Raw genomic sequence first — 112,836 nt, forward strand, 5'->3', positions numbered from 1 at the left:
CTTCAGCAGCGTGAACGTGCCGTGCAGGGTCGCGAGCACATGCGGAGCGTGATCGCCGGGGACGATGAAGTCGGCGGGGAGCGCGAGAGCCGAGTTCGGCCCGCGTCGCACCGCGATCAGGCGCCCTTCGCGCAGCAGGTCTCGCACGCGCGAGGCCTCCACGCCGATCCGTTCAGCGAACTCGGGCACTGACAGCCACTCAATCTCATCCATCACGGGGACAGCGTACAAACCCGGGTCCAGGTCTTGCCGACCGCCGACGCATGACTTACAGTCACATTTGTCACATGCGTCACATTAGACGCATCCGTTACGGCATGGAGACAGACGTGAACAAGCCCACGCGCGCCCCCGAAACACCACGACGAGGCACCTGCCGTGCCGCGGCATCCGTGCTCGCCGCGCTCGCCGTCACGGCCCTGAGCACGGTGTCCGCCGAAGCCGACGAACGCCACCGCGTCGGCTCGGGCGACACCGTCAGCGCCCTGGCTTCGCAGTACGGCACCACGGTGAGCGCGATCGTCCGCGCGAACGACCTTGACGACCGCGCGACCATCTACGTGGGGCAGACGCTCACGATCCCCACAGACGCCGACGCGCCGACCAGCAGCGCGCGAACCCACCAGGTCGCGCCAGGCGACACCGTCTGGGACCTCGCGCGCGGGTACGGCACCACCGTCGCCAAGATCGTGGACGCCAACTCGCTAGGGTCCAACGCGGTCATCCGCATCGGCCAGACGCTCACCATCCCCGGCGCCACAGCGTCGGGCAGCGCACCCACCGCAGCCCCCGCCGCGACCACCCTGACGCACACCGTGGCCCCCGGAGACACCGTCTGGGACCTCGCGCGTGCCTACGGCACCTCCGTCAAGGCCATCGCCGAGGCGAACCGGCTCGGCTCCCGCACCGTGATCCGCATCGGCCAGACGCTCACCATCCCCGGCGCCACCGCGCCGGGCGGCACCGCCGCATCGGTCGCTCCCACGCTCGCCACGCCCGAGAACATCTCGTCCTTCGGGACTAGCACGGCGATCCATCGCGTCGGCGCCGGTGAGACCCTGTCAGCGATCGCCGCTCGCTACGGCTCCTCGGTGGCCGCGATCGTCGAGGCCAACGGCATCAAGAACCCCTCCCTGATCCGCGTGGGGCAGAGCCTCACCGTGCCCGGCGCCGTCGCCTCGGGCCTCGTGGGAGACAGCTTCGCGGGACGGACCTACTCAGCGCCGGTCGTCGCGTCCGCGAATCAGAACAAGGCCACACTGCTCGCGATGGACGTGCCCACGCGCGCGCAGATGCAGTCCATGGTCGTCGCGACCGCCCAGAGCATGGGCGTCAGCACGGCGCTCGCGCAGGCGATCGCCTACCAGGAATCCGGCTTCAGCATGCGGGCCGTCTCCCCTGCCAACGCGATCGGCACCATGCAGGTGATCCCCACGTCTGGCGCATGGGCATCGGACCTCGTGGGGCGCGACCTCAATCTCCTGGTGCCCCAGGACAACGTCACCGCGGGCGTCGCGATCCTGCGCCAGCTCACGCGCACCAGCTCCTCGCTCGAGACCGCGATCGCCGGCTACTACCAGGGCGCAGCCTCCGTACGGAAGTACGGCATGTTCGCCGACACCGAGCGCTACGTCGCAAGCGTCCTCGCCCTCATGGAGCGTTTCGACTGAGCGACGCGTTGTGAGGGAGACCCCCCGCCAGCGGCGGCGCCTCCCGAGAGCCCATCCGTCCCCTGCCTAGAATGTGCCTGTGTCCGAGACCCTCACCGACCCCCTCCTCGGCCGTCTGATCGACGGCCGCTACGAGGTGCGCGACCGCGTCGCCATCGGCGGCATGGCGACCGTCTACGTCGCCTTCGATCGCCGCCTCGAGCGCGAGGTCGCACTCAAGGTCATGCACTCCAAGGTCGCAGAGGACGCCGACGCTGCAGCCTTCGCCTCGCGCGTGCGCCGCGAGGCGCGTGCCGCCGCCAGGCTCACCCATCCGGGCATGGTGCGCGTCTACGACCAGGGCGTCGACGGCGACATCTCCTACCTCACGATGGAGTACGTCGACGGCGAGAACCTGCGCCACCGCATGGCCCAGGAGCTCACGCTGTCGCTGGGCGAGTCCCTCTCGATCACCGAGCAGGTGCTCGACGCGCTCGCCGCCGCGCACCGGCAGGGGCTCGTGCACCGCGACGTGAAGCCCGAGAACGTCCTGATCGACGAGGACGGCCGCGCCAAGGTCGCCGACTTCGGGCTCGCACGCGCCGTCACAGACGTCAGCGCCACCGCACCCACCGGCGTCATCATGGGCACCGTCGCCTACCTGGGACCCGAGCTCGTGTCCCGCGGCGAGGCAGACGCCCGCACCGACGTGTACGCCGTCGGCGTGCTGCTGTTCGAGATGCTCACCGGACGCCAGCCGTTCACCGGCGACACGCCCGTGGACGTCGCGACTCGCCACGTCCACGAGGACGTCCCCGCGCCGTCCAGCTTCGTCCCTTGGCTCCCGCCCGAGCTCGACGACCTGGTGCAGCACCTCGCCTCCCGCTCCCCCGACGCGCGCCCGGCCGACGCGGCGGCAGCTCTCGCGCTCGTCCGCCAGACCCGCGCCATCATGGACGACCCCACGCTCGACCGCCGCGCCGACCCTCCTTCCGGCGCCGTGCCGGTCGACCTGGGCAACGGCGACGCCACGACCGTGCTCGATCCGGCGCCCTCAGGAGCCACGGTGGCACTGCCCGTCGGCCTCGCCGCGCTCGCAGACGACGACGTAGTCGACGCGATCATCGTCGAGGACGACCCCGAGGCGATCTCCCCTGCCCCCACCCGCAACAAGGCAGGGCTGTGGATCGGCGCGATCATCGCGGCCATCCTCACGCTCCTCGCGCTGGGACTGTGGTGGTACACCGCGATCGGGCCCGGCGCCTACACCACCGTTCCCAACGTGGACGGACAGAGCGCCGAGCAGGCCGAGAACATCCTCACCGCCGCAGGATTCGTCGTCTCCACCGACTCGCGCAACGACGATGCCGTGCCGGAAGGCTTCGCGATCGAGACTGAGCCCGGCCAGCAGAGCCGCGTGCTCAACGGCTCGGACATCACGCTCGTCGTGTCGCTCGGCCCGCGCATGGTCGAGGTGCCCACGCTCGTGGGAATCCAGGAAGCCGACGCGCTCGCCGCACTCCAAGATGCCGACCTCACCGCAGGCGAGATCGCACGCCCCTACAGCGACACCGTGCCGCAGGGCCAGGTCATGGAGGCCTCGTTGGAGGCAGGGGCGTCAGTGCGCCACTCCACGCCCGTGAACCTCACGGTGTCCAACGGACCCGAGCCGATCAGCATCCCCGACGTCTACGGACTGAGCGAGGAGGAGGCGCGCGACGTGCTCGCCGGCTACGCGCTCAACGTCACCGTCGAGTACGGCCGCACCGAGGACGTCGACAAGGGCGAGGTCTACCTCCAGGACCCGGCCGCAACGTCGGATGGGTTCCGCACCCAGGCGGTCACGATCACCGTGTCCGAGGGCCTGCCGCTTGTCACGGTCGACGACTACGTGGGCATGGACGCGCAGGGCGCGCAGAAGGCGGCGAAGGATGCTGGCCTCAAAGTCACCATGTACGGCAAGTGGCCGTGGAGCTCCAAGGAGTCCATCGTGGACCAGTCCCTCACCCCCGGCCAGGAGGTGGAGAAGGGCACGGCCATCGTCCTCATCTACAACTGAGCCGCCGCGAGGCGGCAGACGCACGAAGGGGCGGGCATCCAGTGGATGCCCGCCCCTTCGACGTACGGTGCGTCAGTCGCGCTGGCTCAGCAGCTCCGCGACCAGGAACGCCATCTCCAGCGACTGCTGGTGGTTCAGGCGCGGGTCCACCTTGGTCTCGTAGCGGAAGGCGAGGCCCTGGTCGTCGATCTCCTCGGCGCCGCCGATGACCTCGGTCACGTCGTCGCCCGTGAGCTCGACGTGAAGGCCGCCGGGGACCGTGCCCAGCTCGCGGTGCACCTCGAAGAAGCCGGTGACCTCGTCGAGGATCGTGTCGAAGCGTCGGGTCTTGAAACCCGAGTCCGAGGTGAACGTGTTGCCGTGCATCGGGTCCGTGAGCCACGTGACGAAGACGCCCGAGTCGCGCACGCCCTCGACGATCGAGGGCAGCACGTCGCGCACCTTGTCAGCGCCCATGCGCGCCACGAAGGTCAGGCGACCCTGCACGTTCTCGGGGTTCAGGCGCTCCGCCAGCGCGATCGCGTCGGCCGCCGTGCTGGTCGGCCCGAGCTTCACCGCGATGGGGTTGTGGATCTTCGACATGAACTCCACGTGCGCGCCGTCCAACTGGCGCGTGCGCTCGCCGATCCACAACAGGTGGGCCGAGCAGTCGTACGGCAGGCCAGAGCGCGAGTCGATGCGAGTGAGCGAACGCTCGTAGTCGAGCAGCAGCGCCTCATGGCTCGAGAACATCTCAACCGTGCGCAGGGCGTCGAATTCTCCCCCGGCGGCCTCCATGAAGCGCACAGCGCGGTCGATCTCTGAGGCCATCTGGTCGTACCGGGCGTACGCAGGGTTCGCCGCGAAGCCCTTGTTCCACTGGTGCACGCGGCGCAGGTCCGCGAAGCCTCCGGTGGTGAACGCACGGATCAGATTCAGCGTGGACGCGGACACGTGGTAAGCGTCCAGCAGTCGCTCGGGGTTCGGCACCCGAGACTCCTCCGTGAACGCGAAGGAGTTGACGATGTCACCACGGTAGGCGGGCAGCGTCACGCCGTCGCGCGTCTCGGAGTCCGACGAGCGCGGCTTCGCATACTGGCCTGCCATGCGACCGATCTTCACGACGGGCGTGGATGCGCCGTACGTCAGCACGACCGCCATCTGCAGGATCGTCTTGATCTTGTTGCGGATGCGGTCTGCCGTCGCCTCCGCGAAGATCTCGGCGCAGTCGCCGCCCTGCAGGACGAACGCCTCGCCGCGGCCTGCCGCCGCGAGGTGCTCACGGAGCACGTCAGCCTCTCCCGCGAACACCAACGGAGGCACCTGCCTGAGGCGCTCCGTGGCGCGCGCGAGCGCATCCGGGTCTGGCCAGGACGGCTGCTGCTTCGCCTCGTACTCAAGGTACGAGTCGATGCCCGCCGCCTGGAGGGCTTCCTCGCTCATGCGGGCGCTACGCCTGCCCGATCTCGGCGAGCATCTCCGTGTACCACGGGGTGCTCACGTCGAACGCCTTGTGGCCGGCGATGCGCGGGAACGGGATGGCCTTGAGGCGGCCGCCGTCTTCCTCGTCGTGGCCCACGACGCCGGGCTCGCCGCGCAGGGCGCACTCTACGGCGTAGTCGGTCATCGACTTGATCAGGCGCAGGTCCTCTGCGTTGGCGCGCGCGGAACGCGAGAAGTAGCCCGACTTCTGCACCATGACCTTCTCCGCACCGATGCGCTCTGCGAACTGCTTCGCGAACCAGTTGCCAGGGTTGATCGTGTCCAGCTTCACGTGACCGAACGGGTCCTTCTCGACGGTGCCGCCGGCCTCTTCGATCTCCTTGATGATCTCGGGCACGCCGGCACCCTCCGAGAGGAAGATGTTGACGTTGCCGGTCGAGTCCATGATCGCCTTGAGGCGCTCCGCCTCGGCATCGAGGTCGATCGAGGCCTCAGGCACGTACAGCGCGTGGATGTCCCAGCGGTCCTGCGACAGACCGATCTCCGGCACCCACTCCTGGTCCTTGACCCACTCGCGGTACTTCATGCCGGCCGCGGCGGTCAGCCAGCCGCACGCACGGCCCATGACCTCGTGCACGATCAGCATGCGCGGGGCCGAGCGGTGCTCACCGATGACGTTCTGCGCGAAGACCGACGCCTGCTCGGCGGCCGACCAGGCTCCCAGCGACTGGCGGATCGGCACGATGTCGTTGTCGATCGTCTTGGGCAGGCCCACCACGGTGAGCTCGTAGTCGTTCTCGTGCAGGTACGCGGCGAGGTCGGCGGCGGTCGTGTTGGTGTCGTCGCCGCCGATCGTGTGAAGCACGTCCACGCCGTCAGCCTTGAGCTGCTCGGCCGCGACAGCCAGCGGGTCCTGACCCTCCTGGACCAGTCCGCGCTTGACGCAGTCGGCCACGTTGGTGAGCTTCACGCGCGAGTTGCCGATGGGCGAGCCGCCGAACTCGTGGAGGATGCCCGCCTTGGCACGCACGGCGTCGCCGATCTGCACGTACTCGCCGCGCAGCAGGCCCCAGTAGCCGTGCTGGTAGGCGATGATCTCGATGTCCGGGTCGATCTCGGTGTAGCGACCGATGAGGCCGCCCACGGCGGACGAGAGGCAGGGGGCGAAGCCTCCCGCGGTGAGCAGTGCGACGCGGCGAACCGACATGGCAGTACCTTTCTTCGGCTGTCTGGAATCCTCAGTCATTCTAGGGGTGCGCGCTCGACGGGGCCGACGGCCATCGGTCCCGTGCGTGCGAGCCTGCGTCAGGCCTGCGCGGGCCCGTCCGACGCGTCGGTCGCCTCACGCGCCGCACGATCGAGCTCGCGCTTGTACTGCGCGGCGTCGCGGTCGGCGATCTCCTGGCCTGACAGCGCGGCGATCGCTGCCATCACCTCGTCGGTCAGCGCGCGGAGCGCGTCGCGGTCGTCCTGCTTGCCGCGGTAGTCGCCGATGGAGATCGGAGGGCCGATGCGCACTCCGATGTCCGCGCGCGAGGGCACCTTCTGCCCGATCGGCTGCGCTACGTCGGTGCCGATCATCGCGACCGGCACGATCGGAACGCCAGCCTCGATGGCGAGGCGCGCAACGCCCGTCTTTCCGCGATACAGGCGGCCGTCGGGGCTGCGGGTGCCCTCGGGATAGATGCCGAGCAGTTCGCCGCCCTGCAGCACCTGCATCCCGGTGCGCAGCGCCGCCTCCGACGCGCGTCCACCTCCACGGTGCACCGGAATCGTGCCGACACCCTCCATGAACGCCTTGGTCGCCCAGCCCTTCACACCCCTGCCGGTGAAGTACTCCTCCTTACCGAGGAACACGACCTTGCGCTTGAGGACGAGCGGAAGGAACACCGAATCGGAGAAGGACAGATGGTTCGAGGCGAGGATCGCTCCGCCGGACTCGGGGACGTTCTCCGTGCCCTCGGCCCACGGGCGGTAGTAGCCCTTCAGAGGCGGCCCGAGCAGCACGTGCTTGAACAGTCCGTAGTACATCCGTCCCCTAGCCTCCTGGATCGATGTCAGCCGACGACGGCCTCGCGTGCGAGCGCCGCGGCACCGACGATACCCGCATCGTTGCCCATCTCGGCCGCGACGATGGGCGTCGTGGGACGCAGGCCCTGGGCCGGCACGTGCTCGGCATACGCCTGACGCGCGGGCTCCAGCAGTAGGTCACCCGCAGCGACCACGCCACCTCCGACCACGAAGACCTCTGGATCGAGGATCGCTGCGACGGATGCCAGGCCCTCGCCGATCCACGTGCCGAGGTCGTGCAGAAGCTCGATCGCGAGCTCGTCTCCCTCCGCCGCCGCAGCAGTCACGTCGGGACCGCCGATGCGTGCGGCGTCGCCGCCCGCACGCGCCAGCAGGGCTGCGGCGCGCACCTCGCGTTCGATGCCCGCGCGTCGGGCCTCGCGCGTCAGCGCCGAACCCGAGCCGTATTGCTCCCAGCAGCCGCGGCGACCGCAGCCGCACGGGAGCCCGTCGGGAACGACGCGCATGTGGCCGAGCTCTGCGGCGAACCCGTACGCGCCGCGCACCAGCTCGCCGTTCACGATCAGCGCGGCGCCGATGCCGGTACCGATCGTGATCATCGTCATGTTCTGGGCGTGCTGGCCAGCGCCGTGCACGTACTCCGCCCAGCCAGCGGCGTTGCCGTCGTTCTCGACGACCACGGCGACGTCGTCACGGCCGACGAGCTCGCGCACCTTGTCGCCGAGCGCGTACTCGCGCCACGCGATGTTGGGAGCGAACGTCATGTGGTTCCGGTCAGAGCTCGCGAAGCCTGCAGCGGCGAGCCCGATCGCGTGGAACTCGTACGTCTGCGCAAGCTCGGCCACGGCATCGGCGATCGCGGCGTCGATGCTCGCGGGATCCTGAGGCTGCGTCTCACGGCGAAGCTTCGCCACGATGCGCCCGTCGGCGTCGACGACGCCCACCGCGATCTTGGTGCCTCCGATGTCCACTCCGATGGCGTGCATGACCCTCGCTCTCCTGGCTCGTCTCCCCGGTGCACAAGGGTATCGTGAGGGCGACCAGCCCACGTGCCACTGGAGGCCCACGATGGACACCGCCGAGCGACCTCTCGAGCGCAACATTCCGACGATGATCCATGACGCGTGGGTGCGGCATGCGGATCGGACCGTGCTGCGATACACCGACGAGAGCGACGCCTGGCACGATCTCACCGGTGCCGAGGCGCAGGCGCTCGTGAAGGCGGTCGCCAAGGGCTTCATCGCGCGCGGCGTCGAGCCCGGGCAGACGGTCGCGATCATGGCGCGCACGCGCTACGAGTGGTCGATCATCGACATCGCGCTGTGGAGCGCGGGAGCGCTGCCGGTGCCGATCTACGACACGTCGTCCGCGTCGCAGATCGACTGGATCACGTCGGACTCCGAGGTCTCGATGATCGTCGTCGAGACCGCCGAGCATGCGGCGCTCGCGCGCAAGGTCGCCGCGGACTCCGAGAGTCCTCTCCAGACGATCCTCGTGATCGACGACGGCGCACTGGACCAGCTCGCCGAGGAGGGCCGAGCCGTGGACGACGCTGAGCTCGCGCGACGCATCGCCCTCGCAGGCCACGACGACATCGCGACCATCATCTACACGTCCGGCACGACCGGCCGGCCCAAGGGCGTCGCCCTCACCCACTTCTCATACGTGCGCCACACCCGCGGGATCCAGCAGGAGCTCGAGCCCGTGCTGCTGTCCGAGGGCGCCTCGACGGTCCTCTTCATGACCCTCGCGCACTCGCTCGCGCGCCTCGTCGAGGTCGTGCTGCTCGCGTCGGGCACGGTGATCGGCTACTGCCCCGACTCGCGCAAGCTCGTCCCGCTGCTGGGCACCTTCAAGCCCACGCTGCTGCTCGCGGTGCCGCGCGTGTTCGAGAAGGTCTACAACTCCGCCGAGCAGAAGGCTGCCGCAGGAGGCAAGGTCAAGATCTTCCGCTGGGCTGCCAAGCAGGCCATCGACTACTCGAGGTCGAAGGGCACCTCGCGGGGCTCCTCGGCGCTCCTCAAGCTCCGACACAGGATCGCCTACGCGCTGGTGCTCTCCAAGATCGCCGACGTGCTGGGGGGCAACGCACGCTGGGCCATCTCCGGTTCGGCGCCGCTCGGAGAGCGCCTCGGCCACTTCTACGGCGGCCTCGGCCTGCACGTCATGGAGGGCTACGGCCTCACTGAGGTGAACGCCGCCTCGCACGTGAACAGGCCCGATGTCACCAAGATCGGCACGGTCGGCAAGGTGCTGCCCGGCATGGAGGCCAAGGTCGCCGACGACGGCGAGATCCTGATGCGCGGCGACATGCTGTTCACCGGGTACCACCACAACCCGCAGGCCACCGCCGCCACCATGGTGGACGGCTGGTTCGCGACTGGCGACATCGGCACGATCGATGACGAGGGCTTCCTCACGATCACCGGCCGCAAGAAGGAGATCATCGTTACCGCGGGAGGCAAGAACGTCGCGCCTGCCGTGCTCGAGGACCGGCTGCGCGCGTACCCGCTCGTGTCGCAGTGCGTGGTCGTGGGCGACGGCAAGCCCTTCATCGCGGCGCTCGTGACGCTGGACGCCGAGGCCCTCCCGGGATGGCTCAAGGGCAAGGACCTGCCCGAGATGACCATCGCCGAGGCCGCCGAGCACCCCGTGGTTCGTGAGCACCTGGACCGCGCCGTCGAGCGCGCGAACAAGGCGGTCTCGCGCGCCGAGTCGATCCGCAAGTACGACCTGCTGCTCGACGACTTCACGGTCGACAACGGCTACCTCACGCCGTCGCTCAAGGTGAAGCGCGCGTCCGTGCTGGCGGACTACGCGGAGCGCATCGAGTCGCTCTACGCAGGCTGAGCCACGCGGACGCGCGACTGCAGCACCCGACTACCCCGCGCGTCGGCCCTGCACGAGCCGGAGCGGCGGGATCAGCCCGCCGCCTGCGAGGTTGGCGACCGCTGTCGCCTGATCCTCGTCCATCTCGAGCGGAGCGCCACGCGCCGGCTCGGCCGCGTGTCCAGGCGCCACCGGCGCGGGCGCGGCGCCCGGGCGAACGGGAATCGTCAGGAAGCTGACCACGCAGTCCGAGCATGCTCGGCCGCGGACCTCGCAGGAATCGCAATCGATGATCATGCTCGTCACGCTACGAGAGGGGTCTGACATCGGCCCATGGGCGTGGTGCATGTCAGTGGCCGGACGTACCGTCATCGCATGACCACGCCGGACCTCGTCCCCCTTCTCGCAGGCACGCAGCGCAGCCTCGAGCAGATCGGCGAGCCGTTGTCGGCCACCACCTTCGTGGTGGTGGACCTCGAGACGACCGGCGGCTCTCCACAGAGCTCGGCGATCACGGAGATCGGAGCCGTCAAGACCTGCGGCGGCGAGGTGCTCGGCGAGTTCCAGACCCTCGTCGATCCGGGAATGCCGATCCCGCCCATGATCGTGGCCCTGACCGGGATCACCGACATGATGGTGACCGCCGCTCCGCGCATCGAGCAGGTGCTGCCGGCCTTCCTCGAGTTCCTCGGCGACGCGGTGCTCGTGGCGCACAACGCGCGCTTCGACGTCGGCTTCCTCAAGGCCGCGTGCCGCGAGCACGGTTACCCGTGGCCACGCGTGGAGGTCGTCGACACGGTCACGCTCGCGCGGCGCTCCACCACCAAGGAGGAGGCGCCGAACAAGAAGCTCGCGACGCTCGCGCGGGTTTTCGGCACCCAGGTCACCCCGAACCACCGCGCGCTCGAGGATGCGCGCGCCACGTCCGAGGTGCTGCACGGCATGCTCGAACGCCTCGCACGCTTCGGGATCACGCACCGTGAGGACCTCGACGCGCTCCGCAACCCGATGCCTGAGGCCATCCGACGCAAGGCCCCGATGGCCGAGACGGTGCCTGCGAAGCCCGGCGTCTACATCTTCCGAGGCCCGCGTGGCGAGCGCCTGTACGTCGGTACCTCCAAGAACCTGCGCGCGCGCGTGAAGAGCTACTTCACGCGCGGCGAGCAGCGGCGCGGCGTGCGCGACATGCTCGCCCTCGCCACCTCGGTGGACACCCACGTGTGCGCTACCGAGGTCGAGGCGAACGTCGTCGAGGTGCGGCTCATCGCTGAGCACCGGCCCAGGTACAACCGGCGCTCGGCACGGCCTGAGCGCACCCCGTGGGTGAAGCTCACGGCCGAGCCCTACCCGCGGCTCGCGGTCGGTCGCGCGCTCCAAGGCGACGAGGCCGCACTCGGACCCATGCGCAGCGCGAGCGATGCTCGACGTGCGGTGGAGGCGATGCAGCACGCGCTGGGCCTGCGTACGTGCACCACGAGGCTGCCGATCACGCCTCGGTCCGATGCGCGCGCATGCCTGCTCAAGGACATCGGCGCGTGCAGCGCCCCGTGCGTCCGCGGCGCCTCCGCCGAGTACGCACCGACGGTCGAGGCGGCCCGCGCCGCCATGGCGCTCGACCCCTCCCCCGTCGTCGATGCCCTCGCGACTCAGATCGCCGAGCATGCCGAGAGGCTCGACTACGAGCGCGCCGCGGAGCTCCGTGATGGCATCTCCTCGCTGGTCGAGGGCGGCATGCGAGCACAGCGGCTCGCGGCACTGCGCCGAGTCTCCATCGTCGCGGCGCGAGCGGAGGCCGGTGCGTGGGACCTCGTCTCCGTGAGCGGTGGCCTACTGGCAGGTTCGGCCCGCATTACCGCGGGCGTATGGGAGGCGGCTGACCGGCTGCGTGACGCCTGGTCGAGCCTCGACGTCGCGGTGCCGCTGATCGAGGAGCAGGAGATGCTCGCGCGGTGGCTCGAGCGCCCCGGCACGCGCCTGCTTCACATCGAAGGAGACTGGGCGCTGCCCCTCATGGGAGCGGGCAGGCACGCCGCCTGGGTCGATGCACGTCGCGACGACCGAGCGCGACTCTCGGACTCCCGTGGGGGCCGGGGCCACTGAGATGCGCGGCACCCTTACGGCCGACCCCGTCGCGAGCCGTGATCAGGACTGCGTCGCTGCGGCCCAGCGCTCGAGCGAGTCCTGCGCCCTGCCCTCGTCGATCGCCGCCGCAGCGTGCTCGAGGCCCGCGGCGAAACGCTCGACGAGCGAGCCGCTCGAGGTGCCCGCCAGGGTCGCGTCCGCGACCATTCCGGCGGCAGCATTGAGCAGCACTGTGTCGCGCACAGCGCCCTTCTCGCCGCCGAGCAGGCGACGCGCGATCTCGGCATTCTCTGCTGGCTCGCCGCCGCGGAGATCGTCGAGCGTGATCGGGGCGAGGCCGAGGTCTCGCACAGGGTCCAGACGCAGCTCGACGACCTCTCCCCCGCGCACCTCCCACACGGTGGCCGCACCGGTGGGCGCCAACTCATCGAGTCCGTCGTCTCCGTGGAACACGAGCGCTTCGCGTCCCTGAGCGGCGACCACGCCGGCGAGGACGGGCGACACGCGCATGCTCGAGGAGCCGATCGCTGTCGCCTCGGGCTGAGCCGGATTCGTGAGCGGTCCGAGGATGTTGAACGTCGTCGGCACTCCGATCTCCTTGCGGATCGGCATCGCGAAGCGCATCGAGGGGTGGAACACCTGCGCGAAGCAGAAGGTGATGCCCACCTCCGTCGCCAGCTCCGCGACGCGCTCCACCGGAAGGTCGAGCCGCACACCGAGCTCCGCGAGCACGTCGGCCGAGCCCGACTTCGACGTCGCCGCGCGGTTGCCGTGCTTGACGACCGTGAGCCCAGCCCCCGCCATGACGAGCGACGCCATCGTCGAGATGTTCACCGTGTGCGCGCCATCACCGCCCGTGCCGACGATGTCGACCGAACGAGTGGGCACGGTGAACCTGACAGCGTGCTCGAGCATGGCCGTAGCCAGGCCCGCGACCTCGTCGGCGGTCTCGCGCTTGACTCGCAGCGCCGCGAGGAAGGCGGCCATCGCCACGGGCGACGCGGAGTCGGTAAGGATCTGGTCCATCACGCTCGCGGTGTCCTCTGCGGTGAGGTCCTCGTGCTCGACGAGCCGCGAGAGCAGCTGCTGCAGGGTCGCCATGGCGCTCAGGCGGTGAAGAACTCGGCCACGGCCTCGCGCACGGCGAAGGGGTCGAGCGGGTGGGCGACCGCGGCGTCGGCCTCGGACCACGTTGCGAGCCACGCATCACCGGGGCGTCCGACGAGCAGCAGGATCGGCGGGCAGTCATACAGCTCGTGCTTCATCTGGCGCGCGATCCCCATGCCGCCGACCTTGGCCGCCTCGCCGTCGAGAATCACCAGGTCGAAGGACTGCTCGTCCAGCAGAGAGATTGTCGCGTCGTGCGTGGCGGTCTCGGTCCATTCGATGGCGCGATCCGCCACCGTGGAGCCGACCGCGAAGCGCACCTTGTCGCGCACGTTGCGGTCGTCGCTGTACAGGAGGATGCGGGCAGTGGCCGTGCCGACCGCGCCCTCGTGGCGTGTCTGGAGGTCGCTCATGCCGCCCATTCTGGCACGCCCCCAGGGGCACCGGCGTGTACGGCCCGCAGGTGGCTCCGCGATGGCCGCCCGTAGGCTTTAATAGGACCTATGTCCCACAGCACGACTGCGCCGTCGCCCATACATGCCACCCGGCCGAATCAGGTGGCTGTCGGAACCATCGTGTGGCTGAGCTCCGAGCTGATGTTCTTCGCCGGACTCTTCGCGATGTACTTCACTCTGAGGGCTCAGGTGCCCGACGAATGGGCCGCACACACTCCGCTCCTGAACATCCCCTTCGCGGCTGCGAACACGACGATTCTGGTGCTCAGCTCGTTCACGGCGCAGGCAGGCGTCTGGGCGGCGGAGCGTTACCAGCGGCGCCGCACCGGCTCGCTCCTCAATGTGCGCAGCTGGGGAATGCACGAGTGGTTCGTGCTCACGTACATCATGGGCTCGATCTTCATCGCCGGTCAGGTGTACGAGTACGCGATGCTCGTCAGCGAGGGCCTCACGATCTCGTCGAGTCCGTACGGATCAGTGTTCTACCTGGCCACCGGATTCCACGGCCTGCACGTCCTCGGTGGACTGATCGCGATGCTGTTCGTGCTGGGCCGCTCGTTCGCCGCCAAGAAGTTCGGCACCCACGAGGCCACCACCACCATCGTCGTGTCGTACTACTGGCACTTCGTCGACGTCGTGTGGATCGCGCTGTTCGCCGTGGTCTACCTCGTCCAGTAGGGAACTGAAGACAATGCACGCACTCGCACGCAAGCGCTACCACAAGGCCGCGCCGCTCTTCCTGGTGCTCGCGCTCCTCGCGCTCATCACCGGACTCGGCGCCGTCATCACCTCGCAGACCGCTGAGGCCGCCACCACCACGTCCGCCTCGGACGTCGAGGAGGGCCAGAAGCTGTTCGCCGCCAACTGCGCCACCTGCCACGGCATCGATGCGCAGGGTCAGGACGGTGTCGCGCCCTCGCTCATCGGCGTCGGCGCCGCCGCCGTCGACTTCCAGGTCGGCACCGGTCGCATGCCGATGCAGGCCTCGGGACCGCAGGCGCCCGCCAAGGACGTGCAGTTCACTGAGGACGAGATCGCGCAGCTGGCCGCCTACGTCGCGTCGCTCGGCGCCGGACCGGCGATTCCCACGGCCGAGCAGGTGGATCCGGAGCTCGGCGACGCCGCGAACGGCATGCAGCTCTTCCGCACGAACTGCGCCATGTGCCACGGCTCGGTCGGTGGTGGCGGCGCGCTGACGCAGGGCAAGTTCGCCCCGTCGCTGTTCGCGACGACCCCCACGCACATCTACGAGGCGATGCTGACCGGTCCGCAGTCGATGCCGGTGTTCAACAACGCCAACATCACTCCCGAGGACAAGCGCGACATCATCGCCTACCTGGTTGCGCAGCGTGATGGCTCCCCTGGCGGTATCGCGTTGGGCGCGATCGGCCCCGTCGCCGAGGGCTGGGCGGCGTGGTTCATCGGCATCGGACTGATCATCGCCAGCACGATCTGGATCGGAGCGCGTTCCTCATGAGCATCGACAACCACACGGAGCACGTCGAGTTCGAGGACCCGGGCGTTCCGGACCACCGTCCCCGCAAGGCCGACGTCGATGACAAGGCGGACAAGCGCGCGGAGCGACAGACCGCGTTCCTCTTCGGTTTGTCGATCGTTGGCACGCTGATCGCCGTCGTAGGCTACTTCGCGATTGACCTGGGCGAGGACGTCGAGTCGATCCAGCGCTTCACGATGGTGCTGGGACTCGGCATCTTCCTCGCCATGATCGGCATCGGTCTCGGCGCGATCCACTGGGCGAAGACGCTCATGCGCGACCACGAGATGGTCGAGGAGCGGCACGAGATGCGCTCGAGCGACGAGGCACGCGAGGGCGCGATCCAGGATCTCAAGGACGGCGTAGTCGACTCGGGCCTGGGCGGCCCGAAGCGGCGCACGCTGCTCAAGGGCTCGTTGATCACCGCGCTGGCGATCGCCCCGCTGTCCGTGCTGGTGCCGCAGATCGGCTCCATGGGCGGCGACTGGAACGTCTCCAAGTTCCGGCACACCATGTGGACCGCAGGAACGCGCCTCGCGCGCGACCCCGATGGCACCCCCATCAAGGCGTCCGACGTGACGATCGGCTCGGTCTTCCACGTGATCCCCGAAGGCCTCAACGACCTCGAGCACCACCTCATCGAGGAGAAGGCCAAGGCCGTCGTGCTCCTGATCCGCCTCGACCCCAAGGACCTCAACGTCCAGCCGGGCCGCGAGGACTGGTCGTTCGACGGCATCGTCGCGTACTCCAAGATCTGCACGCACGTCGGTTGCCCCGTGGCGCTGTACGAGCAGCAGACCCACCACCTGCTGTGCCCGTGCCACCAGTCGACTTTTGACGTCGCCAACGGCGCCAAGGTCGTCTTCGGTCCGGCGAAGCGGCCCCTGCCGCAGCTGCCGATCGCAGTCGACGACGACGGCTACATCGTCGCGCAGCGCGACTTCGAGGAGCCCGTGGGCCCCAGCTTCTGGGAGCGTCTGCAGGGCGATGACTCCACCGCCGAGGAGGTCGACCACTGATGGGCACCAAGCTGAACAAGGCTGCCTCCGGCACCGCCAACTACGTCGACGAGCGCACCGGCATCGGAGCTCTCGTCAAGTTCCTCTCGCGCAAGCTCTTCCCCGACCACTGGTCGTTCATGCTGGGAGAGGTCGCGCTCTACTCCTTCATCGTGCTGCTTCTCACGGGTGTGTTCCTCACCGCGTACTTCGTACCGTCGATGGACATCGTCACCTACGAAGGTCCGCTCGCCACGATGCAGGGCGTCGAGATGTCCAAGGCGTTCGAGTCGACGCTGTGGACGTCGTTCGAGGTGCCTGGCGGACTCCTGATCCGTCAGATCCACCACTGGGCCGCGCTCATGTTCACCGCCGCGATCATGATCCACATGGCGCGCGTGTTCTTCACCGGAGCCTTCCGCAAGCCGCGCGAGATCAACTGGCTCGTCGGCTTCACGCTGATGATCATGTCGCTCGCGGCTGGCTTCACCGGCTACTCGCTTCCCGACGACGTGCTCTCGGGCAACGGCCTGAGAATCATCGACGGCGTCATCAAGTCGATCCCGATCATCGGCTCGTACATCTCGTACTGGCTGTTCGGCGGGGAGTTCCCGGGTGAGGTGCTGATCCCCCGCCTCTTCACTGCCCACGTGCTGCTCGTGCCCGGTCTCATCCTCGGGCTCGTGGCTGTCCACCTGTTCCTGGTCTTCCTGCACAAGCACACCCAGTACCCGGGAGGAGGGCGCACACACAAGAACGTGGTCGGCCTGCCCCTGTTCCCCGTGTACACGGCCAAGGCCGGTGGCTTCTTCTTCGTGGTGTTCGGCATCATCGCGCTGCTCGGCGCGCTGTTCACGATCAACCCGGTGTGGAACTACGGGCCCTACGACCCCTCGCCTGTCTCGGCGGGCACCCAGCCCGACTGGTACATCCTGTTCGTGGACGGGGCGCTGCGCCTCATGCCCGGCTGGCTCGGAGGCTTCCCGTTCGAGTGGGAGATCTGGGGCTGGACGCTCTCGCTCAACATCCTCATCCCCGCCGTGATCATGCCCGGCCTGCTGTTCGGGTTCATGGCGCTGTACCCCTGGATCGAGGCCTGGGCCACCGGCGACCGCGGCGAGAAGCACGTGCTCGACCGTCCCCGCAACGCACCGGTGCGCACCGGCATCGGCGTCGCGGTGATCTCGTTCTACCTGATCCTGGTCCTCGAGGGCTCGAACGACATCATCGCCAACCTCTTCCACCTGTCTCTGAACGACCTGACGTATACGTTCCGCATCGCGATCTTCGTGGTGCCGCCGCTCGCGTTCTGGATCACCAAGCGCATCGCCATGGGCCTGCAGCGCAAGGACCGCGAGCTCGTGCTCCACGGGCATGAGTCGGGACGCATCGTGCGCCACGAGAGCGGCGAGTACGTCGAGGTCCACACGCCCCTGGATGACCAGGAGCGCTGGCTGCGCGTCAACTACGACAACATCGCGCCGATGGAGCTCGAGCCTCAGTACAACGAGGAGGGCGTCGCACGGCCCGGCTACAAGTGGGAGAGCTTCAAGGCCCGCCTGTCGCGCTTCTACTTCGAGGACCGCGTCGAGCCCGTCACTCCCGCCGAGCTGGCCGCCGCGCAGCACCACGGCCACGGTGCCGAGGAGCACGACTCCGACGGCCACGCTGAGGCGACCGAGGCCGACGCGGCGCTCGACGCCGAGCTCGCGGAACTCAAGAAGGACTGACCGCCTTCACGCGTACGAGGGCCCGGAGGAGCATGGTGCACGACGCCGCTCCCCCGGGCCCTCGTACATTTCCACTCCCACCCAGCCCGCGCGTCGGGCCTGGAATACGCTCGTGTCAGCCGGAACATCTGCGAGGCCGCGCCGGTTGACGTACAACGGAAGCCGGGAGGCGCTCCGCCGCCCGGCCGACGACCACCACCGCTCTCCTCGATGGGGAGCACGAGAAGGAGGAAGAATGGCCGACTACAGCCTGCCGGATCTCAGCTACGACTACGGCGCCCTCGACCCGCACATCGCCGGCGAGATCATGGAGCTTCACCACTCGAAGCACCACGCCGCCTACGTCGCGGGTGCGAACACCGCCCTCGAGAAGATGGCGGAGGCCCGCGACACCGACAACTTCGGCGCGATCGCCGGCCTCGAGAAGGCGCTCGCCTTCAACCTCGGTGGCCACACGAACCACTCGATCTTCTGGACCAACATGTCGCCCGAGGGCGGGGACAAGCCGACCGGGGAGCTCTCCGCCGCGCTCGACGAGCACTTCGGCTCGTTCGAGAAGTTCCAGGCGCACTTCACCCACAACGCGATGACGATCATGGGCTCCGGCTGGTCGATCCTGGCGTGGGACACCATCGGCAAGAAGCTCGTCATCGTGCAGCTCTACGACCAGCAGGGCAACGTCCCCGTGGGCCTCATTCCGCTGCTCATGCTGGACATGTGGGAGCACGCCTTCTACCTCCAGTACCGCAACGTCAAGGCCGACTACGTCAAGGCGTGGTGGAACGTCGTGGACTGGGCCAACGTCCAGCAGCGCTTCATCACCGCGACCGCGACGCAGGGACTCCTGGTTCCGTAACGCGACTCGACACCCCCGACGGGCGTGTCAGAGCCCGTCGCTGCAAGCGCCTCACAGAGCGCGCTGAGGCGGCGACCAGGGCTCGGGGCGGGTCTCCTTCGGGAGACCCGCCCTTTTCGCGTCTGAGGCAGTCACAGGGTTCGCGGCAACGGCAGTGGCGCAGTGGGTCACGGGGCGGCTGTCCGCCCTCTGCCCCAGTGGACCGTCAGTGACGTTGACGGGCCGCACCCGCGCGCTGGTGGACGATTCTGTACCACTGAGCACTCGCGCGCGGCGGACGCTCCGGATCGCAACGCGCGTCTCGGTACGTCGATGTCCACTGCGATGCGCGCGGGAGCGGAAACCGTCACTGAGCGTCCACTGGGGCGCGCAGAACGGCATGTGTGCGCGCAGGGCGCCCGATCCCGCTCTCCTCTCCACTGACGGCGTCGGAGAGCGCGAGAAGGGCCCCGGCACTCGCGGTGCCGGGGCCCTTGCTGCAGTCCGCCGAAGGCGGCCGAGACAACCGTGCGCTCAGTGCGAGTAGCGTCCCGTCGAGTACTCCATGACCCAGCCGACCAGGCCCACGACACCCACGATGGTGGCAGGCACCATGATCCACCAGCCGACGGCGAGCGCAACGAAGGCCAGCGCTCCACCGGCGGCCAGCACGAGCGGCCACCAGCTCCACGGCGCGTACAGGCCCTGGTCACCCGCGTGGTCGGCGATCTCGCCGTCAGCGAGGTCCTCAGGGCGGCGTCCGTGGCGCTTCTCGAGCATCTTGAAGTAGATGCCGACCATCAGCGACAGGCCTGCCGTGAGAAGGATCGCGGGGAAGCCCACCATCTCTTGGAAGTCCGTGAGGAACCCGTAGATGAACGCGATCAGCAGGAAGAACAGTCCTGGCAGGAAGAAGGTATTCGCTTCGATCTTCATGTGAGAGCCTCCCCTACTTCACGGGCGCGTGGTCGGTGTTGTCACGCTCTGCCTGGTGGTGGTCGCGTGCGGCCGCCTCCGGGTGGTGGAGGTCGAACGCGGGGCGCTCGGAGCGGATGCGCGGGATGGAAGTGAAGTTGTGGCGCGGCGGCGGGCAGGACGTGGCCCACTCGAGCGAGTTGCCGAAGCCCCACGGGTCGTCGACGGTCACCTTGGGCGCGCGACGCGACGTGATGTACACGTTCCACAGGAACGGGAGCGTCGACAGCGCAGTGAGGAACGCACCGAAGGTGGACACCTGGTTCATCCAGGTGAAGCCGTCCTCTGGGAGGTAGTCCACGTAGCGTCGGGCCATGCCGTCCGCGCCCAGCCAGTGCTGGATGAGGAACGTCGTGTGGAAGCCGAAGAACAGCAGCCAGAAGTGGATCTTGCCCCAGCGCTCGTTGAGCATCCTTCCGGTGAACTTGGGCCACCAGAAGTAGAAGCCGGCGAACATCGCGAACACCACGGTGCCGAAGACGACGTAGTGGAAGTGGGCGACCACGAAGTACGTGTCGGACACCGGGAAGTCCAGGACCGGCGAGCTGAGAATGATGCCCGTGAGGCCTCCGAAGAGGAACGTCACGAGGAAGCCCACGGACCAGAGCATCGGCGTCTCGAACGAGAGCTTGCCTCGCCACATGGTGCCGATCCAGTTGAAGAACTTCACGCCCGTCGGGACCGCGATGAGCATCGTCATGAACGCGAAGAACGGCAGCAGCACGGCACCGGTGACGTACATGTGGTGCGCCCACACGGACACGGACAGCGCCGCGATCGCGATGGTCGCGTACACGAGGCCGTGATAGCCGAACAGGGGCTTACGCGAGAATACCGGGAAGATCTCGGAGACGATGCCGAAGAACGGCAGCGCGATGATGTAGACCTCCGGATGTCCGAAGAACCAGAACAGGTGCTGCCACAGGATGGCGCCGCCGTTGTCAGGGTTGAACACCTGCGAGCCGAGCGTGCGGTCCGAGCCGAGCGCGAACAGCGCGGCCGCCAGCGGCGGGAACGCGATGATCACCAGCATCGAGGTCACGAGCGTGTTCCACACGAAGATGGGCATGCGGAACATGGTCATGCCGGGTGCGCGCATCGTGACGATGGTGGTGATGAAGTTGACCGAACCGAGGATCGTTCCGAAGCCACCGAGCGCGAGGCCGAAGACCCACAGGTCCCCGCCCACGCCAGGCGAGTAGACCGCGTTCGACAGCGGCGCGTACGCGAACCATCCGAAGGAGGCCGCTCCGGCGGGCGTGAAGAAGCCTGCCATCGCGATCATGCCGCCGAACAGGTACAGCCAGTAAGCGAACATGTTCAGACGCGGGAAGGCGACGTCGGGTGCGCCGATCTGCAGCGGCATGATGACGTTGGCGAAGCCCGCGAACAGCGGCGTCGCGAACAGCAGCAGCATGATCGTGCCGTGCATGGTGAACAGCTGGTTGTACTGCTCTGCCGACTGGACGATCTGGATGCCCGGCGCGAACAGCTCGGCACGGATCAGCAGCGCGAGGATGCCTCCGACGACGAAGAAGAAGAACGACGTCGCGAGGTACATGTAGCCGATGGTCTTGTGGTCCGTGGAGGTGATCCACTTGATGACCTGCGAGCCGGAGCGGCTGGGCGCGGCGGGGATCGTCTCCACGACGGCGACGTCAGTGGTGGCCTCGTATGCGGTGGTGGCCATGGTCACTCACTCTCCTCGATGCCGATGCGGATGGCCTGGTCGCGCGAGTACTCGAGGCCGATCGCGCCGGTCTGGCCGGCGGCGCGCAGCGACTCGATGTACGCGTCGTACTCCTCGCGAGAGACGACCTTCACGTTGAACAGCATCGATGCGTGGTACTCGCCGCACAGCTCTGCGCACTTGCCCTGGTACGTGCCCTCCTGCGTGGGCATCACCTGGAACACGTTCGTCTTGCCGGGGATCGTGTCCTCCTTGTAGAGGAACGCGGGGATCCAGAACGAGTGGATGACGTCGCGCGAGTCGAGGATGAACTCGACGTTCTCGTCGACGGGGAGGTACAGCGTGGGGAGCGTCTCCTCGACGCCCTCCTCGCCGGTCAGCTGCGCCTGCACGCCGATCGAGTGCACGTCGTCGCTCAGGTAGTTGAAGTCCCAGCTCCACTGCTTGCCGATGACCTGGATCTGCAGGTCGGGCTCTGCGGAGACATCCTTGATCTCCGCGATGCCGCGGGCGGTCCACGTGAAGAGGACGCCGATCATCAGCAGCGGCACGACCGTGTACATCAGCTCGAGCGGGACGTTCGCACGCGTCTGCATGGGCAGCTGCGTGTCGTCCTTGCGCTTGCGATACACGGCAACCGCCCACAGGATCAGGCCCCATGTGACCACGCCGACGGCGAGCGCGGCGATCCACGAGCCGTTCCACAGCGAGATGATGGTGCCAGTGTGGTTGGTGATCTCCGGCGTTGACGGGAGGGCGCCGTTCTCGATGCCGGTGGAGCAGCCGGCGAGCGTCGTTGCCGCCGTGGCTGCCGCCACCGTCGTCAGGGTGCGCCTGAGCATACGGGGACTGGTATTGAGGGACACGTCCTCAGCATAGCGCGCGGTACCGTGAGCGCATGCCTCTGACCCGCCTGTTTCTGGACGCTTCAGGGTCGGCCCCGATGACCTCTCGCACGCTGGACGCCGTGCGTGCGGGCTTCGCAGACGGATGGGCCGATCCTCGACGGCTTCACGCGGAGTCTCGCCGTGCCCAGAGTCTCGTGGAGGGCGCTCGGGAGGCCATCGCCGATGCGCTGGGATGCCCCGCGCACGAGGTCGCCTTCACGCCCTCCCCCGTGCTCGCGATCGAGCGCACGATCGCCGCAGTGCACCTCGCACGTCGGGGCCGCGACCGCATCCTCGCCACAGCGATCGAGCGCGATGCGACGTTGTACGCGGCTTCGTGGATCGCACCGGGCAGGGTCGAGACGGTTGCCGTGGATTCGCTCGGTCACCTCGAGCTGGAGTCCCTGCGGGCGGCGCTCGACTATCCCGACGTCACGCTCGCCGCGGTGCAGCACGTGAACCACGAGCTGGGCACGGCTCAGCGTCTCGCGAGCATCGCGGAGCTGACGCGCGCCGCGGAGGTGCCTCTCGTCGTGGACGCCACGGCCTCCGTGGGGCACCTCGACGTGCCCGACGTGTGGGACGCCCTGGTAGCGAACCCGGCGGACTGGGGCGGGCCGGCAGACATCGGCGTGGTGGCGATCCGCTCGCGCACGCGCTGGCTGCAGGCATGGCCGGAGCGCTCCGGCTGGGAGGCGGGCTCGATCTCGGTTCCTCTCGCGTTGGCCGCCGCCGTCGCGCTCCAGGAGCGGATGGAGCACCGCGAGGCCACGGCGACGCGGCTTGGCGCGCTCGTGGACCGGATCCGCGCCGCAGCGGTGCAGATTCCGGGCGTCGCTGTCGTCGGAGACCCCGAGGAGCGCGCTCCGCACCTGATCACCCTCGTGTGCGAGGGGGTGTCCGGCGAGGCGCTGCTGACGCGTCTCGACAAGGAGGGCATCGCCGTCGGCTCCGGCTCGGCCTGCGAGACGGACAGCCTGCAGCCCAGCCGCGTGCTGGGGGCCGTGGGGGCTCCGAGCGACGGCAACGTCCGCCTGGGTCTGCATCCCGGGGTCACCGACACGGATGTGGACCGCTTCCTCGACGCGCTGCCGCGTGCGATGGAGGACGTGCGGGGCAAGCCGGGCCCTCTCCTGTACTGAGGCTCGCCGGGCGGCTGCCCCCTGACGCACGAAGGACGGCAGGGCCGCAGCCCATGCCGTCCTTCGCGTCAGAACGAGTCGCGGATCAGGAGAACGAGTCTCCGCACGCGCACGAGCTGGCGGCGTTCGGGTTGTCGATCGTGAAGCCCTGCTTCTCGATCGTGTCCGCGAAGTCGATCGTCGCGCCGTCGAGGTACGGCACCGACATCTTGTCGACGATGACCTCGACGCCGGAGAAGTCCTTCACGGCGTCCCCGTCGAGCGACCGCTCGTCGAAGTAGAGCTGGTAGATCAGGCCGGAGCAGCCGCCGGGCTGCACCGCGAGACGCAGACGCAGGTCGTCGCGGCCCTCCTGCTCGAGAAGGCTGCGCACCTTGGCGGCGGCGGCGTCGGTGATGACGACGCCGTGGGTGGGCGTCGCGGTGGCGGTGTCGGTCATGGCGACTCCTTTCGTTGATACCTCTACAAGAGTACGTCTGTCGCGGACATTCCTGAAGCGCCCGCCCGGGAGCGTCGCGGCAGGCACATGCCCGACGCTATGGCTTGGCTCGGCGCAGACGTCCCGCGAGGAGGCGGACCCGACGGCGGCTGAGGGGGTGACGCCGCCGGGCCCTGCTCCGTCAACGTGCGGGCGAGTGCATCTGCACCCGTGATGTCGCCGCTGGCGCGCGGACTCTCAGGAGCTCCAGGTCTGCGCGACCCGCGTGATCGCGTCTGCCAGGCCGGATTCGCCGGGCATGCCCTCGTGCGCGCCGTGGATGCCGGCAGCCATGAGGTCCCGGCGACCCACGTGGATCTCTGCGGAGATGGCCACCGCCGGGATGCCCCGCGCGGCGGCGAGCAGCGCGACCGGAGAAGGAGTGCCGTGATCCAGTGCAGCGTGCGACAGCGTCGGCGCGACGACGACGGCGAGATCGGCCTCGTCGACGGCGGCGGGAAGGCCTGCCATGCGCGCGAGCGTGACCGCGCCTGGCTCGAGCCGTGCGCCCAGCGCCGCGAGGGCATAGGCCAATCCGCCGGCGGCTCCCGTGCGCGGCTGATCCGAGAGGCGACGAGTACCTCCGAGCAGGTCCGCGGCAGCGGCCACGTTGTCCGCCACGGCCGCGCGCTGGCGCCACCGTTCCTCCTGATCCTGCGCGGCGACGGCAAGTGCGGCGTCGGACTCGCGACCCTCCCGCACGGCGGCGCTCATGCCGTGGAACCCCAGCAGCGGCCGGTCGGAGGAGGCGAGCGCGACCATATCCAGCGGTGCGAGCGCAGTACGCGCGCCCTCGAGGCTCTGCCCCCATACGTCGCCGGCGTCGCCCGCAGGGCTCGCGTCCCCCAGCGGCACGATCACCCGACGGGCGGGGCCTCCGTCGGCCGAGGCTTCCGAGGCGAGACCGAGCAGGGCGGTCGCCAGGTCGGCCGGGTTCCACCGCGTCGACCCGCCCGCCGGAGCGAGCAGCATCGCGCCCTCGACCACGGTCGCCTCGGCCCCCCCGACGGTGATCCGAGGCCCCTGCAGAGCGTCGGCGCTGCGAGGGCCCCCGTCGCCCACCGGAACAGCCGTGACCGTGACGTCGGGACGAGCGCTGAGCCAGGCCGTGCGCACAGTCTGAGCCACCGCCTCGGCCGTCAACGACCGGGATTCGCCCGGCCATCCCTCCACCAGCACCGCCACTCGCATGGCACCAGTGTGCCGGTTTCGCGCACCACGAGGAGCCACGCCGTGGCCCCGTCCACACGCCTCGGTGAAGCGACCACGACGAGCAGAGCGGGTGCGCGCACGTGAGACAATGCACGAATGAGCGCGACCTTCACGGAACCTGCCGCGTCGCCTGCGCTGCTGCTGCTCGGCCAGCGCCGCGACCCCCTTTCGGAACGCGGGGTGGACTGTCCCGGCGACCTTCCCGCTCCGTCGGATCCAGGCCTGGTGGAGCGCGCTCTGGCAGCGAAGGAGGCGCTCGGCGACCGGGTGTTCATCCTGGGCCATCACTATCAGCGCGACGAGGTCATCCAGTTCGCCGACGTCACGGGCGACTCGTTCAAGCTCGCGCGCGACGCCGCGAACCGTCCTGAGGCGGAGTTCATCGTCTTCTGCGGCGTGCACTTCATGGCGGAGAGTGCCGACATCCTCACCACCGACGCCCAGCAGGTGGTGCTGCCGGACATGGCGGCAGGCTGCTCGATGGCCGACATGGCGAACATCAACCAGGTCGAGGACGCGTGGGAGCAGCTCGCGGAGGCCGGGATCACCGACCGCACCGTGCCGATCACGTACATGAACTCGACAGCTGCGCTCAAGGCTTTCTGCGGCCGCCACGAAGGCGCCGTGTGCACCTCCTCCAACGCGGAGACCGCGCTGCGGTGGGCGTTCGACCAGGTGGGCGGAGTCGAGGGCGACGGCAAGGTGCTGTTCTTCCCCGACCAGCACCTGGGGCGCAACACCGCCGTGCTGAAGCTCGGTCTCAGCCTGGACGACTGCGTCGTGTACGACCCGCGCAAGCCGCTCGGCGGCAATACTGCCGAGGAGCTGGCTGCGGCGCGCATGATCCTGTGGAAGGGCCACTGCTCCGTGCATGGCCGCTTCCGCAAGGAGAATGTCGATGCGCTGCGAGAGCGCGTGCCGGGCATCAACATCCTCGTGCACCCCGAGTGCGCGCATGAGGTCGTGAACGCTGCGGACTACGTCGGTTCGACCGAGTACATCATCAAGGCGATCGAGAACGCCGAACCCGGCAGCGCGTGGGCCATCGGCACCGAGCTGAACCTGGTGCGCCGCCTCGCGGACGCGCACCCCGACAAGCAGATCCACTTCCTCGAGGACACCGTCTGCTTCTGCTCGACCATGAACCGCATCGACCTGCCGCACCTCGTGTGGGCTCTCGAGTCGCTCGTGGCTGGCGAGGTGCCGAACGTGATCGCCGTGGACGAGCAGACGCAGGCAGAGGCGAAGGTCGCCCTTGACCGCATGCTCGCGTTGCCCGCACCCGAACCCGCCAAGGACTGACACCATCCGGTCGCGACGCCGCGGCCCCGACAGGAAAGCACCATGAGCAATCACGACAGCACCGTCGACCTTCCGGACGACGACAGCACGGTCCCTGCAGGCAAGGGTCACCCGACGCCCAAGCGCAAGGCGCAGGAGGCCGCGAACCGTCGGCCGCTGGTGATGGACCCCAAGGCCGATGCCAAGGCGCGCCGCGAGAAGGCGCGCCAGTCGCGCGCCAAGGAGAACACGGCCCTCAGCTCCGGCGACGAGCGCAACTACCCCGCCGAGCACCGCGGACCTGAGAAGGCGTACATCCGCGACTTCATCGATGCGCGCCGCTCGCTCGCCGAGTGGGCCGTCCCCGTGATGCTGTTCTTCGTGGTGGTCACCCTCTTCGTGGGTGACACGGCGATCGCTACGCTCGCGATCCTGTTCTTCTACCTCATCATCCTGGGCATGGCGCTCGAGGTGTGGCTGTCCACCCGCCGCCTCAAGAAGCTGCTCGAGGCGAAGTTCGGTGCGGGCAAGCTGCCGCGCATGTGGCGCTTCTACGCGATCACGCGCGCCATGAACCTGCGCGCGATGCGCCTTCCCAAGCCGCGCGTGAAGCGCGGCGAGTTCCCGTCCTAGCGTTTTCGTAACGTTTCGACGCGGGCGGGGGAACGCGATTATGGTGGACCCATGATCAATTACCGATTCCTGGGAAAGTCCGGCCTCAAGATCACCGAGCTCACGTACGGCAACTGGCTGACGCACGGCTCGCAGGTCGAGAACGAGCAGGCGGCCGCGTGCGTGCGTGCCGCGCTCGACGTGGGCATCACGTCGTTCGACACGGCCGACGTCTACGCGAACACCGCCGCCGAGACCGTGCTGGGCGAGGCTCTCAAGGGCGAGCGTCGCGAGAGCCTCGAGATCTTCACGAAGGTGTACTGGCCCACCGGCCCCAAGGGCCCGAACGACACGGGACTGTCGCGCAAGCACATCATGGAGTCGATCGATGGCTCGCTGACACGCCTCCAGACCGACTACGTGGACCTCTACCAGGCGCACCGCTTCGACTACGAGACGCCGCTCGAGGAGACGATGGTGGCGTTCGCCGACATCGTGCGCCAGGGCAAGGCCCACTACATCGGCGTGAGCGAGTGGACTGCCGACCAGATCCGTGCGGGCGCCGAGCTCGCCAAGGAGCTGCGCATCCCGTTCGTCTCGAACCAGCCTCAGTACTCGATGCTGTGGCGCGTCATCGAGGACCAGGTCGTGCCCACCTCCGAGGAGCTGGGGATGTCCCAGATCGTGTGGTCTCCGGTGGCCCAGGGCATCCTCACGGGCAAGTACCTGCCGGGCCAGCCCGCGCCTGAGGGCTCGCGCGGTACGGACGAGAAGGGCGGCAAGTCGATGATCGGCCGCTTCCTCGACAACCAGGAACTGCTCGAGCGGGTGCAGGCGCTGCGTCCGATCGCCGAGGAGCTCGACCTCACCATGGCTCAGCTGGCCATCGCCTGGGTGCTGCAGAACAAGAACGTCTCCGCTGCGATCATCGGCGCCTCGCGCCCCGAGCAGGTCGTGGACAACGCGAAGGCGTCGGGCGTGGAGATCCCCGCCGAGCTGATGGCGCGCATCGATGCTGCGCTCGGCGACGCCATCGAGTCCGACCCCGCCAAGACCGCGGAGTCGAGCCCTGCATCTCGCCTGATCTGATCCCCGCCCGCGCCTGGGGTGCGGACATGCGAAGGCCCCCGGAGTGTCCCGCTCCGGGGGCCTTCGCATGTTCAAAGGAGAAAACAATGCACGTACGCCTGGCAGGTGCGTACACAGTCTCCAACGCCCGACGCGCGGGTAGCGTTCCCGCTGTGACGGACTTTTTTCCAGGATCGCCGCGGGCACGCACATGCTGAGCTGGGCCGAGGTCCGCGCGCGCATCGACGCGCTGGGCCTGCCGTCCGAGCGGGTGGTGCTCATGGGCTCGGGACCCATGGTCGCCCACGGCTTGGTGGAAAGTGTGGGGGACGTCGACCTTGTCGCGTCCGACGAGGCCTGGGAGCGGGCGACGCGACTCGCGCCACCGACCGAAGGACTTCACGGCGACCTTGTGGTGAGGCTCGGAGACGTCGAGGTCTTCTCCGGATGGCATGGCACCCCCGCGGCAGCACTGCTGGAGACGGCCACGCTGATCGACGGCATCCTCGTCGGCACGCTCGCGGACGTCCTCGAGTTCAAGCTCGCCCTGAAGCGCCCCAAGGATGCCACCCACATCGCCCTGCTGCGCGCCGCGCTCGGTGCGCCAGGCGCCGCTGACGAGTCACCTGGGACCTGACGAGGCGATCTCGAGCAGTCGCGTGGCTGCCGGCGAGAGGCGCCGGCGTGGATCCCATACGGCTGCAAGCGGGCGCACCATCGGTCCGCCCTGCATGTGCACCCTACGCAGTCGCCCTGCGGCGAGGTCGTCGCCGACGGCTCTCGCGCTGAGCGCCCCCACTCCCCCTCCGGCGACGATCGTGGCGCGCACGGCCGCGGTGGTCGACAGCTCGGCGGCCGGCGCGGCGATCGGCTCGTCGCCGAGCGTGGCACGCAGCGCACGCTCGAGGGTCTCGCGCGTCCCTGAGCCCGACTCGCGGCTCACGAGCGGCGTCCGTGCGATCTCGGCCGGCGTCACCGCCGTACGCCGAGCCCAGGGATGACTCGGGGCGACGACCAGCACCACCTCGTCGTGTGCCACGACCAGGTTCGCCAGGCCGGCGGGCGGTTCGGGCGACTCGACGAAGCCGAGGTCGTCGGCGCCGGACCGCACGCGCTCGACGACCTCCACGGAGTTGACCGCGGTGAGCTCGACGTGTGCCGCGTCGGCATCGGTGGAGTACGCGACGAGCCAGCCGGGCACGAGGTGCTCGGCGACTGTGAGGCTGGCAGCAAGGCGCAGGTGTGCCGCCGAATCGGCGCGCAGCGCCGCGACTGCCTGGTCGAACGCCTCCGCCTGGCCGACGAGAGCGCCCGCCCACTGCGCCACGAGCACGCCGTGGTCGGTGAGCGACGTGCCGCGTGCGGTGCGCGAGAAGAGCGACAGCCCCCAGCGGCGCTCGAGTGCCTTCATGCGCTGGGACACCGCCTGCTGGGAGACGCCAAGCGCGGCAGCCGCACCCGTCAGGCTGCCCACCCGCTCCACCGCCGAGATCATCCGGAGCTCGTCGAGACTTGTCTGCGGCATCGCGGCTCACAATCCTTGCTTGTGGATACCCTCGGTATTCACTCTACTGGGCACCGCTCCCACTTGGGACGCTGATGACATGACCGCACGCCCTGCCTTTGCCGCCATCACTCCCAACTGGTTCGCGATCGTGATGGGCACCTCGATTCTCGCGACGGGCGCGGCGACTCTCCCGGTCTCCCACCCGATCCTCGAGGTGGTCGCCTGGACGGCCTGGGCACTCGCGGGCGTAGCCCTCGTCGCGATCGTCGCCGCGACCGCTGGACACTACGCCACGGATCGCGGAGCGGTCCGCCGCTACCTTGACGATCCCTCGATGGCGCACTTCTATGGGGCGCCCGCGATGGCGCTGCTGGCATTCGGTGCGGCGACGCTCACGGTGGCGCCGCCGCTGCTGGGAGAGCGCCTGGCAGTGGGATTGCACGCCGCGCTATGGATGCTCGGCACGGCCCTAGGGCTCGCCACGGCGGTCGGCATACCCGTGATAGCCTTCACGTCCCACCGGGTCGAGGCCGACGCCGCGTCGGGCGCGTGGCTCATGCCCGTGGTCCCACCGATGGTCTCTGCCGCGACGGGCGCGATGCTGCTTCCCTACGTCGACGGGGAGATCGCCAGAACGCTCGCACTCGCGTGCTATGGCATGTTCGGGCTGAGCGCACTCGGCGCGCTGATGGCCATCGCCTCGCTGTGGAATCGCCTCGCGCATCACGGGATCGGCGCCGCGTCAGCGGTGCCCACGCTCTGGATCGTGCTCGGACCGCTCGGACAATCCGTGACCGCCGTGGGCCTGCTCGCGGACCACGCCGCACCCGCGCTCGGCATCGACGCGCACGCACTGCTGGTGTTCTCGCTGCTGTACGGCGTCCTCGTCATGGGATTCGCGATGATGTGGCTCGCGATCAGCCTCACCGTCACCGCGCGCACGGTGCGCACTCGTCTGCCGTTCACCCTCGCGTGGTGGGCGTTCACGTTCCCGGTCGGCACGTGCGTCACGGGCGCGAGCGCGCTCGCACGGCACACCGGCGCGAGCGCTCTGACGTGGCTGGCGGTCGTGCTCTACGGACTGCTCGCCGTCGGATGGGCCGTCGCCGCGACCGGCACCCTGGGCGCCTATCTCCCCCGTGGACGACGCGCCGCAACGGCGGGAACCGACGTTCCGGTCGTGGCGGAGGTCACAGCGCGGCGTTGATCCTCGCAGGCCACGCGGGGCCCTCGTAGACGAACGCGGTGTAGCCCTGCAGCAGGGTCGCGCCTGCATCGAGCATCGCTCGCGCATCCTCGACGGTGGTGATGCCACCGACGCCGATCAGGCACATGCCTGGCCCCACACGCTCGCGCAGGCGCGTGATGACCTCGAGCGCTCTTGCGCGCACCGGTGGGCCGGAGAGCCCTCCAGGCCCGCGTTCGTGGGCGATCGTCGTGTTCGTGGCGATGATGCCGTCGAGCCGCAGCTCGAGCGCGAGGTCCGCGACCGCGTCGACGTCCTCGTCGGCCAGGTCGGGCGCGATCTTGACGAGCAGCGGGACGTGCCGGTCAGGCTGCGCATCGTCGGCGGCGGCGCGCACATGCTCGAGGATCGGTCGCAGTGACTCGGTCGACTGGAGGTCCCGCAGGCCCGGGGTGTTGGGCGAGGACACATTGACGACCAGGTAGTCCGCGTACGGCGCGAGCTCACGAGCCGAGTAGGCGTAGTCGGTGGCCGCATCCTCCGCGGCCGTCACCTTGGTCTTCCCGATGTTGACGCCGAGGATGATGTCCCGGCCCGCGCGTCGGGCGCGTAGCCGCGCGAGGCGACGCGCCACGGCGTCGGCGCCCTCGTTGTTGAATCCCATGCGATTGCGCAGGCCGCGCACGTCCTTCTCGCGCCACGAACGGGGCCGTTCGTTGCCGGGCTGAGCGCGTGCCGTGACGGTGCCGATCTCGATGTGCGAGAAGCCAGCGGCGGCGAGGCCGGGGACCGCCTGAGCGTTCTTGTCCATGCCCGCGGCGAGCCCCAACGGAGCCGGGAACGGCAGGCCGAGAGCCTCGACCGCCGCTCCCGCGCGCGGGGCCGGGAACAACCGTCGCCCTCCCAGGATCCGTAGCATCCGGCCGCCGAATCGGAAGCCCTGCACCGCCGCCCGATGCGCGAGCTCGGGATCCATCCGGTAGATGACGTGTCGCAGGACGAGGTCGTACATGGCACCAACCTAGTGCGGGATAGTCTCGGGGCATGACCTCACTCAACGCCACCAGCGACATCGTCACGTCCGTCGCGGCCGACGCCCTCATCCTCGGCGTCGCGTCCGACGGCACCATCGCCCCCCACCCCCAGCTGCCCGCCGACGCGGTCGCGCCTCTGCAGGACGCCGCCGGGCTGCTCGATGCCTCCGGCAAGGCCGGCGCGGTCACCGTGCTGCCTGGCACGGGCACGTCCGCGCGCCGCGTCGTGCTCGTCGGCCTCGGCGACGCGACCGAGCGCGACCTGCGCGAGGCCGCAGGCACTGCCTCGCGCTCGTGCGGCAAGAACCCCGACGCGGTGGTCGTTGCGATCCCCGCGGCTGACGACGCGGGCTACACCGCGATCGCCGAGGGTGCGCTGCTCGGCGCGTACTCGTTCCGTGATTACAAGTCCGACGCGGAACCCGCCGAAGGCGAGGAGCCCTGGGCCGGCACGTCGTGGCAGATCGCGGGCGCCTCGACGGGCGCGATCGAGAAGGCGTCGATCCTCGCTGGCGCGATCGCCGGCGTGCGCGACCTGGTGAACACTCCCCCGCTCGACATGTACCCCGGCGCCGTCGCGTCGGTGGCGCAGCACCTGGGCTCGCAGCTCGGCGCCGACGTCACCGTCTGGGAGCCCGAGCAGCTCGCTCAGGAGGGCTTCGGCGGCATCCTCGGCGTCGGCATGGGCTCGTCGCGCCTGCCGCGCCTGGTGCGCGTGGAGTGGGCGCCCTCGGAGGCGAGCACCCACGTCGCACTGGTCGGCAAGGGCATCACGTTCGACACGGGAGGCATCTCGCTCAAGCCGCCGAAGGGCATGGAGACCATGAAGTCGGACATGTCCGGCTCCGCCGTCGTCCTCCACACCGTGCTCGCGGCCGCCCGTGCGAACCTCCCGATCAAGGTCACCGGCTGGCTGTGCCTCGCGGAGAACATGCCCTCGGGCACCGCGCAGCGCCCGTCGGACGTGATCCGCATCTATGGCGGCAAGACCGTCGAGGTGATGAACACCGACGCCGAGGGCCGCCTGGTGATGGCCGACGGCCTCGCTCGCGCGATCGAGGACCAGCCCGACGTCGTGATGGACGTCGCGACGCTCACGGGCGCTCAGGGCGTGGCGCTCGGCTCCCGCACCTCCGCCGTCATGGGCGACGAGGAGGTCCGCTCGGCGGTGTTCTCCGCGTCGGAAGCCGCCGGTGAGGATTTCTGGCCGATGCCGCTCCCCGCACACCTCCGCGAGGGACTGGAGTCCACGGTCGCCGACCTCAAGAACATCGGCGACCCGATGGGCGGCATGCTGTCGGCCGGCCTGTTCCTCAAGGAGTTCGTGGGCGACACCCCGTGGGCGCACCTCGACATCGCGCGTCCCGCGTTCAACGAGGGATCGCCGTGGGGCTGCACGCCCAAGGGCGCCACGGGTCACTCGGTGAGGACGCTGTTCGAGTACCTGGTGACGCGCTCGCAGGCGTAGCGCTCAGAAACGAAGAAGGCCCGCCGCCCTGTGAGGGGTGGCGGGCCTTCGTGCTTCCGTGTCCGCGGCGACTGCCGCCGCCACGCGGAGGCGCGATGACCTCACAGCGGTTTGCGGTGCGTCTCGTTCCACTCGCGCATGCGCGAGGGATAGCCGGAGAGGTTGACGTCGAAGACCGGCACCGCGAGCTGCTTGGCGAGCTTGCGCGCCGCGATCTCGTCCGGCACCTTGCGTCGGGTCCACTCCCCTGTGCCGGCGACGACCACCATGGTCGTCTGCGTGACACGGGTCGCAGGCTCGATGAACGCCTCGCAGCCGGGGCGTGAGGCGACGAAGTCCTTGAAATGCGTGACGGTCGCGGCCTGGGCGCCTCGCGAGGCGGTGCCAGGAGCCGACGAGGAGTCCCGCGAGCCGAAGATCCGCTTGAGGAACGACATAGCCCCAGCGTATGCCACAGGGCCTGCGGTTCGCGTGAGCGCGCGCAGGTGGCAAGATGTGAAGGACCGACTTCCTTACAAGGAGAACGCATAGTGTCCGAGTCCACCCCACGCTCGTTTGATGTCCTGATCCTTGGAGGCGGCTCCGGCGGCTACGCCGCTGCGCTGCGCGCCTCCCAGCTCGGCCTCACAGTCGGCCTCGTCGAGGAGTCGAAGGTCGGAGGCACGTGCCTCCACAACGGCTGCATCCCGACGAAGGCCCTGCTGCACGCCGCCGAGGTCGCGGATCACGCCGCTCACGGCCCCTCCATCGGAGTCGCGACGACTTTCACGGGCGTGGACATGAACGCTGTGAACTCCTACAAGCAGGGCGTCATCGACCGTCTCTACAAGGGCCTGCAGGGCCTCATCAAGTCGCGCAAGGTGACGATGATCGACGGCCACGGCACCCTCGTCGGTCCCGACGCGATCGAGGTGCGCGGCGAGCGCTACACCGGCAAGAACATCGTTCTCGCCACGGGCTCGTACGCGCGTTCGCTCCCCGGCCTGGAGATCGGCGGACGCGTCATCACGTCGGACCAGGCGCTCGAGATGGACGTGGTCCCCAAGTCCGCCATCGTGCTCGGTGGTGGCGTGATCGGCGTCGAGTTCGCCTCCGTGTGGAAGTCCTTCGGCGCCGAGGTCGAGATCATCGAGGCGCTGCCCCACCTCGCCCCCAACGAGGACGAGGCACTGAGCAAGGGCCTTGAGCGCGCCTTCCGCAAGCGCGGCATCGGCTTCACGCTCGGCAAGCGCTTCCAGTCGGTGACCCAGTCCGACGCGGGCGTCACCGTCACGCTCGAGGACGGCACCACGAAGGAGGCCGAGGTGCTCCTGGTAGCCGTCGGCCGCGGCCCCCGCACGGCGTCGCTCGGCTACGAGGCGCAGGGGCTCAACATGGACCGCGGCTTCGTCCTCACCGACGAGCGCCTCCACACCGGAGTCGGCAACATCTGGGCGGTGGGCGACATCGTCCCCGGCCTGCAGCTCGCGCACCGCGGCTTCCAGCAGGGCATCTTCGTCGCCGAGCAGATCGCGGGCCTCAGCCCCCAGCCGATCGTCGAGTCGAACATCCCGCACGTCACCTACTGCGAGCCCGAGCTCGCCTCGGTTGGGCTCACGGAGGCCAAGGCCAAGGAGCAGTACGGCGCCGAGAACGTCAAGGCGCTCGAGTACAACCTGGGCGGCAATGGCAAGAGCCAGATCCTGGGCACTCAGGGCTTCATCAAGCTGGTCCGCGTCGTCGACGGCCCCGTCGTCGGCGTCCACATGATCGGTTCGCGCGTAGGCGAGCAGATCGGCGAGGCGCAGCTGATCGTGAGCTGGGACGCCCACCCCGAGGACGTGGCGCCCCTGATCCACGCCCACCCCACCCAGAACGAAGCGATGGGCGAGGCCCACCTCGCGCTCGCCGGCAAGCCGCTGCACGCACACGACTGATTTCGAACGAGGGAGTTCCCGCATCATGAGCAACGACGTCACCCTTCCGGCCCTCGGCGAATCCGTCACCGAGGGCACCGTCACCCGGTGGCTCAAGAACGTCGGCGACACGGTCGCCGCGGATGAGCCGCTGCTCGAGGTCTCGACCGACAAGGTCGACACCGAGATCCCCTCGCCCGTCGCCGGCACGCTGCTGGAGATCCTCGTGAACGAGGACGACACCGTCGAGGTCGGAGCCGTCCTGGCGCGCATCGGCGATGCGTCCGAGGGTGGCTCGGCGCCCGCGCCGGCCGCCGAGACCCCCGCAGCACCTGCGCCCGCCGCTGAGGCTCCGGCTCCTGCAGCCGAGGAGGCCCCCGCCGCACCCGCACCGGCTCCCGCTGCCGAGGCCCCTGCCGCGCCCGCGGCAGAGCCTGCCGGCGGTGGCCGCGACGTGACGCTGCCCGCGCTGGGCGAGTCCGTCACCGAGGGCACCGTCACGCGCTGGCTCAAGAACGTCGGCGACGCCGTGGAGGCGGATGAGCCGCTGCTCGAAGTGTCGACCGACAAGGTGGACACCGAGATCCCGGCCCCGTTCGCGGGCACGCTCCTGGAGATCCTCGTGAACGAGGACGACACTGCCGAGGTGGGCGCCGTGCTCGCGCGCATCGGCGACGGCTCCGCTGCGCCCGCGGCGGCACCCGCGCCCGCCGAGCAGCCTGCACCCGAGCCCGAGCCTGCGTCGGCCTCTGAGGCCGCGGCACCGGCTGCCGCTCCTGCCCCCGCTCCCGAGCCCGCGCCGGCACCTGTCGCGCCTCAGCAGACGCCCGCGCCGGTCGCCTCGGCTCCTGCGCAGGCTTCCGAGCCCGCGCCTGCTGCCTCGGGCGGTTCCGGTTACGTGACGCCGATCGTCCGCAAGCTCGCCGCCGAGCGGGGCGTGGACCTCGCCGCCGTGTCCGGCACCGGCGTAGGAGGACGCATCCGCAAGGAGGACGTCCTGGCCGCCGCTGAGGCGCCCGCGTCGGCTCCCGCGGCAACCTCTGAGCCTGTTGCCCGCGCAGCGGCCCCGTCGGCCCCGGCGGCTCCGGAGGTCTCGGAGCTGCGCGGTCAGACGGTCAAGATGACCCGCATCCGCAAGATCACTGCGGACAAGATGATGGAGTCGCTGCACGGCATGGCGCAGCTCACCTCCGTCGTCGAGGTCGACTGCACCAAGATCTGGGCCCTCAGGTCCAAGTCGAAGGCGGCCTTCGCCGAGAAGCACGGCGTGAACCTCACGTTCCTGCCGTTCTTCACGCGCGCTGTCTCGGAGGCGCTGATGGAGCACGCGTTCCTCAACGCGTCGGTGGACGGCGACTCGATCGTCTACCACCCGTCGGTGAACCTCTCCCTGGCCGTCGACACACCCAAGGGGCTCATGCTGCCCACGCTCAAGGACGCGGACTCGAAGACGATCGTCGACCACGCCAAGGGCATCGTCGACCTCGCCACGAGGGCGCGCGACGGCGGGCTCAAGTCGGACGAGATCTCGGGCGGCACGTTCTCGGTGACGAACACCGGCTCGGGCGGCACCCTCTTCGACACGCCGATCGTGCCGGCGCCTCAGGTCGGCATCCTCGCGACCTGCGCGATCGTCAAGAAGCCGGTCGTCGTCAAGGGTCCCGACGGTGAGGACGTCATCTCGATCCGTCCGATGGCCTACCTGCCGCTGAGCTACGACCACCGCATCGTGGACGGCGCCGACGCCGCTCGCTTCCTGCAGACCGTCAAGGCCCGCATCGAGGCCGGCGCGTTCGAGGACGAGCTGGGCCTGTAGCGCGCATGCGCGTCGTCATCTCCGGGGCCTCCGGCCTCATCGGGACCGCCCTGTCGCAGTCGCTGCGTCAGGGCGGCCACGACGTGGTGCACCTGGTGCGCCGCGAGGCCAAGGGCCCCGGAGAGTCGGCGTGGGACCCCGCGAAGGGGTCGATCGACCGTGACGTGATCGCCCGCGCGGACGCCGTCGTGAACCTCGCGGGCGCCTCGATCGGCGGTCAGCGCCTCACGGAGTCCTACCGCGAGGTCGTGCTCCAGTCGCGCGTCGACTCGACGCGCACCATCGCCCAGGCCATCGCGGCGGAGAACCCGCGGGCAACGCTGCTGCAGGGCTCCGCGATGGGCTTCTATGGTGATCGCGGCGAGGAGGAGCTGAGCGAACGGTCCCCGCGCGGCAAGGGCTTCCTCGCCGACATCTGCGAGGCCTGGGAGGGCGCCGCTGCCCCGGCGGTCGACTCGGGGGCACGCGTCGCCTACCTGCGCACCGGTCTGGTGCTCGCCCCTCACGGCGGCTTCGCCGAACGGCTCCTTCCCCTCGTGCGAAGGGGCGTGCTGCGCTCGCTCGGTTCGGGCGAGGCCTGGCACTCGTGGATCTCGTTGCGCGACGAGGTCGCGGCGCTGACCTTCCTCCTCGACGGAGATCACGCCGGCCCCGTGAACCTCGTGGCGCCCGCGCCCGTGCGCGACCGTGACCTGATCTCGTCCCTCGCCGCCGCACTCGACACGGGCACCCTGCTCCCCGTGCCCGCGTGGGCGATGCGAGTGGCCGTGGGGCCCGCCGCCGAGGATCTGCTGTCCTCGCAGCGCGCGATGCCCGGCGTGCTCGCGCGACGCGGGTTCGCCTGGGCCGACCCTGACATCGACACCGCAGCGCGGTGGATCGTCAGCCAGCTGTAGCAGCGCTCACCTTCCACCGACCGCGCTCGAGCACGAGCTCCAGCACCGCCACCTCTGTCTGTGGCGTGCGCTCCGACGTGATCCCCTCGGCTATGACCGTGTGCGCGCTCGTGCGATACGTCACGCGCACGGCGGCGCCCGCATCGGCCGCAGCGACGAGTTCCGCCGCCTCGACCTCCCCCACCAGGCCTTCGAATGCGAGCAAACCGGACTCGAGCGCACCTGCCTGCTCCTCCGCACGCACCGCGGCATCGCTGCCGACCGCCACCGTGGCAAGCAGTGCCTCCCCGTCACCCGAGGCGAGCGACTCGATCCTGCGAAGCGTGAGTCTCTCGGCGGCGGCCACCGCGTCCGGCTCCACGGCGGCACCGCCTGCGGCACCGTACCGCGCGGGTTCCTCGCCAGCGCCGAGAGTGATCCCTGCGACCACGACGACCCCGAGGATGACGACTGCGCATGCCGCGATCGCTCCCAGCACGAGCGTCCTCGCTGGAGGTCGCCGGTGCGGCGCCCCGGTTGGCCCCTCCTGTCCCGCCGCGGACCTCTCATGCCCCTCCACAGCCCCGAGTCGTTCGGTGGTGGCGCGCCACCACTGGCCGAGGCGCGCAGCCGCATCACTGACGCCCGCACGCCGCGTCGCCGCCGCGGACCCGGCCCCCGCGCGCATCACGCCCGCGACATCGGCCGGAGGCATGGCGACCTGAACCTCGTGCGCACACGCGACGAGGGCGTGCGCGACCATCGCTGCCGTGGGGCGCGCCGCCGGATCGCCCGCCGTCATAGGGTCCAGCCACGCGCCAAGCACCGCACGGTCTGCGGTGCGCACGGCCTCCGCGAGCATGACGCCCAGCGCCGCCACATCGTCAGCAGGCGACTGCGCGGTTGGGGCGCCCGAGCGAAGGGTCGAGTCGAGCACAGCGAGTCGCGAGCCGTCGATCATCACCGCCTCAGCGTCGACGGCTCCGTGCACCAGTCCCGCGCGGTGCATCTGGGCGAGCACGGTCGCGACGCGCACACCCAGCCATACGCACTCGCCGACCGGCAGGGCGCCCCGCGCGGCGAGAACAGAGGCGAGCGTGACGCCGCGCGGCGCGGACGCGCGCGCCAGCACGGTCTCGCCTTGAAGGATGACGCGCTCGGGTCCGAGCACACTGTCGCTTCCGAGCGCACGCAGCGTCTCCGCGCGGGCGAGGGCCGCGGCATACGCTTCCTCGCCTGTGCCCACCGTGCAGGCGATCGGCTCGTGGTCCATGCCCCCTACGGTCGCAGGTGGCGCGGGACGTGGAGCCGTTCTCCACAGGACCAATCAGGGCGGCGACCGGAATCCGATCGCCGCCCTGTGGGTCAGTCCGCGATGCGTCGCGTGAACGGCCACCACGAGACTCGGCCGATGTCTGCCACCAGTCCCGGCACGAGGAGCGACCTCACGACGAACGTGTCGATGAGTACGCCGACGCCCACGATGAACGCGATCTGCGCCAGGAAGATGAGCGGGATCACGCCGAGCGCGGCGAACGTTGCGGCGAGCACGATGCCCGCCGAGGTGATGACACCCCCGGTCACGGCGAGCGCGCGCCGCATGCCCTCGCGGTTGCCGTGCTCGAGCGCTTCCTCGCGCGCTCGGGACATGAGGAAGATCGAGTAGTCCACGCCGAGTGCGACGAGGAACACGAACGCGAGCAGCGGAACCGCCGGGTCCGTGCCCGGGAAGTCGAACACGTGGTTGAACACGATCGCCGCCAGCCCCATGGTCGCGGCGAAGCTCAGCACATTCGCGAGCATGATGAGCACCGGCGCGACGAAGGCCCTGAGGAGGAACGCGAGGACCACCAGGATCACCGCGAGGATGGTCGGCAGGATCACGCGCAGGTCACGCTCCGACGTCAGGCGGGTGTCGAGCTGCTCGGCCGCCTGGCCGCCCACGAGGGCCCCGGGATCGATCGCGTGGACCTCATCGCGTACGTCCTGCACGATCTCGGTGGCCTCGACCGAGGACGCCGCGACCTGGGTGATGCCGACGACCTCGACCCGACCGTCGATCACGAGGGGAGGATCGTTCGGGACTGCGCCGACGGGGGCGCCCGCGGCGACGGCCTCGGTGAGGACATAGGCGTCGTCAACGCCGTCGATGCCGGAGACGGCGGCGAGCACCGCGTCGGCCTCCTCCTCCGAAGCGATGACGCGGATCGGCGAGGTGGCGCCAGCGTCGAAGTGCTGCTCGAGCACCTCGAATCCGGTGATCGACTCCACCTCACCGAGGAAGACGTCGCGCGAACCGAGCCCGCCGGACTGGAAGGTGGGCAGGAACGCGGCGAGCGCCGCGAGACCTCCGGCGGCGGCGAGCCACACCACGCGCGGCCTGCCGTCCACCATGCGCGACACGCGACCCCACACGCCGGCCTTGGTCTCAAGCTGGGCTGTGACCGCCTCGCGTTCATCGGCGCTGAGGTCGGCGTGCTTCGCCTCGGCCGGCGCGTCGTCGCCGCGGTAGCGCGGCATCGCGGGCCAGAACACGCCACGGGCGTGCTTGCCTCCGATGAGCAGCAGCGCCGGCAGCAGCGTCAGAGCCGCGAAGAACGAGGCGACGATGCCGATCGCTCCGGCGGGGCCGAGCGACGAGTTCGACTTGAGGTCGCTGAGCAGCAGCACCAGCAGTCCGAGCACCACGGTGCCGGCCGACGCGGCGATGGGCTCGAGCGATCGCCGCCACGCAGTCCACAGCGCGGTATAGGGAGACTGAACCCTGATCAGTTCCTCGCGGTAGCGCGCGACGAGAAGCAGCGAGTAGTCGGTCGTCGCGCCGACGACGAGGATGAACATGATGCCCTGGGACTGCCCGTTGAGCGTGATCACGTCGGCTACGGCCAGCGCGTAGACCAGGATGATCGCTCCGGTGAGGGCGATCATCGAGGTGGACAGCACCAGGAACGGCAGCACGGGGCTGCGGTAGACGATGAGAAGGATCACGAGCACCACGGCGAGCGCGACGAGCAGGAGGATGCCGTCGATGCCGGCGAATGCGGCCGAGAGGTCGGCGACCAGACCGGCGGGACCGGTCACGTAGCCGTCGAGGCCCGTCTCGGCCTCCGTCCACGCATCGCGAAGCGTGGTGACGAACACCTCGGCGAACGACTCCTCCCCGACGGACTGCGCGAACACGTCGGCGTCGATCGACATGGTGACCAGGATCGCCTCACCGTCCTCCGACGGGATGGCCTGCGGGGTCTCGCCGCCCGGGCCCGTGAGGATGACGTCGCCGACGGTGCGGGACTCGGGGTCGCCCTCGAGCGGGGCGTCGAGCGCCTCGTCCACGAACGACTGCACCGTCGGGACGTCGGAGGCGCCGCCCTCGACGACGAGCAGGACGGGCACGGCGTCGGTGGGCGCGAACTCCGCGTGCGCCTGTGCGGCCTCGGTTGATTCGGCTGACGACGGCAGGAATGCGGCGGAGTCGTTCTCCTGGACGTCGGAGAGTTTGCCGAAGGTCTGGCCGCCGGCGCCGCCGATGGCGAGCCACGCCGCGATGACGACGACGATGAGCAGGGGTCGTACCCAGGTACGGGCGTTCACGGTCGATCTCTTCCTCGAAAGGGACGGGGACACTCGTTCCCGGGCTGTGGGCGCCCTCACGGCGGCTCGGATGGCCCGGTTGACGGCATGAACGCCGACATCTGTCGGATGATTCCCGCAATCGAGAGCGTAGCCACGGGTTAGCCTGGACCGATGATCGTCGAAGACCTGCTCCCCACGGGTCCGCGCGAGTACCGCGAGATCTGGGACCTCCAGCGACGTCTGCACGACGAGGTCGTGGCGGGCGAGAGGACGGACGCTCTCGTGCTCGTCGAGCACGAGAGCGTGTACACGGCAGGCAAGCGCACGGCGTCGTGGGACCGGCCCGTCGACGGCACGCCCGTGGTGGACGTGGACCGAGGGGGAAAGATCACGTGGCATGGCCCCGGTCAGCTCGTGGGCTACCCGATCCTCCGGCTCGCCGAGCCTGTGGACGTGGTGCGCTACGTCCGATGCCTGGAGCAGGCGATCATCGACACGTGCGCGGCCCTCGGGGTGGAGACGCAGCGTGTCGACGGACGCTCGGGCGTCTGGCTGCCGGCCTCGGACGGTCGCCGTGAGCGCAAGATCTGCGCGATCGGCGTGCGCGTCGCCAAGGGCGTCACCATGCATGGCTTCGCTCTCAACTGCGATCCGGACCTTGCCGAGTTCAACCGCATCGTGCCGTGCGGCATCTCCGACGCTGACGTCACGTCGCTCAGCGACGAGCTCGGTCGGGACGTGACGATAGGCGAGGTGCTCCCCCTGGTGCTGCCCGCACTCGAGTCCGCGCTCGCCGACATACGATGGACGCCAACCGACGCGTCGGACGCGACGAGCGCCGCCGCCGACCAGGCCTCACGACCCAAGGAGACCGTGTGACACTCGCCCCGGAGGGCCGCCGCATGCTGCGCGTCGAGGCCCGCAACGCCGAGACCCCGATCGAGCGCAAGCCCGAGTGGATCCGCACCAAGGCCACCATGGGACCGGAGTACAACGAGCTCAAGTCCCTCGTGAAGGGCGGCGGGCTGCACACGGTGTGCGAAGAGGCGGGCTGCCCGAATATCTTCGAGTGCTGGGAGGACCGCGAGGCGACCTTCCTCATCGGCGGGGCCCAGTGCACGCGCCGATGCGACTTCTGCCAGATCGACACCGGCAAGCCCTCTCCCCTGGACCGCATGGAGCCGACCAAGGTCGCGAACTCGGTCAAGGAGATGGGGCTCAAGTACTCGACGGTCACGGGCGTCGCCCGCGACGATCTCGAGGACGGTGGCGCGTGGCTGTACGCCGAGACCGTGCGTCAGATCCATGCGCTGAACCCTGGCACGGGCGTCGAGGTGCTCATCCCCGATTTCAACGCCGAGCCGGACCAGCTGGCCGAGGTCTTCTCCTCGCGCCCCGAGGTCCTCGCGCACAACGTCGAGACCGTGCCGCGCATCTTCAAGCGCATCCGCCCCGCGTTCAAGTACGAGCGCTCGCTCCAGGTGATCACCGAGGCGCAGAAGGACGGCCTGGTCACCAAGTCGAACCTCATCCTCGGCATGGGCGAGACGATGGACGAGGTGCTTCAGGCGCTGCAGGACCTGCACGACGCGGGCTGCGACCTCTTGACGATCACGCAGTATCTGCGGCCGAGCCCGCGCCACCACCCCGTCGAGCGGTGGGTCAAGCCAGAGGAGTTCGTCGAGCTCTCGGACGCGGCCGAGGAGATCGGCTTCCTGGGCGTCATGTCCGGCCCGCTCGTGCGCTCGTCCTACCGTGCCGGTCGACTGTGGGGGCAGGCGATGACCCGCAAGGGCCGTCCGATCCCCGAGGCGCTCGCACACCTCGGCGCGCCCATGGAAGCGCGCCAGGAGGCGTCGGCTCTGCTCTCGCGCACCCGCTGACTCCAGTGCGAACGCCCGACCCCGACGTCGGGCGTTCGCGTGCTCGCCACCCACTAGACTGATCGGCATCATGGCGAAGAACGAACCCGAGAAGAAGCAGCGCTGGTACCAGTTGATCGCGCAGGCGTACAAGTTCGCCGCGCCGCACGACAAGTGGCTCCTGCCGCTCATGATCGGCATCCCCGTGGTCGTCATCGGCGTCGCGGTCGGCATCGGCATCGCCGCAGGCGGCACCGCGGCGATCATCTACGCGAGCATCCTCGGTGTGCTCCTGGGCGTGCTCGGCGCGCTCTTCGTGCTCACCCGCCGCTTCGAGAAGGTGGCGTTCCAGCAGGTCGAAGGCCAGATGGGCGGTTCGCTGTACGTCGCGCAGTCGATCCGACGCGGCTGGCAGTTCGACGAGAACCCCATCGCGATCGACCAGAAGGGCACGGCGATCGTCTACTACGGCGTCGGCACCGGAGGCGTAGCGCTCCTCGCGGAGGGTCCTGGATCCCGCCGCCACGTCGACAAGGTCACCAGCCGCCTCGGCAAGGTCATCGCGGGCGTTCCCGTCACTGCCATCTACGTCGGCACCGGCGAGGGCCAGGTGCGTATCAAGGACCTCGTCAAGACCATCAACGGCATCAAGCGCAAGGTCTACGGGCGCGGCCTGGGCAAGGGACTCGGCAAGAACGAGCAGGCCGCGGTCGCCTCGCGACTCAAGGCCATCGGCGGCCCGTCGCTTCCCGTGCCGAAGGGCGTGGACCCGCTGCGCGCACGTCCAGACCGCAAGGGCATGCGCGGGCGCTGACGCGGCCGCACTCCCCCGTACCCGCACATGCCCGACGCCCCATCCGGTTCGCCTGACGGCTTGCCCGACGCCGCGGTCGGCTTCGGTCGGCGCCTCGCCGGCGTCGCCATCGACTGGCTCCTGTGCCTGATCATCGCCTCGGCGTTCTTGCGCGCCCCTGGCTTCGACCCCTCCACCGCCGGACTGCTCGAGCGGTCGCTGTGGGCGGGCAACGACCTGGGGACTGTCGCGGTCTGGGCCGTACAGCACCTGGTGCTCGTCGCGACACTCGGGACAACCATCGGGCACAGGATCGTCGGCCTGCGCGTGGTGCGCGCCGATGGCTCGACCGTCGTGGGACTCGTGCCCGCAGCGATCCGCACGGTGCTCGCCGCCCTCATCCTCCCGGCGATCCTCACTGACCGTGAGGGAGCCGGATATCACGACGCGCTCGCGCGCACCCGCCTGATCAGGGTGCGCCGCGGCGCGCTCTGAGCCTCACGTAACAGTCCCGTAACACGGGGTGAATGCGAGGGCAACCTGGTGCCCCTAGGGTGGTGCTTGCTAGTCCTAGCAACCTGTCTCTCCTAAGGAGCAATCGGATGTTCAAGACCGCCGAAGAGGCGATTGCGTTCGTCAAGGAAGAGGGCGTCGAGTTCGTCGACATCCGCTTCTGCGACCTGCCCGGCCAGATGCAGCACTTCAACATTCCTGCATCGCAGTTCACCGAGGACGTCTTCACCGATGGCGCCATGTTCGACGGCTCGTCGATCCGTGGCTTCCAGGCCATCAACGAGTCGGACATGAAGCTGCTGCCGGACGTCGCGACGGCGTTCGTCGACCCGTTCCGCGCTGCCAAGACCCTCGTCATCAACTTCTCGATCGTGGACCCGTTCACGAACGAGCCCTACTCGCGTGACCCCCGCAACGTGGCGACCAAGGCGATCGAGTACCTGAAGTCGACCGGCATCGGCGACACCGCGTACTTCGCCCCCGAGGCCGAGTTCTTCATCTTCGACTCGGTGCGCTTCGACACGAACCAGCACGAGGGCTACTACCACATCGAGTCCTCCGAGGCCTGGTGGAACACCGGCGCGGAGATCGAGGAGGACGGCGGTCCGAACCTCGGTTACAAGACCCGCTACAAGGGCGGCTACTTCCCCGTCTCGCCCGGCGACCAGATGGCGGACCTCCGCGACGAGATGGTCCAGGTCCTCGAGCAGGTCGGCCTCTCGGTCGAGCGCGCGCACCACGAGGTGGGCACCGCCGGTCAGCAGGAGATCAACTACCGCTTCAACACCATGCTGCACGCCGGTGACGACCTGATGAAGTTCAAGTACGTCATCAAGAACGTCGCGTGGGCGCACGGCAAGACCGTGACCTTCATGCCGAAGCCGCTCTTCGGCGACAACGGCTCGGGCATGCACGTGCACCAGTCGATCTGGAAGGACGGCGAGCCGCTGTTCTACGACGAGAACGGCTACGGCGGCCTGTCCGACATCGCACGCTGGTACATCGGTGGAATCCTCAAGCACGCCCCGGCGCTGCTGGCCTTCACCAACCCCACCGTGAACTCGTACCACCGCCTCGTGCCGGGCTACGAGGCCCCGGTGAACCTGGTGTACTCGGCTCGCAACCGCTCCGCCGCGGTCCGCATCCCGATCACCGGCTCGAACCCGAAGGCCAAGCGCATCGAGTTCCGCGCCCCCGACTCGTCGGGCAACCCGTACCTCGCGTTCGCGGCCCTGCTCATGGCGGGCATCGACGGCATCAAGAACAAGATCGAGCCGCCGGCCCCCGTGGACAAGGACCTGTACGAGCTGCCCCCCGAGGAGCACGCTCTCATCCCGCAGGTGCCGGACTCGCTCCCCGCGGTGCTGGACACCCTCGAGGCCGACCACGCGTTCCTCACCGAGGGCGGCGTGTTCACCGAGGACCTCATCGAGGAGTGGATCGACTACAAGCGCTCGGCCGAGATCGACCAGCTGCGCTTCCGTCCGCACCCGCACGAGTTCGAGCTCTACTACGACGTCTGATCCTCGGATCGGCGTGTAGCGCTCATCACGAAGGCCCGTCCCGATTCCGGGGCGGGCCTTCGTCGTACTCGCCCCTCCCCCGCCTCTGATCGAAGGAGTCCCCGATGTCCGAGACCGAGCCGGCCCCGGCGTCGGGCGCCGCCGAACCCGCTGCAGGCCTCGGCTTCTGGCGCCGCAACCGCGACGAACTGATCCTCGAGGCGATCGGTGGCCTGGTGCTCGCGCTGCTGGTCTCGTTCGCGATCTCCTGGATCGACCAGAGCCGCGAAGAGGAACGCTCAGCGCGTGACGAGGCGCTGAGCAACTCGCTGTTCGTGCGCCAGGCAGTCATGAGCGAGCGCGAGCTGCTGCCGTTCTCCTCGCTCTACCTTGCGGACGCCCAACTGAGCGGCCTCACGCTCGCGGGCGCGGAGTTCTCTGACGCCGACCTCACGGGAGCCGAGCTCAAGGAGTCCGATCTCACGGGCGCAGACCTGAGCGAGGCGGTGCTGGTCGGTGCCGACCTCAGCGAGGCCGTGCTCGTCGGCACAAATCTTGCCGAGGCGGACCTCACAGGCGCCGATCTCACCGCCGCCGACCTCACCGGAGCCTCGCTTGCGGATGTGGTGTGGGAGGGATCGTTCTACCTTGAGGGCGCACCTCCGGTGGGAGTCGACCTCGACGGGCTTCCCGCGGAGGCCCTGGCGGAGTCCGACGCCGACGCGGACGACGACTGAGGCTGCCTCGCCAGCGGCCCTCTGCGTCCGCGTCAGCCCAGCGCCAGGGTGTGGCCTGTGCGCTCGACCTTCGCCGCCAGGTAGCGGGCGTTGGCGTCCGTGAGGTGGACCTGGGTCGGCACTCGCTCCGCCACGCCGATGCCGAACGCCTCGAGCTGCTCGGCCTTGTCAGGGTTATTGCTCAGCAGGCGGATGCGATCGGCTCCGACTGCCGCGAGCATCTGCGCGACCACGGCGTAGTTGCGCTCGTCCTCACCCCTGCCCAGCGCGAGATTCGCCTCGTATGTGTCGAGTCCCGTGTCCTGCAGCGCGTAGGCGTCGAGCTTTGCGTACAGCCCGATGCCGCGGCCCTCCTGGCGCAGGTACAGCAGGAAGCCGCCCTCGTCGGCGATGCGCTCTACGGCCTCCCGGAGCTGGGGACCGCAGTCGCAGCGCTCCGAGCCGAACACGTCACCCGTGAGGCACTCCGAGTGGGGCCTCACGAGCGGCGCCTCGCCGCCGGCGGCGGCTCGCTCGAGCGCGCCCTCCCAGTCGCCCAGGGCGAGCAGCAGGTGCTCTCGACCGTCCGCGAGCCCGTCGAAGGTGATGACCTGCGCGTCAGTGCCATATCCGTCTGAGAATCGCAGCGGCACCGTCACGCGGGCCCGGGGGCGCGCGGGAGCGACGTCGAGAGTTCCGGCGCGGCGGCGGAGCGGATTGGCGACGGTGGCGGTCATGATGCCTCCCTGGTTCAAGGTGCCCCGCGTGTCGCGAGACCGGGATGCGCTGGTCAACTTCCTTGAACTCGCAAGTATTCCCGCTCCTGGCGCGCTGTGCTGCGCAGGGCCCCAGGCGCCACGTCGGGTGTGTCGAGGCGCACCGGACGGCTGCGTTTGCACGCTACGCTGTAAGCGCTTACAAATGAAGCCGGAGGCAACGACGCCTTTGGCCCCTTGGAGGCCTCGTGCGCCTCCGCGCCCTCGGCCCCGGCTCAGAGAGGACATCGTGGCCCGTCCCGACATCTCCGACAGCCCCGACGACTGGTGGCGGTCCGCCGTCATCTATCAGATCTACCCACGATCGTTCGCGGACGCCGATGGCGACGGCGTAGGCGACCTCGCGGGCATCACGTCGAGGCTTGAGGCTCTCGCGGACCTGGGCGTCGATGCCATCTGGGTGTCGCCCTTCTACCGCTCCCCACAGAAGGATGCCGGCTACGACGTCGCCGACTTCTGCGACGTGGATCCCGTCTTCGGCACACTTGACGACGCGGACGCACTCATCGCGCGCACGCACGAGCTCGGCATGCGAATCGTGGTGGACATCGTGCCCAACCACAGTTCGGATCAGCACGCGTGGTTCCAGGCGGCGCTGGCCGCGCCTCCGCATTCCGCCGCACGTGCGCGCTACATCTTCCGCGACGGGCGCGGCGACTCGGGCGAACTGCCGCCCAACACGTGGCAGTCCGTGTTCGGCGGCCCCGCCTGGACCCGTGTGATCGAGGCCGACGGCACGCCTGGCCAGTGGTATCTCCACCTCTTCGACTCGACGCAACCCGACCTCGACTGGACGCAGGAGCAGGTGCGGGAGGACTTCGACGCAATCCTGCGGTTCTGGCTCGATCGAGGGGTCGACGGCTTCCGCGTGGACGTGGCGCACGGACTGGTCAAGGAGGAGGGCCTGCCCGACTACACCGACGAGCAGTTGATCGCCGCGAGCATCGGTGACACGACGGCACCTAGCCCCCACTTCGGCCAAGAGGGTGTGCACGAGATCTGGCGCAGGTGGCGTGCTGTGCTTGAGCGCTACGGCGCGGATCGGATCCTCGTCGCCGAGGCATGGGTCGAGCCGTTGACGAGGATGGCACTGTGGGCCCGCAGGGATGAGATGCACCAGGCCTTCAACTTCGGCTACCTCATGACGCCATGGGATTCCGGCGCGCTGCGAGCCGTGATCGACGCGTCGCTCGATGCCTTCTCCCGTGTGGGAGCGCCATCCACGTGGGTACTCTCCAACCACGACGTGGTACGCCACGCGACCCGACTCGGACTCGCGGACGTTCCCCCACTCGGCCACGGTGTGGGCCGCGACACGCCTGGACTCCCCGAGACGGAGCACGGAGTGCGCCGTGGGCGTGCGGCGACTCTGCTCATGCTCGGCCTGCCCGGGGGTGCCTACCTGTATCAGGGTGAAGAGCTCGGGTTGCCGGAGGCGCTCGACATCCCTGCGCAGGCGCGACAGGACCCCGCGTGGTTCCGTACCGGAGGCGAGCGCTACGGTCGCGACGGATGCCGCGTGCCGATCCCGTGGGAGGCACAGGCCCCAGGATTCGGCTTCTCCCCCACCGGCGCCTCCTGGCTGCCCCAGCCCGACGCGTGGGGACGCTTCGCCCGCGACGCACAGCGGGGTGTCCCAGGCTCGACGCTCGAGATGTACCGGTCGGCGCTCGCGCTGCGCGCCGACCTCGCGCTCGGCACCGGCGACTTCGCGTGGGTGGACGCGCCCCCAGGCGTGATCGCCTTCGACAACGGCGCCACACGGATCGTCACGAACATGACCGGCGAGCCCGTCACCCTGCAGGACCCGCTGCTCGCCGGCGAGGTGCTCCTCGCCTCGACGCCGCTCGAAGGCTCCTTCGAGCCCGACTCCACGGTGTGGATCCGACGCGCATGAGCCTCCCATGACCCGCATCCAGAAGGTCGCCGAGCTCGCCGGCGTGTCCACCGCCACCGTGTCCCGCGCACTCGCAGGCAAGCCCAGCGTGTCCCCCGCCACGCGCGAACGCGTGGAAAGAGCGGCCCGGGACCTCGGCTACGTCGTCTCCGCGACGGCGTCGAGCCTCGCAAGCGGACGCAACCGCAACGTCGGCATCGTCATGCCGTTCCTGAACCGCTGGTTCTTCACGACCGCGATGGCAGGCGCGCACCGGGTCCTCACCGACGCCGGCTACGACGTGACGCTCTACCACTGCGAGCCCAACCGCCTCGACGATCCGGACGGCGCCGACAACCCGCGCCGGAGCCGGCTCTTCGCCGACTCGCTGCTGCGCAAGCGCACCGACGGGCTCATCATGGTCACGCTCTCCCTCACCGCGGCGGAGCGCACGAGCCTGCACGGCATCGGCAAGCCCGTGATCGCGCTCGACCGGCCGCAGGAGGGCATCACGGCGCTCGCCGTTGACAACCTCGCGATCGCGCACACCGCGATGAGCCACCTGCTCGAACTCGGTCACACGCGCATCGGCTTCGTCGGCGGCATCGTCCCCTACGACCTCGACTTCCACGTGCCGCTGCTGCGCCGCCAGGGCTACGAGGCGTCGTTGGTGGACGCGGGACTCGAGATCGACCCGCTCCTGATGTGCGACGCCGAGTTCACGGTGGACGGCGGCTATGACGCCGCATCGCAAATCCTCGGCGCGGGCGAACCGCCGACGGCGCTGTTCGCCGCATCGGACGAGCTGGCGATCGGTGCGCACGCCGCGATTCGCGATCGTGGCCTGCGCATCCCCGAGGACGTGTCCCTGATCGGCATCGACGGGAACCCGCTCGCCGAGGTGTTCGGCATCACGACCATCGATCAGCATCCCGACGCGCAGGGAGCGGCCGCTGCCCGCGAACTCCTGAAGGAGCTCGAGCCAACGAGCCCTCACGCGGCCGCCGCAGTGCGCCTGCCGTTCGAGCTGGTCGAGCGTCGGTCGACCGCGCGCGCCCGCGACTAGCGACGGACGATCGCGCGGGCGAGCAGACCCAGCACTGCGGCTCCCGCCAGCGAGCCGAGCCCCACCCACAGGAGACGCTCCATGATCACGGGCGTCGTCTCATCGGTCAGCACGTCGAGCATCATCGTGCCCATCGCGCCGTCGGCACCGCCCGGCAGGATGGCCGCGACGCCCTCGGGACCCACGAGGTACAGCAGGGCCCATCCGACCAGCGACACGCCCGCGACCACCGCGAGCAGCTTGGGCAGGAACCACGCGCGGCGCGGCGAGACCGCGAACCCGATGACGATCAGCGCGAGCCCCACGTAGAGCCCGTACTGGTTGATCTGCTCCATGAGCGCGTACACGTCGCGGACGCTCTCGAATGTCTGGGCGTCGAGCGCCTCGAACGTGATCGAGTCGATCTCGAGGTCGTCCGTCACCGAGTCGAGCATCTCGACCTCGCTCAGGCGCTCGGCGAGCGGAGTGCCGAGGTCCATGGTGAACATCAGCGGCGCCGGGTCGCGCAGCGCGTCCGTCAGCTGCGCAGAGAACTGCGCCTGCAGCGTCTCCGCCTGAGATGCCACCGCATTCGCGAACGAGTCGGAGCCGACGATCGTCGCGACGAGCGCACTCACGCGCTCCTCAAGGCCCAGCGCGTCCAGGTCGACGCCCGCCTCCTCGATCTGCTGCACCGCCTCCGACTGCAGCGTCGCGGTGACCGTCTGCTGGACGATCTCGTGGCCGAGCGCGTTGCGAGCGATGCCGACGACGGCAGTGCCGTCCTCGACCGAACGCACCGAGACGGCGCTCACAGCCCACGCGACAAGCGTGAGTGCGCCGACAATGATGCAGATCGCCGAGACGACCGTGCGCAGACCTCGCATTACCCCTCCTGGTTCCAGCCGAAGAAGATCTTCTCGCATACCGTACGGGCACGGCGCGACACTCGGAAGTAGCGGTCGTCGAGTTCCGGCCCCGTGTCGTCGGATTCCATGATCTCGGCGAGCACGCGGAGCTCGCGGGGCTCCGACGGGAGCACGTCCGGCGCACCCCGCCGACCACGCAGCGCGATCGCGCCGCGCAGGTTGGTCGCCAGCACCCACGCCTCTCGCAGCGTGTCCGCATCCTCCGCGTCGATCAGCCCGTGCTCCTGCGCGACCCCCAGCGCCTCGAGGGTCCGGGTGGTGCGCAGCCCCTCGAGCTCGTGCGCATGCTGAAGCTGCAGCAACTGCACCGTCCACTCCACATCGGACAGGCCGCCAGGACCGAGCTTGAGGTGCCGCCGGGGCTCTACGCCGCGAGGAAGCCGCTCAGCCTCCATGCGAGCCTTGAGCCGCCGCATCTGCGCGAGCGCAGACTCCTCGAGGCGCTCCGGATAGCGCACGGGCGCGACGTCCTCGATGAAGCGCTCCCGCAGATCCGGGTCGCCCGCGCACGGACGTGCGCGCAGCAGCGCCTGCGCCTCCCACGGGTCCGACCAGCGCGAGTAGTAGCCGACCGTCGATTCGAACGAGCGCGCGAGCGGCCCGTTCCGGCCCTCCGGCCGCAGGTCGGCATCGATCTCGAGCGCGGGCTGGGGCCCCACCTTCTGCAGCAGCTGACGCACCTCGGCGGCGAGCTTCTGCGCGAGCGCGTGCGCCTGCGATCCGTCGCCCTCGTACACGAACTGCACATCCGCGTCGGACGTGTAGCCCATCTCGCGGCCGCCATAGCGGCCCATGGCCACCACCAGCAGCCGCGGCGGCTCCTCGCCCGCGGCAGCGCGCACCTGATGCACGGCGATGCGCAGAGCCCCCTCGATGACCATGTCGGCCGCGTGCGTCACCGCGCCCGTGGCATCCGACGCGTTGATCAGGCCCAGCACGTCCGCCGCCGCCACGCGCGCGATCTCGCGCCGCCGGATGCCGCGCAGCGCGGTGATCGCCTGATCCGCGTCGTCGCTGCGCCGCAGCACCGCATCGGCCTCGTTCCACAGCCGCTCATACGTGCGTGGCTCGAGATCCGCGTCGGAATCCAGCCACCGGATCTCGTCCGCGCTCGCGAGCAGGGCCTTCGTGACGAAGCCCGAGGTGGACAGCAGCCGCGCGAGTCTCTCGGCGGCCGTCGCCGAGTCCCGCAGCAGCTTGAGATACCACTGCTGCCCCGCGAGCTGTTCGGACAGCTGCCGGAACGCGAGCAGGCCCGCATCCGGCTCAGGCCCCTGCGCGAACCAGCCGATCATCGCGGGCAGCAGTTGCCGCAGGATCGCCGCAGACCGCGAGACGCCGTCGGTGAGCGACCGGATGTGCCTGAGCGCCGCGTCGGCATCCACGAAGCCCACGGCGGCGAGACGATCCCGCGCGGCTGCGTCGTCGAGCGCCGCCTCGTCGGCACTCAGGCGCGCGACGACGGGCAGGATCGGCCGGTAGAACATGTCCAGGTGCATCGCCCGCACGCGCCGGCGGGTGTCGTGCCACACCTCGTCCATGTACTCGACCGTCGCGAAGCCCGAGGCGCGCGCGAGCACGCGGCGGTCGTCCTCGTCGGCCGGCATCAGGTGCGTGCGCGTGAGCTTGCGCAGCTGAAGCCGGTGCTCCCAGACGCGCAGCTGACGGTACGCGGATTCCATCGCCGCCGCCTCGGGGCGGCCCACGTAGCCTCCCGCGCGCAGCGCCGCGAGCGCCTCGAGGGTGGTGCGCGACCGCAGTGACTCGTCCGAGCGGCCGTGCACGAGCTGCAGCAGCTGCACGGTGAACTCCACGTCGCGGAGCCCGCCGGGGCCTAGCTTGATCTGCCGGTCGGCCTCGGCGGGCGGCACATGGCGCTCAACGCGCCGCCGCATGGCCTGCGCGCCCTCGACGAACCCCTCGCGCTCCACCGCTGACCACACGAGGGGCTGGAGCATCTCGACGTACCGCTCGCCGATCTCGCGGTCGCCCGCGATAGGGCGCGCCTTGAGCAGTGCCTGGAACTCCCAGCTCTCCGCCCACCGCTCGTAGTACGCCAGGTGCGACGCGAGGCCCCGCACGAGCGCGCCATCCTTGCCTTCCGGCCTGAGGTTCGCGTCCACCTGCCACAGCGGCGGTTCGATGCCGTGCTTGTCGCACGCACGCCCCGCCGCAGCGGCGAGGCGCGTCGCGATGCGCAGCGACACCGCATCGTCGGCGCCCTCGGCTGGCTCGGCGACAAAGATCACGTCCACGTCGGAGACGTAGTTGAGCTCGCGTCCGCCGCACTTGCCCATGCCGATGATCGACAGGCGGGTCTGTGCATGGTCGGGCTCGTCGGCGCGCGCGAGTGCGAGTCCGGCCTCGAGCGCGGCCCCCGCGAGGTCCGCGAGCGCGGCGGCCACAGCCGGGAGGATCGTGCGGGGATCGTCCTGCCGGAGATCCTCGGCTGCGACGCGCATCAGGAGCCGCCGATACGCCACGCGCATCGCAGCGACGCCTGCGTCCCCGGTGACGGTCGCGACCGGAGCGTCGGACGTCGGATCCGCGCCTACGGACTCCAGCAGCGACGTCCGCGGGTTCATCGACGTGAACGACTCGCCTGCGGGCCATGCGGCGAAGTCGGCGACATACTCCGGATGACGCACCAGGAAGTCGCCGAGCGCCACCGACCCGCCCAGCACCATCCCCAGGCGTGCTCCGGCCTCGGTGCCCGCGAGCGCGGTCAGACGGTCGAGCACCCCTGCCTCATGGGCGGCCTCGGCGATGCGTTCCAACTGGAGCAGGCCCGCGTCCGGGTCGGCGAGATACGACAGCGCCCGCGGGGCGTCGTCGATCGTCACGCCAGTGAGCGCCGTCAACCGCTCGAGCGTCGCCTCGGCACGCGTCGCATCCGCGACGCCAGCGCGGCGCAGCCGTGCGGCGAACGAGACCGGCCGCGTGCTCATGCGAGCCCCGCCCCGGTCAGAGGACCGGCAGGTTCGTCGCGATCTCGTACGGCGTGACCTGCGCGCGGTACGCCTGCCACTCGGCACGCTTGTTGCGCAGCACGAAGTCGAAGACGCGCTCACCGAGGGTCTCGGCCACCAGCTCGGAGCGCTCCATCGCGACGATGGCCGCGCTGAGCGACTGCGGCAGCGGCTCGTAGCCCATGGCCTTGCGCTCGGTCTCCGACAGCTCCCACACGTCGTCCTCAGCGCCGGGGGGAAGCTCGTAGCCCTCCTCGATGCCCTTGAGGCCAGCGGCGAGCATCACGGAGAACGCGAGGTACGGGTTGGTGGCGGCGTCCAGGGAGCGGTACTCGACGCGGGTCGACTGGCCCTTGCCAGGCTTGTGGACCGGCACACGGACGAGCGCCGAGCGGTTGTTGGAGCCCCAGCACACATAGCTGGGCGCCTCGGCTCCGCCCCACAGACGCTTGTACGAGTTGACGTACTGGTTCGTGATCAGAGTGATCTCGGGCGCGTGCTTGAGCAGGCCGGCCATGAACTGCTTGGCGACGAGCGAGAGGTCGTTCTCCGCGCCGGCCTCGTAGAAGGCATTGCGGTCGCCCTCGAACAGGCTCACGTGCGTGTGCATGCCGGAGCCCGGCGCGTCGAACAGCGGCTTAGGCATGAAGCTCGCGTACACGCCCTGCTGGAGCGCGACCTCCTTGATCACCGAGCGGAACGTCATGATGTTGTCCGCCATGGTGAGGGCGTCCGCGTAGCGCAGGTCGATCTCGTTCTGGCCGGGCCCCGCCTCGTGGTGCGAGAACTCGACCGAGATGCCCATGGACTCGAGCATGGTGATCGCATCGCGGCGGAAGCTGTGGGCGGCGCCGCGGGGAACGTTGTCGAAGTAGCCGGCCTGGTCGACGGGCACGGGCGTCTTGCCCTGCTCGAGCGCCTCGAACAGGTAGAACTCGATCTCGGGGTGCGTGTAGAAGGTGAAGCCCTTCTCGCTCGCCTTGTCGAGGGTGCGCTTGAGCACCTGACGAGGGTCGGACAGCGCGGGCGCTCCATCCGGGGTGAACACGTCGCAGAACATGCGGGCTGCGCCCTGGCGCTCGCCGCGCCACGGCAGGATCTGGAACGTCGTGGGGTCTGGCTTGGCGATCATGTCGGACTCGACGACGCGGGTCAGGCCCTCGACCGCGGAGCCGTCGAAGCCGATGCCCTCGCTGAAGGCGTTCTCGAGCTCGGCCGGCGCGATCGCGACGGACTTGAGCACGCCTAGGACATCGGTGAACCACAGGCGCACGAATCGGATGTCGCGCTCCTCGACGCTGCGGAGCACATATTCCTGCTGCTTATCCATGGGGCCATCCTGCCTCATCCTCATTACGAATGTGTGACCTTGGGAGGGTGCCGCCGCCACGTAGTCTGGCCCCATGTCCACGCTCCGCATCGCGCTCGCGCAGATCAACACCTGCGTCGGCGACATCCCTGGTAACGCGTCGCTCGTGATCGCGAGCGCTCGGGCGGCCGCCGACGCGGGCGCGTCCGTGGCCGTCTTCCCCGAGATGACCACCACCGGCTACCCGATCGAGGACCTCGCCCTGCGCGCGAGCTTCCAGCGCGCGGCCGCCGCGTCGGTGGATGCGATCGCGGCGGATCTCGTGGACGCGGGCCTGGGCGACCTCACGGTCGTGCTCGGCACGCTCGGGACCAACACGGAGGGCCTTCCCACGAACGACGCGGTGGTGCTGCGAGGCGGGTCCGTCGTGGCCCGCTACTCGAAGCACCACCTCCCCAACTACGGCGTCTTCGACGAGCGCCGCATCTTCGCCTCCGGCGATGAGACGTGCGTGATCGACGTCGCGGGGCGCCGGCTCGGCATCGCGATCTGCGAGGACATCTGGCAGGACGGAGGAACGGTTGCCTCGCTCGCCGAGGAGGGCGTCGAGGCACTGCTCGTGCTCAACGGCTCGCCGTTCGAGGAAGGCAAGGGCCGCGTGCGCACGGAGCTCGCGCGCCGTCGCGCTGCCGAGGTCGACGCTCCCCTGGCATACGTGAACCTGTGGGGAGGCCAGGACGACCTGGTCTTCGACGGACACTCGTTCGTCGTCGGCGCGGACGGGGCGTGGCTCGCCAATGCGACCGGCTTCGAGGATGCACTGCTCGTGTGGGATCTGCCCGACGCGGGGGTCGCCCCGGCGCAGGGCCCCGTCGTGGACTTCGCCTCCGACGACGAGCAGGCCTACCGCGCGGTGGTCACGGGACTGCGCGACTACCTCGTCAAGAACGGCTTCGGCTCGGTCGTGCTGGGAGTCTCGGGCGGTATCGACTCCGCGCTGACGGCCGCGATCGCGGCCGACGCCATCGGTGGCGAGAACGTCGTTGGCGTCTCCATGCCGTCGGAGTACTCGTCCGAGCATTCGAAGGACGACGCCGCCGACCTGTGCAAGCGGCTGGGTGCCGACTACCGGGTGCAGCCCATCGCGCCGCTCGTGGACGCGTTCCAGGCTCAGCTCGCCCTCACCGGGGTGGCCGAGGAGAACCTCCAGGCGCGCGTGCGCGGCGTGATCCTCATGGCGATCTCCAACCGCGAGAACCACATGGTCATCGCGCCAGGCAACAAGTCCGAACTCGCGACCGGCTACGCGACCATCTACGACGCTGGGTCCATCGGCGGCTTCGCGCCGCTGAAGGACCTCGACAAGACGCGCGTGTGGGATCTCGCGCGATGGCGCAACGCGCGAGCTCGCGAGCGCGGCGAGGTCGAGCCCATCCCCGCGAACTCGATCGAGAAGCCGCCCAGCGCGGAACTGCGCCCCGGCCAGACCGACCAGGACTCGCTGCCCGCCTACGACCTGCTCGACGAGGTGCTCGACGCGTACGTCGAGCACGCGGAGGGGCGCGAGGAGTTGCTCGCACGTGGCTTCGACGAGGCGGTCGTGGACAAGGTGCTCCAGCTCGTCGACCGCGCCGAATGGAAGCGCCGTCAGTACCCCCCGGGGCCCAAGGTGACCGCACTCGCGTTCGGTCGCGACCGCAGGCTCCCCATCACCTCTCGGTGGCGCGAGCGCTGACGCCGAGCCGACCATCGCGTCGGCGTCATGGCCGCCCGCATGAGAAGGTGAAGCCATGAGCAAGAAGGTGCGCATCCACCACTTCAAGGAGATGAAGCAGCGCGGTGAGAAGATCACCATGCTGACCGCCTACGACTACCCCACCGCGAAGGCATTCGACGCCGCTGGCGTGGACATGCTGCTCGTGGGCGACTCGCTCGCCGACAACATCCTCGGCTACGAGTCCACGGGCCCTGTCACTCTGGACGAGATGATCCCGTTCGCGCGCGCCGTCGCGCGTGGCGCCGAGCGCGCCTTCGTCGTCGCGGACCTGCCGTTCGGGTCGTACGAGGTCTCGCCCGAGCAGGCCGTGGAGTCGTCAGTGCGCATGATGAAGCTCTCAGGCGCGCAGGCCGTCAAGTTCGAGGGTGGCCGTCGCGTTGCTCGACAGGCCAAGGCCGTGACCGATGCAGGCATCCCCTTCTGCGGCCACCTGGGCTTCACGCCGCAGAGCGAGAACGCGCTCGGCGGCCACCGCGTCCAGGGACGCGGTGAGCAGGGCGTCAAGGACCTCATCGATGACGCGCTCGCGCTCCAGGAGGCCGGCGCGTTCGCGGTGGTGCTCGAGATGGTCGCCGCGCCCGCGGCTCGCGCCGTCACCGAGGCACTGGATATCCCGACGATCGGCATCGGCGCCGGCTCCAGCACGGACGGCCAGGTGCTCGTGTGGCTGGACATGGCGGGCGTGGGCGACTGGCACCCGCGCTTCTCGCGTCAGTTCGGCGCCGTAGGTGCCGCGATGACCGACGCCGCGGCCGGCTACGTGAAGGCCGTCAAGGACGTCGAGTTCCCTGCCGCCGAGCACACGTTCGAGAACTAGCGCCGCGCGACGCGCACGCCGTCCCACCGGCGCGGTGGCACATAGTAGAACGCCACCCATGCGGTGGCGGCACTCGTCAGCGACAGCACAGCGAACACCACCCGCACCCGCATAGGAATCGCTGGCTCCGAGGGCACCGCCGCGATGAGCGCGAACACGACGCTCGCGTGGACGTGGATCCAGGCGGCGACGAGGGCAACGGCCCGCTGTACACCGCGACCACTGGAGACCTCAGCGCCCGAGTCGCCGTGACGGGCCCGGCTCCAACCGTGCGCGGCCTTCACCGCCCACAGGACGAGGACGGGAACTGTGAGCGCGACTGCCAGCCCCACCAGAACGCCCCAGAAGAAGCCCGCTGGTCCGAGCCCAGTGACGACCGCAAGTCCTATCATTCCCACGCTCAGCTGACGGTAGGCGGCATCCGCGACGCCGATGATGAGGACGGTCAAGCCGAGCCACCGCCACCAGAACCCGCGGACGCGCAGAGGCGGATCGGGCCGCATCGTGAGAGAGCGGATCGTCAGTCCTCGTCTCCGCGCCACTGTGCGTCCTCGTCGGCCCACGCGTCGTTGCGCTTCTGCGCCGTCTCGAGCGCGCGTTCGGCCTCCTCGCGCGTCGCGTAAGGGCCCATCAGGTCCTCCCATGAGCTGAGTCGACCCTTCTCGACCATGTGCGTCCGCACGTTGTAGAAGTACTCGACCTGCTCGGGACCGTCGGTGGACATCGGCATCGCCTCCGTGAATAGACTGCCAGGCATGGGCCCCGTACGCGAGAGCATCGTCAAGGGTGTCGTCGCGCCGATGCGTGACGTGCCGAAGTCCATCCAGCGACCTCCGTACGTGGGCGCCAAGCGCGCCGCGCGGTGGACCGGTGGAGACATCCACGACGCAGAGACCGTCGAACGCATCCGCGTGAGCGCGCGCATCGCCGCGCAGGCGCTCGCCGAGGTGGGCCGCCACGTGCGCCCCGGCATCACGACTGACGAGCTCGATCGCATCGGGCATGAGTTCGTGCTCGACCACGGCGCGTACCCCTCGACGCTCGGCTACCCGGGGGCAGCGGGACGGCCCCCGTTCCCCAAGGCGCTGTGCACGTCGGTGAACGAGGTCATCTGCCACGGCATCCCCGACTCCACGGTGGTCCAGGAGGGCGACATCGTGAAGGTCGACATCACGGCCTACAAGGACGGCATGCACGGCGACAACTGCGGCTCGTTCATCGCCGGCGAAGGCTCGGAAGCCGCGACGCGCCTCGTCGAGGTGGCGCACGAAGCGATGATGCGCGGCGTGCGCGCGGCGATGCCAGGACGCGAGGTCAACGTGATCGGGCGCGTGATCGAGAAGTACGCGGCACGGTTCGGCTACGAGTCTGTGCGCAGTTACACCGGCCACGGCGTGGGGCCCGCCTTCCACACGGGACTCGTGATCCCGCACTATGACGCGGCTCCCCACCATGACGACGTGATCGAACCGGGAATGGTGTTCACCGTGGAGCCCATGCTCGTGGACGGCTCCGAGGCGAACCATGAGTGGGACGACGGCTGGACGGTCGTCACCAACGACGGTGGCTGGGTGGCTCAGTTCGAGCACACGATCCTCATCGGCGAGGACGGACCGGAGGTGTTGACACTCCCATGAGCAAGCACATCGCGATCGGCGTCGACATCGGCGGCACCGGCATCAAGGCCGCTCCGGTCAACCTGAAGACCGGGAAGTTCACCGAGGACCGCTACCGGATCCCCACGCCGCAGCCCGCGACGCCCGAGTCCGTCGGCAAGACGGTCGCGAAGTGCATCGCGCGGTTCGAGCCGTCGCGCAAGACTCCCATCGGCGTCGCTTTCCCCGGCGTGATCCAGCACGGCGTCGTGAAGACGGCCGCGAACGTGGACGACTCGTGGATCGGCACGGACCTACGGCAGGTCATCCGGGACTACGCGGGCCACGACGTGCACGTCCTCAACGATGCCGACGCCGCCGGCTACGGCGAGTTCCTCTACGGAGCGGCGCACAAGCGGGACGGCTCGGTCTTCCTCGCGACGCTGGGCACCGGCGTGGGCACTGCGATGATCGTGGACGGCACGCTGGTGCCCAACCTCGAGCTCGGCCACCTCGAGATCGATGGCCACGACGCGGAGGACTATGCCGCAGAGTCTGCGCGCGATCGCCACGATCTGGACTGGGACGGCTGGATCCCCCACCTGCAGCGCTACTTCACCGAGATCGAGCGCCTCCTGTGGCCCGACCTGATCATCGTCGGCGGCGGGATCTCCAAGTCCAGCCACATGTTCCTGCCCCGGCTCACGTTGCGTGCGCCGATCATCCCTGCCGAACTCCTCAACGGCGCGGGGATCGTGGGCGCGGCCGCTGCGGCGCACGCGGCGGACAAGCGCGAGAAGGAGCGCGCCAAGGAACAGGCGAAGCGCGACGAGAAGGCCGCGAAGAAGTCAGGCAAGAAGTCGTAAGAGGACGACTGACTGCACGCGAACGCGGGGCCGCCTCTCGGCGGGCCCGCGGTCGCACGGTCTGGGGCTGTCTCTCGACGGTCCCGTCAGTCGACGTCGGCGAGCAGCCGGTACAGACGCTTGCGTGCGTCGGCGAGGATCTCGACCGCCTGCGCGGTCCGATCCTCGGGGCCCGGTGCGCGGGCCACGTGGATCGCCGCGTCCTTGAGCGCCATGAGCTCGGCGCGGAGCTCCCCGGCGGAGCGCTCGGCGGCGCCCTGATCGAAGAGGGCCTCGTGCTCCGCGGCGTGCTCGTCGCACCATGCCTCGCCTTCCGTGGTCAGCGACGCGGTCTTGCGCCCCTCGACCGTCTCCATGACCACGAGGCCCTCATCCTCGAGCGCCTGGAGCGTCGGATAGATCGATCCAGGGCTGGGCGTCCACGCGCCGTCGCTGCGGTCCTCGATCGCACGGATCAGGTCGTAGCCATGCCTGGGCTGCTCGGCGAGCAGCATCAGGATCGCCGCGCGCACGTCGCCGCGGGGGCGTCCTCCGTGCGGCCCGCGCCCGCGTCCCCGCCCAGGTCCGCCGTGCCGCCCCCCACCTCCGGGGCCACCGTGCCGCCCCATCGGGCCGCGATCCTTGCCGCCGTGACCGGCCCCCAAGCCCTCAGCCCCAGCGTCGGGCACGGGACCCATGGGCCCGCCATGCCGGCGGCGACCGCGCGGGCCTCCGTGGTCAGCAGTGTCGTTCCAGTCGTGATCTCTCATCATGGACTCCTTTCGTGTCGCTCCTATCGCGACTGCTTCACGATATATCGCGATAGTAATACTGTCAATGTCGTCTCTCCAGTGCCGGACCCGACCGAGCGCCGCGATCGCGTGCGACGCGGGCGACGGTCCTAGGCTCGAGGCATGAGCTTCGCCGACAACCCGGACCTCACGCACCCGCTGGTGCGACTCGAGCCGCTCTCCCCGTCGCACCGTGACGACCTCAGCGACGCCGTGCGCGACGGCGACCTGTGGCGCACCTGGTACACCTCGATCCCCTCCCCGTCCGGCATGGAGGCAGAGATCGAACGACGCCTCTCGCTGCAGTTCGAGGGGCTCATGGCGCCCTGGGCGATCGTGCCGACCAGCACCGGGCGCGCCGTGGGCATGACGACCTTCATGAACCTCGACGAGCCGAACCGACGGCTCGAGATCGGCAGCACGTGGCTCGGTCGGGCGGCCCAGGGCACGGGCGTCAACCCGGCCGCCAAGCTGCTGCTCCTCACCCGTGCGTTCGAAGAGCTCGAGTGCATCGCGGTAGAGTTCCGCACGCACTGGCACAACCGTCAGTCCCGCGAGGCCATCGCCCGTCTGGGTGCGAAGCAAGACGGCGTGCTCCGCAGCCACCAGATCCTGTCTGACGGCTCGCGCCGCGACACCGTGGTCTTCTCGATCCTCGAGGACGAGTGGCCGTCTGTCCGCAACGGGCTGCTCGCGCGCCTCGCGACTCGGAAGTGACAACGCCGGATCCACGTTGACGACTGCATCATGAGCCGCACCATGTCCCCCGTCGCACGCCTCCGCCGCCGCGCGGGCCACGCGGTCTTCCTCAAGATCGCGGGCCCCGACGGCGACGCCGCCCGTTCGCGAGTACACGACACCCCTGGCGAGCGCTGGTTCCCGCCCGGCACGCCGATCCGGCGCGTGCACGCCGACGTCACCACGTTCGTGGGCGGCCTGCGCGCGCTCCTGCTGCAGTCGCTGCACCCCCTGGCGATGGCCGGAGTCGCCGGACACTCCGGGTACCGCGGCGACCCGTGGGGCCGGCTCGCGCGCACGTCGACCTTCCTCGCCTTCACCACGTTCGGTGCCGAGCGCGACGCCGAGCGCATGGTGAGCGTCGTCAGAGACGCCCACGAGAAGGTGCGGGGCACCGCTCCCGACGGACGCCCCTACTTCGCCGGCGACCCTCACCTGCTCACCTGGGTCCACATCGCGGAGGCGGAGTCGTTCCTTGCCGCGCACCAACGCTACGGCGAGCGTCCCCTCACACCGACAGAGGCCGACCTCTATGTCGCGCAAACGGGACGCGTCGCGCGAGAGCTCGGCGCCGTCGACGTGCCGACGACCGTCGCCGAGCTCGCCGATGCCTTCGACCGGTATCGCCCCGAACTGCGTGCGACGCCCGAGGCCCTCGACACCGCGCACTTCCTGCTCAAGGAACCTCCGCTGCCCTGGCCCGTGCGACCTCCCTACGCACTCCTCGCGTCAGGTGCCGCCGCGCTGCTGCCTGACTGGGCACGAGCTGAACTGCGGCTCGATGGATGGGCGACGCGCACGTTCGGACCCGCGTCTGGCGCGCTCGCGACACACGGCATCCGCTGGATCATGGGCTCTGCCGACAAGCGCGCGAGCACCGTCGACGACGGGCAGACCGCCGCTCGCTGACGCGGCCTCGCGGGCGCTACACGCGAGGAAGGTCGAGCGCCATGCGGATGTCCCACACGCCATCCGAGTCGATGCGCGCTCCTGTGTCTCGGAACCCGCAGCGCTCGTACGCGCGCGCCGCGCGTTCGTGGTCCGGATGCACGTCCAGGTGGAGCACCGCCAGTCCCTGCGCTGCCGTCCACTCCGCGGCCGCGGCGATGAGCGACTCGAGAATGCCCTCACGACGGTGTGCCGGGTCGATGTACACACCGACCAGGACCGCATCGTCTCTCGTGCGCGTCAGCCCGTAGTAGTCCTTGTCTCCTGTGCGGAAGATGAGCACCGCGACGGAGCCCACCCACCCGTCGGGCGCCTCCGCGACGAACTGCGCCGCTGCACCGCCCGACGCAGCGGCGCGGGCGCGCTCTTCCCACCGGGAGTCGGGCCACGCGGAGGCTTCCTCGTAGGTCTCGAGGAACGCGAGATGGGCGAGCGGGTCGCGCAGCGCTGCGAGCCGGAGCTCCTTGACACGGCGCCACTCGTCGGCGCGGATGCGCCGGATCGTGATGGTCACAGACCGTCGGTCCCGCCGACCTCGGTGCCGGGCGCATACGCACCGTCGGCGATGTCCTCCCAGAACTGATCGATCTCGTCGGGATCGAGAAGGACTGTCGACGAGCCGTTCACGCGGTGGTCGAGGCTCGCAAGAGGCGGAGTGCCGTGCACCGCCTCGCCTCCGCGCGCCGCGTTGAAGGCGAGGGCGAATCGTGCGAGGTCGAGCGCGTCGGCCTCCTGATCGACGGCGACCGCTCCCAGCCCCGCTTCCATGAGAGGAATGGCCTTGAACGGGTTGAACACGACGCCAGGCTCGAGGACCTTGTCCGCCACTGCCGACACGACCTGCTGCTGACGAGCGGTGCGCCCGATGTCGCCATCGGGGTCGGCGTACCGCATGCGCGCGAAGGCGAGGGCCGTCGCCCCGTCCGAGTCGTGGCATCCTGCGGTCCAGTACAGCTCGCTGCGTGCGTCCGCGACATCGTAGTCGAGGCACAGCTCGACGCCTCCGACCGCGTCCACGATCTCGACGACGCCTCCGAAACCGATCTCCACGTAGTGATCCACCGTGAGACCCGTGAGGCCCTCGACCGTCTCCACGAGCAGCGGCGCACCGCCCCACGCGAACGCGGCGTTGATCTTGCTCGCGTCATGCCCGGGGATGTCGACATACGAGTCGCGCGGGATGCTGATGAGCGCGACCGGGCCCTCCACGGGCTGGTGCAGCAGCATGATCGTGTCGGTGCGTGCGCCCTCGGTGCCGTCGTCGGACCAGCCGTCGCGCGAGTCGGAACCGACGATGAGGTACGTCATGCCCTCGGTGTTGCCGGCTCCGCTGAGCGCATCCACGTGCGTGATGCGGGCGTTGACCCAGTTGAGGAGCACCAGCGCGCCGATCACGAGTCCCACGACGAGAGTCAGCGCGAGGACGCCCAACGTGCGCAGCACTGGCCGGCGCCGGCGCCGCGAACGAGCGGGCCTCGGCGACGCGACGGGCTCGACGGTCGCGGGCCGAGGGGCGGTGCGACCGCGGGAACGCTCGGGAGCCCGCCGTGGCTCATTGCTGCCAGACCTCGGCGGTGCGGCGGCGGGCCGCGTCGTGCGGCGCTGCGGCGCCGACGGCTGAGGAGCGGGCGCGGGCCGCACCGACGCCGGGCGCCCACTCTGACCTGCAGGATCGCGCCGCGGCGCGCCGGGCTGGGCCGGACGCGCACCGCGCGGCGCCACCGAGGGAGGCATCGGCCTCTTCGCGCCGGTTGGACGGCCCCTGTCGTCGCGACCGGAATCGCCGCCTCGAGTGCTCACTCGCCCGAGAGTACCTGCGCGCGCGTCGCGCCCCTCGCAGGCGGGGCCGACCGTCTGCGGGCACGCGTGCGGGAACACCTGACCTTGACCGAGAGTTGACCTGACGTGGCTGTGACGCGTGAGCACGAGACCGACCGATGACGACGACCGACGGACCTCGGGGCGTGCCCTCGACGCTCCCTGAGCAGCCGCATCGGCTCGCCTCGCGGGACGACATCGCGCGGCTGATCCTCCCGTACAAGTTCGGGATGCAGGAGATCACCACCAAGGTCGAGATTCTGCGCGAAGAGTTCGAGCTGCTGCACGACTACAACCCGATCGACCACGTGTCGAGCAGACTCAAGTCCCTCGAGAGCGTCGTGGACAAGGTCTCCCGCAAGGGCGGCGTCGCGACCGCCGAGTGGATCCGTGCGAGCGTGACGGACATCGCCGGCGTGAGGGTCGTGTGCTCGTTCGCCTCGGACGTGCGACTCGTCCACGAGGCGCTCACGAGCCAGGAGGACGTGCGGGTGCTCCAGACCAAGGACTACATCGCGAGCCCCAAGTTCAACGGCTACCGATCGCTGCACACGATCGTGGGAATCCCCGTCTTCATGTCCTCCGAGACGGTCGAGGTGCCTGTCGAGGTGCAGTTCCGCACCGTCGCCATGGACTTCTGGGCGAGCCTCGAGCACAAGATCTTCTACAAGTACCGCGGGGATGTGCCGGACGGCCTCCAGGCTCAGCTGCGCGACGCCGCCGCCACCGCGGCGCACATGGACGACGAGATGGAGCGGCTGCACGACTCGGTGCACGGCGACCGTCATGCGCCCGACGCCGGAGCCGGCATCCTCGGAGACGTTCCCCGAGGTCTCGTCTAGATCAAGCGCACCGCCAGGGGCTCCTGGTCCTGGGCGGCGCCGCCCGCGCCTCGGTAGCGTGGGCACCATGAGCGACCCGAGCCACCTCTTCCCCGGCAAGCACTTCATCTCGACAGTGCTCGACGCGCTCGAGACGAAGACTGAGATGAGCGGCGGCCTCTCCCGCATCTATCTCATGCGCGCCGCGATGGCGGGCGGCCTCATCGGCATCATGTACCTCACGAACTACGCGATCCTCGCCGCGTTCACCACCATCGGTGGCGGCGCCGTCATGGACATCGGCCGCATCGTGGGTGCCATGGCGTTCGGCTTCGCACTCGTGTTCATCTACTACTCCAAGTCCGAGCTGCTGACGTCCAACATGATGATCGTCGCGATCGGGCGGTACTACCGGCGCATCTCCCGCCGCCGCGCGGGCAGGATCCTGCTGCTGTGCTACGCGGGCAACATCCTGGGCGGACTGGTCGTGGCGCTCATGGTGCTCGGCTCGAGCCTCGCGGACGGCGCGGTCGGCGAGCAGATGCAGCACAGTGTCGACGTGAAGCTCGACTACGTCGCGGGGGGCCTCACGGGCTGGTCCGACCTGTTCCTGCGCGCGGTGCTGTGCAACTTCATGATCAACCTCGCGATGCTGCTGGTCTACAACGGCCTCATCAAGGACGACTTCATGAAGTCCCTCGCGATGATCATGAGCGTATTCATCTTCGCGTTCGTCGGCTTCGAGCACTCCGTGGCGAACACGGTGCTGTTCATGATCGTGGGCTTCCAGCACGGCATCGACATCGGGCTCGCGCTCGGCAACCTGGCGATCGTGCTGCTCGGCAACCTCGTGGGCGGCGGGGTGCTCATCGGCTACTACTACGCGTACGCGAACGACGACCGGAAGTTCTTGCGCCGCCAGGGCACGCCCGACGCCGGTGCGGGTACCGGCGACGACGCACCGTCCGCATAGCCTGCGACGCGCCGGCGGCGCTCATTCGACGGGCGTCGCACGCCCCACGAAGGTCGACATGGATCGGTTGATGCCCAGCAGATCCGCCATCGCGTCGAACGCGCGCACCGGCAGCACACGCATCACAGGGGTGAGCCGCGCGAAAGGCGGCATCACCAGTTGCTCTCGGCCTCTCTCGATCGCGGTGAGGACGGACCGGGCCACCTTGTCCGGCTGAAGGATCGGAAGGAGCAGCGGCACGCGCGTGCGCACACCCTCGAACATGCCGGTGTCGATGTAGTAGGGGCACACGACGAGGGTGCGGACCGACGAGCCGTCGGCGCGCAGCTCCGCACGCAGCGACTCGGTGAAGCCGACGGCCGCCCACTTGGATGCCGAGTAGTCAGTCTGTCGCGCGACGCCGATCAGCCCCGCCGCCGACGCGATGGTGACCACCGATCCCCTGTCCTGCGCCAGCATGCCCGGCAGGAAGGCCCGCGTGACCCAGAAGGGGGCGTGCGCGTTCACGTGGAGCGTGCGCTCGATCGCCTCCTCCGACGCCTCGAGCAGGCGCGCGCCCGTGACGACGCCCGCGTTGTTGATCACCACGTCCACGTCCGGCGTCTCGGCAGCCGCCTCGCTCACCGCCGCGCGGTCGGTGACATCCACGCCTCGCGCGGCGGCACTCCCTCCGCGGTCCCGGATCTCATCGGCGACGGCGGTGGCGCTCGCAGCATCGAGGTCCCACAGCACGAGCGACGCTCCCCGGTACGCCGCCTCGAGTGCCATGAGCCGCCCGATGCCAGAACCTGCGCCCGTGATGAGCACCCTCGCGCCCGCCATGCTCACGCCACGCATCGTCATCGCCTCCTCGGCATCCGTGCGACGAGGCCGACGGCCGCGTTCATCACCTCGGCGTATCGCGCGGCCGTCATGCTCCCCACGGGGGCGATGCCGATGCCGCGTTGCACCGCGATCGTCTGCGCCTCGGTGTACTTGAGGATCCCTTCGACCCCGTGTCTGCGCCCGAGCCCGGAGTCCCTCCACCCGCCCATCGGCGCTCCCGTGGATCCCCACGCTGCGGCGTAGCCCTCGTTGACGTTCACCGTGCCTGCCTGCACCCGCGCCGCCGCCTCCGATCCACGCCGCGCCGACCACACCGATGCGTTGAGGCCGTACGAGGAGTCGTTCGCACGTGCGATCGCCTCCTCGTCCGAGCCGACCCGGTACACCGACACGACCGGCCCGAACGTCTCCTCGCGCGCGAGCCGCATGTCCTCCGTGACGTCCGCGAGCACGGTCGGCTCGTACATGCACGGGCCCAGATCGGGCCGAGCACGCCCGCCCACGAGGACCGTCGCGCCCTTGGCCACCGCGTCGGTCACGTGCGCGCCCACGGCATCGAGCTGCTGCCGCGACGCAAGCGAGCCCATGTCGATGTCCCAGTCGAGTCCGGCGCCGAGGCTCATCGCCTGGACACGCCGCACAAACGCAGCGACGAACGCGTCGTAGACCTCGTCAGCGACGTAGATCCGTTCGATCGAGACGCACAACTGACCCGAGTTGCTGAAGCAGGCGCGCACCGCCCCTGCGGCCGCGCGCTCCACGTCAGCGTCCGCGAGCACGAGCATGGGGTTCTTGCCGCCCAGCTCCATGGAGCACCCGATGAGGCGCTCGCCGCACGCGCCCGCGAGGACGCGCCCCGTCGCGGTGGAGCCCGTGAACATCAGGTAATCCACAGCGTCCACCAGCGGCGGACCGATCTCACTGCCCGCGCCGACGACCACGCGCATCAGGCCCGCCGGCAGCCCCGCGTCGCGCACCAGCTCGAGGCCCGCGAGCGCCGTCAGCGGCGTGCGCGAGTCGGGCTTGAGCACGACGGCGTTGCCCGCCATGAGCGCGGGCAGGGCGTCGGACACCGCGAGCGTCAGCGGGTAGTTCCACGGCGTGATGATCCCGACGACGCCCTTGGGGCGATGGTGCTCGACGGTGGAAGTGAGCACGGGCGTCGCTCCCGAGTGGCGGCGGGGCCTGAGCGCAGCCCTGCCTGCCCGCGCGTAGTACGCGGCGTTGAGCGCGACGTCCATGACCTCCTCGAATGCGCTGAGGCGGTTCTTGCCGGACTCGAGCTGCACGACGTCCATGAGCGCCTCGCGCCGCTCGCGCGCGAGTGCACCCACACGCCGCAGGATGGCAGCGCGCGCCCTCACGGGCACCTCCGCCCACTCGCGCTGCGCCTCGCGCGCGGACTCGACGATCGCGCCGATGCGCGCGGCGGGCGTGGTCGCCACCTCGCCGAGCACTGCGTCGTCGCCACTGGCCCAGGGACTGCTCACGGTCAGCGAAGGGCCGCCGCCCTCGGCGAGCCGCGCCCACGCGTCCGCGCGCTCCAGGCGCGGCAGGCGTTGCTCAGCGGTGGTGGTCGTCATCGACATGCCTCTCCGTCGCCGCACGGCCACACCGGCGGTCGACACCGCCAGGCTAGCGCTCTCGACGCTTCGCCAGACGCTGGGGCACGGCCCACGCGCGCGCTCAGCCCTCCGGCGCTGGCGGGCGCGCGGTGGACGAGCGCACGATCAGGTCGTAGTCGACGGGAGCGGCTTCCACGACCTCGCCTGCGAGCATGCGCATGACCATCTGCGCCGCGGCACGGCCCTGGCGCGCCGGGTACTGCGCGACGGTGGTGAGCCCGTGGAACTCGCTGAGCCGATAGTCGTCGATCCCTACGATCGACAGGTCGTGAGGCACGCGCAGGCCGAGGTCGCGAGCGGCGAGCATCGCGCCGATCGCCATCTCGTCGGAGGCCGCCATGATCGCCGTCGGGACGTGGCGCGGGTCGGAGAACATGCGCTTCGTAGACCGATATCCGGACTCGATGCCGAACTCGGTCGGGAAGAAGAGTGCCGGGTCGACCTCGATCCCCGCCTCGCGCAGCGCCGCCTCGTACCCCTGCCTGCGGTTCGAAGGCACGTGGAAGTCCCGCTCCCACTCCGGGTCGCCGCCCAGGTGCGCGATGCGGCGATGCCCCAGCGCGATCAGGTGGGATGTCGCGAGCGTGGCGACGGCGACGTCGTCGATCGAGATCGTCGGCACGCCCTCCAGCGGTCCGCCTACGCCCACTACGGGCTTGCCCATGGCGTTGAGACTGCCCAGCTCGGCGTCGGTGAGCTCGAGGCTCACGGCGATCACGGCGTCGACGCGCTTGCGTGCCAGGGATTTTTCGAACACGGCGGCGCGCTGGTCGCCGGAGCCCATGAGGTTGTAGAGCGTGACGTCGTAGCCCCGCGTCACGAGCTCCGCCTGCGCACCCTCGATCACGGCGGTGTAGAACCAGCTCGTGAGAAACGGAACGACGACTCCCACGGTCGCGGTGCGGCCGCTCGCGAGTCCGGACGCGTTCGGCGAGACGGCGTAGCCGAGCTGTCGTGCGGCCTCACGGACCTTGATCTGCGTGGTCGGAGAGACGGGGCCACGGCCGCTCAACGCGCGCGAGACAGTGGCGTTGGAGACGCCAGCCAAACGTGCGACGTCGCTGATATCGGCCATTCTCGACTCCCTTGGATCCTGCGCGCCCAGCCTAGCCGGGGCACGCGCACGCCCGACGCCGCACTCACCGAGGCGTCAGGCCTGCGGCGACCACGGCGTCGGGCTGGCGGCGCCTACTTCACCGCGCCCGCGGTGAGTCCGCCCACGATGTAGCGCTGCAGGAACAGGAACAGCGCGACGACCGGGATCGCCGCAAGCACGGCCCCTGCGGCGAAGGCCGACCAGTCGGCATAGTTCGGGTTCGACACCATGCGATAGAGGCCCACTGCGAGGGTCTGCTGGTCCGCGTCGATCAGCACCACGGACGCGATCACGAAGTCGTTGAACGTGGCGATGAAGCTCAGCAGGGCCACCACCGCGAGGATCGGGGTCACGAGGCGCAGGATGATCGTGAAGAAGACGCGCGCGTGCCCTGCACCGTCGATCATCGCGGCCTCGTCCAGCTCCTTGGGCACCGTGTTGAAGAAGCCGTACATGAGATAGGTGTTCACGCCCAGCGCCGCACCCAGATAGACGCTGATGAGACCCGCATGGGTGTTCAGGCCGATCGCCGGGAAGATCTCACCGATCTCGGTCAGGAGGATGAAAATCGCGACGACCGCCAGGAGCTGCGGGAACATCTGCACGAGCACGAGCCCGAGCAGCCCCGGCCTGCGCCCGACGAACCTCATGCGCGAGAAGGCGTACGCCGCGAGAGCTCCGAGGAAGACCGACAGCGCCGCGGTGGTGAGACCGATGATGAGCGAGTTCTTGAACCATGTGAGGAACGGGTACTGGTCGGAGGTGACCAGACGGGTGAAGCTGTCCAGGCCGACAGACTTGAACAGCTCGTTGGATCCTGTGAGCGTGCCGGTGGGGTTCAGCGCGGCCGAGAGCACGTAGAGCAGGGGGAACAGCGCGAAAGCGCTGGCGACGATGGCGGCGGCGTGTTTGGCGAGCGTCCGCATCGGCCGACGCCGACGGGAGCGGGGCAGGTGCGCGCGGGTGGCGGGAGCAGACATGTCAGTTCATCTCCTCGAGGGTCTTGGTCTTACGGAAGCTCACGATGGAGATCGCCGCGACCACCACGAAGATGATGATCGAGAACGCGCTCGCGAGTCCGTAGTCGCGCATCTGCCCGGTGAACGCCACCTTGTAGACCAGCGAGATCAGGATGTCCGTGAAGCCCACGGGGATCGAAGCCGCGGTGTCGCGCGGCCCTCCCCCGGTCACCAGGTAGATCACGTTGAAGTTGTTGAAGTTGAACGCGAACGATGAGATGAGGATCGGCGCCATCGAGACCATCAGCAGCGGCAGCTTGACGTGCCGGAAGATGCCCCACGGCGTGGCTCCGTCGGTGCGTGCGGCCTCGAGGATGTCGTCAGGGATCGCCTGGAGCGCGCCGGTGGCAACGAGGAACATGTAGGGGAAGCCGAGCCACAGGTTCACCAGCAGCACCGCGATCTTCGCCATCGTGGGATCCGTGAGCCACGGCACTGCGGCGCCCCCCAGGAGCACCTGGTTGATAAAGCCGAAGCTCGTGGAGAACATGCCCGACCACACGAGGGCGCCGAGGAACGCGGGGAACGCGTAGGGAAGCACCATCACGAGGCGATAGACCTTGCGACCCCGCATGCGCGGGTCATTCAGCAACAGCGCGAGGGCGACGCCGAGTGCGAAGGTCAGCAGGACGGAGAGGAAGGCGAAGGCGAAGGTCCACACCAGGACGTACATGAGCGGCCCGCGGATGGTCGGCTCGGTGATGGCGCGCTCGAAGTTGTCAAGGCCCACGTTGATCTGCCAGCCCGGCAGGATCCTGGTGCCGTCCGGAGCGACGAAGGCCCCGTCTCCGCCGTCGGTGTAGACGACTCCGGTCGTGGTGTCGGTCATCGTGTCCGCCACGGCGTCGTATTCGCGGCTCGACTCGTACTCGTAGGCGCTGCGGCCGTCGAGCGTGCGCAGCCAACCGTCCTCGGCACTGTCGCCCGCAGGCACGGCAAGGTCGAAGATCGCCTCCTGGTTCGCGAGGATGTCGGCGTACTGCAGTGACTGGACGCCCTCCGCGGCGACGGCGGTGCCGTCCTCGAAGGTCGCGTCCACAGGTGCGAGGGGCTGGTCGGCGAACCCCAGGTAGGCAGTGCCGTCTTCGGCGGTGACGAGGAAACCGAACGCGTCTCCGTCGCGCACGACGGTCACCGGGTACTGGTGCGAGTCGGCAACACGGCTCTGCGACTGACTGAGCAGCGACTCGATGGCCTGGTCCTTGTTGAGGATGTGACCGGTCGAGTAGTTGGTGAACGCGATGTAGACCGTGTAGCCGATCACGAATACCTGGAAGATGGCCAGGAACACGAGGCCGGGCGTGATGTACTTCGCCGGCAGCGCTCGCTTGGAGAGATAGACCCAGTTGATCGCGAGGCCCGCGGCGGTGACGATCACGAGGATGCCCCAGTCGCCGCGTCCGATGAGGATCAGCGCGAGGAAGACGAGCACGGAGTCGAGCACGCCGAGCATCAGCAGCTTGACGATCAGGGGGCCGATGCGGCCGCTTCGCCCGAGCGCAGTGAGAGAGCGGGTGTGTTCCATGGTCCTGGTTCTGTGAGAGGTCGGTCCGGCGGGTGCGCCGCGGCGGTGCCGGGTGGGCGCGGGTATGCGCCCGCCCGGCACTGCTGCAGTGGTGCGCTACTGGGCGTCGATGGCGGCCTGGACGTCCGCGGTGAGCTTGTCCCAGGTCGCGGTCGCGTCGGCGCCGTTGAGGATCTCGGCCTCGGCGATGCCCCAGTACTGCCAGACCTGGCCCATGGCCGGGATCGCTGGCATCGGGACGGCCTGCTCGCCCGCGGCGAGGAAGCCAGCGACGATCGCGTCGTCAGACACGGCCTGCGCGGCCTCGGTGAGGGCGGGCAGGACCGAGCTGGACTCGAACAGGGCGACCTGCACGTCGGTCGTGCCGATGTAGTTGACCAGGAAGTCGTTCGCGGCGACCTTGTTCTCCGAGTACTGGTTCACGAAGAAGCCCTTGACGCCAGCGAAAGGCTGGGCGTCCTCGCTGCCGGGCGACGGGATCGCGTCGACGGCGAGGTTGATGCCACCCTCGACCGCGGCGGTCACGTTCCACGGACCGGTGAGCCAGAACGCGGCGTCGCCTGCGAGGAACTTCTCCTTGGCGATGTCGCCGGTGATCTCGGTCGAGATGGTGCCGGCCGCGCCCTGCGCGGACAGCCAGGCAGCGAAGTCGCCGCCGTCGCCGAGCGTGAGCTGCGTCGCGTCGTACGCGCCGTTGGCGTCACGACCGAAGACGGGGGCGCCGAAAGCCGTCTGGAACGGGTACAGGTGGTACGGGTTGCCGTCCACGCCCTGCTCCACCACGAACGGGAACTCCGCACCGGCGGCAGTGCCCTTGGCGATCATGTCGTCGAACGATGTCGCGGGCTCCGCGACGAGGTCCGCGTTGCGCAGCATCGCGAGGTTCTCGACGGCGTAGGGAAGCATGTACACGGTGCCGTCGTACGCGGCCGCGTCGAGCGCGACGGACAGGTAGCCGTCGGCGCTGTCTCCCAGCTCCAGCGGGGCGACCACGCCGTTGGTGGTGAGCTCGCCCAGCCAGTCGTGCGCGCCCATGACGATGTCAGGGCCCGAGCCGGTGCTCGCCTGCTGCATGTAGTCGTCCTTGATGGTCGCGTTGTCACGCGACACGATCTCTACGGCGACGCCCGTCTCGTCCTCGTAGGCGGTGGCGGCGTCCGCGAGGGAGTCGGCACGCTCGGCGTCAACCCACACGGTGAGCGTCGCGGTGGTCTCGGAGCCCGTGTCCGTGGCGGTGGCGCTCGACGTGGGCTCGGTGGATCCGCCGGAGCAGGCGCTCAGGAGCATTCCTGCGGTCACCAGCATCGCGCCGGCGGCGATCGACTTCTTTGTCTTGGTCATGAGAGTCCTTCACTTGCGGGGCGAGTGCCTGCCCGTCGTGACTCGAACTGGCTGGCGGTCTCGGCTCAACTTCGTTGTAAGCGTTTCCAGCGTAAACGTTTCCACTCGGCACTTTGAACCAGACTAGATCACGATTCGGTCACGCTGATCGAGTGAACCGGCGGCACCGGGGCATGTGAGCGCTCACGCGTCGCACGAGGGCTCAACCGCCCGGTTCCCGGTTGCCAGAACTCAGCGAGAGGACCCGTCATCTGGCGCCAAGTCACGCGTTTCCAGCGCTTTCACTGCGCGCGCCGCGCCGGCGAGCATCGCCGCACGCAGCGACTCACCGCGGAGAGCACCGGGCGCAAGGTCCTCGCGCAGCACCTCCGCGATCATCCCCGCAGCGAACGCGTCTCCCGCGCCATTGGTGTCGACCACCGACGCTGGAAACGCCTCCACCGAGATCGTGTCGCCGTCAGTCGTCATCGCGACCGCCCCCTGGGCTCCGCGGGTGCACACGACTACCGACACCCCTCGCGCGAGCAGCGCGGTCATCACGCCACGCACGTCACGCGTGCCGTCGTCGTTCATGATCACCACGTCCGCAGCGTCGACGAAGTCGTCATGGTAGGCATCGGTGCCGTCGTAGTCGTGGAGGTCGGTCCAGATCCACGCCCCTTGGGCGGAGAGATCCCCGAGCAGACTGCGCGCGATCGGCATCAGATCGGCCACCACCACCCGCGCACTCCGCGCCGCCGCGAGGGCCTCGGACCTCCACCGCCCGGGAACCGGCTGAGGAGCGTGATGGAGGAAGACGGAGACTCGCTCGCCGCGCGGCGTCACCAGGTTGAGGTGATGCTCGCTCGGCCCTGTGCACTCGACGAACGAGGTGTACAGCCCAGGGCCGCGAAGCCGCTCCCGGATCGCGCCTGCATCGGCGTCATCCCCGATCGCGGCGACACAGAGCGTCTCCACTCCCTGCTGCGCGAGATGCAGCGCCTTCCCCGCGGACGTGCCGCCAAGCGCGTGCCACGCCTCGCGCGCGGTGACCGTATGCGGGCGTGCCTCCGGCAGTTCGTCGACGGAGACGATCTGGTTCCAGGACGCGGATCCGATCACGACCACGTCCTGCAGTGAGCTCACCGCAGCAGCCACACCGTGCAGTCAGGCTCGAGCGCGTCGACCACAGGAGCGGACGCGATGAGTAACTGATCCGTGTGGACGCCCAGGTCACTCAGCGGCACTGCCGCCTCGGAGAGGTTCACCACGACGCGCACCCCGGCGACGTCGAACGCGAGCACCTGCTCAGGGACGGAAGCGCCACCGAGCTCGTCGACCCACGCGAGCTCCGCCACCGCGAGCCCGTGCGTGCGTCGTGCGGCGAGGGCGCTCCGGTACATCTCGAGCGTGGAGCCCGGCACCCCGCGCTGGGCGTCGCGCGCCAGCGTGGCCCACTCCTCGGGCTGCGGCAGCCACGATCGGCCGGCCTCACTGAAGCCGTAGGCCGGCGCATCGGACGTCCACGGGAGAGGCACACGGCAGCCGTCGCGCCCGTAGCGCTCCCCCGCCGTGCGGAACCATGTGGGGTCCTGCCGGTGCTCGTCCTCGATGAAGACATGCTCGGGCAGTCCGAGCTCTTCCCCCTGGTAGAGATAGGCCGAGCCGGGCAGTGCGAGCATCATCAGACTCGCGGCGCGGGCGCGGCGCAGGCCCAGCTCGGGGATCGGCAGTCCGGGCGAGTCAGGCCCGATGCCGTGACCCTGCGGATTCTCTGCCGTGAGGGCGAGACGGCTCGCGTGTCTGACCACGTCGTGGTTGGACAGCACCCACGTGCTCGGGGCGCCGACGGCGCCGAACGCGTCGAGCGACTCGGCGATCACCGCCCGCTGGCTCGCCGCGTCCCAGTCGGCGCTCAGGAATGCGAAGTTGAACGCCTGATGCATCTCGTCTGGCCGCACCCACTGCGCCATGCGACCCAGGGGTTGGATCCAAGCCTCCGCTGCGAGGATGCGGTCTGGACCGTACTCCTCGAGCACGCGGCGCCACCGGCGCCAGATGTCGTGCACGCCCTCCTGCCCGAAATACGGGATCGGCTCCCACTCGTCGCCACCCATCGAGCCCGCATTCTCGGCGGGCATGTAGTCGGGCAGACCGTCGGCCTTCACGAGACCGTGCGCGACGTCCACGCGGAAGCCGTCGACGCCGAGGTCGAGCCAGAACCGCAGCACCTCGTCGAACTCGGCGCGCACCTGCTCACTGCCCCACTCGAGATCGGGCTGCGAGCTGTCGAACAGGTGCAGGTACCACTGACCCGGGCTGCCGTCGGCCTCGACGATGCGCGTCCACGCGGGTCCGCCGAAGATCGACTGCCAGTTGTTGGGCGGCAGCTCGCCGTGCTCGCCCGCTCCATCCCTGAAGATGTACCGCGCGCGGGCCGCCGAGCCGGGCTCAGCGCGCAGCGCCTCGCGGAACCAGCGGTGCTCGCTCGAGGTGTGGTTGGGCACCACGTCGACCAGCACACGGAGCCCGAGCTCGTGCGCGCGCCCGATGAGTCGGCGCGCGTCCACGTTGGTGCCGAAGATCGGGTCCACGGTCGTGAAGTCGGAGACGTCGTAGCCACCGTCGCGCTGGGGCGAGGCGTAGAAGGGCGAGAGCCAGATCGCGTCGACGCCGAGCTCGGCGATGCTGTCGAGGCGGTCGATGATGCCCACGAGATCGCCGATGCCGTCACCGTCGCCATCCGCGAACGAGCGCGGATAGATCTGGTAGATCACGGCGGTGCGCCACCACTCGGATTCGCTGGTCGCGGTGGGTGCGGGGGCAACGTCGGTCGACATGCGCTTCTCCTCGTCGAGGCGTGCTCAGCGGCCGACCGACGCGGCGGCCGTGCCGGGCGCCGCGGTCAGGCGCCATGCGAGGAATGTAAACGCTTCCACCTGCCCGATGCAAACTCGCCACACGCGACGATGCCCGCCGGGCGCTGGAGGTGCGTGCCCGGCGGGCATCGTCATCGAGGGGCCGCGGTCAGGTCCGCGGCACGAGGGGTCAGTCCGTGCGTGACCCCTCCGCCTCGTGGGCGGCCGCCTCTGCGGCCTCGTTCTGCTCCACCTTGCGCATCACCACGAACTTCAGCACCGGGTAGAGGATGACGACCTGGATCATGATGTTGACTACGTTCGCCACGTAGACGGCCCAGCCGCCCACGACGTCCGTCAGCGGGGGCACGATGATCTGCGGCACGTACAGGCAGATGAAGTACACCGCGACGACGGCGGTGATGTAGATCGGGATGGCCGCGCCCAGGTTGTTGTTCGCCTTGAAGACGACCTTGCGCTGCACGTAGAAGTTCACGGCCTGCGCCGCCGCGTAGGCCAGGAGGAACGACAGGAAGCCCGCGAGACCGCCAGCGGCCACCGTGTACTCGAACGGCCCCCAGCTGAACGGTGTGTCCGCCCACGCCGAGAAGATGATCGCGTTGCTGACGAACAGCACCAGGAAGTTCGTGATCGTCGCCACGTTCGACATGATGTTGAACATGATGAACTCGTAGATGTCCGGGTGGGCGTCGCGCCAATCCTGGAACCTGCGCCACAGCGACCAGCCGCCGCGGCGCGCGTCCGGGTCGGAACCCTGCTGACTCGCACCCGAGCCCTGGACCTCGTCGTCCATGATCACTGCCTGCCCCTTCCTGAAGCGAACGACGGGCGGCCGGCGAGGTCGGTGGAGTACCGACGCAGTCAGCGCTGGCCGCGCGTCACTCCCCCATGGTCAGGGGCGCGAGATCGCGATGACGCACGCACTGCACAACCGGGCAGATCTGGCGCATGATCTGTGCCCTGCAACCCGAGCCAGCGCACTGCGCGGCTGTCCTCCAGGAAGCACTCCTAGTCGGCAGCATGCTCGATCATGTCGCGGTAGCCCTCCCTGAAGGTTGGAAAGTCCAGGTGACCGACCAGGCTCCGCACCGCGGTCCCATCAAAGACGTTGCCCGTCCGACCTGGACCGTCGCCCTCCGTGGGCGGTTCCACGCCTAGGACGTCGGCGATGAAGTCCGTCACGTCGCCCAGTGTCGCGGGCTCGGCATCAAGGGCATGAATGACATGGGGTGGGTCCTCGTGTCGCAGCAGCGCGTGCAGCACGCGTACGAGATCGGTCTCGTGAACGCGATTCGTACGTGTGGCACGGTGGATCGCACGGTGATCGCGGACCGTGCGAAGCAGGTACTCGCGCCCGGGCCCGTAGATTCCAGCGGGGCGCACGATGATCGCACCGAACAGGTCCTCGGCAACGAGCTCTCCCTCCCGGATCACTCTTGCCCGTGGCGTCGCGGGCCGTGGAACGTGCGACTCGGTGATCGGCTGCGGGCCATCCCAGCCCTCGAACACGCCCGTCGATGACACGAACACCGTTCGGGAGGGAGCTTCCTGCAGCCCGTCGCGCAAGTGCTGAAGAACCGGCCGGTACCCATCGGGATCCACCGAGGGTGGAAGCATGATCACCATCGCGTCAACGACGGGCAGCGGCTCGCGAAGGGGCTTCGTGAGATCCGCGCCAATCGCCACGACGCGGCTAGGAAGGCTCTCGGTGTGGCGTCGAAGCGCGAAGACAGTCTCGCCCTCGTTCGCAAGGCGCTCGCCGAGGCGCGCGCCCAGCTTTCCGCACCCCGCGAGCAGCGTTCTGCTCGCCAATGCTGTCGGCTGAGCGCCCTGCGTGGGAGTTGCTCGCATTGCGATGATGAGTCCCTTCCCTCGGGATCCGTGGCCGATCCGCGATGATCGCATGTCTTGCGTGAGGCGCATGAGTTGACCAATGCCGGAATCGCCTAGACCTGCTGGAACTCGAGACGGTTGCCGAACACATCGAAGCAGTGGACTCTACTCACTCCGGGCCGCTCGCCATCGCTCCGCGTGCAAGGGTGTCCAGCTGCCTCCAGGATCACACGCAGCGATTCGAGGTCATCCACCACGATCGCCGGATGAGCCTTGCGCGCAGGAACGAACGGCTCCTCGACTCCGAGGTGGAGGACGATACCGCCTTGCTCAAACCACGCTCCCCCGCGAGCAGCGAGGGCCGCAGGTTTGTCGATCTCGACCATGCCAAGCACGCCTGCATAGAACGCCCTGGCTTCGGACTCGCGCCCCGCGGGCATTGACAGGAGCACATGATCGAACGAGCGCATCATGCGACCATCGTAGGCGCCGGGATTGTTGAGGTGCCTGAGGGGCCTTGCGATCCTCACGGCCGATCTACCAGGCCGAAGGCGGATGAGCTGGCCGATACGCCGGGTTCTGTCTCTCAGACCGAAGCCTGAGGGGCGGCCATCCATCTAGGCCCTGGATTGCTCCAGGGCTCAAGCGACCTACCCGGAAGCATCGGGCGGGCAGCCCTCAAGCGCTTCCTGTCTGGCCTTGCTCCGAGTGGGGTTTACCGTGCCGCTCCCGTCACCGGTCGCGCGGTGAGCTCTTACCTCACCGTTTCACCCTTACCTGCGCCCTGAGGCACCGGCGGTCTGTTCTCTGTGGCACTGTCCCGCGGGTCACCCCGGGTGGCTGTTAGCCATCACCCTGCCCTGTGGAGCCCGGACGTTCCTCGGTGCGGTTTCCCGCAACGCGACCGCCTGGCCAACTCATCCGCGTGTCAAGGATACCTGGTGGGACGCGACCCGCTGAAGCCCGGTTACCCTGTGACCCGTGCTCGTGCTCCTCCCGCCCTCCGAAGGCAAGACCGCGCCCATCGAGGGCGATCCCGTCGACCTCGCGGCGCTGAGCCACGCCGAGCTCGCGGACTCCCGCCGACGGGTCGGCGACGCGCTCGCGAAAGTCAGCGGGCAGCGCAACGCGATGAAGGTGCTGGACGTGGGTGCGAGCCTCGCGGACGAGGTCGTGCGCAACACGACGCTGTGGGACAACCCGGCCGATGCGGCGGCCAGGGTCTACACGGGCGTCCTGTACGACGCGGCGAAGATGGCCTCGTGGGACGGCCCGACGCTGGAGCGGGCGGCGTCTCGCGTGCGAGTGGTCTCGGCGCTGTGGGGAGCGGTCTCCCCCGCCGATGCGATCCCCGCCTATCGCCTGTCGATGGCAACGGCACTGGGGCGCCTGGGCGGCCTGGCCTCCTTCTGGCGTGCTTGCCTCACCCCGACGCTGAATGCGCTCGCCGACGGCGGGCTCGTCGTCGACTGCCGCAGCTCGAGCTATGTCGCCGCGTACCGGCCTGACGCCCCATGGGTCGCAGTCAAGGTGATGCGCGAATTCAATGGCAAGCGAGCCGTGGTGAGCCACATGGCGAAGCACACGCGCGGCCTGCTCGCCGCGCACCTGGTGCAGACGGACGCGACCCCGGCGACGGCGTCGGACCTCGCCGACGCCGCTGCCGGGATGATCGGCGACGCGCTGGTCGACGTGGCGCTGGAGGCGCGCGCGAAGGGCCCGGACGAGCTCACGCTCGTCATCGCGGGCTGACGCGCCGCTGCGCTCAGACGAGCGCCATGCCTCCGTCGACGGGGAGCGTGTGGCCGGTCACGAACGTGCTCTCCATGAGGAACAGATAGGCGCTCGCCACCTCGGCGACGGTGGCCGTGCGACCGAGCGGGACGGCGCTTGCCATCTGGGCGGCGGTCTCCTCGAGCGTCGCCGGGTCGAGGTCGCGCCACAGGCCGGTCAGCGTCCAGGTGGGCGAGACGGCGTTGACGCGCACCTTCGGCGCCAGTTCCACGGCAAGGCCACGCACCATGGTCGCGATCGCCTCATTGCCGATGACGGTGCCGGATGAGTTGTCCGGGGTGCCTCCCGTGCCTGCAGTGAAGGTCAGCGAGCCGCCCTCGGCGATGACAGGCGCGATGGCGCGTGCGACGCGCAGGTTGTCGAACAGCTTCGCCTGGACCGCGCCCTGAATGTCGTCCCACGGCGCCGACGCGAAGCCACCGCTCATGGCGCTGCCAAGCATGGACACGACGTGGTCCACCTGGCCGATCTGCGCCGCGAGCGCCTCCACTGCCGCCGGCTGGGCCACGTCCAGCGCGGCACCCCCCACGGCGGCACCCGTCTCTCGCAGCGCCGTCACGGCATGCTCGAGCCGAGCCTTGTCGCGCCCCACGACGATCACCTTGGCACCCGCCTCGGCAGCCTCCTGCGCGACCTGCCTGCCGAACCCGGAGGTGCCTCCGAGGACGAGCACGCGGGCTCCTTCGAGTGCGGGGTGGGCGGCGCGGGCAGGGGCCATCAGGTTCTCCTTGCGAATGGGTCGGGTCTCCACTGTGCGGAACGGGTCTGACACGTCGCGAGTTCCCACTGCGGCGTGTCGCTCCAGCGTGTCGAGGGGGATCGACCGCGCCAGACGTTCTCACTTGCGAGGATAGCCCGCGCGGAAGCCCGAACGGGCCCGCGGCTCGCGAGGTGTGGGCATCCCCTCAGGGGACGCTCAGTGCGTCGGCACGCCCACCGCGAGGACGTGCCGCTGCGCGATCTCGCCGTCCGCAGTGACCCGCAGCTGAAGCACCGTGAGGGACGCCGGCGCGGGCCAGATCCGTCCCCACGCGCCGACCGCCGCTCCGAGCGAGACTCCGACGGCAGCCTTGATCACGACCGCGTGCGAGGCGAGCGCGAGAGTCGCGGCCGCGTCGTCGGCGGCACACGCGTCGGCATGCGCCCGCGCGAGGTCCGTCACGAGGTCGTCGACGCGCGCACCGACCTGCGGCAGGGACTCGCCGTCCGGCGCCGCGGCCTCGCCTGCGCGCCACGCCGCGAGCGCCTCCGCGCCGTCGCGCGCAACGATGCCGTCGCTGGTGAGCCCGTCCCACGCGCCGAAGTCCACCTCATGCAGTCGCGGCTCGGTCTCCACGTGCGCGCCGATCCTGCGCCCGATCGCGCCGCCCGTGTCCTGCGTGCGGGTCATGGGCGAGGCGAGCACGCGGCTCACGGGCGCCACGCCCATGAAGGAGCGGCGCCCGATGCTGTGGACCGCGTCGGCCGCTTTGGCCGCCTGGACCCGGCCCGCCGCGTTCAGGGGCGGGCCTGCGACGCCGCCGCCCGAAAACCGGTGCGCCACCGTCATGTCGGTGACCCCGTGGCGCACGAACACGAGCGTGAGAGGACTCACGAGCCCCTGCGCCCACGCCTCACCCACGGGAGCGACGGCCCCCGCGTCGCCCGTGCCGCTGTTGACCGCCGGCACGCTCAGGCGTTCCGGACGAGGATGCGGCCGCACTCCTCGCAGCGGGTCACGGTGTCCGGGCCTGCGGCCCGGATCGCCGCGAGGTCGCCCGCGTTGAGCGTCATGTGGCAGCCCAGGCACGTGCTGCCCTGCAAGGCCGCTGCGCCCACTCCGCCGTGCTGTTCGCGAAGCTTGTCGTACAGCGCCAGCAGGGCCGCGTCGATGCCGTCCGCGGCAGCCGCCCGCTCGTCGTGCACCTTCGCGAGGTCCGCGTCGATCTCCTTGAGCGCGGCGTCGCGCGCGGCCTCGACCTCGGCTATCTGCGAGGTGATCGCGTCGGCCTGCTCCGTCGCCGACGCGAGCGTGCCCTCAGCACCCTCGAGCCGTTCCATCGCCTCGATCTCCACGTCCTCGAGGTCGCTCTGGCGTCGGGCGAGCACCTCCAGCTCGCTCTGCAGAGCCTGGAGGTCCTTGGCACTGCCCTGACCCGCGTTGAGGCGCGCAGAGTCGCGCTCGGCGCGCGTGCGCACCGACTGCACGTCGTCCTCGGCCTTGGTCACGGCGCGCTTGAGGTCGCCAACCTCGGCGCCGCGCGCGACGCGCTCCTCGTGCAGGTCGGCGGCACGCGCCGCGAGCTCCTCGAGCTGCGCATGCTCGGGCAGCGTCTCGCGACGGTGGCGCAGCTGCTGGGCGCGCAGATCGGCGTCCTGGACATCAAGCAGTCGACGCTGGTCTGCTGCGGGTGCGGTGGCCACGATGGGTCTCCTCGGCATTCAGGAACCGGTCGCGCCGAAGCGCGCGGTCCACGGATCGGTCGTGAGCGTGCTCACGTGGGTCTCAAGTCCAAGCGCGTCCTCGAGGTGCTGTGCGGCTCCTCGCAGCCACGACCACTCCGACGCGAAGTGCGCGACGTCCACCAGGTAGGGGCGCCCATCGCCGAGCGCCGCGAGCTCGCGCGCCTCGGAGGCGGGGTGGTGGCGCAGATCGGCAGTGACGTACACGTCGGCGCCTGCGGCGCGCACGGCATCAAGGAAGGAGTCCCCGGAGCCGCCGAGCACGGCGACCGTCTCCACGCGACCCGCGAGGTCGCCCGCCACGCGCACACCGTGAGCGGTCGCCGGAAGCACCTCGGCGACCCGCTCAGCGAACTGGTGGAGCGTGCACGGATCAGCCAGCCGCCCCACGCGGCCCGAGCCGAGAGCCGGGTCCGCCGCATCGGGCACGAGCGGGACCACGTCGACGACGCCCAGATCGGCCGCGAGCGCGTCGGCCACTCCCCCGGCCGCCGCGTCGGCGTTGGTGTGCGCGTTGAACAGCGCGATGCCGCGCTCGATGAGCTCGTGGACCATCGCGCCCTTCGCAGTGTCGGCGCGCACAGTCGTGACGCCTCGCAGCAGCAGCGGGTGGTGCGTGACGATCAGGTCGCAGTCCTCATCCACGGCCTCCTCGAGCACCGCGAGCACCGGGTCCACGGCCAGGAGCACCTTCTCGACCGTCGCACTCGGGCGCCCGACCACGAGTCCGTTGCGGTCCCAGCCCTCCGCGAGGCGAGGCGGGTAGCGCTGCTCGAGAGCGGTGACGACATCGGAGACCTGGGTCATGGCACCAGGCTAGTGCGCGGGGCCGCCCCCAGCCGAACCGGGCTTCCTGCGCTCGCCCTTGATCGCGTCGGGCGTCTCGCCGTGGGCCAGCAGCACGTCGATCTTCGCCTCGAGGTGAGCGATCCGCTCCGCGAGGGCCTCCTCCCTGGCCCGAGACTCCGCGCGAGCTGCGGCATCACGCTCCTCGGCCTCGTCGTCCCGCTGCTCATCCTCCTCGCCCGAGGTGATCGAGACGAACCATGCCGCCACCGAGGCGGTGACGACACCGAGCAGGGCGATGCCGAGGAGCATCATGCCGCCCGCGACCAGCCGACCCGTGACGGACACTGGCGCGTAGTCGCCGTATCCCACGGTGGTGACGGTCACGAACGCCCACCACAGCGCATCGCCGAACGTGTTGATCGCAGAGTCCGCGACCTCCCGTTCGGCGGAGAGCACCCAGACCGAGCCGATCCACAGCAGCAGCACCGTCGAGAGCACCACCGCCTGGATCGTCTTCATGCGCCCACCGCTCGACAGCAGGGACGTGCCCTGCGCGAAGACCGAGAGAATCTTGAGCGGTCGCGCCGCCGGCAGCAGCACCGCGATGACGTCCAGTGGATGGGTCCAGACGTAGCGCCACGACTTCTCCGACAGCACCGTGCGGATGATGAGGTCTGCGAGGAACACCACCCAGATGGCGATCTGGATCGCCTCGAGCGCATGCCGAGTCGTCGCGTCGAAGTACAGGAAGCCGATGATGCGTGCCGACCACGCCACAAGGAAGACGAACGCGAGCACGGCCATCGGACCATCGGTCTTCTCGCGGTAGCCCTCGTACTTGCGGCCGCTCGTCAACTCGTTCAACTGGTCCAGCGCCATCGGGACCCCTCCCATCGCCTTCGTTGTGCACGAGGCTAGCGCGGTCAAGGCGCGAGCGATCAGGCGACAGCCTGCACTGGGTGGGCCCTGCCGGACTCGAACCGACGACACCTGCGGTGTAAACGCAGTGCTCTAACCAACTGAGCTAAGGGCCCGTGAGCATTCTCCCCCAAGGGGAGAGGCTCAGCCGAGGAGCGCGGCGACCTCTCGACGATAGTCATCCACGTCGCGCGCCTCTCCCGTGGGATTCACGACCGCCCAGCGCACGACGCCCTCGGCGTCGATGAGGAACGTGCCGCGAGTCGCGAGGCCCTTCCGTGGGTTGAACACGCCGTAATCGCGCGACGCATCCCCGTGGGGCCAGAAGTCGCTCAGCAGGGTCTCGGCGAAGCGGTGGGTGTCGCCCCACGCCTTGAGCGTGTACATCGAGTCGCACGAGACGACCACGACCCGCAGGTCGTCGCGCGACCTGAGGTCGGCGGCGTCGCGAAGATCGATGAGCTCGTTCGTGCACGTGTCGGAGAACGCGAACGGCACGAAGACGAGCAGTGTCGCCGTACCGCGAAGGTCGTCGAGCGAGACCTGGCGCCCGTGCTGGTCCGTGAGCGAGAACGCGGGCGCGGGGTGCCCCACGAGGGGGTTCGTCACTTGCTGCGGCCCTTCTCGACGAGCTGCGTGGCCCACCATGAGCCGCCCACGACGAACGTCGAGGTCGCGTGCAGGCCAGCGAGCGAGGACGACTCCTCGACGTCGCGCGGCTCGACCGCGCCCGGGCTGCCTGCCTTGGGCGACAGCAGCCACACGCCGCAACCGTCGTCGAGGAGGGACTGCACGTCCATCAGCAGATCGGCCAGATCGCCGTCTCCGTCGCGGTACCAGACGATGGCACCGTCGACCACGTCGCCGAAGTCCTCATCGGCGAGCTGCTCGCCCGTGACGTCCTCGATGGACTCGCGCAGAGCCTCGTCCACGTCGTCGTCGTAGCCGTACTCCTGGATGATCTGCCCGGCCTTGAAGCCGAACCTGGCGATGACGCCGTTGTCCGCGGCACTCGCGCCCTCCTGTGTCGCCACGGTGGCGGCGCTCCCTTCGTCGTCGATGGCCGCGCCGGTCGGCGGGCTTGCGCTCAAGCGTAGAGGTCCGTGCGTCAGGGGTGCAATCGCCCGACGCCGAAGCATCCTCTCCGGCGTCTCGCCTTCTCCCCGGGTCGAGTCCAGGGCGCGCGCGAGCCGCGCACGCGGGCACCCCGGGGCGCACCAGGCGACCCCCGCGTCGGGCGCTCGCACGGGCCGTGCGCCGTGCGCTGGCGTGACAACGCCCTCGGATGTGACAAGAATGGCCGGGAAAGGCGGTATCTCCGCCGCTCCCCCATTTCGGCGGCGCACCACCCCTGCGCCCGAGAGGAAGGCGACCCCGTGAGCCTGCACGGCGAGGTAGACAAGGACCCCAACGAGACCTCAGAGTGGCTCGAGTCGCTCGACGGATTGATCGAGACCGGCGGCGAGAGCCGCGCCGAATACGTGATCGAGCGCATGGTCGACCACGCTGCCAAGAAGCAGCTGTCGGTGCCGCTGAGCCTCAACACCCCGTACGTCAACACCATCCACGCGGACGACGAGCCCGAGTTCCCCGGCGACGAGGAGATCGAGCGCCGCTACCGCGGCTGGATCCGCTGGAACGCGGCCGTCATGGTCACGCGCGCGCAGGCGGCAGGCAAGGGCGTCGGCGGACACATCTCGTCGTACGCGTCCGTGGCGACGCTGTACGAGGTGGGTCTCAACCACTTCTTCAAGGGCAAGGACCACCCGAGCGGCGGCGACCAGATCTACTTCCAGGGCCACGCCGCGCCCGGCGTGTACGCCCGCGGCCTCGTCGAGGGCCGCTTCTCCGAGGAGGACCTCGACTCGTTCCGTCAGGAGCACTCGGCCCCCGGCCGCGGCCTCTCGTCCTACCCGCACCCGCGCCTCATGCCCGACGTCTGGGAGTTCCCCACGGTGTCGATGGGCCTGGGCCCCGCCTCAGCCATCTACCAGGCCTGGACCAACCGCTACCTGCAGATGCGCGGGCTCAAGGACACGTCCGACCAGCACGTGTGGGCCTTCCTCGGCGACGGCGAGATGGACGAGCCCGAGTCGCGCGGCATGCTCCAGTTGGCCGCGAACCAGGGGCTCGACAACCTCACGTTCGTGGTGAACTGCAACCTGCAGCGCCTCGACGGCCCCGTGCGAGGCAACGGCAAGATCATCCAGGAGCTCGAGGCGTTCTTCCGCGGCGCCGGCTGGAACGTCATCAAGGTCGTGTGGGGCCGCGGCTGGGACCCGCTGCTCAAGCGCGACGAGGACGGTGCCCTGGTCAACCTCATGAACACGGTGCCGGACGGCGACTTCCAGACCTTCCGTGCCGAGTCCGGCGCGTTCATCCGTGACCAGTTCTTCGGCGGCGACCCGCGCGCCAAGGAACTCGTCAAGGACATGACGGACGACGAGATCTGGGCGCTCAAGCGCGGCGGCCACGATTACCGCAAGCTGTACGCCGCGTACGCGCGGGCCACGTCGGAGAAGAACGGCAAGCCGACCGTCATCCTCGCGAAGACCATCAAGGGCTACGGCCTCGGTTCGAACTTCGCGGCGCGCAACTCGACGCACCAGATGAAGAAGCTCGCGATGGCCGATCTCAAGGTGCTGCGCGACACCTTCGACATCCCGTTCACGGACGAGCAGCTCGAGGCGGACCCGTACAACCCGCCGTACTACCACCCCGGCTTCGACGACCCGGCGATCCAGTACATGCTGGACCGCCGCAAGCAGCTGGGCGGCTGGGTGCCCGAGCGCCGCGACCCGAACACGCAGATCGACATGCCGGACCCCAAGGCGTACGAGCTGCTCGCGAAGGGCTCCGGCAAGCAGGAGGTCGCCACCACGATGGCGTTCGTCCGCCTGTTCAAGGACCTCGTCAAGGACAAGGGCTTCGGCCACCGCATCGTGCCGATCATCCCCGACGAGGCACGCACGTTCGGCCTGGACTCGATCTTCCCCAGCGCGAAGATCTTCAACACCAAGGGCCAGAACTACCTGCCGGTGGACCGCGAGCTGATGCTCAGCTACAAGGAGTCCGAGGCCGGTCAGATCATGCACACCGGCATCAACGAGGCCGGCTCGGCCGCCGCGTTCCAGGCCGTGGGCACCTCGTACGCCACGCACGGCGAGCCGCTGATCCCGTTCTACATCTTCTACTCGATGTTCGGGTTCCAGCGCACGGGCGACCAGTTCTGGGCGGCGGGCGACCAGATGACGCGAGGCTTCATCATCGGCGCCACCGCCGGCCGCACCACGCTCACCGGTGAGGGCCTGCAGCACGCCGACGGGCACTCGCCGCTCATCGCCGGCACGAACTCGGCCGTCATCACGTACGACCCGGCGTTCGGCTACGAGATTCGCCACATCGTCAAGGACGGCATCGAGCGGATGTACGGGCCCGAGGACGGTCGCGACCCCAACGTCATGTACTACCTGACGGTGTACAACGAGCCGATCCAGCAGCCCGCCGAGCCGGAGGACGTGGACGTCGAGGGCATCCTCAAGGGCATCCACCGCATCGCCGTGGCACCTGCGGGCGAGGGCCCCGAGGCGCAGATCCTCGCCTCCGGCGTCGCCGTGCCGTGGGCGCTCGAGGCGCAGGAGCTGCTCCAGGCTCACTGGGGCGTCCGTGCCGCGGTGTGGTCGGTGACCTCGTGGAGCGAGCTGCGCCGCGAGGCGCTTGCCGCTGAGGAGGCCGCGTTCCTGCACCCCGATCAGCCCGTCCGCACGCCGTACCTCACCGCGAAGCTGTCCGGGGCCCAGGGCCCGTTCGTCGCGACCACGGACTTCGACCACCTGGTCCCCGACCAGGTGCGCGCGTGGATCCCGGGCACGTACGCCACCCTCGGCGCCGACGGCTTCGGCTTCTCCGACACCCGTGCGGCCGCGCGTCGCTACTTCAAGATCGACGGTCCGTCGACTGCGGTCAAGGTGCTCCAGCAGCTTGAGCGTGCGGGCCAGGTCGCCCCCGGCACCACTGCTCAGGCGATCGCGAAGTACGACCTGCACGACGTCACCAAGGGCACGTCGGGCAACGCGGGCGGCGACGCCTAGGAACCCCGGCACCGCTCCCGAAGGCCCCGTCCGCGCATGCGGACGGGGCCTTCGTCTATGCGCGGAGATAGAGACTCCGGTTCTCCACAGCGAACCGGTTGCCTGTGGAGACTCTCGAGAGAAACGGGGCATTTCGGGGCACGATGCCCCCAGCATTGGGGGCATCCCGTTGTGGAGAGCCCACAACGGGGCTCTAGAATCACGCTCATGCCCCAAGCCGAGATCCGCGCAGATACCCTGCGCCGACTCCGGGCGGGAGGGGGCCGCCTCGCGACGGCCGCCCTCAAGACGCTCGACGCCGAGTACCCGTGGTTCCGCGCGCTTCCCGCGCAGGAACGATCCTGGGTAGGCATCGTCGCGCAGGCGGGCATCGACTCGTTCATCTCATGGTTCGCGGATCCCGGCGAGAGCACCCGCTCCGCGATCGAGGTGTTCGCCGCGGCGCCGCCCGAGCTCACGCGAGTGATCTCGCTCCAGCACACGCTCTCGATCGTGCGCACGGTGGTCAAGGTCGTCGAGAGCCACTCCGACGAGTTCGCCGCGCCCGGAGGCGAGGCCCAGCTGCGCGAGGCGGTGCTGCGCTACTCGCGCGAGATCGCCTTCTCCGCGGCCGAGGTCTACGCACGTGCCGCCGAGTCGCGCGGCGCGTGGGACGCGCGACTCGAGGCGCTCGTGATCGATGCACTCGTGCGCGGCGAGGTCGACGACTCCCTCCCCTCACGCGCAGCGGCGCTCGGCTGGAAGCCCGGCCCAACGCTGGTGATGGTCGGCCTCACGGACGGCCAGCTGGGCGAGGTACAGTCGGCCGAGGTGAGGCGCTCCATCCGCCGTGCCGCTACCGGCGCCCTCGTCGGCATTCATGGCGAAGAGCTCGTCGTCGTGGCGCGCTCGGACGAGGACCACGGCGCGCTCGCGCGCCACCTGCTGACGAACTTCGGCTCGGGTCCTGTGGTCATCGGCCCCGACGCTGTCACGCTCGTCGAGGTCGCACGCGCCACCCGTGCCGCGATCCACGGAGTCATGGCCGCGCCCGCGTGGGCACTGACCCCGCGCCCTGTCGCCGCGGACGATCTCCTGCCCGAGCGCGTGCTCGTCGGCGATCCCGTGGCACGTGAACGGCTGCTCGCGATCGCGTACGACCCCATCGTGAAGGCCGGAGGCGCGCTCACCGAAACCGTCTCCACGTTCCTCGACTGCGGGCGCTCGCTCGAGCACGCGGCGAGGACGATGTTCGTCCACGCCAACACGGTCCGCTACCGCCTCAAGAAGGTCGCGGAGCTCACTGGCTGGGACGTGCTGAGCACGAGAGACGCGCACGTGCTGGAAACAGCCTTCGCACTGGGCCGTCTGCGGGACGGCGCTCGCGCGTCTTTGTAGGAATCCCACAGAACTGGGCGCGTCTTTCGTGAAAGCGTCGGCGCGGCGAAAGTCGCGAGCGTGAGGCAGTCTAGGACCATGCTTGCCGTCCTGTGCCCCGGTCAGGGCGCCCAGACCCCCGGAATGCTCGCGCCATGGCTCGAGCTGGACTCGGTCGCGGAGCGCCTCCATGCTTTGTCGGAAGCCACAGAGGTCGACCTCGTCGCTCATGGCACCACCTCCGACGCCGACACGATCCGCGACACTGCCATCGCGCAGCCGCTGCTGGTCGCCACCGCGCTCGCAACAGGCCGCGAGGCGCTCGGCTCTAGCGTTCCCGGCGTGGTCGCCGGCCACTCGGTGGGAGAGTTCGGCGCCGCCGCGCTCGCGGGCGTCGTCTCCGATGCGGACGCGGTGTCTCTCGTGACGGTGCGCGGTCGCGCCATGGCGGAAGCCGCCGCCTCCGCGGAACCGACCTCGATGGCCGCCGTGCTCGGCGGCGACGCCGACGAGGTTGCCGCACGCCTTGCCGCGCTCGGCCTCACGCCCGCGAACGTCAATGGAGGCGGCCAGGTCGTCGCAGCAGGGTCCAAGGATGCGATCGACGCGCTTGTGGCCGGGCCTCCCGCACGTGCCCGCGTGATCGAGCTGCAAGTCGCCGGCGCGTTCCACACGTCCTACATGGCGCCCGCTGTGGACGCCCTTGCCTCGGCCGCTGAGGGCATCACCCGGCAGGACCCCTCCGTGACTCTGCTGTCCAACGCCGAGGGCGCGGTCGTCACCGCCGGCGACGACGCGCTCTCCCGGCTCGTCACGCAGGTGGCCAACCCCGTGCGGTGGGACCTGTGCATGGAGCGGCTTCTCGAGCTGGGCGTGACGGGGATACTGGAGGTGGCGCCAGGCGGCGTCCTCACCGGCCTCGCCAAGCGAGCCATGCGAGGAGTGCCGTCCGTCGCCCTGAAGACTCCCGACGACCTGCCCGCAGCCCGCGAGCTCCTGGAGGCACACGCGTGACCACCCTGAACGTCCGCCGAGGACCCGAGTACACCCGCATCCTCGGCCTCGGCGTCGCCCGCGGCGAGAACGCCGTCCCGAACGACGACCTGATCGAGCCGATCAACTCCTCGGACGAGTGGATCCAGAAGATGACTGGCATCGTCACGCGCGTGCGCGCGAACGAGGACACGTCGGTGATCGACTTGTCCGAGAGGGCGGCGCGCGACGCGATCGCGCAGGCGGGTCTCGAGCCGAGCCAGATCGAGGCCGTGATCCTGTCCACGATCTCGTACCCGCACATCACGCCAGGCGGCGCTCCTGTGCTCGCCGACCGCCTGGGCGCCACGCCTGCCGCGGCCTTCGACATCTCTGCCGCGTGTGCGGGTTACTGCTACGGCATCGGACAGGGCGACGCGCTGGTGCGCTCCGGTGCCGCGAAGTACGTGCTCGTCATCGGAGCCGAGAAGCTGTCCGACTTCGTCGACCCTGCCGACCGCTCCATCTCGTACCTCCTCGGTGACGCCGCAGGAGCCGTGGTGATCGGAGCATCGGACACGCCCGGCATCGGCCCCACGGTGTGGGGATCCGAGGGCGCAGGCGCCGACCTGATCCGTCAGACTTCCTCGTGGCTCGATGTGCGCGACGTGCCTGGCACCGCGTTCCCGACGCTGCGCCAGGAGGGACCGAGCGTCTTCAAGTGGGCCTCATTCAAGATGCCCAAGATCGCCCTGGAGGCCATCGAGGCGGCGGGCGTGACGCCCGACGACATCGACGTCTTCATCCCGCACCAGGCGAACATCCGCATCATCGACCAGATGGTCAAGCAGATCGGCCTGCCCAAGCACGTGGTGGTCGCGAAGGACATCGTCGACTCCGGCAACACCTCGGCGGCGTCGATCCCGCTTGCGACAGAGCGCGTGCTGCGCGACGGCGTCGCGAAGTCCGGCGATCTTGCGCTGCAGATCGGCTTCGGCGCCGGACTCGTGTACGCCGCGCAGGTCGTGGTCCTGCCCTGACGGGCCCGTCCCCACTAGTTTGAGAGAGTTCACCCCGAACCCCCACGGCCCCGCACCGGGGTCGCGATCACAAGGAGAATGACATGGCGCTTGCCCAGAACGAGGTCCTTGAGGGCCTGGCCGAGATCGTCGTCGAGGAGACCGGCATCGACGCTGCCGACGTGCAGCTCGACAAGTCCTTCACGGACGACCTCGACATCGACTCGCTGTCGATGATGACCATCGTGACGCTCGCGGAGGAGAAGTTCGACGTGCGCATCCCCGACGAGGAGGTCAAGAACCTCGTGACCGTCGGCGACGCCGTCACCTACATCGTCAACGCGCAGGCCTGATCGCGTCGGCGGCGCGGGCTACCGTCCGCGCCGCCCGCAGCCTGCACCACTCGGCGCGAACCGCGCCCGCACCGTCGTCGTCCCCGGAAGGATCACCATGACTGTCGTCGTCACCGGACTTGGCACCACCTCACCCCTGGGAGGCGATGTCGCGAGCACCTGGGAGGGCGCCCTCGCGGGCCGCTCGGGCGTGCGTACGCTCGACAACGACTGGCATGAGAAGTGGGGCGTGCCCGTCACGTTCGCGGGACAGCTCGCGGTGCGCCCCGAGGAAGTCCTGAGCCGCCCCGAGACCAAGCGCATGGACCCGAGCGCGCAGATGGCGATCGTCGCCGCACGCGAGGCCTGGTCTGACGCTGGCTCGCCCGAGGTCGACCCCGAGCGCCTCGGCTCGATCGTGTCCTCCGGCATCGGCGGCGTCTGGACGCTGCTGAGCGCGTGGGACACCCTGAAGGAGCGCGGAGCGAACCGCGTCCTGCCCCTCACGGTGCCGATGCTGATGCCGAACTCGCCGACCGCTTACGTGTCGCTCGAGTTCACGGCGCGCGCAGGCGCCCACTCCCCCGTGTCCGCGTGCGCGTCCGGCGCCGAGGCGATCGGCATGGGCTTCGAGATGATCGAATCCGGCCGCGCCGACGTCGTGATCGCAGGCGGCACCGAGGCCGCCATCCACCCGCTGCCCATTACGGCCTTCGCGTCGATGCAGGCGCTGTCCAAGCGCAACGACGACCCCGCGGCGGCCTCCCGCCCCTACGACGTCAAGCGCGACGGCTTCGTGCTCGGCGAGGGCTCCGGCGTGGTCGTCCTCGAGTCCGAGGAGCACGCCAAGGCGCGCGGCGCACGCATCTACGCCCGCGTCCTGGGCCTCGGCATGACGGCCGACGCCCACCACATCGCAGCCCCCGAGCCCAACGGCGCCGGTCAGACTCGCGCGATGGAGCTCGCGCTCGAGCGCGCAGGCCTCACCACCGCTGACATCTCGCACGTCAATGCCCACGCGACCTCCACGCCGGTGGGCGACATGATCGAGGCGCGCGGCATCCGCGCGCTGCTGGGGTCCCACGCCGACCAGGTGCTGCTGTCAGCCACCAAGTCGATGACCGGGCACCTGCTCGGCGGCGCTGGCGCTCTCGAGTCGGTGTTCACCATCAAGGCGCTCGAGACCCGCACTGCTCCCCCGACGATCAACGTCGACGAGCCGGACCCGGAACTGCAGGTCGACCTGGTGCGAGACACGCCTCGCGCGCTGCCCGCCGAGGGCCAGCTCGCCGCGATCAACAACTCGTTCGGGTTCGGCGGCCACAACGTCGCGGTGGTGTTCGGCACCGCTTGACGCCCTGCCCACAGTACGAACCAATCTCAGCCCGACACGCGGGCCGTTCGGCCCCTGCGGGCGTGCGGCCCGCGTGTCGCGCTTCACTTGGGTTCGCACTGTCGCGCGGTGGTGGTCGGCACCGCTTGACGTGTCGCTAGCCTCAGCCCGATCTAGAGGTCGACCGGGGTGCCCTGGTGGTACGAGAGACGCCAGCGGTCGGTGAGCGCCCACACCGAGCTGCGGTGGGCCGCGCCACGCGCCGCGCGCTCGGGCACCGATGTGTAGAGCACCAGCGCGCCGTGCTCGCACACGCCCTGCACCCGGAAGTCGGTCAACGGCAGGGCGACGTCGATCTCCTGGTACGGCGAGTGGACGATCTCGTCGCGGGACCAGATGCGGCCCGACTGGCCCACCTCCGTGAAGTCGGGCGCGAGGATCGCATCCATGTAGTCGGAGTCGAAGCGCGTCTCGGGGCGCCACATCGCCTCCTCCATCGCCTGGAGAAGCAGCGTCACCTCGCGCCCGAGCTCCACTGTCACCCCACGCGGTGAAGCCAGCGCACTGGGGCTCCGTGACCGGCGTAGCGGAACGGCTCCAGCTCCTCGTCCCAGGCTGAGCCGAGTGCGAGGTTCATAGCGCGCGAGAAGTCCGCGGCCGAACCGCCGGCCTCCATGACGGCGCGGATGCGGTCCTCGGGCACCACGATGTTGCCGTGGACGTCGGTGACGGCGTGGAAGATACCGAGGGACGGCGTGTGCATCCAGCGTCCGCCGTCGCAGCCGAACGACGGGTCCTCGGTCACCTCGTACCGGACGTGCTCCCAACCGCGCAGCGCGGACGCGAGTTGCGCGCCGGTGCCGGGGCGTCCCTGCCAGGCCACTTCGGCGCGGAACATCTGCGCGCCGGCGGGCTGATCGATCCACTCGAAATGGGCGCGCGAACCGAGCACTCCCTGCGCGGCCCACTCGATGTGCGGGCACATTGCGCGCGTGGCGGAGTGCACGAAAAGAACACCGCGGGTGATGGCAGCCATGACCCTTCCTTCCTGTGAGGTGCGTCTTCCCCTACGACCTCGAAGGACGTCCGGCGTGACCGGGTGTGTGTCTATCGTGCCCCACGCAGGGCGGAAATGCCAGCACCCCGCACGGAAGCGGGCCGCCGCGTCGGGCTTGCCGAAGCGCGAGGCGAGGTGTCAGGCCTTCTCGAGCGACTCGCGAAGCTCACGCATGGCGCGCTTGCGCACGTCCTTGGCGAGCCGATCGAGGTAGAGGTGCCCGTCGAGGTGGTCGCACTCGTGGTTGATGAGGCGCGCCCAGATCTCCTCGCCCTCGATCGTCACCGGGTTGCCGTCCAGGTCGATGCCCTCGGCCTTGGCGTAGGCGGGTCGCTCGCACGGGTACCACAGGCCCGGCACGGAGAGGCAGCCCTCCTCGCCGAGCTCCTGCAGTTCCTCGGAGTTCTCGGTGATCACGGGGTTGAGGATGTAACCGATGTCTCCGTCGATGTTCCACGAGAAGGCTCGCAGGCTCACACCGATCTGATTGGCGGCGAGTCCGGCCCTGCCGTCGTAGTCCACGGTCTCGACCAGATCCTCGACGAGCTGACGGACCCGTTCGTCGATGTCGTTGATGGGCTCGCAGGGCGTGCGGAGCACGGGGTCGCCGGTCACACGGATGTCACGGAATGCCATGCGCACATTGTTCCACGCCTGTGCCACGCTGGGTTCGTGGATGCACACGACCTGGCGCTCGGAGATGACGTCGCGCGCCTGTGGCCGCGACCCTGTCACGATGACGACAAGTACTCGCGTGGCGTGCTGGGGATCGTCGCAGGATCGGATGCGTATCCGGGGGCGGCCGTCCTGTGCACGAGCGGCGCCGCTGCCGCGGGTACGGGCCTGATTCGATACGTCGGTCCGGGCCGCGCGCAGGACCTGGTGCTGGCGCGTCGGCCAGAGGTGGTCGTGCACGCGGACTCCGACGCCGTGGAGCGGCTGCCCCGCGCATCGGCCTGGGTCATCGGACCAGGAGTCGCGGACCACCCAGGCCAGGAGGCCGTCGTCGGTGCAGTGCTCGCGTCAGGGCTCCCCTGCGTCGTCGATGCGGGTGCGCTCGAGGCGTGCGTTCGGGCGCGCTACGCCGGGGATCGCCGCGCTGGCGCGGAGTCGGTGCTGCTGACGCCTCACGAGGGCGAGCTCGTGCGCGCGCTCGGCGCGGTGCGTCACGACGTGACTGCCGACGACGTCCGCCGCGACCGCGCGGGCCATGCGCGGCTGCTCGCGGAGACCGCTCGCGCGACCGTCCTGCTCAAGGGCTCGAATACGCTCGTCGCCACGCCCGGCGGTGGCCTGACGACCCTCGCCACGGCGACGCCATGGCTCGCGACGGCCGGGGCAGGCGACGTGCTCGCGGGCATCGCGGGTGCGCTGCTGGCCTCGGGTCTCCACGCGCCCGACGCTGGGCGCATCGCCGCGTGGGTTCATGCCCGGGCGGCGGCCCTCGCCTCGGGCGATGACCCCGACGCGCCGACGGGTGCAGGCGGGCCGATCACGGCGCTGGATGTCGCGCACGCCGTGCCGCGCGTCGTCGCCTCGCTCGTTGCACCGCGAGGCGAGACGCCGCAGTCTGGCTAGACCAGCGAGATCTCGACGTGGATCTCCTCGCCCAGTTCAAGGCCCTCCGCCTTGATGACCGCGCCCTTGACGGGCATCACGAACGTGGCGCGCTCCTTGGAGGGGAAGATCGAGGTCCGCCACGTCGTGGCACCGACGGTGACCTCCACCTTGACCGCGCCGAAGCCCCGGCGCGGACCATGCTGGAGGTCCTCGATCTCGTCCGCGAGGTCCTCGGGCAGGTCGACGAAGACCCACGAGTCGACGCGAGCCTCCCAGAGGTAGAGGCTGCCCCGGAAGCTGTAGCGCTGCATGGAGGGACGCTAGCACCGGCCGCCGACACTGTCGTGGGCCGACCCGGAGACCCCGCTACCGCTTCAGGTGGAGGAATGTTTCCGCCGAGTAAAATCGCGACCTCTGTGCTCGCGGTGTGACGTAGATCACACTAACCTGCTCAGTGGGGGCGCGACGTGGCCACACAGTGTCCCCTTGCCACGGCGCCCCACTGAGGGAGGCTGTCATGGCACGGTCGTCGATCGCGCTTGCTCGCGGGTTCGCCCCCATTCCACTTCTGCTCGTACTGCTGGCCACGTGCGCCGCGCTTGTCGGCGGAGCTGCGTCTGCAGCGGCCGACGCACCCGAGGAGGCGCACGGCAACTCAGCCCCGCGACTCCAGGTCCATGGCGGCGGCGCGCTGCACGTCACGACCGCCACACCCACGATCACCGGCGTCGGCACCCCTGGGGGACCGAACGCCGACGGACGACTCTCCGTCGTCGTCTCCGGCACGCCCGATGCAGGCGGCTCGGTATCCGGCGTCGCGTGCGCAGGCGCCACCGCCACCGGGCAGGGCGGCTGGAGCTGCACCGTCGCCACCCCGCTCGCGACTGGTTCCTACCTCATCACGGTCCAGCAGCATGTCGGCAAGGACGGCGAGCGGACCGTGAGCACCACCACGGCACGACTCAGAGTCGACCTGCCGGTGGTGCGGAACGAACCCGAGCCGCCGCCCGCTCAGGCGAAGCCCCAGCCGCAGCCTCCCGCAGCGCCGGCCCCGCCGCCACAGGCCCCGCAGCCGACTCCCCCGCGCTCCGCACCCGCGCCAGCGCCCGCACCCGAAATCCTCGACGTTCTCGAGTGGAGCTTCGTGCTCGTAGACGCCGACGGCAAGCCCCTCGCGAACGCTCCCCTGCGAGCCGGTCAGACCTTCTCGGCCCTTGCGTCGGGCCTGCCCCAGGGCGCCCAGGTGTCCGTCGAACTCCACTCCGACCCAGTGCCGCTCGTCGACGCCGTCGTGGACGCCACCGGCTCGCTCAGCGCGCCGTTCACGCTGCCCGAGACGGCACCGCCAGGCGGACACGAGATCGTCGCCACGCTCACCGCAGAGGGGTTCGAGGCCTCCGTCGCGTCGGTTGGCGTCACCGTGGTGCCGGCGATCGTCGAAACCCGCGTGCTCGCCGACCTGCCGGACGCGCCAGCTCCCGTCATCGAACCCGCCGTCGAGCCCGCCGTCGAGGAGGAGACCACCCACCTCGCGGACCGCCTCATCCCGTTCAAGCTGCGCGAAATCACTGCCTGGTCGGTCGCCGCGACGGGAGGTCTCGCGGTGATCTTCGTACTGCTCGCCGCGCTGCCCGCCGAGCTTCTGCAGTCGACCCTCACCGAGAACTACGGTCGCGCCTTCGCGTGGATGGCGCCTGCACGCAAGCGCGTGCGACGCGTGCGTAATCTGATCCCGCCCTCGCTGGACAACCCGTGGGTGGGCAGCGCCTTCTCTGTGGGCGCGACGGCACTCATCCTCGGGTTCTCCGAACCACAGTTCGGGTTCAACGCGTGGTCGATTCGCACGTTCCTCGCGCTCTACCTGTCGCTCTATCTGCTGAACGTCGCCCTCAACTCCGTGAAGCTGTCCTACGCCCGGCGACGACTCAGCGTCGACGGACGCCTGTCGCCGCTTCCAGGAGGCATGATCATCGCCGCGATCTCTGTGATCGCTTCGCGCGCGCTCGAACTCTCGCCCAGCCTGCTGTTCGGCCTCGTCGTGGGCGTCACGCTGGCCCGCCAGCAGTCGCGAGAGGCCGAAGGCAGGCTCGCGCTGGTAGGAGCGGGATCCATGCTCGTGCTCGGCGTTGCCTCGTGGCTCGGTCTGAGCGCGCTGCTCGGCATCACGGGAGGGTCCGACATCTTCATCGTGGGCCTCCTCGAGGACACGCTCGCGGCCACCTCTCTGGAGGCGCTCACCGTCCTCCTCGTGGGACTGCTGCCATTCGAGTACCTCGAGGGCAAGGCACTCCACGACTGGGATCAGCGCATCTGGGCTGCCGCGTACTTCATCGCTGCGGGCGCGTTCGTCTTCATCGCCGTGCCCCTGGGCACCAGTTGGGAGTCCACGGAGCTCTCGGTGCTGCGCTGGGTGGCGATCTGCGCCGGCTTCGCCGTGATTTCGGTCGCGGCGTGGTTCCTCTTCCGCGTCATGCCCGAACACAGGCGTCGCACCGAGGACCGCGAGAGCGTCGACGCGTAGTCGCCGACACAAGCGGAACGTTGGCCGACGCACGAGCATCTTGTCGCGTGCCCCCTACACGAGAACGGCGCTGAGCGGAAGCGGTCGCCTCCAACAAGCCTGGCGCGTCTGCGCACCAACGCATTGGGGCCATGATTGCGTTGTTGCTTGCATGACGAGTGGGGGCTTGGACGAGTGAGCCAGTGGCGGGGAATGCTGGAGCGGGTGGTGCGCGAGCGGGGTCGCGCGCTCTTCGGTTTCGCGTATGTGCTGACCGGTGACCTTCATGAGGCCGAGGATCTGCTGCAGGACGCGCTGGTGAGGGCGTTCCGCAGCGGCCGACACGCCACATCGATCGAGGCTGCGCACGCGTACGTGAAGCGTGCGATCTCCACCGCGTTCATCGACCGGTCACGCCGGGCCGCAGCGCGGCCGCGCGTCGTGGACACAGGTGGGGACCTCAAGGAGTGGACCACCCGGTTGCCCGCCGCAGCCGACCACGCGATCGACGTCGGGTCGGCGTTGGATCTGCAGGCCGCGCTCATGACGCTTGCGCCGCAGGTGCGGGCATGCGTGGCCCTGAGGTTCATCGACGACCTCACGATCGACGCGATCGCCGACACCCTCGAACTAGCTCCGGGCACAGTCAAGCGATACCTGTCCGACGCCCGCGAACAACTGCGGGCCGTACTGCCCACGTGGGAAGACGTGGACGGGGAGACCGTACCTGTCCGGGCGCAAAGGAGGGATCAGCGATGAGTGAGCCCTACGACAGCCTCAAGCAGCTCCACTCCCTCGCCGGTGCAGGATTCGACCACACCATACTGCGCAACGAGATCTCCGCTGTGGAGAAGCGGATCGCCCGGCACCGCTCCAGCCGGGCCGCGCTCGCGTCGGCCGCCGGGATCGCAATCCTGGGAACCGCCGCCGTCGGCGTGCTGCAGTGGCCAGGCGCGCCTGAGGCGGCACCCGCCGAAGTACCCAGCGCATCTCCGAGCCCGACACCTGCTGTCGTGGAAGAGTCCGGCGCGCCTGGATGTGCTCCCGCAACTATCGTCCCAGGCAAACCCGCGGGAGACATCGGAGGGCTTGAAGGCTGGTGGAACTCCACGCCGGTGAGCCTCCCGTGCGAGCGTTGGGACGAATCCGACCCGCGGATCCTTGATCATCCCGACACGGTGCTAATCAATACGGTCGACTACACCATGGTCGAGGCGGCGTACCGAAGCGACCGTGCGGCGCTCGGTGCCTACGCCACGCTCGATGGCGACTTCGTTGTGCCAGCGCGCGACCCGGAATGGCCAGCGAACAGCCTCGTCCTGATCGATGCTGCCACCGGCGAAGTGCTCGAGACGTACCTCCTGTCCGGGTTCGCCGCGCCTGACTACAGCCTTCTGAACTGGCCCGACTGGGTTGGAGAGCGCCTGAATAGCCCCCTCCCAGCAAGCGACGTACCACCGGGCTACGTCGTGATTGCGCCTTCCACACCCGATGCCAGCGACGAGGATCTCGTCATTCCGCAGTCGTACGCATCCCGCGAGACGACCGACGTCATCACGGTTCGGCTGGTCGCCGTGCTGTCCGGCGGGGGCAGCGAGACGGTCGGGACCGGCGACGCATCAGTCGTCGCCACCGACGTCTTCGCCGACGGCTCGATCGCCTCACTCGACGACACGACGGGCGTTTACACGATGAGCATCCCCGTGCTCGACGAAGCTCACCTCATCCTCACAGGAACCGACCTCGACGCCGTCTTCCGCTTCGTGGACGCCATCACCACCGTCGAGGCGGGCTGACGCGCGTCACCTGCGCGCTGAGCCGAAAGGGACGCATGTCCGAGAGAAGTCCAACGAGAACCGTCCTGCAAGGTTGCGGCGTCGCGGCCCTCGTCGTTCTCGTAGCAGGCTGCGTGCTCGTGTTCGCGCTCGTAGCGGCGCTGTCACAACGCGGCTACCCCGAGGCCGAGGAACGTGCCGAACGCGCGATGGCAGAGTCGCACGCCGAGTCGATCGAATGCCTCCGGGCTCGCCAGGGCGATATCGCGGGCCTGACCGAGCAGACCCGGGTCACAGCGAAGATCGCCCCGTGCTTCGACCGGCCGGAGGGCTTCCGCCAGAGCTATCCGCTGACCGCCCTGGTCGGGCTGCCGGACGCGGTCGTTGACGGACTGGACAACTCGCTTAGATACGGGTCCTACTTGCTCGATGTCGACCTCTCCGGTTCCGCGGCATCGGTCCACGCGATGGACGTCGGCACCGGCTCATCCGAAACGGTGCTCATGGCGACCACCGCTACCGAGACGACAGCACAGTGCTGGCTTGCCGACCTCGACTTGGCCACAGGAAGCCTCGGAACGCGTCAGCGCGTGGACTGCGGCGACCGCATCCTCACCATGATCTACGGCAACGCCACCGACCGCGACGGCCGTCTCCTTGGGGACTAGCCGACACCGAGAGTGGCACCGGGGCCCCGGCGGTTCGAGTTGATCGTCTCCCTCGAGCGGACTTCAACGAGCGACCTCTCCCATGCAGACCCCTCGCCGAGGTGGGCCAGGCGGGACTTGAACCCGCGACCGATGGATTATGAGTCCACTGCTCTAACCGGCTGAGCTACTGGCCCGAGCGCGGCACGGCCGCGCGGGAGACCAGCCTAGCGGGGGCATCGGCTCTGCCCGAAAGGTGGTCGTCGCGGCCCCTGAGATCGTGTAAAGTCGTACAGCGCGATCCCCCGTAGCTCAATTGGCAGAGCATTCGACTGTTAATCGAAGGGTTACTGGTTCGAGTCCAGTCGGGGGAGCTTCACGAAGGAAAGGCCGGTCCGTAAGGACCGGCCTTTCGCGTTTCTCGGTGCCCTTGCCGGGACGTCACGGAGCGGGACGAGGAAGGGGCGGCGCCACGTCGGCACCGCCCCTTCCTCACTCCCCCGCGTCGTACGCGGAGGTTAGGCGTGTCACAGCCCCACGGGCTGCGTGTCGATGTCCTTGTCCTTGATGGCCGTGCCCGCGATGATGCGGTGGCGCACGGCCCCGGAGATGGAGTCGACGATCACGGTGACCACGATGATGACGAGCAGCAGGATGCCGATGAAGTCCCATTCGCGGTACCGGAACGCCTGCGACAGCACCGAGCCGATGCCTCCCGCGCCGATGACGCCCAGGATCGCCGAGGCGCGGATGTTGATCTCGAAGCGGTACAGCCAGAACGCCAGCACCTCGGGAAGCACCTGCGACCAGTAGGTCCAGCGCAGGATCGCCGAGCCGGGCGCTCCAGCGGCGCGTGCCGCCTCGACGGGGCCAGGATCGATGCCCTCGAGAGCCTCGGCAGTGAGCTTGCCGAGCGTGCCGACGGCGCCGATGCCGAGTGCGAGGGCACCGGCGTTGGGGCCGAAACCGAAGATGGGCAGCAGCAGGATGATCGCGAAGACCAGCTCCGGGAGCGTGCGGATGATGTTGAGGAACACGCGCGTGACCTGCACCACGACCGGGTGGGAGACGTTGCGCGCCGCGAGGAATCCCATGGGGATCGAGATCGCGGCTCCGATCATCGTGCCGATCCATGCCATCGAGATGGACTCGAGCATGCCGTTGAACGCCTGGGTCCAGTACTCGCTGTACGGCTCGGAGAACGGGTTCTGCACGATGCCCTTGAGCATCAGGTAGAAGTAGCGCCAGCCCTCGGTGAAGACGTCGGGGAACTTGCTCCAGTCGGCGTTGGAGAAGTACCCGCCGCCGATGACGAGGAGCACCAGGACGATCGCACCGATCGTGGCACGCGCCTTGCCGGGCTCCTGGGGCCGTGGCGTCTTGGTGGGCGCGGCCTTGGTCTCGGCGCTCACACGAGCCTCCTTCTGAGGTACTGGGAGACCTGGTCGATGATCAGCACCACCACGAACATGGAGATGACGATCGCCGAGACGTTCTCGTAGTTGAAGCGCGCGAACTGCACCTGGATGAGCTGGCCGATGCCGCCACCGCCCGCGTATCCGATGACGACGGACGAGCGGATGTTGAGCTCGAAGATGTACAGCGCATACGAGAGGAAGTTGGGCAGGATCTGCGGCTGCACGGCCCACCGGGCACGCGCGAAGGTTCCCGATCCCGATGCGTCGGCCGCCTCGAGAGGCCCGGGCTCGACCGCGTCGATCGTCTCCGCCGTAAGCTTCGCGGCGATGCCGATGTTGAAGATGAACAGGGCCAGGATTCCGGCGAGCGAGCCGACGCCCACGAGGGCCACGAAGATCAGCACGTACGCGATGTCCGGCAGGGAGCGCAGCACCGAGAGGAACCACTTGGTGACCCGGTAGAGCTTCGTGGAGCGGTTGGTGACCTGCGAGGCCATGTACGCGAACACGAGACCCACAGCGACACCGAAGAAGCTGGCGACGATGGCGATGGAGATGGTCTCCATCCAGGCCGTGCCCGCGTTGCCCAGGTAGGACCAGTTCGGGTGCAGGAACTGCTCGACGACTACCCAGCCGTTGGAGAAGTTCTCGAACAGCGAGGTCAGCTCGAAGTCGATCTCCCACGCTGCCCATGCGGTGATCGCGGCGACGGCGACCAGGCCGCCGATGAGGACGCGGCTCGGCGCCGGTTTGCGCGGACGCGCGGGCGCCGGGGCGGCGGACGCGACCGTCATGCCTTGCCCGGGAGGACGTCGTCGGCGGTCAGCGAGCGTCCGTAGATGTCCTCGAACACCGAGTCGTCCGCCTCTGCACCGGTGCCGTCGAAGACGACCTTGCCTGCGCGCATGCCGATGACGCGGTCGCCGAACTGGCGCGCGAGGTCCAGGAAGTGCAGGTTGACGAGCGTGGTGATGCTGAGATCACGGTTGATGCGCTGCAGGTCCTTCATGACCATCTGCGCCGTCGGTGGGTCGAGCGACGCCACGGGCTCGTCCGCGAGCATGACCTTGGGGTCCTGGGCGAGGGCGCGGGCGATCGCGACGCGCTGCTGCTGACCGCCGGAGAGCTGCGACGCGCGCGTCCAGGCCTTCTCCACGATCCCGACGCGCTCGAGCGACTGGAAGGCGATCTCCTTCTCCTCGGCCGTCCACGCGCCGAACAGCGAGCGGTACGCGGGGATGCCATGCATCTGCCCCATCATCACGTTGTTCATGACGGAGGTGCGCTTGACGAGGTTGAACGACTGGAAGATCATCCCGATGCTGGAGCGCACGTCGCGCAGCTTGCGGTTCGAGGCGCCGGCGACTTCCACGCCGTCGACCACGAGGCTGCCCTCGGTCACGGGCACGAGTCCGTTGATGGTGCGGATCAGGGTGGATTTGCCTGCTCCGGAGAGCCCGACCACCACGACGAACTGGCCGTCAGGGATGGTGAGGGAGACGTTGTCGAGGCCGACGACGCCGTTGGGATAGCGGACGGTGACGTCCTTGAGCTCGATCATGTTCCTTGCCTACCAGGGGAATGGCACCGGCGGCCAGCCGTGGGCTGACCGCCGGTGCGTGGATCCTTATCGGACGGTGAGACTCACTCGCCGCCGAAGGTGGCGTAGGTCGGGGCGACGAAGTCCTCGAACGCGGCCTGGTTGGCGGGCTCGAGGCCCTCGATCTCGTAGACCGCGTCGAGGGCGGCGAGGCCGTCCTCGGTGGCGGCGAGGTCGAGCAGCGCCTGGGTCAGGGTGTCCTGTGCCTCAGCGGAGAGGTCTCCGTTGAGGACGACGCCGTCGTTGGGGATGTTCTTCGTGTAGGCGAACACGACGACCTTCTCGCCCACGTCGGAGAACTCCTCGGCGAGGTTGCCGCGAGCGTCGTTGTACGACAGGCCGATGGTCGCGGTGCCGTCGTAGACAGCCTGGACGGTCTGCGAGTGGCCACCGGCGAAGAAGCCGTTCGGGAACGCCGACGCGGCGTCGTCGATGCCGAGGATGCCGGCGAGCTGGATGGCCGGGAAGTAGTAGCCCGAGGCCGAGGTGGCGTCGGTCCACGCGATCGAGGCGTCCTCGGGGATCAGCGCGAGCGCGTCCTCACCCTGGGGGCCGTCGTAGCCGGTGGCACCGTTGCAGTACGAGTAGTTGATGCCCTCGTCGTCGGCCTCAGTGGTGACGTCGTCGAGGCAGTAGGTGCCCGGGTCGTTCGTGAACCACTGACCCACGTACTCGGACGAGCCGTAGCGGACGGCCTGCAGCACGATCTCGGCGCCCGCCTCCTCGTGGGCCTGCCACATCGCGATCGGGCCGAGGAAGCCGATGTCGGCCTGGCCGGTCTGGAGGGCGACGACGACCGCGTTGTAGCTGTCGGGCACGAAGACCTCGACGGGGATGTCGAGCTCGGCGGACAGGGCCTCGGCGAGAGCCTCACCGTCGGCGGTGATCTGCTCGACGTCGTCCGAGGGCACGAGGGCCAGCGTCAGCGAGTCGGGCAGGTCCGCGCCGGCCTCGGTGGTGGACGTCGCGGAGTCGGTCGGCTCTGCGTCGCCCTCGCCGGACGAGCACGCGGCCAGCAGGAGCGCGGAAGCGCCGACGAGGGCCGGCACGGCGAAGCGCTTGGGGAGCTTGTTCACGTTTTCTACCTCTGCATTGTTCTCTAGGTCCGCGACCCCCTGGGCGCGGACGTCGCCTCGCGACCCTTTGACGCTAGCCCACGATGTTGGCCTGGCGAACAGTCCGGCCGAGATTTAACGAGACGGTTACCTGGGTGACACCGAATCGTGTCCAACCCCGCGCCGTGGCGCGGACGCATCGTCCCGAGCGGTCGGCGAGGGCTACTCGTCCCGCATCGCGCGGCGGCGCGTCTCGAGCGCGATGATCGCCGCGAAGTGCTCCTGCGCAGCATCGCTCCCCTGCCCTGCGCGCTGCATCGCACCACGCAGATCCGCGATCCGGCGCGTGAGCGCCAGGTCCATGAGGCGCGCGAGCACCGACCGCGCGTAGTGCTCGTCGTCGCCGCCTTCGTGCGGAAGGGGCGTGACGGCGAGCTCCGAGATCGTGGCGGCCAGCGTCGGGCCCGCCTGCTCGACGACGGCGTCCACCCAGTCGGGTGTCGCCCCTGGTCCGCCTGCGGCGACGATCGCCTCGAACACCGCGCGGTACTGCGGCACGGTGAACGACTCGGGCGCGAGCTCGGCGACGATCGCCGAGGCTCCCGCATCCCTGGCGACCGCCGCCGGCAGCTGCAGCAGCACCCCGAGCGAGAGCGCCTCCTGGCGCACCACCGGGTCCCGCCGCTGGGGACGCGCGGTCCCGGCGGTCGCGGTCATGACCGCGCCGGTCTCCGGATCCATCGGCGGCGGCCCGTCGTCCGGCGCCGACGCCTGTCGCGAGCCCGACGCTGCACGCCCGCGGGCGGGCGACCCGTGCGTCGGGCCCGTACCCGACCGGGCGGCCTGACTCACCGCGTTCCTCACCTGCTCGGGGTCCATTCCCAGCAAGCCGGCGAGGCGGCGCGCATACTCGGGCTGGAGCGCGCGGTCTCGGATGCCTGCGACGACGGGCGCCGCCGCTCTCAGTGCCGCCACCCTGCCCTCGGGCGTCTCGAGGTCGTGGGACGCAAGAGAGGTGCGGATCACGAACTCGAACAGCGGCACCCGCGCCTCCATCAGCTGCTTCACGGCTTCGTCGCCGCGCTGCTGCCTGATGTCGCACGGGTCCATGCCCTCGGCATCGACGGCCACGAACGTCTGGGCGAGGAACTGCTGGTCCAAGGAGAAGGACTTCAGCGCCGCGTTCTGCCCCGCCTCGTCGCCGTCGAACGTGAAGATCACCTTCGCGCCGTGCGAGCCCACCTTGAGCTGCGCGCCGCCCGTGTCGCCCATGAGGCGCCGCACCACCTTCACGTGGTCCTCGCCGAACGCGGTGCCGCAGGTGGCGACGGCGTTCGTGACTCCCGCGAGGTGGCAGGCCATGACGTCCGTGTAGCCCTCGACGACCACCGCGGTGCGCTCGGAGCGGATCGCTCCCTTGGCGAGGTCGAGGCCGTAGAGCACCTGCGCCTTCTTATACAGCGGCGTTTCCGGGGTGTTGAGGTACTTGGGGCCCTGATCGTCCTCGTACAGCCGCCGCGCGCCGAAGCCGATGACGTCGCCCGTGACATCCCTGATCGGCCACACGAGGCGACCGCGGAAGCGGTCGTAGACGCCGCGAGAGCCCTCTGACACGAGGCCCGACGTGCGCAGCTCCGCCTCCGTGAAGCCCGCCTTGCGCAGGTGCTCCGTCAGCGTCTGCCACCCCTGAGGCGCATAGCCGACGCCGAACGTCGCCGCCGCCTCGCGATCGAAGCCGCGCTCTCGCAGGAAGTCACGGCCGATGCGCGCCTCGGGGCTCCCGAGCTGCTCCTCATAGAACTGTGCCGCGATCCGATGAGCGTCCAGGAGCCGCTTGCGCTGACCCGCCGTCCCCTCCTTGCGGGGGCCGCCACCCGCCTCATACCGCAGCGTGACGCCCGCGCGCTCCGCGAGGAACTCGACCGCCTCCACGAAAGGAAGCCCGTCCATGCGCATGACGAACTCGATGACGTCGCCGCCTTCGCCGCAGCCGAAGCAGTGCCAGCGGCCCACGCCTGGCCGCACATGGAAGGAGGGGCTCCGCTCGTCGTGGAACGGGCACAACCCCTTGAGCGATCCCACTCCAGCGGGCTTGAGGGTGACGTGCTGGCCGACGATGTCCTCGATGGGCGCGCGCTCGCGGACTGCCGCGATGTCGTCCCTGTTGATCGTGCCCGCCACGGCATCACGATACCGGCGCAGTGGTGTGCGCGGGTGCGAGCGTCGCCCCCGACCGCGAGAGGCGTCCGCCGCGGTGGGTAGTCTGGGAGCCGGACATCGACGAAAGGACCCCCGACGTGCGCATCAACGCCTTCCTGTGCGACACGGCCGAGGTCGTGCAGGGCAAGATCTACGCTCTGGGCGCCGGCTGGAACGTCATCAACGTGCGCAGCTTCCCTGCCGTGCACCGCCGCCTCACCCTCGCTGCGACCGTGAGCGTGCCGTTCACCGCGACCAACGAGTCGCACCGCTTCGAGGTGAAGCTGCTCACGGAGGATGGCAAGGAGTACCCCATCGGCCTTCGCATGGGCGACGACGGCAAGCCGCAGCCCGTCCACGGCGTCGCCGGCGAGTTCACGATGGGCCGTCCCCCGGCCCTCGTCGACGGCGACGAGCAGATCGCACCGTTCGCGTTCCCGTTCGACGGCCTACAGTTCCGCGAGGCTGGCATGTTCTCGTGGGTCATCTCGATCGACGGCGAGGAGACTGCGCGCCTGCCGATGCGGGTGAAGCTCGCGCAGCAGGCCTGATGGGCCTGTACTTCAGCGTCGTCTATCCGGCGATGCTGGTGCTGAGCGGCGCTCTCTTCGTGGTGGGCGCCGCCTCGCTCGCGTTCATCCGTCTCCACCCCGTGCTCAAGGGGCTTGTCACGGTCACCTGGATCGCTGTCGCGCTGCACTTCGCCGCGGTGGTCGTGGTGCTCGTCGGCGGCTCGACGGCAGGCATCGTCATCACCGTCGGCTACCTGCTAGCGTCGATCGCGCTGCTGCCGATCCTCGGCATCGGGCGACTCGGCGAGCCGCCCGCGCCCGGGGAGAAGGTCGACCCCGACCGTCCGGTGCTGCGGGCCGATCAGATCGCCCGGGTCGATGCCATCGCCGCGATGATCGTGAGCATCGCCCTCGCGGTGGTCGCGTGGCGCATCGAGGTCATCCTCGTCGCCGGGGCACCCGCATGAGCACGCCCGACGAGGCGGTCGGCTCTCGCAGACACGTCCAGCCGATCGCCCGGATCGCACTGATCGCGACCTACGCGATCCTGTGCCTCGCAGCGACCGGCCGTTCGGCCTATCAGATCTCCACCAAGCTCTCCGAGGCGCCGGTCCCCTACCTGCTCTCGGCGGTTTCTGCGCTGCTCTACGGCGTGATCGCGTACGCGATGTACAAGGGGATGCGCCGGCTCGCCATCGTCGGGTCCGCGATCGAGCTCGTCGGCGTGCTGACCGTGGGCGCGCTCGGCTACCTCGAGTCGTCATGGTGGCCCGACGAGACCGTGTGGACCGGCTTCGGATCCGCCTACGGCTGGGTGCCGTTGCTACTGCCCATCGCCGCCCTCATCGCGCTCGCCCGCGCGAAGGCGAGCACGACCGCCGCACCGGAACCCGCGTCGGGTGGGCCCGAGGTCACCCGCGCGGACGACGGGGACTGATCACGAAGCGGTGATGCCAGTCGTAGGCCGACTTGTCGGTCAACGACGCCACCTGGTCCACCGCCACCCGCAGGCGTGCCGCATCGTCCGACGCCGCACGATAGTCAGCGGCGAACTGAGGCTCCAGCGCGTCAGGCCCGCGCTCGGCGAGAGCCATGACCAGCTCCTTCAGGACCCGGCGCTGCTTCGCGTACGCAGGCGAAGCCTCACGCGGCGCCATAAGGAAGTGCACGGCAATCGCCTTCAGCAGCACAATCTCCGCGAGCGTCTCCTGCGGCACCACCAACTCGGCACGGAAGCGTGTGAGCGGGCCTTCGCCGTGCACCTGACGCGTCGCGGCGATAGTCGCGTTGCACATGCGGCCGATCAGCTGGCTTGTCATGTCCTTCAGCGCCGCCAACGACGCGCGCGAGCCGTCGAAATCCTCTGCCCACCAGCCCCACGCGCGCAGCCGGTCGAGCGCGTCGAGCAGCGCGTCCTCGTCCGTCCACCCGTACCACTCGAGCGCCTGCGCGGCGACACCCTTGGCGCGCTCGAGATCCCGCAGAACGCGCAGAGAGACCCCGTTGTGCACCACCGAGTCCTCGACATCGTGTACCGAGTAGGCGATGTCGTCCGCGAGGTCCATCACCTGCGCCTCGAAGCTTGGGCGCCGCGCGGGAGCGTCCTCGCGCAGCCAGTCGAAGACGGCGCGATCATCCTCGTACACGTTGAACTTGCGCACCGCAGTGCCGTCCTCACGCGTCGGCAGCTCAGTCTCGCCCCACGGGTACTTGACGATCGCGTCCAGTGACGCGCGGGTGAGGTTCAGGCCGAGCGGCTCACCCGTGGACGGGTGCACGGTCTTGGGCTCGAGCCGGGTGACGACGCGCAGCGTCTGGGCGTTGCCCTCGAAGCCGCCGATCTCCCGCGTGACCTCGTCCAGAGCCCGCTCTCCGTTGTGGCCGAACGGCGGGTGCCCCAAGTCGTGCGCGAGGCACGCGGCGTCCACGACGTCGGGGTCGCAGCCCAGCGCCTTGCCCAGCTCGCGGCCCACCTGCGCGACCTCGAGAGAGTGCGTGAGCCGCGTGCGCACGAAGTCGCCGGAGCCTGCGCCAAGAATCTGCGTCTTCGCGCCGAGCCGCCGCAAGGCACTCGAGTGAAGGATCCGCGCGCGGTCACGCGCAAACGGGGTGCGATTGGCCGTCTTCGGAGACTCGGGGACGTAGCGGTCCTCGTCGCGCTCCTCATAGCCGGGGCTGTTGACGCTCACCACTCGATGCTAGCCCGCCTGCCAGGCGGTTCGGCCGAGCGCGGCACTCACACCGCGCGATCGCGCGCCTCGGTCACACGTGACCGCGCCAGCCCTCCACCTCGCGCAGCACCGCAGTGAGCGTGGGCCCGAGCCCCGCACGCACTGCGACGCCGAGTCCCTCGGCGTCATCCGAGGCGCCCGCGAACCCTGGGATGTGTTCCAGGAAGCCGATCACCATCACCGACCGCAACGCCTCGGGCGCGGCCACATACGCCTCATCGAGCAGCTGCAGCACCTGCATCGTCCTGCCGCTCGGACCACCGCGGAGCTCACCCAGCAGCCACGCCGTGATGTCCTGCATCAGCAGCGTCGGCAGCATCTCTCCCTCGCACTGCTCGAGATGCGCGGCGAGCACCCCCCGCAACGGGGCCACGGTGTAGGCGAGATGCCCAAAGAATGCGACCACGTCGGCGTACTCGGGGTGAGCCTCAGGCTCATGCACCCCGAGATGCGGGTCGACCGGGAAGCGGCGGTGCGCGTCGGCGTTCATGAGCGAGAACCTAGTCGATGCGTCAGCCTCCCGAGACGCTCAGCTCGGCCTCGCGCAGGCGCTCCTCCAGGTCCGGGGTGATGTCCTGCGTGTCCAGCCAGCCCTCGGGGCACGCGGGCTGACGTGGGCTTCCTTGCCGTCCGCGAGCGCCCTCGGCGCCCTCACCCGGGTAGGGCGTGTCGAGGTCGAGCGAATCGAGGATGCCCCGCAGCTCGGCGAGCGTCTCCACCAGGCCGAGCGCGCGTCGGGCCTCTCCCCCGACGGGATAGCCCTTCAAGTACCAGGCCATGTGCTTGCGGATCTCCCGCATGGCCTTGTTCTCGTCGCCCCCGAACGTGTCCACCATGAGCTCGCCGTGGCGGTAGATCGTGTCCGCCACGATGCTGAGCCCCGGGCGCACGCGCTCCGCGCGACCCTCGAACGCGGCCTGCAGATCGGCGAACAGCCACGGTCGGCCCATGCATCCACGGCCCACGACCACCCCGTCGCACCCGGTCTGCTCCACCATACGCAGAGCGTCCTCGGCCGCCCAGATGTCTCCGTTGCCGAGCACAGGGACGGTTCGGACCGCGTCCTTGAGACGCGCGATCGCCTCCCAGTCCGCAGTGCCCGAGTAGTAGTCGGCTGCGGTGCGGGCGTGAAGAGCGACGGCGGCGGCACCCTCCTTCTCCGCCGTGCGAGCGGCGTCCAGGTACGTGAGGTGGTCCTCGTCGACGCCCTTGCGCATCTTCACGGTGACCGGGATGCCGTGGGGCTCGGCGGCGCGGACCGCGGCGCGCACGATGTCGCGGAACAGGTCGCGCTTCCACGGCAGTACCGCTCCACCGCCCTTGCGGGTCACCTTCGGCACCGGGCAGCCGAAGTTCATGTCGATGTGGTCCGCGCGATCCTCCTCGGCGATCATCTTCACCGCAGCACCGATCGTCGCCGGATCCACCCCGTAGACCTGCACCGAGCGAGGCGTCTCGTCGGGATCGTGGTGGATGATCCGCATGCTCTCCGGCGTGCGCTCCACCAGCGCGCGCGATGTCACCATCTCGGCCACATACAGGCCCCCGCCGTGCTCGCGGCACAGGCGCCGGAAGGCGGCATTGGTCACCCCGGCCATCGGCGCCAGCACCACGGGCGTCTCCACCTCGAGCGGACCGATCTGCAGGGGTGGCAGCAGGCGCTGCGCAGAGTGGGACGACGTGCTCATGCGTCTATTGTCGCTGAACGAACGAACCCGCCTGCCCGCAGGGCACGGGCGAAGCCGCACACGGCCCGCCCGGGCTGCTGAGGGGTGGCCCGGGCGGGCCGGCGTGCGGGGCGAACCCTCGGACGGCCCGGGCCGTCCGATCCCAGACGCATCAGCGCGGGCGCACGTGTGGGGGCCAGCGAGCGCTACAGCACGGTGGCGCCTGCAGAGTCCGAGCGCAGCGATCCCGCCAGCTCGGACCTGCGCTCCCGCGCCATACCCGTACGCGCCGCTCGCCGGCGGCGCGAGGCGATCGCCAGAGCGACGCCTCCGCCGAGCAAAGCGAGAATGCCGAGCAGCAACCATGCGACGAGCACGGTCATGTCCGCGCCGCCGATGCTCTGGGATGCTGCGTGTCCCACGACCCCCCAGGTCGTGGAGAATGCCGCCGGCACACCGAAGAAGAGTGAGCCGCCAGCGAGGCCGGTACCCGCGAGCAAGCGGAGTCCGGCCCTCGTGTCTGCTGATGTCATCGCCATGGAAATCGTGCCTCCCCCTGAGAGGCTGCCCGGGCGACGGTGCAAGGCTGCGATCGGTTCCGATACGGCACCGCCCCCGGGTTCAGCCTTGATCCCGGCCATGC

The 112,836-nt window shown here is 69.5% G+C and carries 108 protein-coding genes, 3 tRNA genes and 1 other RNA gene (1 of these 112 cut by a window edge); 51 read left to right on the forward strand and 61 right to left on the reverse strand.

Annotation, left to right across the window (positions count from 1 at the left end):
- Positions 1-213: the 5' portion of an Rv2175c family DNA-binding protein gene (locus B7K21_RS01615; protein ID WP_084073207.1), read on the reverse strand. Its footprint begins 135 nt before the window's first position; only the first 213 of its 348 coding nucleotides appear in the window; it begins with the start codon at positions 211-213; the stop codon falls past the left edge of the window.
- 74 nt (positions 214-287) lie between these two features.
- Here B7K21_RS01615 and B7K21_RS01620 point away from each other — a divergent pair, with 74 nt between their 5' ends.
- The gene (locus tag B7K21_RS01620) at positions 288-1,670 is read left to right on the forward strand and encodes a LysM peptidoglycan-binding domain-containing protein (protein WP_234989131.1); all 1,383 of its coding nucleotides are present in this window, start codon (positions 288-290) and stop codon (positions 1,668-1,670) included.
- A 79-nt stretch (positions 1,671-1,749) separates the two neighbouring features.
- Entirely contained in the window at positions 1,750-3,708 is a 1,959-nt protein-coding gene (pknB, locus tag B7K21_RS01625) for a Stk1 family PASTA domain-containing Ser/Thr kinase (protein WP_144016015.1), read from the forward strand.
- Positions 3,709-3,780: 72 nt separating this feature from the next.
- Here pknB and B7K21_RS01630 read toward each other — a convergent pair whose 3' ends face one another.
- From B7K21_RS01630 to B7K21_RS01645, 4 genes are all read right to left on the reverse strand, one after another.
- Positions 3,781-5,130, reverse strand: coding sequence for a class II 3-deoxy-7-phosphoheptulonate synthase (locus tag B7K21_RS01630; RefSeq protein WP_084073212.1), 1,350 nt, complete (start codon positions 5,128-5,130; stop codon positions 3,781-3,783).
- Positions 5,131-5,137: 7 nt separating this feature from the next.
- On the reverse strand, positions 5,138-6,337 hold the full coding sequence (locus B7K21_RS01635) for a pyrophosphate--fructose-6-phosphate 1-phosphotransferase (RefSeq protein ID WP_084073215.1): 1,200 nt from the start codon (positions 6,335-6,337) through the stop codon (positions 5,138-5,140).
- A gap of 98 nt (positions 6,338-6,435) precedes the next feature.
- A complete protein-coding gene (locus tag B7K21_RS01640; RefSeq protein ID WP_084073218.1) occupies positions 6,436-7,161 on the reverse strand; it encodes a 1-acyl-sn-glycerol-3-phosphate acyltransferase in 726 nt (241 codons plus the stop codon).
- A 26-nt stretch (positions 7,162-7,187) separates the two neighbouring features.
- Positions 7,188-8,147, reverse strand: coding sequence for an ROK family glucokinase (locus B7K21_RS01645; RefSeq protein ID WP_084073221.1), 960 nt, complete (start codon positions 8,145-8,147; stop codon positions 7,188-7,190).
- Positions 8,148-8,229: 82 nt separating this feature from the next.
- Between B7K21_RS01645 and B7K21_RS01650 the strand changes: the two genes are divergently transcribed.
- Positions 8,230-10,011 (forward strand): long-chain fatty acid--CoA ligase, encoded by a 1,782-nt coding sequence (locus B7K21_RS01650; protein ID WP_084073223.1) that lies wholly within the window; start codon positions 8,230-8,232, stop codon positions 10,009-10,011.
- 30 nt (positions 10,012-10,041) lie between these two features.
- Here B7K21_RS01650 and B7K21_RS01655 read toward each other — a convergent pair whose 3' ends face one another.
- Entirely contained in the window at positions 10,042-10,287 is a 246-nt protein-coding gene (locus B7K21_RS01655; protein ID WP_084073226.1) for a hypothetical protein, read from the reverse strand.
- Positions 10,288-10,365: 78 nt separating this feature from the next.
- Here B7K21_RS01655 and B7K21_RS01660 point away from each other — a divergent pair, with 78 nt between their 5' ends.
- Complete coding sequence (locus B7K21_RS01660) at positions 10,366-12,090, forward strand: DEDD exonuclease domain-containing protein (protein ID WP_084074757.1); 1,725 nt, start codon at positions 10,366-10,368, stop codon at positions 12,088-12,090.
- Between the two features lie 42 nt (positions 12,091-12,132).
- On the opposite strand, the gene trpD is transcribed toward B7K21_RS01660, so the two are convergent.
- Both trpD and B7K21_RS01670 read right to left on the reverse strand, forming a co-directional pair.
- On the reverse strand, positions 12,133-13,173 hold the full coding sequence (trpD, locus tag B7K21_RS01665; protein WP_084073228.1) for an anthranilate phosphoribosyltransferase: 1,041 nt from the start codon (positions 13,171-13,173) through the stop codon (positions 12,133-12,135).
- A gap of 5 nt (positions 13,174-13,178) precedes the next feature.
- A complete protein-coding gene (locus tag B7K21_RS01670; protein WP_084073231.1) occupies positions 13,179-13,592 on the reverse strand; it encodes a hypothetical protein in 414 nt (137 codons plus the stop codon).
- Between the two features lie 90 nt (positions 13,593-13,682).
- Between B7K21_RS01670 and B7K21_RS01675 the strand changes: the two genes are divergently transcribed.
- From B7K21_RS01675 to B7K21_RS01695, 5 genes are all read left to right on the forward strand, one after another.
- Positions 13,683-14,312, forward strand: a complete 630-nt coding sequence (locus B7K21_RS01675; protein WP_084073233.1) for a heme-copper oxidase subunit III — start codon at positions 13,683-13,685, stop codon at positions 14,310-14,312.
- Between the two features lie 13 nt (positions 14,313-14,325).
- Positions 14,326-15,111: a c-type cytochrome gene (locus B7K21_RS01680; protein WP_084073236.1), complete on the forward strand. Its 786-nt coding sequence runs from the start codon at positions 14,326-14,328 to the stop codon at positions 15,109-15,111.
- Positions 15,108-16,148 (forward strand): ubiquinol-cytochrome c reductase iron-sulfur subunit, encoded by a 1,041-nt coding sequence (locus B7K21_RS01685; RefSeq protein WP_084073238.1) that lies wholly within the window; start codon positions 15,108-15,110, stop codon positions 16,146-16,148. Before B7K21_RS01680 ends, B7K21_RS01685 begins: the two co-directional genes overlap by 4 nt.
- Entirely contained in the window at positions 16,148-17,857 is a 1,710-nt protein-coding gene (locus B7K21_RS01690) for a cytochrome bc complex cytochrome b subunit (protein WP_084073241.1), read from the forward strand. Before B7K21_RS01685 ends, B7K21_RS01690 begins: the two co-directional genes overlap by 1 nt.
- A gap of 235 nt (positions 17,858-18,092) precedes the next feature.
- Entirely contained in the window at positions 18,093-18,713 is a 621-nt protein-coding gene (locus B7K21_RS01695; RefSeq protein ID WP_084073244.1) for a superoxide dismutase, read from the forward strand.
- A gap of 513 nt (positions 18,714-19,226) precedes the next feature.
- Here the strand turns inward: B7K21_RS01695 and B7K21_RS01700 are convergent.
- From B7K21_RS01700 to coxB, 3 genes are read right to left on the reverse strand one after another with little or no spacing between them, the layout of a single operon-like run.
- Complete coding sequence (locus tag B7K21_RS01700) at positions 19,227-19,628, reverse strand: cytochrome c oxidase subunit 4 (RefSeq protein WP_084073246.1); 402 nt, start codon at positions 19,626-19,628, stop codon at positions 19,227-19,229.
- A gap of 13 nt (positions 19,629-19,641) precedes the next feature.
- Complete coding sequence (gene ctaD / locus B7K21_RS01705) at positions 19,642-21,357, reverse strand: cytochrome c oxidase subunit I (RefSeq protein WP_084073249.1); 1,716 nt, start codon at positions 21,355-21,357, stop codon at positions 19,642-19,644.
- Between the two features lie 2 nt (positions 21,358-21,359).
- Positions 21,360-22,199: a cytochrome c oxidase subunit II gene (gene coxB / locus B7K21_RS01710; RefSeq protein WP_084073253.1), complete on the reverse strand. Its 840-nt coding sequence runs from the start codon at positions 22,197-22,199 to the stop codon at positions 21,360-21,362.
- Positions 22,200-22,255: 56 nt separating this feature from the next.
- Between coxB and B7K21_RS01715 the strand changes: the two genes are divergently transcribed.
- A complete protein-coding gene (locus B7K21_RS01715) occupies positions 22,256-23,386 on the forward strand; it encodes a cysteine desulfurase family protein (RefSeq protein ID WP_084073254.1) in 1,131 nt (376 codons plus the stop codon).
- Positions 23,387-23,471: 85 nt separating this feature from the next.
- On the opposite strand, the gene erpA is transcribed toward B7K21_RS01715, so the two are convergent.
- Positions 23,472-23,825, reverse strand: a complete 354-nt coding sequence (gene erpA / locus B7K21_RS01720) for an iron-sulfur cluster insertion protein ErpA (RefSeq protein WP_084073255.1) — start codon at positions 23,823-23,825, stop codon at positions 23,472-23,474.
- Between the two features lie 237 nt (positions 23,826-24,062).
- Positions 24,063-25,055 carry a glycerate kinase gene (locus B7K21_RS01725; RefSeq protein WP_084073257.1) on the reverse strand — a complete coding sequence of 331 codons (993 nt, stop codon included), beginning with the start codon at positions 25,053-25,055 and terminating at the stop codon, positions 24,063-24,065.
- Positions 25,056-25,172: 117 nt separating this feature from the next.
- On the opposite strand from B7K21_RS01725, the gene nadA reads away from it, so the two are divergent.
- The 4 genes from nadA (at position 25,173) to B7K21_RS01745 (ending at position 28,674) form a co-directional block, all read left to right on the forward strand.
- Positions 25,173-26,378 (forward strand): quinolinate synthase NadA, encoded by a 1,206-nt coding sequence (gene nadA, locus B7K21_RS01730; RefSeq protein WP_084073259.1) that lies wholly within the window; start codon positions 25,173-25,175, stop codon positions 26,376-26,378.
- A 42-nt stretch (positions 26,379-26,420) separates the two neighbouring features.
- Positions 26,421-26,990 carry a DUF3043 domain-containing protein gene (locus B7K21_RS01735; RefSeq protein ID WP_084073260.1) on the forward strand — a complete coding sequence of 190 codons (570 nt, stop codon included), beginning with the start codon at positions 26,421-26,423 and terminating at the stop codon, positions 26,988-26,990.
- Between the two features lie 51 nt (positions 26,991-27,041).
- Complete coding sequence (locus B7K21_RS01740) at positions 27,042-28,058, forward strand: aldo/keto reductase family protein (protein WP_084073261.1); 1,017 nt, start codon at positions 27,042-27,044, stop codon at positions 28,056-28,058.
- Positions 28,059-28,248: 190 nt separating this feature from the next.
- Entirely contained in the window at positions 28,249-28,674 is a 426-nt protein-coding gene (locus B7K21_RS01745; RefSeq protein WP_084073262.1) for a hypothetical protein, read from the forward strand.
- On the opposite strand, the gene B7K21_RS01750 is transcribed toward B7K21_RS01745, so the two are convergent.
- Positions 28,660-29,562 carry a LysR family transcriptional regulator gene (locus B7K21_RS01750; RefSeq protein ID WP_084074758.1) on the reverse strand — a complete coding sequence of 301 codons (903 nt, stop codon included), beginning with the start codon at positions 29,560-29,562 and terminating at the stop codon, positions 28,660-28,662. The two genes, B7K21_RS01745 and B7K21_RS01750, sit on opposite strands and share 15 nt — an antisense overlap.
- Before the next feature lie 79 nt (positions 29,563-29,641).
- On the opposite strand from B7K21_RS01750, the gene B7K21_RS01755 reads away from it, so the two are divergent.
- Positions 29,642-30,751 carry a TDT family transporter gene (locus tag B7K21_RS01755; protein WP_159448377.1) on the forward strand — a complete coding sequence of 370 codons (1,110 nt, stop codon included), beginning with the start codon at positions 29,642-29,644 and terminating at the stop codon, positions 30,749-30,751.
- On the opposite strand, the gene B7K21_RS01760 is transcribed toward B7K21_RS01755, so the two are convergent.
- A complete protein-coding gene (locus B7K21_RS01760) occupies positions 30,735-31,742 on the reverse strand; it encodes a quinone-dependent dihydroorotate dehydrogenase (RefSeq protein WP_084073264.1) in 1,008 nt (335 codons plus the stop codon). The genes B7K21_RS01755 and B7K21_RS01760 overlap by 17 nt on opposite strands.
- Before the next feature lie 32 nt (positions 31,743-31,774).
- Here B7K21_RS01760 and B7K21_RS01765 point away from each other — a divergent pair, with 32 nt between their 5' ends.
- Positions 31,775-33,232, forward strand: coding sequence for a leucyl aminopeptidase (locus B7K21_RS01765; protein ID WP_084073266.1), 1,458 nt, complete (start codon positions 31,775-31,777; stop codon positions 33,230-33,232).
- Between the two features lie 101 nt (positions 33,233-33,333).
- Here B7K21_RS01765 and B7K21_RS01770 read toward each other — a convergent pair whose 3' ends face one another.
- Positions 33,334-33,669, reverse strand: coding sequence for a hypothetical protein (locus tag B7K21_RS01770; RefSeq protein ID WP_084073268.1), 336 nt, complete (start codon positions 33,667-33,669; stop codon positions 33,334-33,336).
- 93 nt (positions 33,670-33,762) lie between these two features.
- Here B7K21_RS01770 and lpdA point away from each other — a divergent pair, with 93 nt between their 5' ends.
- From lpdA to B7K21_RS01785, 3 genes are read left to right on the forward strand one after another with little or no spacing between them, the layout of a single operon-like run.
- A complete protein-coding gene (gene lpdA, locus B7K21_RS01775; RefSeq protein ID WP_084073270.1) occupies positions 33,763-35,148 on the forward strand; it encodes a dihydrolipoyl dehydrogenase in 1,386 nt (461 codons plus the stop codon).
- 25 nt (positions 35,149-35,173) lie between these two features.
- A complete protein-coding gene (gene sucB, locus B7K21_RS01780; protein ID WP_084073272.1) occupies positions 35,174-36,943 on the forward strand; it encodes a 2-oxoglutarate dehydrogenase, E2 component, dihydrolipoamide succinyltransferase in 1,770 nt (589 codons plus the stop codon).
- A gap of 5 nt (positions 36,944-36,948) precedes the next feature.
- Entirely contained in the window at positions 36,949-37,839 is an 891-nt protein-coding gene (locus B7K21_RS01785; RefSeq protein ID WP_084073274.1) for a TIGR01777 family oxidoreductase, read from the forward strand.
- Here B7K21_RS01785 and B7K21_RS01790 read toward each other — a convergent pair.
- Together B7K21_RS01790 and B7K21_RS01795 are read right to left on the reverse strand one after the other, a co-directional pair.
- Positions 37,826-39,091, reverse strand: coding sequence for a hypothetical protein (locus tag B7K21_RS01790; RefSeq protein WP_084073275.1), 1,266 nt, complete (start codon positions 39,089-39,091; stop codon positions 37,826-37,828). The two genes, B7K21_RS01785 and B7K21_RS01790, sit on opposite strands and share 14 nt — an antisense overlap.
- Positions 39,092-39,183: 92 nt before the next feature.
- Positions 39,184-41,409, reverse strand: coding sequence for an MMPL family transporter (locus tag B7K21_RS01795; RefSeq protein WP_144016017.1), 2,226 nt, complete (start codon positions 41,407-41,409; stop codon positions 39,184-39,186).
- 153 nt (positions 41,410-41,562) lie between these two features.
- Between B7K21_RS01795 and lipB the strand changes: the two genes are divergently transcribed.
- From lipB to B7K21_RS01825, 6 genes are all read left to right on the forward strand, one after another.
- Positions 41,563-42,270 carry a lipoyl(octanoyl) transferase LipB gene (gene lipB / locus B7K21_RS01800; RefSeq protein ID WP_084073277.1) on the forward strand — a complete coding sequence of 236 codons (708 nt, stop codon included), beginning with the start codon at positions 41,563-41,565 and terminating at the stop codon, positions 42,268-42,270.
- Entirely contained in the window at positions 42,267-43,274 is a 1,008-nt protein-coding gene (gene lipA / locus B7K21_RS01805) for a lipoyl synthase (protein ID WP_084073278.1), read from the forward strand. The genes lipB and lipA overlap by 4 nt, the downstream gene beginning before the upstream one ends.
- 70 nt (positions 43,275-43,344) lie before the next feature.
- The gene (locus B7K21_RS01810; protein WP_084073280.1) at positions 43,345-44,067 is read left to right on the forward strand and encodes a DUF4191 family protein; all 723 of its coding nucleotides are present in this window, start codon (positions 43,345-43,347) and stop codon (positions 44,065-44,067) included.
- Positions 44,068-44,127: 60 nt separating this feature from the next.
- Positions 44,128-44,541: an RDD family protein gene (locus B7K21_RS01815; RefSeq protein WP_159448378.1), complete on the forward strand. Its 414-nt coding sequence runs from the start codon at positions 44,128-44,130 to the stop codon at positions 44,539-44,541.
- Positions 44,542-44,648: 107 nt separating this feature from the next.
- Positions 44,649-46,082, forward strand: a complete 1,434-nt coding sequence (gene glnA / locus B7K21_RS01820) for a type I glutamate--ammonia ligase (RefSeq protein ID WP_084073284.1) — start codon at positions 44,649-44,651, stop codon at positions 46,080-46,082.
- 104 nt (positions 46,083-46,186) lie between these two features.
- Positions 46,187-46,798 (forward strand): pentapeptide repeat-containing protein, encoded by a 612-nt coding sequence (locus tag B7K21_RS01825; protein WP_084073286.1) that lies wholly within the window; start codon positions 46,187-46,189, stop codon positions 46,796-46,798.
- Positions 46,799-46,830: 32 nt separating this feature from the next.
- Here B7K21_RS01825 and ribA read toward each other — a convergent pair whose 3' ends face one another.
- A complete protein-coding gene (gene ribA / locus B7K21_RS01830; RefSeq protein ID WP_084073288.1) occupies positions 46,831-47,514 on the reverse strand; it encodes a GTP cyclohydrolase II in 684 nt (227 codons plus the stop codon).
- Positions 47,515-47,698: 184 nt separating this feature from the next.
- On the opposite strand from ribA, the gene B7K21_RS01835 reads away from it, so the two are divergent.
- Together B7K21_RS01835 and B7K21_RS01840 are read left to right on the forward strand one after the other, a co-directional pair.
- Positions 47,699-49,450, forward strand: coding sequence for a glycoside hydrolase family 13 protein (locus B7K21_RS01835; RefSeq protein WP_084073290.1), 1,752 nt, complete (start codon positions 47,699-47,701; stop codon positions 49,448-49,450).
- A 7-nt stretch (positions 49,451-49,457) separates the two neighbouring features.
- Positions 49,458-50,495, forward strand: a complete 1,038-nt coding sequence (locus B7K21_RS01840; protein ID WP_084073292.1) for a LacI family DNA-binding transcriptional regulator — start codon at positions 49,458-49,460, stop codon at positions 50,493-50,495.
- Here B7K21_RS01840 and B7K21_RS01845 read toward each other — a convergent pair.
- Genes B7K21_RS01845 through B7K21_RS01855 form a run of 3 tightly spaced genes read right to left on the reverse strand, consistent with a single transcriptional unit; the run spans position 50,492 to position 55,702 of the window.
- A complete protein-coding gene (locus B7K21_RS01845) occupies positions 50,492-51,361 on the reverse strand; it encodes a hypothetical protein (RefSeq protein WP_084073294.1) in 870 nt (289 codons plus the stop codon). The genes B7K21_RS01840 and B7K21_RS01845 overlap by 4 nt on opposite strands.
- Positions 51,361-54,351, reverse strand: coding sequence for a bifunctional [glutamine synthetase] adenylyltransferase/[glutamine synthetase]-adenylyl-L-tyrosine phosphorylase (locus B7K21_RS01850; protein ID WP_084073297.1), 2,991 nt, complete (start codon positions 54,349-54,351; stop codon positions 51,361-51,363). The genes B7K21_RS01845 and B7K21_RS01850 overlap by 1 nt, the downstream gene beginning before the upstream one ends.
- Positions 54,352-54,367: 16 nt before the next feature.
- Complete coding sequence (locus B7K21_RS01855; protein ID WP_084073299.1) at positions 54,368-55,702, reverse strand: glutamine synthetase family protein; 1,335 nt, start codon at positions 55,700-55,702, stop codon at positions 54,368-54,370.
- Positions 55,703-55,775: 73 nt separating this feature from the next.
- Here B7K21_RS01855 and B7K21_RS01860 point away from each other — a divergent pair, with 73 nt between their 5' ends.
- Together B7K21_RS01860 and panB are read left to right on the forward strand one after the other, a co-directional pair.
- Positions 55,776-57,416 carry an NAD+ synthase gene (locus tag B7K21_RS01860; RefSeq protein WP_084073301.1) on the forward strand — a complete coding sequence of 547 codons (1,641 nt, stop codon included), beginning with the start codon at positions 55,776-55,778 and terminating at the stop codon, positions 57,414-57,416.
- Between the two features lie 55 nt (positions 57,417-57,471).
- Complete coding sequence (panB, locus tag B7K21_RS01865) at positions 57,472-58,275, forward strand: 3-methyl-2-oxobutanoate hydroxymethyltransferase (RefSeq protein WP_084073304.1); 804 nt, start codon at positions 57,472-57,474, stop codon at positions 58,273-58,275.
- Here the strand turns inward: panB and B7K21_RS01870 are convergent.
- The gene (locus B7K21_RS01870) at positions 58,272-58,724 is read right to left on the reverse strand and encodes a hypothetical protein (RefSeq protein ID WP_144016018.1); all 453 of its coding nucleotides are present in this window, start codon (positions 58,722-58,724) and stop codon (positions 58,272-58,274) included. The genes panB and B7K21_RS01870 overlap by 4 nt on opposite strands.
- Positions 58,725-58,795: 71 nt before the next feature.
- Positions 58,796-58,999 (reverse strand): hypothetical protein, encoded by a 204-nt coding sequence (locus B7K21_RS01875; RefSeq protein WP_084073307.1) that lies wholly within the window; start codon positions 58,997-58,999, stop codon positions 58,796-58,798.
- A gap of 31 nt (positions 59,000-59,030) precedes the next feature.
- Here B7K21_RS01875 and map point away from each other — a divergent pair, with 31 nt between their 5' ends.
- Positions 59,031-59,912, forward strand: a complete 882-nt coding sequence (map, locus tag B7K21_RS01880) for a type I methionyl aminopeptidase (RefSeq protein ID WP_084073308.1) — start codon at positions 59,031-59,033, stop codon at positions 59,910-59,912.
- Positions 59,909-60,736 carry a polyphosphate--glucose phosphotransferase gene (ppgK, locus tag B7K21_RS01885; RefSeq protein ID WP_084073310.1) on the forward strand — a complete coding sequence of 276 codons (828 nt, stop codon included), beginning with the start codon at positions 59,909-59,911 and terminating at the stop codon, positions 60,734-60,736. The genes map and ppgK overlap by 4 nt, the downstream gene beginning before the upstream one ends.
- 86 nt (positions 60,737-60,822) lie before the next feature.
- Here ppgK and B7K21_RS12795 read toward each other — a convergent pair whose 3' ends face one another.
- Complete coding sequence (locus B7K21_RS12795; protein ID WP_234989133.1) at positions 60,823-61,248, reverse strand: PadR family transcriptional regulator; 426 nt, start codon at positions 61,246-61,248, stop codon at positions 60,823-60,825.
- 381 nt (positions 61,249-61,629) lie between these two features.
- On the opposite strand from B7K21_RS12795, the gene B7K21_RS01895 reads away from it, so the two are divergent.
- The gene (locus B7K21_RS01895) at positions 61,630-62,223 is read left to right on the forward strand and encodes a GNAT family N-acetyltransferase (RefSeq protein ID WP_084073314.1); all 594 of its coding nucleotides are present in this window, start codon (positions 61,630-61,632) and stop codon (positions 62,221-62,223) included.
- A 30-nt stretch (positions 62,224-62,253) separates the two neighbouring features.
- On the forward strand, positions 62,254-63,153 hold the full coding sequence (locus tag B7K21_RS01900; RefSeq protein ID WP_084073316.1) for an oxygenase MpaB family protein: 900 nt from the start codon (positions 62,254-62,256) through the stop codon (positions 63,151-63,153).
- Between the two features lie 16 nt (positions 63,154-63,169).
- On the opposite strand, the gene B7K21_RS01905 is transcribed toward B7K21_RS01900, so the two are convergent.
- Together B7K21_RS01905 and B7K21_RS01910 are read right to left on the reverse strand one after the other, a co-directional pair.
- The gene (locus tag B7K21_RS01905; RefSeq protein ID WP_084073317.1) at positions 63,170-63,706 is read right to left on the reverse strand and encodes a GNAT family N-acetyltransferase; all 537 of its coding nucleotides are present in this window, start codon (positions 63,704-63,706) and stop codon (positions 63,170-63,172) included.
- Entirely contained in the window at positions 63,703-64,635 is a 933-nt protein-coding gene (locus B7K21_RS01910) for an LCP family protein (protein WP_234989134.1), read from the reverse strand. Before B7K21_RS01910 ends, B7K21_RS01905 begins: the two co-directional genes overlap by 4 nt.
- A 494-nt stretch (positions 64,636-65,129) precedes the next feature.
- Here B7K21_RS01910 and B7K21_RS01915 point away from each other — a divergent pair, with 494 nt between their 5' ends.
- Together B7K21_RS01915 and B7K21_RS01920 are read left to right on the forward strand one after the other, a co-directional pair.
- Entirely contained in the window at positions 65,130-65,852 is a 723-nt protein-coding gene (locus tag B7K21_RS01915; protein ID WP_084073319.1) for a GTP pyrophosphokinase family protein, read from the forward strand.
- A gap of 67 nt (positions 65,853-65,919) precedes the next feature.
- Positions 65,920-66,804, forward strand: a complete 885-nt coding sequence (locus tag B7K21_RS01920; RefSeq protein WP_084074759.1) for a formate/nitrite transporter family protein — start codon at positions 65,920-65,922, stop codon at positions 66,802-66,804.
- A 21-nt stretch (positions 66,805-66,825) separates the two neighbouring features.
- On the opposite strand, the gene B7K21_RS01925 is transcribed toward B7K21_RS01920, so the two are convergent.
- From B7K21_RS01925 to rnpB, 12 genes are all read right to left on the reverse strand, one after another.
- The gene (locus tag B7K21_RS01925; RefSeq protein WP_234989135.1) at positions 66,826-67,641 is read right to left on the reverse strand and encodes an SDR family oxidoreductase; all 816 of its coding nucleotides are present in this window, start codon (positions 67,639-67,641) and stop codon (positions 66,826-66,828) included.
- Positions 67,642-67,643: 2 nt separating this feature from the next.
- On the reverse strand, positions 67,644-69,212 hold the full coding sequence (locus B7K21_RS01930) for a succinic semialdehyde dehydrogenase (RefSeq protein WP_144016020.1): 1,569 nt from the start codon (positions 69,210-69,212) through the stop codon (positions 67,644-67,646).
- A gap of 103 nt (positions 69,213-69,315) precedes the next feature.
- Positions 69,316-70,329, reverse strand: a complete 1,014-nt coding sequence (locus B7K21_RS01935; protein WP_084073322.1) for a LacI family DNA-binding transcriptional regulator — start codon at positions 70,327-70,329, stop codon at positions 69,316-69,318.
- A 113-nt stretch (positions 70,330-70,442) separates the two neighbouring features.
- Complete coding sequence (locus B7K21_RS01940; protein ID WP_084073324.1) at positions 70,443-71,330, reverse strand: sugar ABC transporter permease; 888 nt, start codon at positions 71,328-71,330, stop codon at positions 70,443-70,445.
- A 1-nt stretch (position 71,331) separates the two neighbouring features.
- The gene (locus B7K21_RS01945) at positions 71,332-72,894 is read right to left on the reverse strand and encodes an ABC transporter permease subunit (protein WP_084073326.1); all 1,563 of its coding nucleotides are present in this window, start codon (positions 72,892-72,894) and stop codon (positions 71,332-71,334) included.
- A gap of 96 nt (positions 72,895-72,990) precedes the next feature.
- Complete coding sequence (locus B7K21_RS01950) at positions 72,991-74,235, reverse strand: extracellular solute-binding protein (protein ID WP_084073328.1); 1,245 nt, start codon at positions 74,233-74,235, stop codon at positions 72,991-72,993.
- A gap of 231 nt (positions 74,236-74,466) precedes the next feature.
- Positions 74,467-75,360 carry a carbohydrate kinase family protein gene (locus tag B7K21_RS01955; protein WP_084073331.1) on the reverse strand — a complete coding sequence of 298 codons (894 nt, stop codon included), beginning with the start codon at positions 75,358-75,360 and terminating at the stop codon, positions 74,467-74,469.
- Positions 75,357-77,054, reverse strand: coding sequence for a glycoside hydrolase family 13 protein (locus tag B7K21_RS01960; protein WP_084073333.1), 1,698 nt, complete (start codon positions 77,052-77,054; stop codon positions 75,357-75,359). Before B7K21_RS01960 ends, B7K21_RS01955 begins: the two co-directional genes overlap by 4 nt.
- Positions 77,055-77,262: 208 nt before the next feature.
- Complete coding sequence (locus B7K21_RS01965) at positions 77,263-77,886, reverse strand: hypothetical protein (RefSeq protein ID WP_200806225.1); 624 nt, start codon at positions 77,884-77,886, stop codon at positions 77,263-77,265.
- A 215-nt stretch (positions 77,887-78,101) separates the two neighbouring features.
- Positions 78,102-78,905, reverse strand: a complete 804-nt coding sequence (locus B7K21_RS01970) for a hypothetical protein (protein ID WP_234989136.1) — start codon at positions 78,903-78,905, stop codon at positions 78,102-78,104.
- A gap of 134 nt (positions 78,906-79,039) precedes the next feature.
- Positions 79,040-79,399: a VOC family protein gene (locus tag B7K21_RS01975; RefSeq protein ID WP_084073335.1), complete on the reverse strand. Its 360-nt coding sequence runs from the start codon at positions 79,397-79,399 to the stop codon at positions 79,040-79,042.
- Between the two features lie 79 nt (positions 79,400-79,478).
- An RNA gene (gene rnpB / locus B7K21_RS01980) (RNase P RNA component class A) lies at positions 79,479-79,846 on the reverse strand.
- Between the two features lie 61 nt (positions 79,847-79,907).
- On the opposite strand from rnpB, the gene B7K21_RS01985 reads away from it, so the two are divergent.
- Entirely contained in the window at positions 79,908-80,678 is a 771-nt protein-coding gene (locus tag B7K21_RS01985; protein ID WP_084073337.1) for a YaaA family protein, read from the forward strand.
- Positions 80,679-80,691: 13 nt separating this feature from the next.
- On the opposite strand, the gene B7K21_RS01990 is transcribed toward B7K21_RS01985, so the two are convergent.
- From B7K21_RS01990 to B7K21_RS02025, 8 genes are all read right to left on the reverse strand, one after another.
- Positions 80,692-81,438 (reverse strand): SDR family oxidoreductase, encoded by a 747-nt coding sequence (locus B7K21_RS01990; RefSeq protein WP_084073339.1) that lies wholly within the window; start codon positions 81,436-81,438, stop codon positions 80,692-80,694.
- Between the two features lie 198 nt (positions 81,439-81,636).
- Complete coding sequence (locus B7K21_RS01995; RefSeq protein WP_084073341.1) at positions 81,637-82,389, reverse strand: histidine phosphatase family protein; 753 nt, start codon at positions 82,387-82,389, stop codon at positions 81,637-81,639.
- Between the two features lie 2 nt (positions 82,390-82,391).
- Positions 82,392-83,123, reverse strand: a complete 732-nt coding sequence (locus B7K21_RS02000; RefSeq protein ID WP_200806227.1) for a zinc ribbon domain-containing protein — start codon at positions 83,121-83,123, stop codon at positions 82,392-82,394.
- Between the two features lie 18 nt (positions 83,124-83,141).
- Positions 83,142-83,969, reverse strand: coding sequence for a Nif3-like dinuclear metal center hexameric protein (locus tag B7K21_RS02005; RefSeq protein ID WP_084073343.1), 828 nt, complete (start codon positions 83,967-83,969; stop codon positions 83,142-83,144).
- A 9-nt stretch (positions 83,970-83,978) separates the two neighbouring features.
- Entirely contained in the window at positions 83,979-84,830 is an 852-nt protein-coding gene (locus B7K21_RS02010; protein WP_159448379.1) for a potassium channel family protein, read from the reverse strand.
- 81 nt (positions 84,831-84,911) lie between these two features.
- A tRNA-Val gene (locus B7K21_RS02015) sits at positions 84,912-84,985 on the reverse strand.
- 28 nt (positions 84,986-85,013) lie between these two features.
- Positions 85,014-85,478: a redoxin domain-containing protein gene (locus B7K21_RS02020; RefSeq protein WP_234989137.1), complete on the reverse strand. Its 465-nt coding sequence runs from the start codon at positions 85,476-85,478 to the stop codon at positions 85,014-85,016.
- The gene (locus tag B7K21_RS02025; RefSeq protein WP_234989138.1) at positions 85,475-85,903 is read right to left on the reverse strand and encodes a DUF3052 domain-containing protein; all 429 of its coding nucleotides are present in this window, start codon (positions 85,901-85,903) and stop codon (positions 85,475-85,477) included. The genes B7K21_RS02020 and B7K21_RS02025 overlap by 4 nt, the downstream gene beginning before the upstream one ends.
- Positions 85,904-86,245: 342 nt before the next feature.
- On the opposite strand from B7K21_RS02025, the gene aceE reads away from it, so the two are divergent.
- The 6 genes from aceE to fabF all read left to right on the forward strand — a co-directional run bounded on the left by aceE (position 86,246) and on the right by fabF (position 93,993).
- A complete protein-coding gene (gene aceE / locus B7K21_RS02030; RefSeq protein ID WP_144016021.1) occupies positions 86,246-88,960 on the forward strand; it encodes a pyruvate dehydrogenase (acetyl-transferring), homodimeric type in 2,715 nt (904 codons plus the stop codon).
- A gap of 207 nt (positions 88,961-89,167) precedes the next feature.
- Positions 89,168-90,337 (forward strand): CdaR family transcriptional regulator, encoded by a 1,170-nt coding sequence (locus B7K21_RS02035; protein ID WP_084073350.1) that lies wholly within the window; start codon positions 89,168-89,170, stop codon positions 90,335-90,337.
- A gap of 78 nt (positions 90,338-90,415) precedes the next feature.
- Positions 90,416-91,330 carry an ACP S-malonyltransferase gene (locus tag B7K21_RS02040; RefSeq protein WP_084073351.1) on the forward strand — a complete coding sequence of 305 codons (915 nt, stop codon included), beginning with the start codon at positions 90,416-90,418 and terminating at the stop codon, positions 91,328-91,330.
- Complete coding sequence (locus B7K21_RS02045) at positions 91,327-92,328, forward strand: beta-ketoacyl-ACP synthase III (protein WP_084073352.1); 1,002 nt, start codon at positions 91,327-91,329, stop codon at positions 92,326-92,328. Before B7K21_RS02040 ends, B7K21_RS02045 begins: the two co-directional genes overlap by 4 nt.
- A gap of 83 nt (positions 92,329-92,411) precedes the next feature.
- On the forward strand, positions 92,412-92,660 hold the full coding sequence (locus B7K21_RS02050) for an acyl carrier protein (protein ID WP_084073353.1): 249 nt from the start codon (positions 92,412-92,414) through the stop codon (positions 92,658-92,660).
- A 97-nt stretch (positions 92,661-92,757) separates the two neighbouring features.
- Positions 92,758-93,993 carry a beta-ketoacyl-ACP synthase II gene (gene fabF, locus B7K21_RS02055; RefSeq protein ID WP_084073354.1) on the forward strand — a complete coding sequence of 412 codons (1,236 nt, stop codon included), beginning with the start codon at positions 92,758-92,760 and terminating at the stop codon, positions 93,991-93,993.
- A 152-nt stretch (positions 93,994-94,145) separates the two neighbouring features.
- On the opposite strand, the gene B7K21_RS02060 is transcribed toward fabF, so the two are convergent.
- From B7K21_RS02060 to def, 3 genes are all read right to left on the reverse strand, one after another.
- A complete protein-coding gene (locus B7K21_RS02060) occupies positions 94,146-94,514 on the reverse strand; it encodes a DUF4440 domain-containing protein (protein WP_144016022.1) in 369 nt (122 codons plus the stop codon).
- Positions 94,511-95,008 carry a DUF3145 domain-containing protein gene (locus B7K21_RS02065; RefSeq protein ID WP_084073356.1) on the reverse strand — a complete coding sequence of 166 codons (498 nt, stop codon included), beginning with the start codon at positions 95,006-95,008 and terminating at the stop codon, positions 94,511-94,513. Before B7K21_RS02065 ends, B7K21_RS02060 begins: the two co-directional genes overlap by 4 nt.
- A gap of 159 nt (positions 95,009-95,167) precedes the next feature.
- Positions 95,168-95,665, reverse strand: a complete 498-nt coding sequence (gene def / locus B7K21_RS02070) for a peptide deformylase (protein WP_084074763.1) — start codon at positions 95,663-95,665, stop codon at positions 95,168-95,170.
- Between the two features lie 36 nt (positions 95,666-95,701).
- On the opposite strand from def, the gene B7K21_RS02075 reads away from it, so the two are divergent.
- Positions 95,702-96,607, forward strand: a complete 906-nt coding sequence (locus B7K21_RS02075) for an NAD(P)H-hydrate dehydratase (protein WP_159448380.1) — start codon at positions 95,702-95,704, stop codon at positions 96,605-96,607.
- Here B7K21_RS02075 and B7K21_RS02080 read toward each other — a convergent pair.
- Positions 96,604-96,900, reverse strand: coding sequence for a DUF1905 domain-containing protein (locus B7K21_RS02080; RefSeq protein ID WP_084073357.1), 297 nt, complete (start codon positions 96,898-96,900; stop codon positions 96,604-96,606). The genes B7K21_RS02075 and B7K21_RS02080 overlap by 4 nt on opposite strands.
- Before the next feature lie 206 nt (positions 96,901-97,106).
- Here B7K21_RS02080 and B7K21_RS02085 point away from each other — a divergent pair, with 206 nt between their 5' ends.
- The 4 genes from B7K21_RS02085 (at position 97,107) to B7K21_RS02100 (ending at position 101,532) form a co-directional block, all read left to right on the forward strand.
- Entirely contained in the window at positions 97,107-99,110 is a 2,004-nt protein-coding gene (locus tag B7K21_RS02085) for a hypothetical protein (RefSeq protein ID WP_084073358.1), read from the forward strand.
- A gap of 192 nt (positions 99,111-99,302) precedes the next feature.
- Positions 99,303-99,848 carry an RNA polymerase sigma factor gene (locus B7K21_RS02090; protein ID WP_084073359.1) on the forward strand — a complete coding sequence of 182 codons (546 nt, stop codon included), beginning with the start codon at positions 99,303-99,305 and terminating at the stop codon, positions 99,846-99,848.
- A complete protein-coding gene (locus B7K21_RS02095) occupies positions 99,845-100,885 on the forward strand; it encodes a hypothetical protein (protein WP_084073360.1) in 1,041 nt (346 codons plus the stop codon). The genes B7K21_RS02090 and B7K21_RS02095 overlap by 4 nt, the downstream gene beginning before the upstream one ends.
- Before the next feature lie 113 nt (positions 100,886-100,998).
- Complete coding sequence (locus B7K21_RS02100; RefSeq protein ID WP_084073361.1) at positions 100,999-101,532, forward strand: hypothetical protein; 534 nt, start codon at positions 100,999-101,001, stop codon at positions 101,530-101,532.
- A 102-nt stretch (positions 101,533-101,634) separates the two neighbouring features.
- Here the strand turns inward: B7K21_RS02100 and B7K21_RS02105 are convergent.
- Positions 101,635-101,708 (reverse strand) — tRNA-Ile (locus B7K21_RS02105).
- Between the two features lie 104 nt (positions 101,709-101,812).
- On the opposite strand from B7K21_RS02105, the gene B7K21_RS02110 reads away from it, so the two are divergent.
- Positions 101,813-101,885: transfer RNA gene (locus B7K21_RS02110), tRNA-Asn, on the forward strand.
- A gap of 153 nt (positions 101,886-102,038) precedes the next feature.
- Here the strand turns inward: B7K21_RS02110 and phnE (B7K21_RS02115) are convergent.
- The 5 genes from phnE (B7K21_RS02115) to dnaG form a co-directional block, all read right to left on the reverse strand.
- Positions 102,039-102,923, reverse strand: a complete 885-nt coding sequence (gene phnE / locus B7K21_RS02115) for a phosphonate ABC transporter, permease protein PhnE (RefSeq protein ID WP_084073362.1) — start codon at positions 102,921-102,923, stop codon at positions 102,039-102,041.
- Positions 102,920-103,723, reverse strand: a complete 804-nt coding sequence (gene phnE / locus B7K21_RS02120; protein ID WP_084073364.1) for a phosphonate ABC transporter, permease protein PhnE — start codon at positions 103,721-103,723, stop codon at positions 102,920-102,922. Before phnE (B7K21_RS02120) ends, phnE (B7K21_RS02115) begins: the two co-directional genes overlap by 4 nt.
- Positions 103,720-104,490, reverse strand: a complete 771-nt coding sequence (gene phnC / locus B7K21_RS02125) for a phosphonate ABC transporter ATP-binding protein (protein WP_084073366.1) — start codon at positions 104,488-104,490, stop codon at positions 103,720-103,722. The genes phnE (B7K21_RS02120) and phnC overlap by 4 nt, the downstream gene beginning before the upstream one ends.
- Positions 104,491-104,573: 83 nt before the next feature.
- The gene (gene phnD / locus B7K21_RS02130) at positions 104,574-105,605 is read right to left on the reverse strand and encodes a phosphate/phosphite/phosphonate ABC transporter substrate-binding protein (RefSeq protein WP_234989139.1); all 1,032 of its coding nucleotides are present in this window, start codon (positions 105,603-105,605) and stop codon (positions 104,574-104,576) included.
- Positions 105,606-105,806: 201 nt separating this feature from the next.
- Positions 105,807-107,765 (reverse strand): DNA primase, encoded by a 1,959-nt coding sequence (dnaG, locus tag B7K21_RS02135; protein ID WP_084073368.1) that lies wholly within the window; start codon positions 107,763-107,765, stop codon positions 105,807-105,809.
- Between the two features lie 116 nt (positions 107,766-107,881).
- Here dnaG and B7K21_RS02140 point away from each other — a divergent pair, with 116 nt between their 5' ends.
- Genes B7K21_RS02140 through B7K21_RS02150 form a run of 3 tightly spaced genes read left to right on the forward strand, consistent with a single transcriptional unit; the run spans position 107,882 to position 109,232 of the window.
- Positions 107,882-108,334, forward strand: a complete 453-nt coding sequence (locus tag B7K21_RS02140; RefSeq protein WP_144016024.1) for a hypothetical protein — start codon at positions 107,882-107,884, stop codon at positions 108,332-108,334.
- Positions 108,334-108,762 carry a hypothetical protein gene (locus B7K21_RS02145; protein ID WP_084073371.1) on the forward strand — a complete coding sequence of 143 codons (429 nt, stop codon included), beginning with the start codon at positions 108,334-108,336 and terminating at the stop codon, positions 108,760-108,762. The genes B7K21_RS02140 and B7K21_RS02145 overlap by 1 nt, the downstream gene beginning before the upstream one ends.
- A complete protein-coding gene (locus B7K21_RS02150) occupies positions 108,759-109,232 on the forward strand; it encodes a hypothetical protein (protein WP_234989140.1) in 474 nt (157 codons plus the stop codon). The genes B7K21_RS02145 and B7K21_RS02150 overlap by 4 nt, the downstream gene beginning before the upstream one ends.
- Here the strand turns inward: B7K21_RS02150 and B7K21_RS02155 are convergent.
- The 4 genes from B7K21_RS02155 to B7K21_RS02170 all read right to left on the reverse strand — a co-directional run bounded on the left by B7K21_RS02155 (position 109,207) and on the right by B7K21_RS02170 (position 112,726).
- The gene (locus B7K21_RS02155) at positions 109,207-110,484 is read right to left on the reverse strand and encodes a deoxyguanosinetriphosphate triphosphohydrolase (protein WP_234989141.1); all 1,278 of its coding nucleotides are present in this window, start codon (positions 110,482-110,484) and stop codon (positions 109,207-109,209) included. The two genes, B7K21_RS02150 and B7K21_RS02155, sit on opposite strands and share 26 nt — an antisense overlap.
- A 73-nt stretch (positions 110,485-110,557) precedes the next feature.
- Positions 110,558-111,016, reverse strand: a complete 459-nt coding sequence (locus B7K21_RS02160; RefSeq protein ID WP_084073375.1) for a hypothetical protein — start codon at positions 111,014-111,016, stop codon at positions 110,558-110,560.
- A 22-nt stretch (positions 111,017-111,038) separates the two neighbouring features.
- Entirely contained in the window at positions 111,039-112,214 is a 1,176-nt protein-coding gene (dusB, locus tag B7K21_RS02165; RefSeq protein ID WP_084073377.1) for a tRNA dihydrouridine synthase DusB, read from the reverse strand.
- A gap of 185 nt (positions 112,215-112,399) precedes the next feature.
- Positions 112,400-112,726, reverse strand: coding sequence for a hypothetical protein (locus tag B7K21_RS02170; RefSeq protein WP_144016025.1), 327 nt, complete (start codon positions 112,724-112,726; stop codon positions 112,400-112,402).
- Between the last annotated feature and the right edge of the window lie 110 nt (positions 112,727-112,836).

Origin of the sequence: Demequina sp. NBRC 110052 (assembly GCF_002090075.1) — a bacterium.
Taxonomy (GTDB): Bacteria; Actinomycetota; Actinomycetes; order Actinomycetales; family Demequinaceae; genus Demequina.

Coding starts and splice junctions, on each gene's coding strand:
- B7K21_RS01875 (WP_084073307.1), bottom strand. CDS start 58,999: ATGTCCACCGACGGTCCCGAGCAGGTCGAGTACTTCTACAACGTGCGG.
- nadA (WP_084073259.1), top strand. CDS start 25,173: ATGAGCGCGACCTTCACGGAACCTGCCGCGTCGCCTGCGCTGCTGCTG.
- B7K21_RS01700 (WP_084073246.1), bottom strand. CDS start 19,628: ATGAAGATCGAAGCGAATACCTTCTTCCTGCCAGGACTGTTCTTCCTG.
- B7K21_RS02050 (WP_084073353.1), top strand. CDS start 92,412: ATGGCGCTTGCCCAGAACGAGGTCCTTGAGGGCCTGGCCGAGATCGTC.
- B7K21_RS01990 (WP_084073339.1), bottom strand. CDS start 81,438: ATGGCCCCTGCCCGCGCCGCCCACCCCGCACTCGAAGGAGCCCGCGTG.
- B7K21_RS01845 (WP_084073294.1), bottom strand. CDS start 51,361: ATGCGAGGTCTGCGCACGGTCGTCTCGGCGATCTGCATCATTGTCGGC.
- B7K21_RS01920 (WP_084074759.1), top strand. CDS start 65,920: ATGAGCGACCCGAGCCACCTCTTCCCCGGCAAGCACTTCATCTCGACA.
- B7K21_RS01925 (WP_234989135.1), bottom strand. CDS start 67,641: ATGCGTGGCGTGAGCATGGCGGGCGCGAGGGTGCTCATCACGGGCGCA.
- B7K21_RS01645 (WP_084073221.1), bottom strand. CDS start 8,147: ATGCACGCCATCGGAGTGGACATCGGAGGCACCAAGATCGCGGTGGGC.
- coxB (WP_084073253.1), bottom strand. CDS start 22,199: ATGCTCAGGCGCACCCTGACGACGGTGGCGGCAGCCACGGCGGCAACG.
- B7K21_RS01840 (WP_084073292.1), top strand. CDS start 49,458: ATGACCCGCATCCAGAAGGTCGCCGAGCTCGCCGGCGTGTCCACCGCC.
- ppgK (WP_084073310.1), top strand. CDS start 59,909: ATGAGCAAGCACATCGCGATCGGCGTCGACATCGGCGGCACCGGCATC.
- B7K21_RS02150 (WP_234989140.1), top strand. CDS start 108,759: ATGAGCACGCCCGACGAGGCGGTCGGCTCTCGCAGACACGTCCAGCCG.
- B7K21_RS02005 (WP_084073343.1), bottom strand. CDS start 83,969: ATGACCCAGGTCTCCGATGTCGTCACCGCTCTCGAGCAGCGCTACCCG.
- B7K21_RS02160 (WP_084073375.1), bottom strand. CDS start 111,016: ATGAACGCCGACGCGCACCGCCGCTTCCCGGTCGACCCGCATCTCGGG.
- B7K21_RS01810 (WP_084073280.1), top strand. CDS start 43,345: ATGGCGAAGAACGAACCCGAGAAGAAGCAGCGCTGGTACCAGTTGATC.
- B7K21_RS01680 (WP_084073236.1), top strand. CDS start 14,326: ATGCACGCACTCGCACGCAAGCGCTACCACAAGGCCGCGCCGCTCTTC.
- B7K21_RS02080 (WP_084073357.1), bottom strand. CDS start 96,900: ATGCAGCGCTACAGCTTCCGGGGCAGCCTCTACCTCTGGGAGGCTCGC.
- B7K21_RS01965 (WP_200806225.1), bottom strand. CDS start 77,886: ATGGACGACGAGGTCCAGGGCTCGGGTGCGAGTCAGCAGGGTTCCGAC.
- B7K21_RS01940 (WP_084073324.1), bottom strand. CDS start 71,330: ATGTCTGCTCCCGCCACCCGCGCGCACCTGCCCCGCTCCCGTCGGCGT.
- B7K21_RS01685 (WP_084073238.1), top strand. CDS start 15,108: ATGAGCATCGACAACCACACGGAGCACGTCGAGTTCGAGGACCCGGGC.
- B7K21_RS02065 (WP_084073356.1), bottom strand. CDS start 95,008: ATGGCTGCCATCACCCGCGGTGTTCTTTTCGTGCACTCCGCCACGCGC.
- B7K21_RS01675 (WP_084073233.1), top strand. CDS start 13,683: ATGTCCCACAGCACGACTGCGCCGTCGCCCATACATGCCACCCGGCCG.
- B7K21_RS01935 (WP_084073322.1), bottom strand. CDS start 70,329: ATGGCCGATATCAGCGACGTCGCACGTTTGGCTGGCGTCTCCAACGCC.
- B7K21_RS01750 (WP_084074758.1), bottom strand. CDS start 29,562: ATGCCGCAGACAAGTCTCGACGAGCTCCGGATGATCTCGGCGGTGGAG.
- phnC (WP_084073366.1), bottom strand. CDS start 104,490: ATGATCGAGCTCAAGGACGTCACCGTCCGCTATCCCAACGGCGTCGTC.
- B7K21_RS01620 (WP_234989131.1), top strand. CDS start 288: ATGCGTCACATTAGACGCATCCGTTACGGCATGGAGACAGACGTGAAC.
- map (WP_084073308.1), top strand. CDS start 59,031: ATGGGCCCCGTACGCGAGAGCATCGTCAAGGGTGTCGTCGCGCCGATG.
- B7K21_RS01760 (WP_084073264.1), bottom strand. CDS start 31,742: ATGTACGACCTCGTCCTGCGACACGTCATCTACCGGATGGATCCCGAG.
- B7K21_RS01945 (WP_084073326.1), bottom strand. CDS start 72,894: ATGGAACACACCCGCTCTCTCACTGCGCTCGGGCGAAGCGGCCGCATC.
- B7K21_RS01740 (WP_084073261.1), top strand. CDS start 27,042: ATGATCAATTACCGATTCCTGGGAAAGTCCGGCCTCAAGATCACCGAG.
- B7K21_RS02010 (WP_159448379.1), bottom strand. CDS start 84,830: ATGGCGCTGGACCAGTTGAACGAGTTGACGAGCGGCCGCAAGTACGAG.
- B7K21_RS01755 (WP_159448377.1), top strand. CDS start 29,642: ATGACCGCACGCCCTGCCTTTGCCGCCATCACTCCCAACTGGTTCGCG.
- glnA (WP_084073284.1), top strand. CDS start 44,649: ATGTTCAAGACCGCCGAAGAGGCGATTGCGTTCGTCAAGGAAGAGGGC.
- B7K21_RS01895 (WP_084073314.1), top strand. CDS start 61,630: ATGAGCTTCGCCGACAACCCGGACCTCACGCACCCGCTGGTGCGACTC.
- B7K21_RS01725 (WP_084073257.1), bottom strand. CDS start 25,055: ATGCGAGTGGCGGTGCTGGTGGAGGGATGGCCGGGCGAATCCCGGTCG.
- B7K21_RS01790 (WP_084073275.1), bottom strand. CDS start 39,091: ATGGACCACGAGCCGATCGCCTGCACGGTGGGCACAGGCGAGGAAGCG.
- B7K21_RS01785 (WP_084073274.1), top strand. CDS start 36,949: ATGCGCGTCGTCATCTCCGGGGCCTCCGGCCTCATCGGGACCGCCCTG.
- B7K21_RS01950 (WP_084073328.1), bottom strand. CDS start 74,235: ATGACCAAGACAAAGAAGTCGATCGCCGCCGGCGCGATGCTGGTGACC.
- B7K21_RS02095 (WP_084073360.1), top strand. CDS start 99,845: ATGAGTGAGCCCTACGACAGCCTCAAGCAGCTCCACTCCCTCGCCGGT.
- B7K21_RS01660 (WP_084074757.1), top strand. CDS start 10,366: ATGACCACGCCGGACCTCGTCCCCCTTCTCGCAGGCACGCAGCGCAGC.
- B7K21_RS01655 (WP_084073226.1), bottom strand. CDS start 10,287: ATGATCATCGATTGCGATTCCTGCGAGGTCCGCGGCCGAGCATGCTCG.
- B7K21_RS01860 (WP_084073301.1), top strand. CDS start 55,776: ATGTCCACGCTCCGCATCGCGCTCGCGCAGATCAACACCTGCGTCGGC.
- B7K21_RS01745 (WP_084073262.1), top strand. CDS start 28,249: ATGCTGAGCTGGGCCGAGGTCCGCGCGCGCATCGACGCGCTGGGCCTG.
- B7K21_RS01835 (WP_084073290.1), top strand. CDS start 47,699: ATGAAGCCGGAGGCAACGACGCCTTTGGCCCCTTGGAGGCCTCGTGCG.
- fabF (WP_084073354.1), top strand. CDS start 92,758: ATGACTGTCGTCGTCACCGGACTTGGCACCACCTCACCCCTGGGAGGC.
- B7K21_RS02145 (WP_084073371.1), top strand. CDS start 108,334: ATGGGCCTGTACTTCAGCGTCGTCTATCCGGCGATGCTGGTGCTGAGC.
- B7K21_RS01930 (WP_144016020.1), bottom strand. CDS start 69,212: ATGACGACCACCACCGCTGAGCAACGCCTGCCGCGCCTGGAGCGCGCG.
- B7K21_RS01855 (WP_084073299.1), bottom strand. CDS start 55,702: ATGGATAAGCAGCAGGAATATGTGCTCCGCAGCGTCGAGGAGCGCGAC.
- B7K21_RS02040 (WP_084073351.1), top strand. CDS start 90,416: ATGCTTGCCGTCCTGTGCCCCGGTCAGGGCGCCCAGACCCCCGGAATG.
- B7K21_RS01765 (WP_084073266.1), top strand. CDS start 31,775: ATGACCTCACTCAACGCCACCAGCGACATCGTCACGTCCGTCGCGGCC.
- B7K21_RS01630 (WP_084073212.1), bottom strand. CDS start 5,130: ATGAGCGAGGAAGCCCTCCAGGCGGCGGGCATCGACTCGTACCTTGAG.
- B7K21_RS01640 (WP_084073218.1), bottom strand. CDS start 7,161: ATGTACTACGGACTGTTCAAGCACGTGCTGCTCGGGCCGCCTCTGAAG.
- B7K21_RS01735 (WP_084073260.1), top strand. CDS start 26,421: ATGAGCAATCACGACAGCACCGTCGACCTTCCGGACGACGACAGCACG.
- B7K21_RS02085 (WP_084073358.1), top strand. CDS start 97,107: ATGGCACGGTCGTCGATCGCGCTTGCTCGCGGGTTCGCCCCCATTCCA.
- B7K21_RS01915 (WP_084073319.1), top strand. CDS start 65,130: ATGACGACGACCGACGGACCTCGGGGCGTGCCCTCGACGCTCCCTGAG.
- B7K21_RS01650 (WP_084073223.1), top strand. CDS start 8,230: ATGGACACCGCCGAGCGACCTCTCGAGCGCAACATTCCGACGATGATC.
- phnE (WP_084073364.1), bottom strand. CDS start 103,723: ATGACGGTCGCGTCCGCCGCCCCGGCGCCCGCGCGTCCGCGCAAACCG.
- B7K21_RS01770 (WP_084073268.1), bottom strand. CDS start 33,669: ATGTCGTTCCTCAAGCGGATCTTCGGCTCGCGGGACTCCTCGTCGGCT.
- B7K21_RS01825 (WP_084073286.1), top strand. CDS start 46,187: ATGTCCGAGACCGAGCCGGCCCCGGCGTCGGGCGCCGCCGAACCCGCT.
- B7K21_RS02170 (WP_144016025.1), bottom strand. CDS start 112,726: ATGACATCAGCAGACACGAGGGCCGGACTCCGCTTGCTCGCGGGTACC.
- ribA (WP_084073288.1), bottom strand. CDS start 47,514: ATGACCGCCACCGTCGCCAATCCGCTCCGCCGCCGCGCCGGAACTCTC.
- B7K21_RS01850 (WP_084073297.1), bottom strand. CDS start 54,351: ATGAGCACGCGGCCGGTCTCGTTCGCCGCACGGCTGCGCCGCGCTGGC.
- trpD (WP_084073228.1), bottom strand. CDS start 13,173: ATGGCGACCCTGCAGCAGCTGCTCTCGCGGCTCGTCGAGCACGAGGAC.
- panB (WP_084073304.1), top strand. CDS start 57,472: ATGAGCAAGAAGGTGCGCATCCACCACTTCAAGGAGATGAAGCAGCGC.
- B7K21_RS01900 (WP_084073316.1), top strand. CDS start 62,254: ATGAGCCGCACCATGTCCCCCGTCGCACGCCTCCGCCGCCGCGCGGGC.
- B7K21_RS01690 (WP_084073241.1), top strand. CDS start 16,148: ATGGGCACCAAGCTGAACAAGGCTGCCTCCGGCACCGCCAACTACGTC.
- ctaD (WP_084073249.1), bottom strand. CDS start 21,357: ATGGCCACCACCGCATACGAGGCCACCACTGACGTCGCCGTCGTGGAG.
- B7K21_RS01960 (WP_084073333.1), bottom strand. CDS start 77,054: ATGTCGACCGACGTTGCCCCCGCACCCACCGCGACCAGCGAATCCGAG.
- B7K21_RS01975 (WP_084073335.1), bottom strand. CDS start 79,399: ATGATGCGCTCGTTCGATCATGTGCTCCTGTCAATGCCCGCGGGGCGC.
- B7K21_RS02035 (WP_084073350.1), top strand. CDS start 89,168: ATGCCCCAAGCCGAGATCCGCGCAGATACCCTGCGCCGACTCCGGGCG.
- B7K21_RS01695 (WP_084073244.1), top strand. CDS start 18,093: ATGGCCGACTACAGCCTGCCGGATCTCAGCTACGACTACGGCGCCCTC.
- erpA (WP_084073255.1), bottom strand. CDS start 23,825: ATGACCGACACCGCCACCGCGACGCCCACCCACGGCGTCGTCATCACC.
- lipB (WP_084073277.1), top strand. CDS start 41,563: ATGATCGTCGAAGACCTGCTCCCCACGGGTCCGCGCGAGTACCGCGAG.
- B7K21_RS01715 (WP_084073254.1), top strand. CDS start 22,256: ATGCCTCTGACCCGCCTGTTTCTGGACGCTTCAGGGTCGGCCCCGATG.
- B7K21_RS01670 (WP_084073231.1), bottom strand. CDS start 13,592: ATGAGCGACCTCCAGACACGCCACGAGGGCGCGGTCGGCACGGCCACT.
- B7K21_RS02090 (WP_084073359.1), top strand. CDS start 99,303: ATGCTGGAGCGGGTGGTGCGCGAGCGGGGTCGCGCGCTCTTCGGTTTC.
- def (WP_084074763.1), bottom strand. CDS start 95,665: ATGGCATTCCGTGACATCCGTGTGACCGGCGACCCCGTGCTCCGCACG.
- dusB (WP_084073377.1), bottom strand. CDS start 112,214: ATGAGCACGTCGTCCCACTCTGCGCAGCGCCTGCTGCCACCCCTGCAG.
- sucB (WP_084073272.1), top strand. CDS start 35,174: ATGAGCAACGACGTCACCCTTCCGGCCCTCGGCGAATCCGTCACCGAG.
- B7K21_RS01635 (WP_084073215.1), bottom strand. CDS start 6,337: ATGTCGGTTCGCCGCGTCGCACTGCTCACCGCGGGAGGCTTCGCCCCC.